Annotated in this window: 94 protein-coding genes and 3 pseudogenes (1 of these 97 running past the window's edge); 59 read left to right on the top strand and 38 right to left on the bottom strand. The window is 62.9% G+C overall.

Annotated features, from left to right (window positions below; translation table 11 throughout):
* Positions 1–65, top strand: partial view of a methyl-accepting chemotaxis protein gene (locus FHT02_RS15260; protein WP_246352432.1) — the 3' end only. 1765 nt of this gene lie to the left of the window's left edge; the window shows 65 of its 1830 coding nt (coding positions 1766–1830); its start codon lies beyond the left edge, outside the window; the stop codon is at positions 63–65.
* Positions 66–155: 90 nt separating this feature from the next.
* Positions 156–1196, top strand: coding sequence for a DUF2332 domain-containing protein (locus tag FHT02_RS15255; protein WP_184089453.1), 1041 nt, complete (start codon positions 156–158; stop codon positions 1194–1196).
* 592 nt (positions 1197–1788) lie between these two features.
* Here FHT02_RS15255 and FHT02_RS15250 read toward each other — a convergent pair.
* From FHT02_RS15250 to FHT02_RS15230, 5 genes are all read right to left on the bottom strand, one after another.
* Positions 1789–2757, bottom strand: a complete 969-nt coding sequence (locus FHT02_RS15250; protein WP_184089451.1) for a tyrosine-type recombinase/integrase — start codon at positions 2755–2757, stop codon at positions 1789–1791.
* A gap of 2070 nt (positions 2758–4827) precedes the next feature.
* Positions 4828–5931 (bottom strand): TniB family NTP-binding protein, encoded by a 1104-nt coding sequence (locus FHT02_RS15245; RefSeq protein ID WP_184089448.1) that lies wholly within the window; start codon positions 5929–5931, stop codon positions 4828–4830.
* Positions 5928–8120, bottom strand: a complete 2193-nt coding sequence (locus FHT02_RS15240) for a DDE-type integrase/transposase/recombinase (RefSeq protein WP_184089445.1) — start codon at positions 8118–8120, stop codon at positions 5928–5930. Before FHT02_RS15240 ends, FHT02_RS15245 begins: the two co-directional genes overlap by 4 nt.
* Positions 8117–8668 carry a TnsA endonuclease N-terminal domain-containing protein gene (locus FHT02_RS15235; RefSeq protein ID WP_184089442.1) on the bottom strand — a complete coding sequence of 184 codons (552 nt, stop codon included), beginning with the start codon at positions 8666–8668 and terminating at the stop codon, positions 8117–8119. Before FHT02_RS15235 ends, FHT02_RS15240 begins: the two co-directional genes overlap by 4 nt.
* A gap of 370 nt (positions 8669–9038) precedes the next feature.
* The gene (locus FHT02_RS15230; protein WP_184089439.1) at positions 9039–9377 is read right to left on the bottom strand and encodes a hypothetical protein; all 339 of its coding nucleotides are present in this window, start codon (positions 9375–9377) and stop codon (positions 9039–9041) included.
* Between the two features lie 844 nt (positions 9378–10221).
* Here FHT02_RS15230 and FHT02_RS15225 point away from each other — a divergent pair.
* On the top strand, positions 10222–10728 hold the full coding sequence (locus FHT02_RS15225; RefSeq protein WP_184089436.1) for a hypothetical protein: 507 nt from the start codon (positions 10222–10224) through the stop codon (positions 10726–10728).
* Positions 10729–10771: 43 nt separating this feature from the next.
* On the opposite strand, the gene FHT02_RS15220 is transcribed toward FHT02_RS15225, so the two are convergent.
* The gene (locus FHT02_RS15220; protein ID WP_184089433.1) at positions 10772–11908 is read right to left on the bottom strand and encodes a tyrosine-type recombinase/integrase; all 1137 of its coding nucleotides are present in this window, start codon (positions 11906–11908) and stop codon (positions 10772–10774) included.
* Between the two features lie 540 nt (positions 11909–12448).
* Here FHT02_RS15220 and FHT02_RS15215 point away from each other — a divergent pair.
* From FHT02_RS15215 to FHT02_RS15200, 4 genes are all read left to right on the top strand, one after another.
* On the top strand, positions 12449–12745 hold the full coding sequence (locus FHT02_RS15215; RefSeq protein ID WP_184089430.1) for a hypothetical protein: 297 nt from the start codon (positions 12449–12451) through the stop codon (positions 12743–12745).
* Between the two features lie 107 nt (positions 12746–12852).
* Positions 12853–13179, top strand: coding sequence for a hypothetical protein (locus FHT02_RS15210; protein ID WP_184089427.1), 327 nt, complete (start codon positions 12853–12855; stop codon positions 13177–13179).
* Complete coding sequence (locus tag FHT02_RS15205) at positions 13179–13403, top strand: hypothetical protein (protein WP_184089424.1); 225 nt, start codon at positions 13179–13181, stop codon at positions 13401–13403. The genes FHT02_RS15210 and FHT02_RS15205 overlap by 1 nt, the downstream gene beginning before the upstream one ends.
* 27 nt (positions 13404–13430) lie before the next feature.
* Positions 13431–13880, top strand: coding sequence for an antitoxin Xre/MbcA/ParS toxin-binding domain-containing protein (locus FHT02_RS15200; RefSeq protein ID WP_184089421.1), 450 nt, complete (start codon positions 13431–13433; stop codon positions 13878–13880).
* A 431-nt stretch (positions 13881–14311) separates the two neighbouring features.
* Here FHT02_RS15200 and FHT02_RS15195 read toward each other — a convergent pair whose 3' ends face one another.
* The gene (locus FHT02_RS15195; RefSeq protein ID WP_184089581.1) at positions 14312–15271 is read right to left on the bottom strand and encodes an IS481 family transposase; all 960 of its coding nucleotides are present in this window, start codon (positions 15269–15271) and stop codon (positions 14312–14314) included.
* A 94-nt stretch (positions 15272–15365) separates the two neighbouring features.
* Positions 15366–15737 carry a hypothetical protein gene (locus FHT02_RS15190; protein WP_184089418.1) on the bottom strand — a complete coding sequence of 124 codons (372 nt, stop codon included), beginning with the start codon at positions 15735–15737 and terminating at the stop codon, positions 15366–15368.
* Positions 15738–16645: 908 nt separating this feature from the next.
* Between FHT02_RS15190 and FHT02_RS15185 the strand changes: the two genes are divergently transcribed.
* Positions 16646–17200, top strand: a complete 555-nt coding sequence (locus tag FHT02_RS15185; protein ID WP_184089415.1) for a hypothetical protein — start codon at positions 16646–16648, stop codon at positions 17198–17200.
* Positions 17201–17347: 147 nt separating this feature from the next.
* On the opposite strand, the gene FHT02_RS15180 is transcribed toward FHT02_RS15185, so the two are convergent.
* Positions 17348–17971 (bottom strand): response regulator, encoded by a 624-nt coding sequence (locus tag FHT02_RS15180; RefSeq protein ID WP_246352431.1) that lies wholly within the window; start codon positions 17969–17971, stop codon positions 17348–17350.
* A gap of 302 nt (positions 17972–18273) precedes the next feature.
* Between FHT02_RS15180 and FHT02_RS15175 the strand changes: the two genes are divergently transcribed.
* From FHT02_RS15175 to FHT02_RS15160, 4 genes are all read left to right on the top strand, one after another.
* Positions 18274–19083: an alpha/beta fold hydrolase gene (locus tag FHT02_RS15175; RefSeq protein WP_184089409.1), complete on the top strand. Its 810-nt coding sequence runs from the start codon at positions 18274–18276 to the stop codon at positions 19081–19083.
* Entirely contained in the window at positions 19080–21014 is a 1935-nt protein-coding gene (locus tag FHT02_RS15170; protein ID WP_184089406.1) for a PAS domain S-box protein, read from the top strand. The genes FHT02_RS15175 and FHT02_RS15170 overlap by 4 nt, the downstream gene beginning before the upstream one ends.
* Before the next feature lie 124 nt (positions 21015–21138).
* Positions 21139–21924: a carbon-nitrogen hydrolase family protein gene (locus tag FHT02_RS15165; RefSeq protein ID WP_184089403.1), complete on the top strand. Its 786-nt coding sequence runs from the start codon at positions 21139–21141 to the stop codon at positions 21922–21924.
* A gap of 349 nt (positions 21925–22273) precedes the next feature.
* A complete protein-coding gene (locus FHT02_RS15160) occupies positions 22274–23095 on the top strand; it encodes an alpha/beta fold hydrolase (protein WP_184089400.1) in 822 nt (273 codons plus the stop codon).
* Positions 23096–23218: 123 nt separating this feature from the next.
* Here the strand turns inward: FHT02_RS15160 and FHT02_RS22250 are convergent.
* Together FHT02_RS22250 and FHT02_RS22245 are read right to left on the bottom strand one after the other, a co-directional pair.
* Positions 23219–23371 (bottom strand): annotated as a pseudogene (locus tag FHT02_RS22250) (hypothetical protein); the annotation flags it as partial.
* Between the two features lie 170 nt (positions 23372–23541).
* Positions 23542–23664: pseudogene (locus FHT02_RS22245) on the bottom strand (TetR/AcrR family transcriptional regulator); the annotation flags it as partial.
* 329 nt (positions 23665–23993) lie between these two features.
* Between FHT02_RS22245 and FHT02_RS15150 the strand changes: the two are divergent.
* The 3 genes from FHT02_RS15150 to FHT02_RS15140 all read left to right on the top strand — a co-directional run bounded on the left by FHT02_RS15150 (position 23994) and on the right by FHT02_RS15140 (position 28694).
* Entirely contained in the window at positions 23994–24602 is a 609-nt protein-coding gene (locus FHT02_RS15150; RefSeq protein WP_184089394.1) for an outer membrane protein, read from the top strand.
* A 228-nt stretch (positions 24603–24830) separates the two neighbouring features.
* Complete coding sequence (locus FHT02_RS15145) at positions 24831–25253, top strand: GFA family protein (RefSeq protein WP_184089391.1); 423 nt, start codon at positions 24831–24833, stop codon at positions 25251–25253.
* Between the two features lie 1581 nt (positions 25254–26834).
* Positions 26835–28694: a sensor histidine kinase gene (locus FHT02_RS15140; protein ID WP_184089388.1), complete on the top strand. Its 1860-nt coding sequence runs from the start codon at positions 26835–26837 to the stop codon at positions 28692–28694.
* 31 nt (positions 28695–28725) lie between these two features.
* Here the strand turns inward: FHT02_RS15140 and FHT02_RS15135 are convergent, their stop codons facing one another.
* Together FHT02_RS15135 and FHT02_RS15130 are read right to left on the bottom strand one after the other, a co-directional pair.
* Positions 28726–30858, bottom strand: coding sequence for a xanthine dehydrogenase family protein molybdopterin-binding subunit (locus FHT02_RS15135; protein WP_184089385.1), 2133 nt, complete (start codon positions 30856–30858; stop codon positions 28726–28728).
* On the bottom strand, positions 30855–31322 hold the full coding sequence (locus FHT02_RS15130) for a (2Fe-2S)-binding protein (RefSeq protein WP_184089382.1): 468 nt from the start codon (positions 31320–31322) through the stop codon (positions 30855–30857). The genes FHT02_RS15135 and FHT02_RS15130 overlap by 4 nt, the downstream gene beginning before the upstream one ends.
* Positions 31323–31586: 264 nt before the next feature.
* Between FHT02_RS15130 and FHT02_RS15125 the strand changes: the two genes are divergently transcribed.
* The 8 genes from FHT02_RS15125 to FHT02_RS15090 all read left to right on the top strand — a co-directional run bounded on the left by FHT02_RS15125 (position 31587) and on the right by FHT02_RS15090 (position 37909).
* The gene (locus tag FHT02_RS15125) at positions 31587–32921 is read left to right on the top strand and encodes a c-type cytochrome (RefSeq protein ID WP_343056964.1); all 1335 of its coding nucleotides are present in this window, start codon (positions 31587–31589) and stop codon (positions 32919–32921) included.
* Between the two features lie 179 nt (positions 32922–33100).
* Positions 33101–33442 carry a DUF305 domain-containing protein gene (locus FHT02_RS21620; RefSeq protein WP_343056963.1) on the top strand — a complete coding sequence of 114 codons (342 nt, stop codon included), beginning with the start codon at positions 33101–33103 and terminating at the stop codon, positions 33440–33442.
* A complete protein-coding gene (locus FHT02_RS15115) occupies positions 33439–34875 on the top strand; it encodes a beta-propeller fold lactonase family protein (protein ID WP_184089376.1) in 1437 nt (478 codons plus the stop codon). Before FHT02_RS21620 ends, FHT02_RS15115 begins: the two co-directional genes overlap by 4 nt.
* 56 nt (positions 34876–34931) lie before the next feature.
* Positions 34932–35342 (top strand): PaaI family thioesterase, encoded by a 411-nt coding sequence (locus tag FHT02_RS15110; RefSeq protein WP_221239514.1) that lies wholly within the window; start codon positions 34932–34934, stop codon positions 35340–35342.
* Between the two features lie 120 nt (positions 35343–35462).
* Positions 35463–35981: an isoprenylcysteine carboxyl methyltransferase family protein gene (locus FHT02_RS15105; RefSeq protein WP_184089370.1), complete on the top strand. Its 519-nt coding sequence runs from the start codon at positions 35463–35465 to the stop codon at positions 35979–35981.
* Between the two features lie 77 nt (positions 35982–36058).
* Positions 36059–36541, top strand: coding sequence for a cupin domain-containing protein (locus FHT02_RS15100; RefSeq protein WP_184089367.1), 483 nt, complete (start codon positions 36059–36061; stop codon positions 36539–36541).
* 100 nt (positions 36542–36641) lie between these two features.
* Positions 36642–37577 (top strand): NAD(P)-dependent oxidoreductase, encoded by a 936-nt coding sequence (locus FHT02_RS15095; RefSeq protein ID WP_184089364.1) that lies wholly within the window; start codon positions 36642–36644, stop codon positions 37575–37577.
* A 125-nt stretch (positions 37578–37702) separates the two neighbouring features.
* Complete coding sequence (locus FHT02_RS15090) at positions 37703–37909, top strand: hypothetical protein (RefSeq protein ID WP_184089361.1); 207 nt, start codon at positions 37703–37705, stop codon at positions 37907–37909.
* A gap of 352 nt (positions 37910–38261) precedes the next feature.
* Here the strand turns inward: FHT02_RS15090 and FHT02_RS15085 are convergent, their stop codons facing one another.
* Positions 38262–38615, bottom strand: coding sequence for a response regulator transcription factor (locus tag FHT02_RS15085; RefSeq protein ID WP_343056962.1), 354 nt, complete (start codon positions 38613–38615; stop codon positions 38262–38264).
* A gap of 207 nt (positions 38616–38822) precedes the next feature.
* Here FHT02_RS15085 and FHT02_RS15080 point away from each other — a divergent pair, with 207 nt between their 5' ends.
* The 6 genes from FHT02_RS15080 (at position 38823) to FHT02_RS15055 (ending at position 45363) form a co-directional block, all read left to right on the top strand.
* Entirely contained in the window at positions 38823–40415 is a 1593-nt protein-coding gene (locus tag FHT02_RS15080) for a PAS domain-containing sensor histidine kinase (RefSeq protein WP_184089355.1), read from the top strand.
* A gap of 123 nt (positions 40416–40538) precedes the next feature.
* Complete coding sequence (locus FHT02_RS15075) at positions 40539–41180, top strand: NADPH-dependent F420 reductase (protein WP_184089352.1); 642 nt, start codon at positions 40539–40541, stop codon at positions 41178–41180.
* A 26-nt stretch (positions 41181–41206) separates the two neighbouring features.
* Positions 41207–42283: an alkene reductase gene (locus FHT02_RS15070; protein ID WP_184089349.1), complete on the top strand. Its 1077-nt coding sequence runs from the start codon at positions 41207–41209 to the stop codon at positions 42281–42283.
* A 20-nt stretch (positions 42284–42303) separates the two neighbouring features.
* Positions 42304–43554 carry an MFS transporter gene (locus tag FHT02_RS15065; RefSeq protein WP_184089346.1) on the top strand — a complete coding sequence of 417 codons (1251 nt, stop codon included), beginning with the start codon at positions 42304–42306 and terminating at the stop codon, positions 43552–43554.
* An 89-nt stretch (positions 43555–43643) separates the two neighbouring features.
* The gene (locus FHT02_RS15060) at positions 43644–44027 is read left to right on the top strand and encodes a nuclear transport factor 2 family protein (RefSeq protein WP_184089343.1); all 384 of its coding nucleotides are present in this window, start codon (positions 43644–43646) and stop codon (positions 44025–44027) included.
* A 502-nt stretch (positions 44028–44529) separates the two neighbouring features.
* Complete coding sequence (locus FHT02_RS15055) at positions 44530–45363, top strand: YncE family protein (protein WP_184089340.1); 834 nt, start codon at positions 44530–44532, stop codon at positions 45361–45363.
* Positions 45364–45531: 168 nt separating this feature from the next.
* Here the strand turns inward: FHT02_RS15055 and FHT02_RS15050 are convergent, their stop codons facing one another.
* The 4 genes from FHT02_RS15050 to FHT02_RS15035 all read right to left on the bottom strand — a co-directional run bounded on the left by FHT02_RS15050 (position 45532) and on the right by FHT02_RS15035 (position 50077).
* Positions 45532–46614, bottom strand: a complete 1083-nt coding sequence (locus tag FHT02_RS15050; RefSeq protein ID WP_343056961.1) for a YeiH family protein — start codon at positions 46612–46614, stop codon at positions 45532–45534.
* 196 nt (positions 46615–46810) lie between these two features.
* On the bottom strand, positions 46811–47701 hold the full coding sequence (locus FHT02_RS15045) for a LysR family transcriptional regulator (protein ID WP_184089337.1): 891 nt from the start codon (positions 47699–47701) through the stop codon (positions 46811–46813).
* A 387-nt stretch (positions 47702–48088) separates the two neighbouring features.
* Positions 48089–48394, bottom strand: a complete 306-nt coding sequence (locus FHT02_RS15040; protein WP_184089334.1) for a UBP-type zinc finger domain-containing protein — start codon at positions 48392–48394, stop codon at positions 48089–48091.
* Between the two features lie 12 nt (positions 48395–48406).
* Positions 48407–50077 (bottom strand): FAD-dependent oxidoreductase, encoded by a 1671-nt coding sequence (locus FHT02_RS15035; RefSeq protein ID WP_184089331.1) that lies wholly within the window; start codon positions 50075–50077, stop codon positions 48407–48409.
* Between the two features lie 337 nt (positions 50078–50414).
* On the opposite strand from FHT02_RS15035, the gene FHT02_RS15030 reads away from it, so the two are divergent.
* From FHT02_RS15030 to FHT02_RS15020, 3 genes are read left to right on the top strand one after another with little or no spacing between them, the layout of a single operon-like run.
* On the top strand, positions 50415–51566 hold the full coding sequence (locus tag FHT02_RS15030) for an efflux RND transporter periplasmic adaptor subunit (protein ID WP_246352429.1): 1152 nt from the start codon (positions 50415–50417) through the stop codon (positions 51564–51566).
* Between the two features lie 3 nt (positions 51567–51569).
* On the top strand, positions 51570–54767 hold the full coding sequence (locus tag FHT02_RS15025; protein ID WP_184089325.1) for an efflux RND transporter permease subunit: 3198 nt from the start codon (positions 51570–51572) through the stop codon (positions 54765–54767).
* Positions 54764–56218, top strand: a complete 1455-nt coding sequence (locus FHT02_RS15020; RefSeq protein ID WP_343056960.1) for an efflux transporter outer membrane subunit — start codon at positions 54764–54766, stop codon at positions 56216–56218. The genes FHT02_RS15025 and FHT02_RS15020 overlap by 4 nt, the downstream gene beginning before the upstream one ends.
* Positions 56219–56260: 42 nt before the next feature.
* Here the strand turns inward: FHT02_RS15020 and FHT02_RS15015 are convergent, their stop codons facing one another.
* Entirely contained in the window at positions 56261–57994 is a 1734-nt protein-coding gene (locus FHT02_RS15015) for a cation:proton antiporter domain-containing protein (protein ID WP_221239512.1), read from the bottom strand.
* A gap of 133 nt (positions 57995–58127) precedes the next feature.
* The gene (locus FHT02_RS15010) at positions 58128–59099 is read right to left on the bottom strand and encodes an oxidoreductase (RefSeq protein ID WP_343056959.1); all 972 of its coding nucleotides are present in this window, start codon (positions 59097–59099) and stop codon (positions 58128–58130) included.
* 89 nt (positions 59100–59188) lie between these two features.
* Here FHT02_RS15010 and FHT02_RS15005 point away from each other — a divergent pair, with 89 nt between their 5' ends.
* A complete protein-coding gene (locus FHT02_RS15005; protein ID WP_184089322.1) occupies positions 59189–60136 on the top strand; it encodes an AraC family transcriptional regulator in 948 nt (315 codons plus the stop codon).
* Here FHT02_RS15005 and FHT02_RS15000 read toward each other — a convergent pair.
* The gene (locus FHT02_RS15000) at positions 60133–60786 is read right to left on the bottom strand and encodes a response regulator (RefSeq protein ID WP_184089319.1); all 654 of its coding nucleotides are present in this window, start codon (positions 60784–60786) and stop codon (positions 60133–60135) included. The genes FHT02_RS15005 and FHT02_RS15000 overlap by 4 nt on opposite strands.
* Positions 60787–61177: 391 nt before the next feature.
* Between FHT02_RS15000 and FHT02_RS14995 the strand changes: the two genes are divergently transcribed.
* Positions 61178–61969: an SMP-30/gluconolactonase/LRE family protein gene (locus tag FHT02_RS14995; protein WP_246352428.1), complete on the top strand. Its 792-nt coding sequence runs from the start codon at positions 61178–61180 to the stop codon at positions 61967–61969.
* A 35-nt stretch (positions 61970–62004) separates the two neighbouring features.
* Here the strand turns inward: FHT02_RS14995 and FHT02_RS14990 are convergent, their stop codons facing one another.
* Positions 62005–62697: a response regulator transcription factor gene (locus FHT02_RS14990; RefSeq protein WP_343056958.1), complete on the bottom strand. Its 693-nt coding sequence runs from the start codon at positions 62695–62697 to the stop codon at positions 62005–62007.
* On the opposite strand from FHT02_RS14990, the gene FHT02_RS14985 reads away from it, so the two are divergent.
* The 3 genes from FHT02_RS14985 (at position 62696) to FHT02_RS14975 (ending at position 65977) form a co-directional block, all read left to right on the top strand.
* Positions 62696–64261: a sensor histidine kinase gene (locus FHT02_RS14985; RefSeq protein WP_184089313.1), complete on the top strand. Its 1566-nt coding sequence runs from the start codon at positions 62696–62698 to the stop codon at positions 64259–64261. The two genes, FHT02_RS14990 and FHT02_RS14985, sit on opposite strands and share 2 nt — an antisense overlap.
* Before the next feature lie 164 nt (positions 64262–64425).
* Positions 64426–64653 (top strand): hypothetical protein, encoded by a 228-nt coding sequence (locus FHT02_RS14980; protein WP_184089310.1) that lies wholly within the window; start codon positions 64426–64428, stop codon positions 64651–64653.
* Positions 64654–64801: 148 nt separating this feature from the next.
* Positions 64802–65977, top strand: coding sequence for a M48 family metalloprotease (locus FHT02_RS14975; protein ID WP_184089307.1), 1176 nt, complete (start codon positions 64802–64804; stop codon positions 65975–65977).
* A gap of 267 nt (positions 65978–66244) precedes the next feature.
* Here the strand turns inward: FHT02_RS14975 and FHT02_RS14970 are convergent, their stop codons facing one another.
* A complete protein-coding gene (locus FHT02_RS14970; protein ID WP_184089305.1) occupies positions 66245–66445 on the bottom strand; it encodes a hypothetical protein in 201 nt (66 codons plus the stop codon).
* 558 nt (positions 66446–67003) lie between these two features.
* Between FHT02_RS14970 and FHT02_RS14965 the strand changes: the two genes are divergently transcribed.
* Positions 67004–67222, top strand: a complete 219-nt coding sequence (locus FHT02_RS14965) for a DUF6894 family protein (RefSeq protein WP_184089302.1) — start codon at positions 67004–67006, stop codon at positions 67220–67222.
* 128 nt (positions 67223–67350) lie between these two features.
* Here the strand turns inward: FHT02_RS14965 and FHT02_RS14960 are convergent, their stop codons facing one another.
* Positions 67351–67650: a winged helix-turn-helix transcriptional regulator gene (locus FHT02_RS14960; protein ID WP_425506445.1), complete on the bottom strand. Its 300-nt coding sequence runs from the start codon at positions 67648–67650 to the stop codon at positions 67351–67353.
* Positions 67651–68357: 707 nt separating this feature from the next.
* Between FHT02_RS14960 and FHT02_RS14955 the strand changes: the two genes are divergently transcribed.
* Positions 68358–68696: a hypothetical protein gene (locus FHT02_RS14955; protein WP_184089300.1), complete on the top strand. Its 339-nt coding sequence runs from the start codon at positions 68358–68360 to the stop codon at positions 68694–68696.
* Between the two features lie 89 nt (positions 68697–68785).
* On the opposite strand, the gene FHT02_RS14950 is transcribed toward FHT02_RS14955, so the two are convergent.
* The 3 genes from FHT02_RS14950 to FHT02_RS21940 all read right to left on the bottom strand — a co-directional run bounded on the left by FHT02_RS14950 (position 68786) and on the right by FHT02_RS21940 (position 71141).
* Positions 68786–69223, bottom strand: coding sequence for a DUF6438 domain-containing protein (locus FHT02_RS14950; protein ID WP_184089297.1), 438 nt, complete (start codon positions 69221–69223; stop codon positions 68786–68788).
* Positions 69224–69730: 507 nt separating this feature from the next.
* Entirely contained in the window at positions 69731–70963 is a 1233-nt protein-coding gene (locus FHT02_RS14945; RefSeq protein ID WP_343056969.1) for a histidine-type phosphatase, read from the bottom strand.
* Positions 70964–71015: 52 nt separating this feature from the next.
* Positions 71016–71141, bottom strand: coding sequence for a hypothetical protein (locus FHT02_RS21940; protein WP_281393224.1), 126 nt, complete (start codon positions 71139–71141; stop codon positions 71016–71018).
* Between the two features lie 68 nt (positions 71142–71209).
* Between FHT02_RS21940 and FHT02_RS14940 the strand changes: the two genes are divergently transcribed.
* Positions 71210–74008 (top strand): TonB-dependent receptor, encoded by a 2799-nt coding sequence (locus tag FHT02_RS14940; protein WP_184089291.1) that lies wholly within the window; start codon positions 71210–71212, stop codon positions 74006–74008.
* Between the two features lie 52 nt (positions 74009–74060).
* Here FHT02_RS14940 and FHT02_RS14935 read toward each other — a convergent pair whose 3' ends face one another.
* A complete protein-coding gene (locus FHT02_RS14935; RefSeq protein ID WP_184089288.1) occupies positions 74061–75131 on the bottom strand; it encodes a Ca2+-dependent phosphoinositide-specific phospholipase C in 1071 nt (356 codons plus the stop codon).
* Positions 75132–75754: 623 nt separating this feature from the next.
* On the opposite strand from FHT02_RS14935, the gene FHT02_RS14930 reads away from it, so the two are divergent.
* From FHT02_RS14930 to FHT02_RS14920, 3 genes are read left to right on the top strand one after another with little or no spacing between them, the layout of a single operon-like run.
* A complete protein-coding gene (locus FHT02_RS14930; protein WP_184089556.1) occupies positions 75755–77440 on the top strand; it encodes an ABC transporter ATP-binding protein in 1686 nt (561 codons plus the stop codon).
* Positions 77424–78497 (top strand): efflux RND transporter periplasmic adaptor subunit, encoded by a 1074-nt coding sequence (locus FHT02_RS14925; protein WP_184089285.1) that lies wholly within the window; start codon positions 77424–77426, stop codon positions 78495–78497. Before FHT02_RS14930 ends, FHT02_RS14925 begins: the two co-directional genes overlap by 17 nt.
* Positions 78494–79933 carry a TolC family protein gene (locus FHT02_RS14920; protein ID WP_184089282.1) on the top strand — a complete coding sequence of 480 codons (1440 nt, stop codon included), beginning with the start codon at positions 78494–78496 and terminating at the stop codon, positions 79931–79933. The genes FHT02_RS14925 and FHT02_RS14920 overlap by 4 nt, the downstream gene beginning before the upstream one ends.
* A 130-nt stretch (positions 79934–80063) precedes the next feature.
* On the opposite strand, the gene FHT02_RS14915 is transcribed toward FHT02_RS14920, so the two are convergent.
* The gene (locus tag FHT02_RS14915) at positions 80064–81473 is read right to left on the bottom strand and encodes a mechanosensitive ion channel family protein (RefSeq protein ID WP_184089279.1); all 1410 of its coding nucleotides are present in this window, start codon (positions 81471–81473) and stop codon (positions 80064–80066) included.
* 169 nt (positions 81474–81642) lie between these two features.
* Between FHT02_RS14915 and FHT02_RS14910 the strand changes: the two genes are divergently transcribed.
* The 4 genes from FHT02_RS14910 to FHT02_RS14895 all read left to right on the top strand — a co-directional run bounded on the left by FHT02_RS14910 (position 81643) and on the right by FHT02_RS14895 (position 85616).
* Positions 81643–83661, top strand: coding sequence for a glycoside hydrolase family 97 protein (locus tag FHT02_RS14910; protein WP_184089276.1), 2019 nt, complete (start codon positions 81643–81645; stop codon positions 83659–83661).
* 207 nt (positions 83662–83868) lie between these two features.
* A complete protein-coding gene (locus FHT02_RS14905) occupies positions 83869–84531 on the top strand; it encodes a YsnF/AvaK domain-containing protein (protein ID WP_184089273.1) in 663 nt (220 codons plus the stop codon).
* A gap of 73 nt (positions 84532–84604) precedes the next feature.
* Positions 84605–84934, top strand: coding sequence for a DUF2382 domain-containing protein (locus FHT02_RS14900; protein WP_184089271.1), 330 nt, complete (start codon positions 84605–84607; stop codon positions 84932–84934).
* A gap of 118 nt (positions 84935–85052) precedes the next feature.
* Entirely contained in the window at positions 85053–85616 is a 564-nt protein-coding gene (locus FHT02_RS14895; protein ID WP_184089268.1) for a hypothetical protein, read from the top strand.
* Between the two features lie 82 nt (positions 85617–85698).
* Here the strand turns inward: FHT02_RS14895 and FHT02_RS14890 are convergent, their stop codons facing one another.
* The 7 genes from FHT02_RS14890 to FHT02_RS14860 form a co-directional block, all read right to left on the bottom strand.
* The gene (locus FHT02_RS14890) at positions 85699–86712 is read right to left on the bottom strand and encodes an AI-2E family transporter (RefSeq protein WP_184089265.1); all 1014 of its coding nucleotides are present in this window, start codon (positions 86710–86712) and stop codon (positions 85699–85701) included.
* The gene (locus FHT02_RS14885) at positions 86709–87620 is read right to left on the bottom strand and encodes a YhjD/YihY/BrkB family envelope integrity protein (RefSeq protein ID WP_184089262.1); all 912 of its coding nucleotides are present in this window, start codon (positions 87618–87620) and stop codon (positions 86709–86711) included. The genes FHT02_RS14890 and FHT02_RS14885 overlap by 4 nt, the downstream gene beginning before the upstream one ends.
* A gap of 629 nt (positions 87621–88249) precedes the next feature.
* Positions 88250–88798, bottom strand: a complete 549-nt coding sequence (locus FHT02_RS14880) for a DUF1440 domain-containing protein (protein ID WP_184089259.1) — start codon at positions 88796–88798, stop codon at positions 88250–88252.
* Between the two features lie 202 nt (positions 88799–89000).
* Complete coding sequence (locus FHT02_RS14875; protein WP_184089256.1) at positions 89001–89807, bottom strand: SDR family NAD(P)-dependent oxidoreductase; 807 nt, start codon at positions 89805–89807, stop codon at positions 89001–89003.
* 295 nt (positions 89808–90102) lie between these two features.
* Positions 90103–91428 (bottom strand): DUF2254 domain-containing protein, encoded by a 1326-nt coding sequence (locus FHT02_RS14870; protein WP_281393241.1) that lies wholly within the window; start codon positions 91426–91428, stop codon positions 90103–90105.
* Between the two features lie 578 nt (positions 91429–92006).
* Positions 92007–93017, bottom strand: coding sequence for a sensor histidine kinase (locus FHT02_RS14865; protein WP_246352425.1), 1011 nt, complete (start codon positions 93015–93017; stop codon positions 92007–92009).
* Between the two features lie 1283 nt (positions 93018–94300).
* Positions 94301–95953 carry a response regulator gene (locus tag FHT02_RS14860; RefSeq protein WP_184089250.1) on the bottom strand — a complete coding sequence of 551 codons (1653 nt, stop codon included), beginning with the start codon at positions 95951–95953 and terminating at the stop codon, positions 94301–94303.
* Positions 95954–96485: 532 nt separating this feature from the next.
* On the opposite strand from FHT02_RS14860, the gene FHT02_RS21615 reads away from it, so the two are divergent.
* The gene (locus FHT02_RS21615) at positions 96486–96881 is read left to right on the top strand and encodes a response regulator (protein WP_184089247.1); all 396 of its coding nucleotides are present in this window, start codon (positions 96486–96488) and stop codon (positions 96879–96881) included.
* A 154-nt stretch (positions 96882–97035) separates the two neighbouring features.
* Here the strand turns inward: FHT02_RS21615 and FHT02_RS14850 are convergent.
* A pseudogene (locus tag FHT02_RS14850) lies at positions 97036–98028 on the bottom strand (transposase); the annotation flags it as partial.
* Positions 98029–98033: 5 nt separating this feature from the next.
* Between FHT02_RS14850 and FHT02_RS21610 the strand changes: the two are divergent.
* The 5 genes from FHT02_RS21610 to FHT02_RS14830 all read left to right on the top strand — a co-directional run bounded on the left by FHT02_RS21610 (position 98034) and on the right by FHT02_RS14830 (position 105349).
* Entirely contained in the window at positions 98034–98291 is a 258-nt protein-coding gene (locus tag FHT02_RS21610; RefSeq protein WP_246352435.1) for a cytochrome d ubiquinol oxidase subunit II, read from the top strand.
* A 282-nt stretch (positions 98292–98573) separates the two neighbouring features.
* The gene (locus tag FHT02_RS14845) at positions 98574–99326 is read left to right on the top strand and encodes an SDR family NAD(P)-dependent oxidoreductase (RefSeq protein WP_184089244.1); all 753 of its coding nucleotides are present in this window, start codon (positions 98574–98576) and stop codon (positions 99324–99326) included.
* A 164-nt stretch (positions 99327–99490) separates the two neighbouring features.
* Entirely contained in the window at positions 99491–100705 is a 1215-nt protein-coding gene (locus FHT02_RS14840) for an MFS transporter (protein ID WP_184089241.1), read from the top strand.
* 182 nt (positions 100706–100887) lie between these two features.
* Positions 100888–103755, top strand: a complete 2868-nt coding sequence (locus FHT02_RS14835) for a TonB-dependent receptor (protein WP_184089238.1) — start codon at positions 100888–100890, stop codon at positions 103753–103755.
* A 73-nt stretch (positions 103756–103828) separates the two neighbouring features.
* Positions 103829–105349: a tryptophan halogenase family protein gene (locus tag FHT02_RS14830; RefSeq protein WP_184089235.1), complete on the top strand. Its 1521-nt coding sequence runs from the start codon at positions 103829–103831 to the stop codon at positions 105347–105349.
* On the opposite strand, the gene FHT02_RS14825 is transcribed toward FHT02_RS14830, so the two are convergent.
* Positions 105333–106340: a cupin-like domain-containing protein gene (locus FHT02_RS14825; RefSeq protein WP_184089232.1), complete on the bottom strand. Its 1008-nt coding sequence runs from the start codon at positions 106338–106340 to the stop codon at positions 105333–105335. The genes FHT02_RS14830 and FHT02_RS14825 overlap by 17 nt on opposite strands.
* A gap of 50 nt (positions 106341–106390) precedes the next feature.
* On the opposite strand from FHT02_RS14825, the gene FHT02_RS14820 reads away from it, so the two are divergent.
* From FHT02_RS14820 to FHT02_RS14795, 6 genes are all read left to right on the top strand, one after another.
* Positions 106391–107068, top strand: a complete 678-nt coding sequence (locus FHT02_RS14820; RefSeq protein ID WP_184089229.1) for a DUF6445 family protein — start codon at positions 106391–106393, stop codon at positions 107066–107068.
* A 47-nt stretch (positions 107069–107115) separates the two neighbouring features.
* A complete protein-coding gene (locus tag FHT02_RS14815) occupies positions 107116–108189 on the top strand; it encodes a LacI family DNA-binding transcriptional regulator (protein WP_184089226.1) in 1074 nt (357 codons plus the stop codon).
* Positions 108190–108265: 76 nt separating this feature from the next.
* A complete protein-coding gene (locus FHT02_RS14810) occupies positions 108266–110545 on the top strand; it encodes a beta-glucosidase (protein ID WP_184089223.1) in 2280 nt (759 codons plus the stop codon).
* Positions 110542–111933: a glycoside hydrolase family 30 protein gene (locus tag FHT02_RS14805; RefSeq protein ID WP_184089220.1), complete on the top strand. Its 1392-nt coding sequence runs from the start codon at positions 110542–110544 to the stop codon at positions 111931–111933. Before FHT02_RS14810 ends, FHT02_RS14805 begins: the two co-directional genes overlap by 4 nt.
* Positions 111934–114343: 2410 nt before the next feature.
* Positions 114344–114805, top strand: a complete 462-nt coding sequence (locus tag FHT02_RS14800) for a hypothetical protein (protein ID WP_184089217.1) — start codon at positions 114344–114346, stop codon at positions 114803–114805.
* Positions 114802–115137, top strand: coding sequence for a winged helix-turn-helix domain-containing protein (locus tag FHT02_RS14795; protein ID WP_184089214.1), 336 nt, complete (start codon positions 114802–114804; stop codon positions 115135–115137). Before FHT02_RS14800 ends, FHT02_RS14795 begins: the two co-directional genes overlap by 4 nt.
* Positions 115138–115343: the final 206 nt, after the last annotated feature.

Below are 115343 nucleotides of genomic sequence, written 5' to 3'. Positions count from 1 at the left end.
TTCCGCCAAAGGCAGTTGCGGCCTTGGTCCGGAACACGAGCAGCGACGACTGGCGCGAATTCTGAGCGTGACCGTCGTCGGGGCAACCGGCGGTTGCCCGAAACATGCCCGTTTACCTGCACAAAGCCGCGCGCCTGCGTGGCGGGAGATAATGGATGTACATGATGGCGTCTGTCGGAGCTTCTAAGGAGCTACGGCGCCAGTCAGCACTTGCCCGGGACCTGGGTTCCGCGTTTGTTGCTGACGTGCTCGAGGCGGGCGAACGACACCTGCATTCTGGGCCCCGCACGGCAGCGCTGATCAAGAGCTGGCCCGGCGATGCGGCATCGGCCGCGGTAGCGCTTCGTTTCAATGCCGGAGTACATGCGCTTGCGCGCAGCGGGCGCGTGCCAAGGTTGTCGGCGTTGTTTCGGCGCGAGCATACCGACTATGATGGTGCGCTGTCAGATGCGCTGGGAGAAGCGGACGACTTCATCGCTGACTGGATGGCCACGCCAACCCAAACCAACGAGGTTGCGCGCGCAGGCGCCTTGGCAGCGGCATTGATGGTATTGGCGCGGGATACCGGGAAGCCGGTCGAACTCCTCGAGCTGGGGTCCAGCTGTGGACTTAATCTGAACCTGGCACGGTACCGGTATGATTTGGGAGGCGTCACTGCGGGCGATCCTGATTCGGCGGTCACCCTACGCCCCGCCTGGCAAGGCTCTCAGCCGCCGGCTGAGCCCATTCGTATCATGCACGCGCGTGGCGTCGACCTGGATCCGTTGGATCCTTTGAGTGCGGTCACGCGCGAAAGGCTGCTATCGTTCGTGTGGGCCGATCAGCCGGCGCGGATGGCAAGGCTAGAGGCCGCGCTTGAAGTCGCGCGCAACTTCGTCCCAAAGATCGAGCGGGGTGATGCACTCGACTGGCTACCGCGCCAGATGCATGATCCGCAGTCTTACGGAATCTGCAGGGTGGTGATGCACTCGATGGTCGAGCAGTATTTCAAGGATGCTGACCGCGAGCGGTTTGAGCTTTTCCTGGAGCAGGCAGGCAAAGGCGCCACGACCGAGCGTCCGATAGCCCGGATCAGCTTTGAATGGACCCCAGCGCGCGACGAGGTTCAATTGGCCTTAACGCAATGGCCGTCGGGATCGAAAAGGCTGCTCGCAGTGTGCCATCCTTATGGCGAGTGGATACACTGGTGCGGTTAAACGACCCGGTTCGTTCGAGCGTGACTTTCTCCTCGGTCGTCTATTTGATCGTCCGTTTACCTTGAGCACTGCGAGTTCGCGGCCTGGCCAATCCTGCCGTTGCACCGCGAAGCAGGGCCAGCCAGCGACGTGGCCGCTCTCTCATACCTTCCGCGCCTGCTCACTAAGCCGCGTACTATTCTCCACGCGCAGGACCGGGCGTCGTAAGTCCTCGGGTTGCGGCGCTCGGCGTGGGTTCAATCCCAATCCATGTCAAAATGCGCCGTGGTCTGAGGGCTGCGGACGTACTTCAGCTCAGTGTTTTTGCGGCTTTCGTGTGACGCCCATCTAAGTTTGGTCCAAGCGTTGTCTCGCGGCGGCGTTGCATCCCCACATGGGCCAAGCAGAGAAACCATGTAACGCTGGACCGAAATGAGCGTCTACCCAGTTAACATTGGGCCGGAGCCGAAAAACCGATGCAAGTCAAGGGTCGGCTCGTGCTTACGTTTCGGTCGGGGTCGCTCGGGACTCCAGGTGCAGGGGTCAGCTACGCTGCGTCGAATCGAGCTAGCATTCGGCACTCGGCCATTGGCTGATCGGGAATGCGAAGGGGCTAGTCGCTCAGGCAGCTTCGGGCGGCGTCGCGAACGTACTTCGACAAAAATTGCGCCGACTTGTGTCCGCTAACGATTTGCATGTCGCAGATGCTCGCCCCGCTCTGAGCAGCTTCGATGAGGAAGCCGGACCGCAGGGAATGGCCAGCGTAGAAGGCTGGGTTGAGCCCTGCCGCGGCGGCGCAGCGCTTTATGAGTCGAGCAATCGAGCGATCTGACATTGGATCAACGGTCAGTTCTCCAGCGCGTGTGAGCCGGCGAAATAGGGGGCCATCGATATGGCCAGCCGTCGCGATCCAATTTGAGACGATCGAAACGGGTCGAATGTGACTTCCTTCGCGGATCAGAATCTCGGTGCCTTCGCCAGCTTGCTGCCCTTTCTCTGGGCCAAACCGGAGTGTTAGGATCTCACCCGACAAGACAACATCCGCGATTGCAATGGAGACCAACTTAGAGCGCGGTAGCGCTGAGGCCATACCTAGAACCAGCGCGGCACGGTCGCGCAGCGATCGGAGATCGTTGCCCTCGATGGTCCCTAACATGCTCCAAAGCGTTTGAGCATCGACGGGTTGCTTAGATGCTTGGTCTGCACCGAGCGCTTTTCGAAGTCCCGCGACGACATCAAACATGGTGCGGGCGCCCGGTTGCTCCTGCGGCGGATGCAACCCAGCTCGGCGATGATTATAACCGATTGCGGCTAGACGACGGCCAACTGTGTTGGCTTTGATGCCGCGATCCGCTTCAAATGCCAGAAAGGCGGCGACGATGGCGGGCGTGGTCGGAAGGCTGGCGACTCCGCGTGTCTCGCACCAGCCAAGGAAAATCCTCCAGTCAGAGGCATATGCGCGCCGGGTCGCGGGCGCGCGCTGAGCTCGCGCATTTGAGGCTGCGCATTCAATCTCGGCGCGTAGAACCTCGTGTAGGCCAGCATCATCGCAAGGATCGAGTGATTGATAAGTCGGTGTCATCGCTCAACTTCAATCGCGGATGGCCGACGATTGCCCCGCACCCAGATAAGGCGCACGCGCAAGTGAACGAGATCGATCGATTTGAAGCGGTCGCGCGTGTCAGGCGAGGGCCTCAACTTGACGCCAATCAGAGGGCGGAATTGGTGCAAGAGTCGCATGGCGACACGAGGAATGGGACAAGCTTCTCGCGAGCTGCGACTCGAGACACCAGTCGGTGTTCGTCGGCAACAAGTCCCACAGTTGCCAAGATCCGGGACAACTCCCGACGCGAAGTCTGACCGAGCTTTGCTTGTAGTTCAAGCGTGCTCACCCATGCCGCAGCGATTTCGTTGATCTCTGAACGTCGGTAGGTTTGGCCTGAAAATGACCCTGACTTGGTGAGCCTTCCCGCCGCAGCCAGCGAGCGCAGGCTGTGTCCGGTAGTCGACAAACGTTCTCTTGCGTCAGGTTCGTTCATCCACTCGGAGCGGGGGACTGGGCAAGCACGGGATAAGCGTAGTGTTTGAAGCAATCGTGCATCCGGCCGGCTAATCAGGCATGATCTGAAGTTAAGCTTCCCTTTATCAGTATGATGAAGGTTGAGGCGGCCCGCGAGCATTGCACCGATGATGCTAGGCCACGGCTTTTCGCCAGCGGGGCAGCCATGGAGCGCAATTGATAATGGGACAGAACCCACAGGTGCGGGATCCCGTCTGACCCTTTGCGTAATGCGTTCCCAAAGAGCGTCAGCAATAACACGATCTAAATGAGGCTCCGGCCATAGCGCTTCGACAATCGGATCCAGCGCTTTGGACAGAATGTTTTCCCCGATCAAGAGTTCGATAGCGTCGATCCCGAGCCCTGAATCGGCTGCGAATGCGCGGACCGAAAGCCGTGACTTCGCGCGAGTGCGGATATCTGCGGCGTCGGCAGGCGAAAATAGTGCAATGTCCCGAGCTCCTTCAGAAAAGAGCACTCGGGGCAAGTGCGTGGACCGCCGCATTACCGCCATTCCAGAGCTTGTGAGTCCAGCCGACTTAACAAACTGCGTGGCGGTGAGCATTGTTAAATGCTGCCCGACTACACTCGAGAAGGAGTTAGTAGAAATTCGTTCGAACCTAGCTCCGATCAGGATCGAAGAGCGTCCGAAGGTTGTTTGCTGCCGTATGATAGTCTGTACGGTCTTAACGATCAGCTTTAGCGAGGTGTCATGACCCACTCCGAGCGCGCACCCGCGGAGCAGTTCGTCGAGGCACTCTGGCCAAGCCATCAGACGATCGGTCCCGCGGGCTAGCACTTCGCATCTGGTCGCGGGGGCAAATAAAGCGGGTGACATAATGGCTTTAGGGCCTTGGATATGGTCAAGGCATCCCAGAAGCCAGGCAAGCTCGAAGAGGTCTCCCCTATTCTCCGCTTGAAGCGACTTCGGCAGCGATTCGAGTGCCGAACGGTTGACGCGGGCCGCTGGGTCTACCAGTGCCGCCGCTAGGTTGAAGCTTGCTCGGATGGTCTCACGAATAACCGCTGCTGTGAGAGAGGCGGCTGTGGCTTCGCATTCAGGATCAGCGCAACTGCCGACCGACCGATGCCCGCTCCAGCCAAATGGCTTGCCGCAATCTGGCCGTTGGCATGCCTCGACTAGAAGTTCGCCTGTGGCTGCGCATGCCCCTAAAGTAAAGACATGCCAGATCTCACGATGGTAGCAATCCTCTTCTATGGCGGTTGGTGCGACCCTTCTAACCGAATAGTCCAGATGAACTCTGCGTAGTTTGGCGCCATGGAAGTTGATCGATAGGTGATGGCCTCCAGCGCTGTCCTTCACGCTGGTATGCCGTCGATCCTCGACCCAACTTGCATCAACATTGAGAAGAGTCGCCAACGATGCCAGATTGCGCGAACTCCGAGCCAGATAACCTAGTCCCTTGGGCAGTCGGGCGCCTGCGTCCGCCAACAAAACTGGTGAAGGAAGCGCATTATGATTGCACGTGCGGTCGGTGAAGCCAGCTAGACTCTCGCGGTCCCGCGGGATGATAGGCCAAGTGACGTGTGGTAGAATATCTGCGCCACCGCCAAAAACATTGGCGAGGGTGCTCATGCGATCGTTATCCCGTGTGCAGCCCGAAGGTCGGCATGCAGGAAGGGATTGCTCACGCAAAGCCTGATTTTGATCGCCCAACGTTCGACGGCGAGACTAAGATCGTAGGCCTCTATAAAATGGCCTCCGCGGCTGATGGCAATGAGCAGCGCCGCTCGCACGATCCGATAAGCCTGGCCGATGATGCCGCCGCACGCGAGATGGAGACATGTAACGATGTAGGGGGCGTTAAGTGAGCTACGCTGCTTCGTAAGCTCTAGCGCGACCATTTGTTCATCGAGACGTCTGAGGAACTCCGTTAAAAGCTCCACGTCCCTTTTATCCGCTGTGTTGAGGGGGGCGAGCTCGACTGGGTCGGCGAAGCGCCCCGCGAGTTGAAGGTTCTCTTCGATCATCTCCTTCGCTTCCCTAACTCCGACAAAGACAACCGGGGCAATGCAGTCGTCCAGAAAGGTCTTGAGCTGATCCGTAACCTCAAGATTATCGGTGGATTTGTTGCGGAGGTGTTGAGCCTCGTCGATGATAATCACCTCAACCCCTGCGCGCTCGATGCAGTTCCGAACCTGGGCTATCATCTCGTCCTCGTCGCGCTGACGTAAATAGCGCTCGCCGAACTTGGCTAGAATAGCTCTCAACAGCTTCAAGACGGTGATTTTCTTCCGCAGACGAATATACAGAACAGGCATGCGCCCATCGCTATACGCTCCCTCGCGGATGAGGTGAGCGACGTATTCCACGATACCCGTCGTTTTCCCCGAACCCGTGGGGCCTGTCACGAGCAGCCCGCGCATGGGCGTCCCGGTGCCCTTAACCTTCCTGCCGTGCATGCGGATCCGATCGATGGCGATCTGCATCTGCTTGTGGCGAGGGTAGTTTAGGTAGATCGCGTCGTACTTTGCTTCGATATCGGTTATGACACCATTCATCGCTAGGCTGCTCTTCTCCTCAACATTGCCGGTGGTGAGGTCAGGCATGATGAGCGCGAGCTTGTCGTCGTCCTTGCCTCCGGCGTCCGTCTGATGTGCGCTCACATGGGCGCATACCGCCGAGAGTGCTAATTTTGCGGTCCCTTTTGACGAATTCCAGGTCTTTTTGCTCATAGCCCGCTCCAATCCCGATCTGCCGCGCATTCCGATGACGTCGCGTCGGAAAAGCTAACAGCCCCGCCGGTGGTCGGCAGCAGCGGTGCGGCTACAGGTGAGTCGGCTTTTCGCCGCCCTCTGGCGTTGCGGTTCCGCGGGCCTCTAGGCTTCCTGCCACCGTCGCTGCGCGTCGCGACGGCCGTCTCGTGCCCTGTGACGGGCGCCATGCCACTGTAGCTGCTGGGCACATGCGACACGACGATGTTGCCGCTTGTCTCGGCGCCTGCGCCCCTGTCAATAAGGGCTGCGAATGCATTGCGCTGCCTTTGCGCAACGTGGGGCGCCGCATCGCGGATCGCTTCATTCAGCGTAGCTCGGGCGATTTTCCGGTCGTGGGGAGTGTTGAACGCGAGATTCTGAACTTCGACCCACTTTAGGAGCGCATCGAGATGCTTCTTGCTCAACCCACGTAAGAAGTCCTCCTTGCACTCAAGGGTGACGTAGTCGCCGAGACTAGGATCGTAGACGTGGACCTGGCTCAGATCGGCCGGATTGTACTTGACCTTGAACCGAAGTCCGACGGAGCGTTTTTTGCCTCGGCGACGCCTACCTGAGGCATCATCGGCTGCGTTGCGCGAAATGATCGCTTCAAGATTATGCGGTTGATTATACCAGACGCAATTGAACATCTTAATGCCGGCAGTAGTGAGGGTCTTTTCCTCGACCATGCCCATGATCTGGTCGATCTGCCGGTCATCCACAAAGACCGGGATAGTCTCCCATTTTTTCAGCTCCTTCTCCCACAGGCGTGCGGGCTGTGCATTCAGACCGTTGTGGAGGTTGATATGGTAGAAAGCCAGCGCCTCTGCCAGCAACTCGCGCAGGTCGGAGGCGGCAACGACCGTGTCCTTCGAGGCATCGTATCCGAGATCTTTCATTACCCTAGGATCGAAGACGGTGGCCGGCAGCTTGCTCGAGAGATAGGAGATCAGAGTTCCCCACCAGCGCTCCAGCAACGCCTTGTCCTTGGGGTACCCGGCCCGCGACCAATCGATGTGGGTTCCGAGGTCCTGGAGGGAGTCCTGTCCCGAGGTGCCGGTAAACTCCCAGGCGTTGTCGGGCAGAATAGTATCAAATCGTCCGTAGATCGATGCCAGGAGTTCATACTTTTCGGCTCCCACGCGCGTTCGCCTCATCTTTGGGCGGTTCGCGTGTTTGATCGCGTCAAGCATGTTGAAAAGGGACGGCGGGGTGAAGTGTAGCACCGCCGAGACGCACCCCGTGAAAACGTCAAAGACGGCGGTGATTGTTGGGCGCCCCGCAGGGAGGAGCTCGTCTCCAATCTCCTCAAGGCCGACCCACGCGTCAAAGGTATGGTGGTCGATGATGCCGATCTCAAGGAAGCGTGAGGCGCGAACACCAATTCCGCCGGCCTTGTAGAACCCGTCCGCTTTCGCTTTACCGAATTTGGTGGAATACGTGTCGTAATCTTGCACTTGGCAGATCCGAACCCGGAGCCATTCGATCTCGCATGCAGTTACGCGGGCGAGGCCATCGAGAGCGCGCTTCTTGTTGTAGTCGTCCACCCACGCGACATGCTCGGCATGTGCGTCCTCGAGCGAGATCTCGCGAGCTGTCCAATACCAAAGGGCGGCATCGGTGCGGAGCTTCAGAACCTCAGAGTCGAGGCGCTTGACGCGGGGTCCCGCGCCCGGCTTAGGTGCGCTATTCGCAAGTGTGCGATGGCCGACCGCTCCCCGACTCTTCATCCATTTCCGCACAGTCGATCCCGGCGGCGCATCCCCATATTTAGCCGCCACTTCTGGGGTGAAAACCTTGGCGAGGTGTCGGTTTATGGCCTTGTTCGATTGAGGGCAGGCTAAACGGTCAAGAGTGACAAGAATGAACTGCACACGCCGGGCCTCGTCGAGGCGCCACCCTTCCAAACCGGTCGGGTCCTGTTCCTTCGTCGGCCGGTCGTGAATTGTACTGACCTTATCGCTAGCGATGCGGAGGCGACCGGCGCCCCATTCGGTCAGAAACCACATTGTGGTCGGATGCTCGCCGCTATCTAGCATGAAGGGACGGTCCGACCTGACACGCGTTATCGAGAGCGTGCCGTCATCCCATTGCCGTTCAAGTCGAAGGAGCAAGCCCTCGTGGTCGAGGATGTCTGACTTGTCGAAGCGAGGAAGTGCCAGTCTCACATCGCGTGCTCAAAACTGGGCGAGACGCAGCGGGTGAACAAAGTAGCAATCGTTTTATGATCGATGCGCTTGTCGAGCGGTAGTTCTAGCAATCCCCGGCACATGAGCCCGCGCACCAGATCACCGGCGCCCAGCCTGCAGCCGAGCAAAGTCCTGATCTGCCCAACGGCAAGCCGGCCACCGTTCTCCCGGAGGGCGCGCGAGACTACGAGGATCTGGACCGAGTCGATGCTAATGAATCGCTGCATCTGGATTTGGGCGATGTTATCCCGCACACGGCGTGTCGGGGCCAAAGTCCGTTCGGACCAGATCTCAAAGCGCCATTCAAGATCAGCGCAGATGTCTCGGACAATGTCGAGCTTAGCGCGATATTGCGGTTCCGGCTGCTTAGAACGGCCCTTATCGACCTCAATGACCGTGATCGAGCCATCGTGCATCAACGCAAGAACGTCGGGCACATAGGATTGCAGCCTACCATCGATGAGGAGATCGAAGCGGATGTGCTGGGATCGGAAGTCGACGATCGCCGGGTTGATCTCGCATTTCATCAGAGCGAGTTTCTCGCCTCCCACATGCCCGTGACCCCTACTTTCGTGGTGGAGCATTCGACCTGCCTTCCGCGAGTTGTAGCGGCCAACCGGAAGGAAAGAGCGAGGCGCGATCTGCCGGACCGGCTCACCCGTAGCGGTCCAAACGATCCTAACCCCGGCCTGCAAATCTGACCAACGAGGTTCCTTGTCGAGACGCTCTTCATCGGGGGCGAGTTCGACCCTCCGGAACAGCTGCAACCGCATTCCGCCAGCCGAGGACACGGCGCCAGACGTTGATACAGTCCGAGGGACGTTATGCAGCATAGGACACTCCGCTTCGTTCGCGCGAGCGTGCCACGTATAATACGCTTATGCAATAGACGTACGGTTACACACTCACGGGCAACCACAGGTTGTCGCGGTGATCGGCGCGCCCACTGTTGCGCAACCTCGCAAGGGCATCGGTGACCGATTGTCGATTGTAGTGATCGAGCCGAACGGACAATTCCCGATCGATCTGACCCAGGGTTAGGCCAGTCGGATGCTCATTCAGGATAGCCAGAATCCCCGCCTGCAATGAGCCGCGCGGTGCTCGGACACGCCTTGCATTGGGCTGCTTGCCTTCGGTGAGTGAAGTAAGTTGGCTCTTCCAGTAGTCCCGTCGCTTCTCGAGAGCCACCTCGAGCTTTCGAAGATCGACTAACTGGCTCTCGATGAGATTCACCATCGCCGTGCAATGCTGGGTGCTCTCGAGCTTGAGGTCAGGGGCTGTGGGGCGCCGTTGCGCTCGCATCTCTCGTCCTAGTTCGGGATAATTGTGGATCCTCAACGACCCTTAGACGCAGGCTCGCAGTCTCCATAGGTTTTCCTTGAAGATCCTGATGCCAAGACTTCCTCATGGACGATTTCCCATGCGCTCGCACCCCTGCGCCTGCCTCTGGATCTTGGATTCGCCCCGAAAGATCGTCGATCCAATCTGGTCGGTCCGAGAATCCGTGGCAAGATCCTGAAGCCGGTTCCCTGATGAAGTTTATTTCGGTGAGCTCGACTTCCGGGCCTGCTTCGGGATCGTGGTAGAGGGTCAAACATCCTCGATTCCGGAGGGGTCTGTGGCTGCAGCCTACCACCCGGACGCCGGAGGATTGCCACAGGATGGGCGTCGCTGTGCAGCCGCGAAATCCTGTCGCTCACTTTCGTCACTCCGCGGCAATCTCATTCGCTCACTCCTACAGAGCTCGCCGTTTCAGGCACTAGTTTGTGGCCCGATCACGTAAGGCCAGCGAGGGAGATTTGCCGCCGCGGCCCCGATCATGCTAGCACTACGCATGTGAAATAAACGTACGTGAAGGGCACTACGTGAGCGTAGTGTGCTGGCCAGGAGCGAAGCTATGCGGCAGGGAAACAATGCAGAGGCGAGCGCGGTTCCGAGATTGCCCTATGTGAGCTTCTCAGGGTTCCAGAACTTCCTTGCGGAGTGTTCCTGGACTGGCATTCCCGGTAAGATGGACTCCTCGGCGTTCCCAAACATAACCCCTTCCCTACGAAGCCAACTGTTGCCGAGTCTGCGCGCTATGGGGCTGTTGACAAAGGATCTGCAGGCGACGCCAGCGCTCATCGACTTGGTTGCGGCGTGGGGCAGGCAGAAATACCGCGCAGCTCTGGATGCAGTGTTGCGCAACACCTACGCATTTCTGAAGGATGTCGACCTTTCGAGCATTACCCCGGCGCAGTTAACAACTCGTTTCGAGTGCGTCGGCTATGCCGCGTCGGTTCAGACGCGTGCTGTCTCATTCTTCTTGAACGCCGGGGCTGCCGCAGGCTGGCCGATCGGGCCCCGCCTTATGTTTGGGCGCACGCTCTCGCGTAAGGGTCGATCGGCGATCGTCGAACCTTTGCTTCCCCGACGTCTTGGCACGTCGAGATTCGACGAGTCCCGGCGTCTCACGCTCACCGAGCGCATAATCGACAAGTTTCCTGATTTTGATCCGGCATGGAGTGCCCGCGAGCGAGCAACCTGGTATCGACACCTAAACGAGGCACTAAAAGTTGTGAACGCATCAGCAAACGCGCGGCGCTGAATGGGTGCGCCACACGTCGCGCGAACAATGCAGATGTAATGACTCAGCGGACCCGGCGCATAAGCGCCGCAGCCTTTGAGGTAGCGGGCGCGAGATGCCGGGCATAGGCAAGCGGCTGGCGGGGGCTAGTCCAGCGCAGAGCCTGCATTACCGCGCCGATATCCACGCCGGCCGCGAAAAGGTCTTGGTCGCAGCCTACGCGTACCGAATGTGCGGATGTCTGCGCTACGATCGTGGCTGCTTCTTCGCCGGTCATAGTGCCGCGTTCGACGAGATCGCCGAGGTACTGGCGCAAGCGGCTTTTCAAGATCCTCGAAACGGTTCCTTCGCCGAGGTGCCCACGAGCGCCCACTCGGTAGGACAAAGGGCGAAAAACGTGCCCTTCGGCGATCTTCGCAACCTTGATCCACGCATTAAGGTGTCGAACCGAGCGCGCTGACAGCCACGCCCACCCGCCTTCGCTCTCCTGATCGGTCTTGGAGCGTGGGATGAACAGTGACGCCTCGCCGTCGGTCGCGGGTTTGATGTGCGAAAGATCGATCGGCACGAGCTCGGAGGCACGCAGGCCGGCGTCATAGCCGACGGCGATCAGCGCGCGGTCGCGCAAACCGGCGAGGTCTCCCGGGATGTGCTCGAGCAGCTGGAGCAACGACAGCGGCTGCGGCTTTCCGCGGAGGACGTCCGACACATCGCCCTTGAGGCGAAGCCCGAGCGCTTGCCGCACGGGCCGAGTGTCCGACCTACGAATTTCCTGCTGCTTCCAGCGGACGATATCATCGACCGGGGAGGGGAGCTGTAGCAGACTATGCAGCCGAACCATCGAGGCTACTAATCGATCGATGGAGGACTTGGCCGCGCCAGCATCGGCGCGCTCAGCGATCAACAGGTGGAGCGCCCGTGGCGCGATGGGCAGAGCGGGCCGGGCATAACGTCGTTGAAACGCGTCGACGACGCGCAGATCGGAAAGCAGGGCGCGCAGCGTGTTGGGCGAGGCCGCGCCGGCGAAGGTGACGATCCGCTCATGCACCTCCGAGGGCCGAACCTCGGGCCCGAACGCGGCGCGCAGCAGTTCGCCGCGGAACTGGTTCCGCCGCTGTATCTCGGGCCTCGGCGGCGCGGCCGCTACGACGGCTTGGGCCACGAGAATATCGGCGAGCTCGCGATCTTGAGATTCGGCCATGGTGAGCTCCGTACGGTTGAGATCAATCATAGCCTGATAATGTTTCAGTGTCACGATAAGGGCCTTTATCGGGCATTCGCGGGAGGGCTCGCCAAGAGCGATTTTCGACTCCTTTGACAAGTGCTCGCCCAAAGGGAACGAAACTCTACGACTTCGTGCAGTTTCGTGGGGTCAGAAGCCCGGTTTCGACCATAACCATCCTGCATAATCACGCTATCACAACGAGTTATGAGGTGCGTCCTTCATGGGACGGCGATGGCACGGAATGGTTAATTTTGGGCTGGATTCCGGCCAAATGAGGGTGGTTCTGGAAGCCCCCTTGCGCTCCGGATATCGTTCTGCGACGGTTCCCTTGCCGCCGGTAAATCCCGGCGGCGGGGCTTCGTAACCCCTGAGCATTCGGCCGGTCGCACATCGTGTGGCCGGGTGGCCGTCGCGCATGTCCAAGGCTTCGCCTAAAGGCGGCGGCGCCTTGGCGAATGCTCAGGTTACGAACACCCGGCTTCTGCCGGTCCGCCCCATGCATAGAGGAGGACCGGTATGCGGATACGCTTTCCTAATCGCGTCGAGGCCCCGAACGCACCGTTCGGGTTCGCGCACTTGTTGAACACCTTCCACGGTCTTGGCGTTACGTCTCTGAGCGACCTGTGGATCAACGCCCACGTATGGGTTGGAGACCAGCGGCTCCAGGTCAAGGATGACAAGCTTCTAACCCAGCTCGACATCTGGGAGCCCACTCCAGGATCCTGGGTGGCTACGCCGCTTGGTGAGTTTCACCTCCGCCCCGCGGCGAAGCCGTACAACCCATTCGCGGACCTCTTCGATCATGACGATTGACGCCGACCATGGATTGCGCAGGGCATCCACAGCCACGAACCTCAGGTCCTCAAAGCCGCACCGGGGCTTGATCGCACCTCCATCGACGTCGCGCTCGGGAGGTTGCCATGATCGCCGTACAAGTTGAGCTTTGGCCCCTGGGCTACAGCGAGGACCGCAAGATCATAGCGGCCATGGTGATTGAGAACTGCGGTCTTGACGACAGCGGGATTAGTTACCGCTACGCTGCCGAACTGCACCACACTGGCGATCCAGCGCTGCAGATTTCTGCTGGCGAGCAGAGTACCGAGATCGTCGGGCACGATCGTCGCGACACGGTCTGGAAGCTGATCAATCGCGTGTTGTCCGCAGCGATCGCTAAGGACGGAGATCGGTCCGCGACAGACGGCCTGAGCGGCGATCCTGCCGACGACTCGGGCGATGGCGGGCGCTGATGGTTGTGCTCCGCTACGATGCCGTGCTCAAGGGATGGTGGATTGTCACCTTTCTCGACGAGGTCGCGGTCGTCGGCCAGATCTATGGCGACACGAAACGACGGTTTCCTGACGGCCGCCTGATCATGACCTCGAAGGTCCTCACGTCGCTTCTCAAGGTAGCCAGCGGGAACGTGATTCAGACTTGCAACAGCCGCTACCTTCTGGTCGGGACAACCAACTAGATGTGCTGCGCGAAACTGGATAGCGAGTTGCGCGCAAGGCTCCTCGTCGGCGCCCAACTCGTAGGCTGGACGGGCTGGCACGTCCGCGGCAACCGCCGACCAGTAATGTCGATTGAGGCGCGCCGCGCGGTAACGACGCCGGCGGTGCGCGTCTTTCGCGGCATCTCCAAGGCGTGGCGATTGGACGTTCGCGAAGAAGTGCGGCTGTTGGGCCTGCCGCGGCCCGTGTGGAGCGAGATCGCGCGCGGATCTCCACAGGCTCTGACGACCGAGGCGCTCAGGCGTATCGCGTTCCTTGCCGGAGTGTTCGAGGCGATCAACACTCTGTTTCCGCCAGAGCGGGCAGACGCGTGGATGCGTGCGCCCAATGCCGCACCGATGTTCGGCGGCCGGAGCGCGCTCGACCTGATGGTGGAAACGGGGCCTCCTGGCGTGAGGGCCGTCCGGTTGTATCTTCAGGGGGAACTCTATGGGTAGCTTGCCGGCCTCTCTAGCAGCCGCCAAAAGCTGAAAGGAGCAAGGTACAATGCGGTGGATTGATCCCCCGTCGGGGTCCTCATACGGCTTTCCCAAGCCGTTCGATCCCACGCCCGGTAGGCGATCAAAGACTGGTTGGTGGCGAATGGATTCCGCGCGGCGAGATCGACAAGTGGCGGGGTAAAGGCGTGCCATGCCGCGTTTGGGGCGAGGCTGAAGGACCCCGTCGGCCTGCTTGAGGCAAAAATCGTCAGCGAGGTGCGCGCGGTCGCGGGTGGTCGGTTGGAAGCGGAAAGCTGGTATCGATCAGCTCCGTTACGCGCGCTCGGCGGACGCACCGCGCAGCAATGGGTAGAGAGCGGGAGAGGGCACGCCGTCATCGAGTTCATTCGGCGTTTTCGCTTGGCGAGTTCGCATAACCCTAACCGTGCCTAGGTGTTTAGTCCCGGCATCTGGTGGATCGGGTTGACGATGAACCGGTCTGGCTCTGACGTCCAGATCTTGGCGATGTATTCGTAGGGTGTGAGGCCGCTCAGTGCCTTGAGCCGGCGGGCGAAGTTATAGGCGGCGATGAAGTCGGCGAGGTGGGTCCGGAGCTGGTCGTGGCTCTCGTAGTGGAAGCGCTTGACGGTCGCTTCCTTGATGGTGCGGTTCATCCGCTCGACCTGCCCGTTGGTCCACGGATGGTTCGGTTTGGTGAGTCGGTGCTCGATGTCGTTCGCCTCGCAAATCATGTCGAAGCGCATCTGGCGCGACCAGGCAGTGTTGCGGTTGCGAGGCTGCTCGGCGAATTGGATGCCGTTGTCAGTCAGGATCGTGTGGATCCGGTAAGGCACGGCTTTCAGCAGGTGTTCGAGGAACTCCCACGCTGTGCGCCTGTCAGCCTTGTCGACCAGTTGAGTGACCGCGAACTTGCTCGTGCGGTCGATGCCGAAGAACAGGTAGAGCTTGCCTTCGGCGGTCTGCACCTCGGCAGTATCCATGTGGAAGAAGCCGATCGGGTAGCGCTTGAAGCGCTGTCGCTTCGGCTTGTCGCCCTCAACATCCGGCAGCCTGGAGATGCCGTGTCGCTGGAGGCATCGGTGCAGCGCTGACCGCGTCAGGTGCGGGATCGATGGTTGCAGAGCGTAGAGGCAGTCGTCGAGCGGCAGTAGCGTGTGGCGCCGGAATGCGACGACAATTGCCTCCTCGGCTTCGGTCAGGGTGGTTGAATGAGGGGCCTTCGGCCCGGTCTTCAGATCCTCGACCGTCGCCCTCTTGCGCCACTTGGCCACAGTCTTCGGGTTGATCCCCAGCTCCCGGCTCACCGTCGAGAGCGAAGCTTGCGATCGCTGTATTGCTGCTCGGACGGCGTACGTGGTCGTGGCGCTCCCGTGACGAACTTGTCCCATGCGGCCTTCCTTCCATTCCAACGAAAGGATCGCACCATCAAACCGTGGGATCAAACACCTAGGCTTCCTCATCATCATCGAGCCTGGGGTGGACTCAGTGCAGACGCCCGCGGGCGACGCTTGCGGTGAGCAGATCGTACTGGGCTCGACTGAAGTCAGCCGCGAGGAAGGTTTCGATCTCTTCCTCGTCCAGCGGACCTGCTGCGTGCCAGACCAGCACCGAGGTGCGGCGGAGCGCTTCAAGTCTATGGTCAGCAAGGCGGGGGTTCTGCCTCGATCCGAGCAAGACCCCCATTGCCTGCGCAATGCGCCCGGGTTCGTGCAGCGAGCTCAAGCTGTCGCGCTGGGCAAGGGCGATCACTGACCACTCCAGAGCGGAGAAGCTGGCCCGCGCTGCTGTCTCCGTCGGGAAGGCCTCTGCGGGTGCTGTATTGTCTCGGAAGCTCTGTGCGTGCGCGTGGAACATCATGGTTCTCCCAATTGGATTCATCATCCGGACCGATGGGCTTCTTCTGATCGTGGACGGTCCTATCCGCCATCAGCCTCGGGTCGGAAACACTCCTACTCACGTATGCTTGCATCACCCTCGTCGATGTTGAACTTCCTAGAACCTCAACGTCGGCCCGATGCGAACTGCGATATCCCGCAACGGTCGGCTATGCCGCCTAAGATCGACTGGAGTGGCCGTGAGACTGACTGGTGCTGCTCAGCGAGCAGGATTGAGTGAAGCGAGCCGCATTGGCGGAGTGATCACGGCATCGGCGATGCTCTGGGTGCTCGCCCAACCCGCATTGGATTACGGAAACCCGGGCGCGCTTCTCACGCTCGGAATCCTCCTGATCTTCGTCGTTCTCTGCGGGTATGAGATCTTCGTCCTTAGGTCGCGTAGGAGACTATATAGAGCGGTGTTCCTGGCGAGCCTCACTGCCTCAGCGGCAGTGGCGGTCATGTGCATGGTGCAGATCGACAATTCGCAAGCCCTCGTCGAGCGAGCATGCTCGAACATTCAGCGCCGCTTGCTTGCGCGCGCGGACGAAGCGGATGCCGAAACTTTCCAGGCTCTGAAGTGCAGGCCGAGAGTTCCCATTACGGCATTCGCTTTCGCTTCATGTGACGGCGCACCGCTGCATCACTACGCGCAGAGGCACTCGGCCATGCGACGATGCTTCCCGCGGAATGTGCGGCACCCATCCTGGCGTTCGGCATCGGCGCCGCACGTGGGCCCTGTCCGAGTTCTACGGCAGGCCGACGCGAACTGTCAGCCGCGTTAACACGTAATTGGGGCAGCAGGCGGCCGGTAGCTACGTCGCGAGCGCGAACTTTCTATACGCACGTATTAGATTGCCGCGGGCGCGATGGCGCTATCGGGCTTCGGTGGCCGGCTTCCGAATTGCGCATATTCGCTCCGGCAGCCTGCCCGTCCTCAGCATTGGGATCGCAATCATGAAGTTCCACATTGTCGCCATCGCTGCGTTGGGTTTTCTCGGACAGACGGCGGCCATCGCCGCAGCCGGATCCGCGCAGACTTTGCAGGTGCGTCCGGGCACGGTAGTCGACAAGCCATTCGGCAGCCGAAGTGCGCAGGGCGCTGCCGACGTGGTGCAGACCTATTTCGCGCTTATCGGCGAGCGCAAGTATTCCGCCGCATATGCGCTTTGGTCCACCACGCCGAAGGACGGAAGGACCTCACGTTCGACGTTCGTGCGTTCCTTCTCCCGCTATACATCCTATCGGGCGAACGTGGGCGCCCCGAGCCGGATCGAGGCTGCAGCTGGTTCGGCCTATGTTACGGTTCCCGTGAGGGTCGACACCGTCAGCAGGATGGGTGAGCTGCGGCGGCAGAACCTCAAGGTGGTGTTGCGGCGCGCGAACGCACCGGGCGCAGCCAGCGCCTCGCGCATGTGGCGGATCTACGACATCAACTCGTAAGCCGCTCGTATTTGGGCAGCGCCAGACTCGATCCGCCGCTGCCCACGAGCATGCCCCTACAGGAGCGGATCGCGGCTTCCCGCCGAGTCGGCCGGGCGTGGCTGAGGACTGGGCCGGCTTCTTCGTGAGCGAAAGGTCGGCGGATGTTCAGAATTCGGTGGGCCCTGAGAGGTCGATGATTCCCCGCCGCGCGGCGATCGTCACTGCATGGGTTCGATCTGACACTTCCAGCTTCGCGAATATGCTCTTGAGGTGGGCCTTGATGGTCTCTTCTACCACCCCGAGGTGACGGGCGACCTCCTTGTTGGCCTTGCCGTCAGCGACGAGTCGAAGCACCTCGAGCTCTCGGGGGCTGAGATGCGCCTTTTCGGCGTCAATCATGATCTCGTCGACGATCTCGGGCGGAATATGCTTGTTTCCGGCATGAACCTTTCTGATCACGTCGATCAGCTCGATGCGCATGCTGTTCTTCAGAAGGTAGCCGGATGCTCCTGCCCTTATGGCCCTCAGCGCCTGAACCTCGCCGGAGTAGGTGGTCAGGACGATCAGCCGAGCTGAAGGAAATTCTGCTCGAATTGCCGTGATGACCTTAATCCCGTCCATGTCTGGCATGCGCAGATCGAGCAAGGTGATGTCGGGCAGAAGTCGGCGGAAGCTGGCGAGCGCCTCGTGCCCATCGGCCGCTTCGCCGACCACTTCGATGTCTGGTTCAGCACTTGCGACCGCGATGATGCCCTCCCGTAGCAGAGGGTGGTCATCCGCGATCAGCAAGCGGATGGGTCTATCTGGTGAGCGTGAGGTCATGAAGGCATCGGCACGTTAGCAGTAGGCGAGACGGATGGCTAGTTGAGCAGCGACCTGGCGATGGCTAACGCTGCAGCTTCCTAAAGCGGCCGGTCACCTTCGCGAACCCAGATGACCCTGCGGTCCCCTCGCGCGAGGAGCACGCAAAGGTCCGCATCGTTGGGGCATGCTCATCCTGTGCACGTTTGCGTCGCAGGATTGCTGGCTCAAAGGATATCCTAACCGCCCCTATAGAAGCGTGCGGAACCGCGTGTGAAGGAGCCGAGCGGGTGATCGATTGCGATGATGCGGCCACGAAGGGTGTCTGGGCACAGGAGGGAAGAGGCGCGATCTCCTGGCGTCGACAGGTCGGCGATGAACCGCCCCTGGTCTTTGTGCACGGCTGGTGCTGCAGAGGCAGCTTCTGGGACGATGTTTGCCATATGCTGGCGGGGCGCGATCGTGTTGTGCTCGACTTACCGGGGCACGGCGGCACACCCATAATTCGTGACTTGCCGTTCAGCATTGAGAGCCTCGGCCAAGACGTGGCGTCGCTGGCTCATCACCTGAAGCTAGATAGGCCGGTACTGATCGGCCACTCGCTTGGCGGGCCCGTCGCCATCGAAGCTGCTCGAGTGCTGGGAGGCGATTGCAGAGGAGTGATCGGCGTGGACACCTTCACGGATCGGCGGGTTTATCACGTGCGACCTTCGGCCGAAATCGCCGAGCGGCTTGAGCTCCTGGCCACCGATTGGTCGGATCAGCTGCGATCGCTCACCCGCATGATAGTCCTGCGTGATCCGTCGGGCGTAGACTTGCCGAGTCAGATTGGAGACCGGATGGCGGCTGTGGGACCGCAGGTCGGAGTGTCCTATATGGACGCGCTGCTCCGTTGGGACGTCGCAGAGCGCAGCTCGGGCTATCCGGGACCTGTGGCGACCATCAATTCGTCCGCCTTGCTTCCGCTCATCGAGGTTGCACCTTCTGTTCCCGGACTGGAAATCGACTATATGGAAGAGGTGGGACATTTCGCGATGCTTGAGGATCCCACAGCCTTAGCGGTGAAGATAAATGCCATCCTCGACAGGTGGACGAGGTGAGCGGATCTGTGCCTGCGCGACCGCTGCAAGCGGTTCATTTGCTTGCGGCACTTGCCTCGGTCGGGATCTTCCTCGTTGACATCCTGACCGAGATCCACGGTGCGGTCGCGGTGCTGTACATCGTAGTGCTTCTGATTGCTGCGCCTTCGTTGCGGTCCCGTGCCGTCGCTGCGGCAGGCTCGGTGGCTGCGTTGCTGACGCTGACGGCATATCTTTACATGCATGCGCTTCAGCCTTTCTCGTCCAGCACACTTCGACTGCTCGTCAGTCTCGTAGCGATCGGCGCCACCACGGTCTTGCTGATCTCGAACAAGCGAGCCGAGGACCTGCTCCGGCAGCGTGCAGAGCTCCTCGAGCTCAGCCGGGACATGATCTTCGCGACGGATCGGGAACGCTCGATTATTTTCTGGAACAAAGCGTGTGAGGAATCTTACGGTTGGACTAGGTCCGAAGCCATCGGGAGGAAGCCGAACGAGCTGCTTCTGACGGAATTCCCGGACAGTATGGAGGCGAGTCTCGCCGAGCTTCAGAAAAGGGGTTCGTGGGAAGGTCAGCTGATCCAGACCACCCGGGCAGGGCAGCGAATCCCCGTGTTAGCGAGGTGGTCCATAGGAAAGGACTCCGCAGGTCAGGTCGCAAGCATCCTTGAAGTCGGTACGGACGCTCGGCCCGGCTTGGCGGCGCGGGACGCGCTTATCGAGAGCGAGCACAGGTATCGGACGATGTTCGAGCACGCGCCTGTCGCGATCCTCAGCGAGGATTGGTCCGGGGTAAAGCGAGCACTCGCCGACCTTCGCTCCCGAGGCGTGTCCGACATCGATGAATTCGTGTGCCGAAATCCGGAATTTATCCAGGGGATGCGGAAGCTACACAGCTTCAACGACGTCAACCGAACGACGCTAAAGATCTTCGGATTTGAAACCAAGGAGGCGTTCTTCGGGGCTGCGCCGAGACTGATTCCTGCCAACTACCAAAGCAACATCCATATGCTGCGGGCGCTGTTCTACGGCGACTTGGTGGCGCAGGGTCGTAGAGTCCTCAAGCGGAGCACTGGGCCCGACATGACCGTGCTGTGGCAGACGGTGATACCACAGGACGATGAAGGGCTTCGGAGACTGCTCTTTTTCGCCACGGACATCACAAGGCTGGTCGAGGCAGAGAATCGTCTCCTGGACGCGCAGGCCGGCCTGGCGCGCGCCGGGCGAGTGTCATTGGTGGGCGAGCTGGCGGCTTCGATCGCTCATGAGGTCAACCAGCCGCTTGCTGCGATGGCGATGTTCGCGAGCAGTGCACGCAGCTGGTTGAGCAGGCCGGAGCCCGAACTCGGGCGGGCTGCGGCGGACATGGACCGAATGGTGTTTGCGGCTGAGCAGGCGAACGAGATACTCTTTCGCACGCGCGCGTTCCTGAGTGAGGAGACCCATCAGTTCGCTCCAGTCGCGATACAGGACGTGATCAGCGCAGCCTTGCTTCTCGTTCAGCGAGACATGGACTCAGACAACATTGACCTCCAGGTCTCGATCGGCGCTGACCTCCCGTGCGTGACCGGTGACTCCGTGCAACTGCAGCAGACGGTCGTAAACCTACTGCTGAATGCGGTTCAGGCCATGTCGGAGGTGGATGCCACCAAGCGGAGGATCGAGCTCGTTGCGACAGCCGTGCAACCCTGCGGAGTGAGCGTGACAGTGAAGGATGCCGGGCCCGGGATCTCGGCAGAGCTGTCCGCCAAGGTATTCGAGCCTTTCTTCTCCACGAAGCGGAACGGCATGGGAATGGGGCTGGCGATCTGCCGGACGATTGTTGAAGCTCACGGCGGCAGTCTTGAGGTGATCCAGGGCGAAGGAGGCATACTCCGCTTGTGGCTCCCGGGCGGCGGTGACGTTCGAGTCGCCGCAGCCAATCCTTTCTCCGATGCTTCGCAACGTCCTTAGATGGTGTTCGGACGGCGTGGCGGCGGCTGCATGTCGCGCAACGCAATCATACCGATGTATCGCAAGAGGATCGCCGCGCTTCCGTCTATCGGTTTTCGGACACCCCCGAGATCATGGCGAAAGCATGGAACAAGCAGTTAAACGCGTAGCAGTCGTTCAATGGCCGGACCGCCTGGCTGTCGGCGATCACTCATGGATAACGATCCGGGCCGCTGTGACGGCAGCACAGCCCGACATCCTCGTCACCAACGAACTTCCTTTCGGCAGTTGGCTCGCCTCCCGCCCTTCGTTCGTGGCTGGCCTCGCTCGACAAAGCATACTGGATCACGATGCCGGACTCGAGGCGCTGATGGCTTTGGGGCTCCCCGCTGTCGTCTCTTCGAGGCCGGTGCAGGAGGGTGGGCGTCTCGCAAATGAGGCAGTGCTCATCGATAGCAGGGAGGTGAGGGGATTTCACCGAAAGCAGTATTTTCCTCAGGAGGAGGGCTGGCACGAAGCGGAGTGGTATAGGACCGAGGCGCGCGACTTCGCCACAGTGACAGCATCAGGTTTGCGTGTCGGGGTGCTTCTCTGCACCGAGGCGATGTTCAACGAGCACGCTCGCGCATACGGACGTTCGGGAGCTCAGCTTATTGCGATCCCTAGGGCGACCGGTAGTTCTCACGAGGCTTGGCACTTGGCGGCGCGGATGGCGGCGCTCGTAAGTGGCTGCTACGTCGCGAGCTCCAATCGGGTCGGCAGCGGCACCCGCGGTGGGCCGACCTTTGGGGGCGAAGGCTTCGCGTACGGCCCCGATGGCTCGCTGCTGGGGACGACTACGTCGGAACGGCCAATGCTGACGTTCGAGCTTGACCCGGCCAAGGTTCTTGAAGCGCGGACCGAATATCCGAGATATGTGGCCGAGCGGTAGCAGCGTGCGGGCCCTGCCGTGCAGCTCGACGAGAGCTGCGTTCGGGGTGCCAGGTCGGCGCCCCGCATGTCAGATCAGGCGTTGAGCCCGCCGTCGACGGTGATTGACGTTCCGTTGACGTGCTTGCCGCCTGGACCAGCCAGGAATGTGACCATCGCTGGGACGTCGCCACGTCGCCGGCGGTGCCGTAGCGGCCTAAGGCAAACAGGTGAAGTTGCTCCGAGCAAGATGAACGGGCGTATGATCGGCCTGAACGTTCGTCTGACGGCGCTGACCCCGCGAATGCTCAATGGCCCTCGTCACGTGCGGTATCCAAGGCATCGAAACCGCTTGAAGGGAGCATCGAACGATGAGCACGATCACGACCAAGGATGGCACCAAGATCTTTTACAAGGACTGGGGGACGGGCCAGCCCATCGTCTTCTCGCACGGATGGCCGCTGGCAGGAGACGCCTGGGACAACCAGATGATGTTCTTCGGCGCACGCGCCTTTCGGGTCATCGCGCATGATCGCCGCGGTCATGGTCGCTCCGACCAGACGTGGGACGGCAACAACATGGACCAATACGCCGACGACCTCGCCGAACTCATCGAGCAGCTCGATCTCAAGGACATCATTCTGATCGGCCACTCGACGGGTGGCGGCGAAGTGGCTCGCTACGTCGGTCGGCACGGGACCGGTCGCGTTGCCAAGGCTGTCCTTCTCGCGGCCGTGCCGCCGATCATGTTGAAGAGCGAGTCCAATCCCGAAGGAAAGCCGATCGAAGTCTTCGACGAAATCCGTGCCGGAACGCTGAAGGACCGCGCGAGCTTCTTCAAGGATCTATCGATGCCGTTCTACGGCTTCAATCGCGAGGGCGCTGCCGTCGCCGAGGGTCTTCGCGACACCTTCGTGCTGATGGGGGTTCAGGCTGGAGTGAAGGCGGCCTATGACTGCATTCACGAGTTCTCCGAGACCGATTTCACGGAGGATCTGAAGAAAATGGATGTGCCTACGCTGGTGGCGCATGGTGAAGACGATCAGATCGTTCCAATCGCGGCGGCTGCCTACAAAACGATCAAGCTGGTCCCCAACGGAACTTTGAAGACCTACCCCGGCGGCAGCCACGGCATGGCGCAGGTGACGCCGGAGGCCTTCAATTCGGATGTTCTGGAGTTCATCCGGAGCTGAGGATTACGCGGTGTTGGCTCAACCGTTCGGCCAGGTGGATAGGATCGCATCCACCACCTGGTTCGATCCCGCTCTCGAAGCGCCCGATCTTGCCTGCACCGCCAAACCCTGAACAACGGTCTGAAGCAGAGATGCGGCTGTATCGGCAGTCAGGCCCGCCGGAAGCTCTGCTTCACCGCTCGCTTTGGACAGCGCATTACGCAGGCGGCGCCTGAAAGCCTCCCGCTCTCGTGCGACCTCTGCCCGCACCGGCTCGCTATCAGGCGAGCACGCCACGCCCGCGTTCGTCGTGAGGCAGCCAGCCGGCGTGTTGCAATCCCAGTGCAGTTCAAGGGCACCCCTGAGAAGGCGTGCGGCGATGGCGCTGGGCGTCCGCTCTCCAAGGGCGCGCGGCGAAACTGAAGATACTCCCGATCGTAGCGTTCCAGCGCTCGGGGAAACAACGACTCCTTGCTGCCGAAGACGAGATAGAGGCTCGACTTCGTGAGGTTCGTCGCGGCCAGTATATCGCTGAGCGAGGTTCCCTCGTAACCTCTCTCCCAAAAGAGCCAGAGGACGATGTCGAGCACCTCGTTCTCGTCGTATTTGCGCGGCGGAGCCACTAGCGGTCCTCTCGATGAGTCGGGCTGTATATGGTTCGATCGTAAGTGACCTCAACGCTGGCGCGCGTCCGCCTCGCTTCGAGCTATCAACGCGTCCGGCGACGGCTTTGCCCGGGTTCGAGCGAAGGTCAATTCTAACCTGCCGGAGGAATGACGGTCGAATACGGAGGTGTCGTATTTCTCATCCTTCAGGATGATTCCGCTACCGCCGCGGCTGACTGCTTCAACTGGTGATCCTTTCGTAATTTCCGATGCGACGGCGGCCACTTTGGTCGCTCGGAACATGGAGATCGAAGATGAAGAGCTTCCTGATCATTCCCGCTCTGATCGCCGGCATCACCGGTCTGGCGGGCACCGCGTCCGCCCAGGAGTTCAACGGTCCGAGCGTTGGCGTCCAGCTCGGCTGGGGCAAGACGGACGTGCGCAATCCGGATACGGAGATCGGAACGGCTACCATTGACCGGACGCGTGACGCATTCGTCGGCGGCGTCTTCGTCGGATACGACCAGGAGGTGCTTCCGAGCGTCGTAATCGGTGCCCAGGCTGATCTTACCCTCGCTGCGGATGACGAACTCACGCGGCGCACGGCGACGAGCTCCGTGACCCTCGACCCGAAGCTGGCCTTCGATCTTACCCTGCGCGCCGGCTATGTAGTGGCACCTTCCACCCTCCTCTATGTTCGGGGCGGTTATGCCAATGCGAGGGTCCGCACTACCATCAGCGACCCTCGCGGCGTGCGCTCCGATTCGAGCAATCGCGACGGCTGGACGGTAGGCGGCGGACTTGAGCGCGTGATCTGGGATCGCGTCTCTGCCCGCCTCGAGTATCGCTATGCCGATCTGAGCGACGGCGACGGCAAGTTCGACCGGCACCAGGTGCTTGTAGGCGCGTCCTACCGCTTCTGAGATGATCAGGTTAGGCCGTTTGTCGGCGGAGCACGCCTCCGCCGACAGCTGAATGGCACGACCTCCACTCCCCGGCGGGCCCATGTCGATCAAGCGCCTCACATACCCTGGTATGATTTCGGCAGACGGTCGTCCGTCGCAGAGGAAGCCTACGTCGATGAAGGGTCAACGGGAGTCGATCGTCACGGCGCGAGGTAATCAGGTGGTAAATCAAGGTTAGGAGCAGTCATGTCTGGGAAGCACACTGGTCGGTGCGCCTGTGGCGCCATCCAATTCGAGTTCAACAGCGATCCCACCTTCGTCGCTGACTGTTACTGCACCGACTGCCAAAAGTCGTCAGGAGCCGTAATGTCGACCTACTTCTCCGTCCCGGCGAGTGACTTCAAACTTCTTAGAGGTGAGCCGAAGTCATTTACCTATGTGGCGGATTCGGGTAACAAACTGGATCGAAACTTCTGCCCCGAGTGCGGTGCTCGCGTGTTCACTGACAAGCTGCAAGGCTTCCCGGGCACGGTGTTTGTGATGCTTGGAGCCCTCGACCATACGGATGAGGTCAAGCCGCCCATCATGGAGATCTTCACGAAGAGGCGGATTCCCTGGACGAAGGAGCTCGACGTTCCACAATACTTAGCGCGTCCTGACGCCGCTTGATTTGGCTTGCCTGCAGGTTCGCATACTTGAGGATGATGCAATCTGCCTCAGGTAGGATCGTTTCCTCTGCTTGAGCCGGATACCTAGCAATTACCGGGTTATGCGACGCCCAGCGCCCGGTAACTGCGTGTCGGGAAGTCCCCGCCGACATGCCGAGCGGGCCGGATCCCCCCCTCCGGCCCGCTCCACGGGCCGAGCTGCAGCAACATGGCCGTTCAGCTTCTTAGCACGATGAAGGGGTTCGGCTCAAAGCATGGTGCTCAAGCGCTAGCAACGCGCGCAGCAGTTCAGCGGACTATACGCGTGTATGAGTCTCGATGTGCCTCGGTATAGGCGATACACTCGATTCAGCCGAGGTTGGCGTTGTGAGTGGCGGAAGATGGGGTGATGAATCGAGCGTGCGTAGCCTCGCGCCGAGCATATTGGGCAATCAAAGGGTCGCTCAAGCTGCTCGCGATTGTGTTCGTAAGCCCTCCTGCTGCCGTATGGGCCGAAACACCCGATCTCGCGCGATACAAGCACACGTCCTGGACCCGGGATGAAGGGGCTCCCGATGGCATCAGGGCGTTGGCGCAGACGCCGGATGGTTATCTCTGGATCGCGAGTCAGGATGGCCTCTTCCGTTTCGATGGCGTGCGCTTTGAGCGGATAGGTCCGCTACGTGCTCAGGCGCAGCTCGGGAGCGCTCCGCGAGCTCTCGCCGTTGACGCGAGGGGGCATCTCTGGATCGGATATGACCAGGGGGCGGGGGTCGCGGTTTTTCGGCAGGGCAAGCTGGTGGATACCGCGATGCCCGATCCTCCCCCCATCATTCTGAGCATCATGCCGGGCCAGAATGGGGAGATCTGGGCGAACTGGGGCGGCTGGGAGAACCGGCTCTGGCGGCATCGCAATGGATCATGGGAGAGCGTCGAGCAGCGCTACTCCCTGCCGTTCGGCGCTCTGTTCAACGGCTATTCCGCGCCGAACGGGACGCTTTGGTTCGGCCTTTGGGACCCGAGAGATCTTAGCAGCCATGCCATCTGGCTTTCTCCCGGCGCAAAGCGGTTCGCCACCCTTCCTTCTAAGGGTCGATACGCCTCCGTTGCGAGCGATAGGAAGGGCGCACTCTGGCTGTCGGACACGGAAGGAACGAGGCGGGTCGTGAACGGCACCGGGGGGGTGCTCGGGCCAACGGTTCTTCCAGCGCCACCTAACTTGGTCTACCCGACCGTGCGGTTCGATCACCGCAACGCCCTTTGGGGCACGTCTCGGGCCGGAGGAGTATTCCACGCGCGCGCTCGGAAGGGCTCTGGCCTAGGTCCTTTAGAGACCTTCAGGTCGGCTGACGGACTTACATCTGATTTGTCCAACGCGCTTCTCGTCGATCGCGAGGGAAGCATATGGGTCGGCACGGAACAGGGCTTGGATAGATTCCGACCGGTCGAGATCGTGCGCGAGTCAGACGTTCGCGTGAATCCGCGGGGAGCCATGTTGATTGCCCGAGCCGAGGACGGAACGGTCTACCTCAGCAGTGCTGACGGGATCTACGAGGTAAGGTCTGGCGATCGCCCAAGGCTTCGATACGCTGTCAGGGGAGAATTGCAGGTCATCTGCCCCGCGCGAGGCGGATCGGTCTGGCTTGGCTACACCGACCGCGCCGTCCGTCTTGGTGATCGCGGCGAGAACAGGATCACAATCCCCGGGCCGCCCGGGCCGATCCACGCCTGCGTTGAAGATGCTCAGGGAAGATTGTGGCTGACGGGCGAAGGCGCGCTGCGTTGGCACGACGCGAACGGCTGGCATGGTCTGCCGAGCGACCGCATGGGCGGGAAGGGCACCGAGGAGATCGTCACCGGCCCCGAGAGGGAGGTCGTGTTTAATGTTCGGGGGACCCGTTTTGGCATCATAGTCGGGAACTCCGCGCGTAGCTTGAGCGCCGCACGCGTAGGCATCGGCTACGTCAACGGCATCAGCCGGGGACTCGACTACGTGCTGGTGAACGGCACGACTGGGCTAGCGCGCGTTCGCAATGGAGTCGTCTCCACTCTGGAGTCGAAGCGATATCCATGGGCGGCCCGGCTCAGGGACGCGGTGCAGACCATTTCCGGAGAGACTTGGCTGTTAGGCATGACGGGTCTGGTGCGAGTTAGGACTGCGGAGCTCAATCGAGCCTTCGACAACCCTGGCTCGCCGGTGGCGGCGGAGACGTTCGACAGCCGTGACGGTCTTGCCAGCGGTCCGCAGCACTTCGGCGTCCGAGGGACGCAGATGGCGGTAGGAGGCGACGGGCGCCTTTGGATTCTGAGCCGCTCCGGCTTATACAGCCTGGACCCGTCGCAGCTCGTCCCTAACAAGGTGCCGCCGGTGGTCTCGATCACCGGGCTGTCTGCGGGACCCTTGAACATCCGGGATCCTGCGAACGCCTCTCTGCCCACGGGGACGACAAGCCTGACGATCAGCTATACCGCGCTCAGCCTTGCAGTGCCGGGGCGCAATCAGTTCCGCTACCGTCTTGAGGGCATCGACGAGGGCTGGGTGGATCCGGGAACGCGCCGGCAGGCGTTCTATACCAGACTTGGCCCCGGCACATATCGCTTCCATGTGATCGCCGCGAACAATGACGGGACATGGAACCGTGCCGGAGCCGCGACGAGGATACACATTCCCCCGACGTTCGTGCAGAGCCGCCTGTTCCTGGTCCTATGCGCGGTGGCCGCCGGCGGCCTCTTGGTGGGCCTCTATTCCGCCCGCCTTCGATACCTCACCCGCCGCATTCGGGCGCAGATGGAGGCCAGATTGGCCGAGCGGGAGCAGATTGCTCGAGATCTGCACGACACGCTCCTGCAGAGCATTCAAGGATTGATGATCCGTTTCCACGGGCTTGCCCTTCGGCCGGGCCTCGACGCGTCCACCAGAAGGGAGATCGACGAGGCCCTGGATCAGGCTGAGGCGGCGGTCGTGGAGGGGCGCGAGCAGGTCGCGGGACTTCGGAGCGCGCGGATCGTCGGGCTTCCGCGCCAACTGGACGAGTTCATCGCCAGTCTTCCAGCCGGACCGACGCCGTTCCTCCAGATCGATGGGGATGAGCGTCTGCTTGAGCCGTTGGTGATGGAGGAGGCAATGAAGATATCGCGCGAAGCGATCCTGAATGCGTCACGGCATGCAAGCGCCTCGACTATACAAGTGACCTTGAACTTTCGGGCGGACCGCTTCTCAGTGCGGGTTGAGGATGATGGGGTCGGCGTCGCCAGGGAAGTCCTGGCTGCGGGCCGCCGGGAAGGTCACTTCGGTCTTCCGGGAATGGTCGAGCGGGCACGTCGCATCGGAGGCGAGCTTAACATCCGGAGCACTTTGGGCTCGGGGACCTCGATCACCCTTCAGGTCCCCGCCCGTCTCGCCTATCTGCGCGGTCGCCGCGCCAATCGGGGGCTTACCCGAGTGAGGGCCGCTTCTCGTTGATCGGTTCTGCCGGAACAATGCCGCTTGTCCCCTAACGGTCCTCCTGTTCCATAAACTGAGTCATGATGGGCAAGCGGCGGATACGCTTGCCGGTGAGTTTGTAGATCGCGTTGCAGATCGCAGGCGCGACGTTTGGCGAGCCTCCCTCGCCGGTGCCTTCGATGGGGTCTCCGCCTTCGATTATGACGGTGTCGAGGATCGGCGTCTCCGATAGCCGCACCACCCGATAGTCGTGAAAGTTGCTTTCAGACACGCAGCCGTTCGCGATGGTGATTTGTCCGAACAGCGCCGAGGAGAGTCCCCAGATGGCAGCACCCTCCATCTGCGCAATGACGGCGTCGCGGTTCACGGCCCGCCCAGGGTCCGCGACGGTGCAGATGCGTTCGACGATGAGGCGGCCATCACGTATCGCGACCTGTGCCGACTGCGCCACTAGGCAGTCCTGCCACTTGTGACTGAGGCCGATGCCGATCGCGCTGCCCGAGGAAGTCGGGCCAGGCCACCCGCTGATCTCCACGAGCTTGTCCAATGCGGCGAGCGCTCGAGGCGTCTTGGCCAGGAGCTTGCGGCGTAGAGCCAACTCGTCGATGCCGATCTCCGCAGCGATCTCGTCGATGAAGCTCTCGATGGCGAACACCGTCTGGGAGGCGCCGACGGAGCGCCACATCCCGGCGGGAACATGTGTCTCGCTGCGCACCCATCTCGCGTCCACGTGCTGGAATTCGTAGGGAGGCACCACCGCGTCCGTCACGACGCTGTCGAACTCCTTCATGGCGACTGGATACATGCGCGCCAGAATCGAGGGGGTCACCTGCCGATGGCTGTATGCGACGATCTCCGATCCGGTGATCCCGACCTTGATCTCGGAGATCCCGGCGGGCCGATAGAAGTCGTGCGAAACGTCCTCCTCGCGTGTCCAGATCAGCTTCACCGGCCGAGGAGAGAACTGCTTCGCGGCCATCATCGCCTGCTGCACCATGTCCGTCTCCTGACGCCGCCCGAACCCGCCGCCGGCGATCAGGGGATGGTAGGTGACGCGGTCATCCGGCACCCCTAGCACCTTGGCTGCCGCGGCACGGGCGTTCGCCGGATGCTGCGAACCAAGCCAGATTTCGCCGCGCCCTCTCTCGACGCGGGCGACGCAGGACATCGGCTCCATCGTCGCATGGGCGAGGAACGGCACCTGATAGCGCCCGGTGATGACCTTGTGGGCCTTTCCCATCATCTGCTCGGGACTCCCCCGCTGCTCGACCACGACTCCGGGTTGCGCAGCGAAGTCGCGTTCAAACTGAGCCATGATGGACGCGTCGTTCACGGAGTCGTGCGGGGTTTCGGCCCACTCGGGCTGGAGTGCATCCAGCGCGGTGCGGGCGGTCCACCAGCGCTCTGCGACGACGGCGACGCCGTTCGGGAGATCGACGATCCCTCGGACTCCCTTGCGCTTCAGCACCTCAGCGCGCTGATCCGACTTCAGCTTTCCACCGAAAACCGGGGCGGCGGCGACGGCGGCGTAGAGCATCCCAGGAAGCCGCAGATCCACCGCGTACTGCGCCGAGCCATCAACCTTCGAGGGGAGATCGATCCGCGTGATCCGGGCGCCTTCGAAGCGAGGACGGGCATCGGTGCGCTCGATGATCTTCTCGGGGACAGGCATGAGGCTGATGGTCGAGGCAAGTTCCCCGTATCGAACGTCCATCCCAAGCCGGGGTCCAATGATACGGCCTGCCTGCGTCTGCACCTGTTCGACGGGCACGTTCCATCTGCGGGCTGCGGCTTGGAGCAGCATCGTCCTGGCAGTGGCGCCCGCCTTTCTGAAGATACCGTTGAACCCGGACGTGCCGGTGCTGGCGCCGGTCAGCTGTTGGAATAGGATGGGGCTGTTGTAGGCGGGATCTACGGAGGCGAGCTCCACGAGAATGCGGCCCCAGTCGGCATCGAGGGTGTCGCCGATCACCATCGAAAGCGCCGTGGAGGTTCCCTGGCCGATCTCGGCCAGGGGCGAGATCACGATCACCTCGTCGTCGGGCGTGATCTTCAGGTATGCGGTGCGGTATCCTTCTCCGCCGCGCCGGGTTCCCTCCGCAAGCACCGGGAAGGCAAGCACGAACGCACCGGCGCCGGAGGCTTGCAGGAACAAGCGCCTGCTGGTGGTCAGCTCGTTCATGCCGGAGCTCCCATGCGATTGCCCCCTCGAGCTTCCTCAAGGGCGGCTCGGACCCGGGAATATGTTCCGCATCGGCAGATGTTGGTCATGCGGGCCATGATGTCCTCGTCACTGGGATTCGGGTTTTCAGACAAGAGAGCGGCAGCGGCCATGATCATTCCGGACTGGCAGTAGCCGCACTGGGGGACCTGGTGCTTGAGCCAGAGTTCCTGGACCGGGTGCAGGCCCCCCTGGCCGAGGCCCTCGATCGTCGTAACGCGTGCGCCGTGCACATCTTCAATGGGGAGGAGGCATGATCGGGTCGCTTCCCCGTTCATGTGGACCGTGCAGGCTCCGCATTGGGCGATGCCGCAGCCATACTTGGTTCCTGTAAGTCCGAGGTCGTCACGCAACACCCAGAGCAGGGGCGTCCCGGCGTCAACCTCCACAGACACTGCTTTTCCGTTCAACTCGAACTCGGCCATATGGACCTCTGCCACTTGCGCGACCGATGCGTAGCGTCTTGGCTCGCACCTCCGCCTTCAGCTGCAGAAATCACCTGGGCGCCTGCCGGGCAATCATACGCGAGTATCTTTTGGAGCCGCCCGATGGGAAACGGGCGACAATCCCCCAACAGAGGGATGCGATTAGACGCGCGTATAAGTGCCGAGGCTCCAACTGCAGCCTAGCTCCGAGGCGAGACCGATTTGGGAGCGCCTCGTGGAACGCATCAGTTGGAGAGATCGCCGGTGACGCGCGGCAAGCGGACCTATCTGCTCGCCTTCATGGCGTCGCTCGCGGTCTTCGGAGCCGTCGTGGCTTGGCGCATCCTGGTTCTTCCGGCCCCGCTCGCGTTCGCGGGCGGCCACGAGGTCGCATTGTCGGAGTTCGCGGGGCGAATACCGACAGGCGTTCCCAAGGAACTCGACGGAGCCAGTCAGCTCGCGAAGGGGAAGTATCTCACCGAGGCAGCTGACTGCATGGCGTGCCACACCGCGAAGGGTGGTCAGCCGTTCGCAGGTGGACGGCCCTTCAAGTTGCCGTTCGGCACGCTCTTCACGCCCAACATCACTCCTGACCGAGAAACCGGCATCGGGGAGTGGACCGATGCGGAGTTCCTGCGGGCCGTGCATAAGGGCATCTCCCGTGATGGAACGCGCCTTTATCCGGCGTTTCCCTACGCCTCGTATAGTCTGATGCCGGACGAGGACGTGCTCGCGATCCGGCGCTACCTCGCAACAGTTCCGGCCGTGAAGATGGCCAATCAGCCAAACACGTTCAGCTTCCCATACAATCAGCGTTGGCTGATGAGCTTCTGGGGCGCCTTCTTCAATCCGGGCAAGCCCTTCCAGCCTATCGCGGAGCGCAGCGCCGAATGGAACCGAGGCGCATACCTGGTCGAAGGTCCAACCCACTGCGGCGAGTGCCACACTCCACGCAACCTCGCTCAAGCGATGGACACGCGCCGAAAGTTTGCCGGCGGCGTCGCGGAAGGCTGGAACGCCTACAATATCACCAGCGATCCAAGCAGCGGCATCGGGCGGTGGAAGCCGGAGGAAGTGATCGCCTACCTCAAGACCGGTCATGCGCCCGGCCGCGGGGTGGCTTCGGGGCCGATGGCGGAGGCGGTGGAGCTCAGTCTGAGCAAGCTCACCCGGAGCGACATCGCTGCGATCGCGGAATACCTCCGCACCGTCCCGGGCCGCACGACTGCCACCACGCCAAAGGTCGCTGCCGCCGCGCCTTCGCGCCCCACGGCTGGGGCAGGCTACAAGTCCAACGGAGCCCGCATCTTCGCTGACGCGTGCTCGGGCTGCCATACCTGGAGTGGTCGAGGCGCCATGGTCGGGGAGGCGCAGCTTACGGGCAATCGGGCGGTCAACGACGCGACTGCGGCCAATGTGGCGCTCATGATGCTCAATGGCGCCGGCAAGCCGGGGAACCCGCGGCGCTTCATGCCTGCCTTCCGGCACAGTTACACCGATCAGGAGATCGCGGAAGTCGCCAACTACGTGACCGCGCGTTTTGGCTCCAAGCCGTCGAAGATCACGGCCGAGGAGGTCGGCCACCTGCGGCAGGAATGAGAGAACACGCCTCCCGGCCCAGTGCACGTCTTTCGTCGATCCAACAAGGAAGTCAGAACATGCTGAAGATTGTGCAGCCTGGGTCTTGCGACGGTCCGAGCCTCGGAGGTGCTCGCCCGATTGCGAGGTGCCTCTCCTTGTTCGCGGGAGCCTCGGCCCTTCTGTTGGCGACAGCCGCCGTGGCATCCGATGGCGCGTCCTTCTTCGAGGAGGTGGATGCAGCCATGGGGCGGATGATGTCCGCCATGGAAGTCGAGAGGTCGGGAGACATCGACGCAGACTTCGTCGCCATGATGGAGCCGCATCACCAGGGCGCCATCGACATGGCGATCGCGGAGCTCCGCTTCGGGAAGAACGAGCAGCTCCGACGGATAGCCCAGGAGATCATCATCGATCAGCAGCAAGAGATAGCGGCCATGCGCATCGCGGTCGGGAAGTCGCTCCCAGCTTCTGCTCCCGCGCCGACCAACGGGAAGAAGATGACCGGAATGCATCATCAACATGAGGAGAAGACGAAGTGAAAGCCACCACAGGCCTGCTTTCAATCGTGCTCGGTGTCGGTATTGCCGGAGCGGCCAACGCGCAGCAGGCGCCTTGGGCGAAGCCCGACGCTCCGGTTGCCGCCGGGGACCGCGTATATGCAGCAGAGCAGTTTTCGAACACCGTCTCGGTCGTCGACCCTGCCACGAACCAGCTCCTCGGGGTGATCCGGCTTGGTGATCCGCAGCCGATGAACATGTCTCCCCTCTACAAGGGGCAGGTGCTCGTGCACGGGCTCGGCTTCTCTCCAGACGGGCGGCAGCTGGCTGTCGTCTCCATCGGGTCAAATTCCGTCACGTTCATCGACACGGCTACCAATGCAGTGAAGCACACGACCTATGTGGGGCGCAGTCCCCATGAGGCATTCTTCACGCCGGATGGCAAGGAAGTCTGGGTCACCGTGCGTGGCGAGAACTACGTCTCGGTCATCGACGCGACGACCTTCAAGGAGAAGTCGCGGGTCATCACGCCGGGAGGACCGGGGATGACGATCTTCTCGCCCGATGGTCGCTACGCGTACATCTGCTCCTCCTTCAATCCCGAGCTTGCCGTTTTCGACGTGCGTTCGCGCAAGCGGGTGGGCACCGTCGCCCAGCCGAGCCCATTCTGCCCGAACATCGCGGCGACTCCGGACGGCAAGCAGGTCTGGTTCACCTTGAAGGACGTGGGAAAGGCGGTGGCCTTCTCGGCCAAGCCGCCTTTCAACGTCCTGAAGGTGATCGACACGGGGCCCATTACGAACCACGTGAACTTCGCGCGGACGGCCGCTGGACAGTTCGCATATGTCACTGTGGGCGGCACCAACCAGGTGAAGGTGTTTCGGACCGACGACTTCACCCAGGTGACGACGATACCGGTAGGAAAGCTGCCGCATGGCATCTGGCCTTCGGGCGATGGAACCAGGATCTACGTCGGGCTCGAGAACGCCGACGCCCTGGCGGCGATCGACACGACAACGAACCGGGTGATGGCGGAGGTGCCCATTGGCCAGGCCCCCCAAGCCATTGGCTATGTGCCGCGTGCCGTTCCGAACGGAGACGGGCGGAGTGGGCTTGAGCCCCTAGGCGCGGCGGGCGCGGCGGCGCATCTGATCCTGACGACGGCCAGTGGCGACGCTGCTACGAGCGTTTCCCTCTTCGACCAAGGACTGACGCAGGTGCTGCAGGCTGCCGCTTCAGGGCTCCAGCCCAAGCGGCCCTACGTGCTTGCGCTTGCGGCGCGGCCGGATGGGACTGGAGATCTCCAGCCTCTCGCCCGGTTCATGTCCAATCCGGCTGGATCGGCGATCGTCAACGCGGTCGGCCCCATTCGCCAGCTCGTTTCACCCGACAAGGCCGCGCCTGCGAGATTTCTCGTGATCGCCGAGGCTGATCAGACGGGGCCAGGCCGCGTGGTCCAGGTCCAGCGGCGTTGATGTGACTATGACAAGATGGAACGTTCGGAGGTCTCCCGATGATCGCGCATAGCGGCTTGGAGATCGCGCGGAGCTTCTTGGGTGCAGGCCGGCCGCCTGGTATTGGCGAGGCCTTGGACTTTCGCCTTCTGGAGGTCGAGGTCGGCTACGCCGCCTGCGGTGGAACCCTCGGACCGCATGCGATGAATGCGACCGGCTTCGTGCACGGAGGCTACATTGCCACCCTCCTAGATACCGCATGCGGCTTCGCGGTGCTGAGCAAGCTCTCGGCGGATCAGACTTACACGACGATCGAACTGAAGGCCGCATACCACAAGGGGCTGAAGCCGGAGGTCGGCTTCATCCGCGCGGAGGGAAGAGTGGTGACGATCGGTCGGCGCGTCGCATTTGCGGAGGCCAAGCTGCTGGATCCCGCAGGAACGCTCTATGCGACTGGCACCTCGAGCCTGCTGATCATGGAGCGGTGAGTGGACGTACGGGGAGAGACGCCGCTTTCGTCGGCGACGGGGCCAGCGTCCCGCGGTCGAGTTTCAGCTCTGCACGGGGGCCTGATCCCGTGCAGGTCGCGCTAGGTCATGGAGCGCCCGATGCAGTTCATCTATCTCTTCATTGGCGTCGCCTTCGCCTATCGGATCGCCATGCTCGGTGTCTCGATCCGTAATGAGCGTTCGCTCCGGGCGGGCGGCGCGGTGGAGTTCGGTGCACGCAACTCGAAGCTGCTCGCAGGAGCCCATGTCGCATTCTATGTTGCCGCTGCGACCGAGGGCGTCATTCGCCAGCCGCCATTCGACGAGGTCACGCTCACGGGTCTCGCGCTATACCTGTTTGGCAGCGTAATGTTGTTCGTCGTCGCACGGACTCTTGGGCGGCTCTGGACCGTCAAGTTGCTGATCGCGAATGACCATGTTCTGGTCACTTCGTCTCTTTTCAAAGTCTTCCGCCACCCGAACTACTTTCTCAACATCCTGCCAGAATTAATCGGGTATGCGCTCGTCCTCCACGCTTTCCTGACGCTGGGGATTGGATTGATCATCTACATCGTTCCCCTAGCGCTGCGGATCCGAGAGGAGGAACGGGTGATGAGGGATGTATTCAGATCTTACTGAAAAAATGCGCTGATATCGACTAAGCGATGCATGCGTGTCGTGACGTCAGCGAAGATGTTTAACAACTGTGAGTTATCATGATGATGTCATCAACTGAACAGGCATTCGGGCGAGAGGCTATGTTGGACATCTTTGGTCCGATGGTGAATCTTCCAGATTCGGACGCTGATCAAGAGTATGTCGTGATCCGCAGCATCGTTCCTCCAGGTGTCGTCGTGCCGCTCCATAGCCATGGTGATCGAGAGACCATCGTGGTGACCGGGGGTCGGCTCGAAGCATGGCTGAGAGGATCTTGGGCAGCCTACGAGACTGGGGAGATCATCGAGATCCCTTCGAACGAAAAGCACGCCTTGCGAAACGGGAGCGCCAGCGAAGCGCATCTCGTACTGGTGACCACCCCACGGATGGGGCAGTTCTTCAGAGACATAAGCGCTCCGGTCGGCGCTGACGTCTCAGCCGAGCGTCTTGGTCGCTTCTTCGCGCTGGCTGAGGCCTACGGCTACTGGAACGGCGATGCTGACGAGCAGGCTGCGGTAGGCATCGCGATGCCGGATGTCTGATGGACATCCAGGCCGTGACCGACGGTTTTCCACGACATCAGAGCCGGATGACGTTGCGGGCGGTGGCAGATGGCGATCCGTCGCAGAGCGTGCGGTAGGCATGAGCGGCAAGCACCAGGTCCTCTTCCTGCATCGGCAGCTGGAACCGCTCAGGTCGATGTTGATCGGAGACTTCGACGTGCTTTGTGCTTGGGTTCCAGAAGAGTTCGAGCAGGCTCACCAGGTCCGGGCGGTCGTCGTGGCCGGAGAGGTGCCGCTCGACGAAGCACTTATAGCTGGCATGCCCCAGCTGCAGCTCATTGCCTGCGCCTCAACCGGATACGACGGGATAGATCCGGCTTGGGTGCAGGCTCAGGGCATCCTGCTGACGCACGCTCGGGAGGTCAATGATGGGGACGTCGCGGATCATGCCCTCGCCTGCATCATGGCCCATTTGCGCGGCTTGTCGGCGGGCGACCGGCTCGTTCGTGCCGGCGACTGGGCAAGCGCCTCGACGATCCCGAACAGGTCCCTGAGTTCTTTGAAGGTCGGGATCGTCGGGCTTGGAGCCATCGGCAAGCAGCTCGGGCGCAAGGCTGTTGCGTTGGGTATGGGCGTCCGCTGGTGGGGTCCAAATGCGAAGGATGCCCCCTGGCCCCGAGCGCAGAGCCTGATCGAGTTGGCCCGCAATGTGGACGCGTTGGTGGTGACCGCCCGCGCGCATCCCGGGAACGTCGGGCTGATCTCCAGTGATGTTCTGGAGGCGCTCAGGCCAGGCGGGCAGCTCGTCAACGTGGCGCGGGGCCAACTCGTCGATGAAGCTGCTCTCATCGCCGCTCTCAGGTCGGGGCGTCTAGGGGGCGCGGCGCTTGACGTGTTTCATTCCGAGCCAACCGCGGCGGCTCGGTGGGCGGATGTTCCAGCGCTGCTAACGCCCCACATCGCGGGACGCACAAAGGAAGCGCTCTCGCGGGTATCCCAGCAACTAAAGGGAAACCTCGTCGCCTTCTTCTCCGGGGAGCCCCTGCTAACCCCGCTGCTTCCTTTAGAAACGTGAAGAACGCATGCGATGGAATTGTTGCGCGGTCGCGAAACACACTGCCCTTACGGCAGCCCGGCTCGGCGCGAGAGCCGGCACCGCTTCGCCGACACAGCGTTGATGGTTTGCAGAAGGAGAAAGAGATGTCAGACGAGCCTAACGGGGATCACGTCCTCTACGTGCCTGCCTCTCCGAACGTGGGTGCAGCCGATCCGGACGATGGTCAGGAGGATGCGAAGCAGAGCGCCAGAGATCGCGCTCGGGCTGACGACCTGGCGGCTAAGGTGGCGATCGGCGACGAACTGTCGGCATATGAGAAGGTCGCTGGCCGCGGTGTGATACCGGAGTGACGTGACGGCCGCGGCGTAGCTGGTCGAGGGCAGATGTCCGGCGTTTCGATAGACGATCTGCCGCGGTTGTCGGTTGAATGCGGGACGCGAATGGCGTGCTCGCAGGCCGGCCGACGCGGGAAGACACAACGCGTTCGGCCGGCTGACGCACGCAGCGGATCGTGGAACGGCCGGCGTTCGGCGAGCTTTCGGGCTGCGCTTCGTTCGGTTGTGCTCATTCACGCCGCTTTGGGCCCAACCCTGGTTCCGACCTGAGCGGAGGTTGTCGACCTAATGGCGACAGCAGCCACTCGTAGGGACTGTCACAGTATAGCTGGCGGGCGAGATTGGTGTCAGATCGACGACCGTGGCGCTACGCGTTCAGGGCCCGCTCGATGCAGGTCACGAGGTCCTCCCCGTCGAATGGCTTCTTCAGCGTGCAGTATGCACCGGCCAGCTGAGCTTGCTCCCGAAGCGCCTCAGTCGTGAAGGCCGAAATGAGGATTACAGGTATGACGCAGTCGGCCTGGTGCATTTGCTTGAGCAACTCGATGCCGCTCATTCCGCCGGGCATCTGGACATCGCTGACAACGCAGTGGCTCTCATCCAGAGCGTTCGAGCAGAGGAATGACTCCGCCGATTCGAACAGCGCTACGCGATACCCGAGGCTTCGTATCAGCCCGTCCAACGACGATCGGATCCCCGCGTCGTCGTCGACGATAGACACAAGCGGCTCTTGGGACACTACCAATTCCTTCCCGGCGCCGTCCGTTCGGCGGGACTACAATAGAGCATAACTGCGCCGAGACGCATCGGCGCGAAACTATACGCGCGGCTAAGTTCGCTAACCAGCGCGCGCGGGAACTTTGTCGAAGAAGCGCGTGGCAGCAAGTGTGGGCTGGATCGCCAAAGCAGCTTGGTTCAGATCCCAGGAATGGATAGCGACCATGATACCGAGCCGTTTGATCCCGCCGCGGGCGGGTCCCCCCATGAGCGGATCGCCATATCCGGCCATGAGCTTCGACGCATGGTCGATGCGGTTCCGGCGGTCCTCTGCTACTTCGACCGCGACCTGATCTGCCGCTTCGCGAATCGCTACCTCGAAGCGTGGTATCTTCGAACACCCGAGTGGATGGTGGGGAGGTCCTTGAGGGACATCATAGGCGAGGAGGACTTCGCCGCTCGATCTCCGCATTTGGAGCGAGCGCGGCAAGGCGAAATCTCCGCCTTCACCACCTTCTCCCCGCTTCGGAACGGCACCTTTCGCGAAGCCGACGTGCGTTACGTGCCCAGGATGGGGGAGCACGGATTCGACGGGCTATACATCCTGACCTTCGATGTCGCCGAGTTGCACCATCGCTTCCACAGCGTCTTCGATGCAACGGCGATGGGCTTCTGGATTGTCGACCTGGCGATCCTGACGCGCATGCTGGACGAGGCCGGAGCCACGGACGCTCCCTCGCTGAGGGAGCACTTGGCAAAGGACCCTGGGTTTGTTCAGCGAGCCCTCGAGCGGACACCCATCGTGGCTGTCAATGCGAAGGCTGGGGAGATGTTCGGCATCGACGTCGATGCCGTGCGTGGTCAGCCTCTAAGCCGCTGGTGCTGCGAGGCCAGTCTGCCGGCTTTCACGCAGAACCTGTTCGCACTTCTGTCCGGGGCATCGTCCTTCGAGACGGAAACGGTGATGTCGAGATCCGACGGAAGCTGCCTAGACGTGGCCCTTACCTGCGCGTTCGCCAAGAACGCGCCCGGTGAAACGGCGGTGATCGTCGGCACCACGGACATCAGCGAGCGGATCGCGCGCGAGCATGAACTCGCCCGGGTGCAGGCGGACCTTGCTCACGCTGCCCGCGTCGCGACGCTCGGCGAGCTTACCGCATCCATCGCGCACGAAGTGAACCAGCCGCTTGCCGCAGTCCTGGCGAATGGAAACGCCGCGCTCAGATGGCTGGCGCGGCCACAGCCGGAGACGGAGGAGGTGGAGGCCGCGATACGACGGATGATATCAGAGTGCAGCAGGGCGGCCGAGATCATCGCTCGAACCAGGAACCTCGCGACCAAGGGCTCCAGCAGCGTAACCTTGATCGACCTGAACCGCATGGTCGAGGACACTTTGGAACTTGTGAGGCGACAGGTCTCGAACCTCGGCGCGGAGCTTAAGGTCGAGCTCGCACCGGACATCCCCGCGGCGCAGGCTGATCGCATCCAGCTTCAACAGGTGCTCATCAACCTCATCATGAATTCGGCTCAGGCAATGGGCGATCAAGGGGGCCTTCGCGTGATTGCCATTGAGACACGTTCGACTTCGCAAGCTGTGGAGGTTGCCGTGTCGGATACCGGTCCGGGTGTCGGCGACGATCCCGAGGGTCTGTTTGCGGCGTTCTTCACCACCAAGAGCACTGGAATGGGCATGGGCCTGTCGATTTCCAGGACAATCATGGAGGCGCATGGCGGAACGATCGGTGCGGTCAACCGGCCTGGAGGGGGTGCCAGCTTCGTCTTCTCGATCCCCACGGTAGACTGATAGTGCCGGCCATACGCAGGTATGATTTCCATACCGGCGCGTAGCATGGCGATGGAGTAGGGGAACGGGCACTTCTCCGTCTGAGGCGGCAACCTAGCTCCCGCCGAAGACCGGAGAACCCGAATGAAGTATGCCATCATAGGATCGGGAGCGATCGGCACCGCCGTCGCCCGCCACTTCGCCCGCGCTGACGTCTCGGTTGCAGTGGCCAACAGCCGAGGTCCGGAGGCGGTTGAGCCGCTTGCACGGGAACTCGGCTCCGCCATCGTCCCGACTGTCCTGGCTGAGGCTCTTGAGGCCGAGATCGTGATTTTGGCGACTCCGTTCGAGGCGGTTCCGTCCGCGCTGAAGGGCGTGGCGGACTGGAAGGGCCGGATCCTCGTCGACGCCACCAACGCCCTCGACTACACCGACTTCTCTCCGCTGGACCTTGGCGGAAGGCCTTCAAGCGAAATCGTCCAGGAGCATGCGCCGGGCGCAAGGGTGGTGAAGGCGTTCAACCACAATTTCGCGAGGGTCCTCGGTCGCGAGGCTTCCGACAGTCGCGGTGGGAGTCGCGTTCTCTTCGTGTCTGGGAATCACTCGGATGCGAATGGCGAAATCGCGGAACTCATCGGTTCGTTCGGCTTCACTCCGATCATCCTCGGCCGGTTGGACGAGGGCGGCATGCTTCAGCAGTTCCGCGGACCCTTAACGACGCGCAGCTTCATCTCCCAGGCGCAGGGCGGTGCCAGCGCGCCGGAGATGGACCTTCTGAACCCCTAAGTTGCACCCCGACCAAGGACGGCGGAATGACCTCGCTTCTGGACCCAATTCAAATCGGCGCGATTAAGGCGCCGAACCGCATTTTCATGGCGCCGATGACGCGGGCTCGCGGCACGCGTGAGCACGTCCCCACCGAGATCATGGTGGACTACTACCGCCAGCGCGCTAGCGCAGGGCTGATCATTTCTGAGGCTGTGGGCATCACTCAGCAGGGCCTTGGTTGGCCTTACGCGACCGGCCTCTGGACTCCGGAGCAGATCGCCGGCTGGAGGAAGGTGACCGATGCGGTGCACGAGGCTGGCGGCCGCATTATGGTGCAGCTCTGGCACATGGGACGCACCGTTCATTCGAGCTTCCTCGACGGCGAGCGCCCCGTGTCCGCTTCTGCCACCACCGCGCCGAGCCATGCCCACACCTACGATGGTCGGCAGCCCTACGACGAGGCGCGGCATCTCGATCGGGACGAGATTTCGGCGATCGTGAAAGACTTCCACCGTGGGGCGATGAACGCGATTGAAGCGGGCTTCGACGGAGCCCAGATCCATGCTGCCAATGGCTATCTGATAGACCAGTTCCTACGCGACAGCGCGAACTTCCGAGACGACGAATACGGCGGGTCGCTGACGAACCGCATTCGCCTCCTTCGGGAGGTGACCGAAGCCGTCGCTGACGCGATAGGCGCGGATCGGACCGGCGTTCGACTGTCTCCCAACGGGGAGACGCAGGGTGTCAGCGACAGCGACCCTGTTCCGTTGTTCGCTGCTGCGCTCGAGGCGCTTTCGGCGCTCGGCATCGGCCACCTGGAGCTCCGGGAACCACCGGTGAACGGGACTTTCGGCGTCGGCGACATGGCGCCGCTTGCACCGCAGCTGCGCCCCTTCTTCAAAGGGCCTCTCCTCCTCAACTCCGATTTTAATGCTCCACGGGCGCAAGCGGATCTGGACGCCGGAATTGGCGACGCCGTCACCTTCGGCCGCGCCTTCATCTCCAATCCGGATCTGCCCCGGCGGATCGCGGAGGGAATACCGTTGGCCATGGATGACGCTGGCACCTGGTTCACGCAGGGCAGCCAGGGCTACACCGATTATCCAGCGGCCGCCTGATCCGGATCGGAGGAGTTTCGATGAGCGGAACGCAGCCGGTTGAGAGCGGTGCAAGCACGCGATCGACATACGACGTGAGCGGGCTGGCTTCCTTTCGCAATTGGCTGGGAGTCGTCCTCGTAGCGTTCGGCAGCTTCGTTCTTGTCACGGCCGAGTTTCTGCCGGTGGGCTTGTTGAGCGAGATCGCCGTGGATCTCGGCATCACCAAGGGTCAGGCTGGCGGACTAGTGGCGGTGCCTGGACTGGTGGCGGCGATCTCTGCCCCATTGGCAACGGTCGTCGCCCGGAACGTCGACCGCCGAAGGCTTCTGGTCGGTCTCGTTCTGCTGATAGGTATTTCGAATGTGGCCGTCGCTGCTGCGCCGAGCTTGTCGATCGTGCTTGCGGGGCGGGTGCTTCTCGGCGTGGCGGTCGGCGGCTTCTGGACATTTGCGGCGCCGCTCGGCCGTCGTCTGGTGCCAGAGCAGTCCGGCGGACGAGCCACCACGCTTATCATGACGGGCATCTCCATCGGAACCGTGGCTGGCGTTCCGCTGGGGGCACTGCTCGGGCATCTCGCCGGCTGGAGGGCTGCCTTCGAGATAATGGCTGGATTATCACTGGCCGTCGCGATCACTCAGGCGATCGTGTTGCCACCGCTGCCTGCCGACGGCAGGGGCGGCGTTCGACAGCTGATCGGCGTGCTGCGAATCCGGATGGCGATAGTCGGCTTCGCAGCCGCAGCCCTGGTCGCGTGCGGGCATTTCACCGCATACACTTATCTCGAGCCGTATCTCGTCACGATCCCGAAAGTCGGCGTGGCCGGGCTCAGTGCGACGCTCGCCGCCTACGGAGCGGCCGGGATATTGGGAACGATCGTGGCGGAGCGCGCACTTGCCGCAGACCTTCGGCTGGCCTTCATGGGCGTGGCGGGGCTCGCGGGCTCCGCCATTGCCGCTGCGGCCCTTCTGGGCCACTCGCCTGTCGCCGGGATAGGACTGGTCGTGGTCTGGGGAGCCGCATTCGGTGCAATCCCTCCGGCGGTGCAGACCTGGGCGTATCGCGCCGCTCCGGAGAGATACGAGGCGGGCTCAGCCGTGCTGGTGACCGTATTCCAGATATCCCTTGCTGCAGGATCAGCTCTTGGAGGCGCGGTCGTGGACAATGCAGGGGTGGCGACCTCGTTCCTGGTCGGCGGGGCCCTCTTCTACGCGGCGGCGCTCGTCCTCTGGACGCTCGGGCGGGTGGACCCGGCAGCCGAATCGATCAGGGAAGCGGGCCGCGTGGACTGAACCTGCACGTTCGGACTTCGATGTCGCGTTCTTCCTAACGCAGCAATCAATCAAACACCTTTCGGCGACTTTCAAAATGGAGACGAGATATGGTCGAACAGGCTGCCGCAAACCCGGAAGATCTGCTGCGCAGCAGCATCGCGCGCGTATGGAACGAGCGAGATGGGGCACGTCGGCTGAGCGCGCTCAAGGAACTCTATGCGCCAGACGCGGTGCTGAACGAGCCAGACGATGTGGCGCAGGGTATTGAAGCGATCTCCGGACGCGTCGAGGGCCTGCAGAGACTGCTCGGCGAAGGCGTCCTGCTCGAATACGTCGGCCCGGTGCTTCACCATCACGAGGTGGCGGTCGCAAGATGGCGTGCAGGTTCCCAGACAGAGCCGCTCGCCACCGGCATGGACGTTGTGCGCCTGCGCGAAGGCCGTGTGGTCGAGATGTACGTGTTCATCGATCCTCCCGAAGCGTCGCGCTAGGTCGATCTGCCGCGGCCAGTTGGGAACTACCTGAAGCCGTGAACGCGCCAGCTGTTGGTGCTGAGCTGTCCTACCCTTCACCCGTCAAGCCAGCTGGCGGGTTCGTGCGTGTAGCGAACTCGACACGTCGGGGAGCTCTTGGCAGCCCGACGGTGCAGCTGGTCTGGCGTTCTAATGCTGTGACACTTCCGGAAAGAACTACATGACACGCTTTTCTACGGCAGTATGCCTTCTCGCCGGGGCAGCTTTGGCCACGCCTGCGGTGGCACAGGAGAATCAAGCCGCACCGGCCTCCGACGCCACTCCGATCGACGTGGACGCCGTCCAGTCTCCGTGGGCTCGGCCCGACATCGAGATCAGCCACAGAGATCGGATCTATGTGTCCGATTCAGGAGGCGATGTGATCTGTGGGATCGACCCTGCCGCGGCTGCGCTTTCGGACTGCGTCCCGATCTCGGGTGGGATCGCCACGCCGCCTTCAGAGATCAAGGTGGGTGGGGACTTGGCCGAGCTCGCCGCGACGAGGAAAGGTGATTTGATCGCCCTGCTTCGCAAGGATCGATCAGAGATCACGATCACGGCAACCGCTGCGGACGCCGTGGCGAAGACAATCCGCTTGTCCAGCGAACCCTCCGGGGCGGCGTTCACGCGCGATGGTCGCGAGCTGTGGGTCGCCCTTCCAAAGGAGAACCAGATCGCGGTGTTTGAGATGCGCGCGTTCAGGCAAACCGCACTACTGGAGGTGCCTTCGGGTCCTGCTTCCATTGCAATGTCGGTGGACGGTCATCGAGCGTTCGCGTCGATGACTTACGCTCAGGAGATTCGAACATTTGACGTGAAGCGGAAGACCGAGATCGCTCGTGTTGCGTCGACGTATCCAGGCGCTGGGCGCCTCGCCGTTACGCCCAATGGGAAGGCGCTATGGGCGTATCACCCGAACGGCGAGATTGACGTTATCGCTACTAAGCCACCGTTCAAGGCGCGACCTTCGGCTCGGCTTGAGGGAGCGATCGGTTCGTTGACCTTCGTGCACGTTGGGCTGGATTCGTTTGCCTACGCGTCATCTCCCGTGTCATCGTCGGTCTCAGTCTTCGACGCGGACAGCTTTCGTAAGGTGGCTTCGGTTCGATTGGAGGCAGAGGCTTCCGGCATCTGGACCTCAGGCGACGGAACAGCCGTCTACGCAGCGCTTCCAACCGCCAACAAGGTTGTCCAGATCGACACTGCCTCGAATCGAGTCGTGGGAACGGTCAAGGTGCCTGGAACGCCCAATGCCCTGATCTACGTCCCGGGCGCCGTTCACCAGCGGCGAGCAGTGGCAAAGGGCTTGCCATAGGTAAGCCTGCGACGGTTACGGCTTCCTGTCGTTCATGAAGGCAGCGGCGACAGAAGCATTCGTTAGGGAGGTTAAGACAGCACAATCCCGCTGGCAGGCATCCATCCTACCGTCGGCTTTTAACATCATCTCGGACTTTCAGTCCAAGGCAGCGAACGGCCGGTAGGTTCACGCGAGTTCAAGAAGGCGGATCAGCGCGAGGCTGACGCTGCCGAGCACGACGAGAGACAGCACCGCGGTGGCGGTAACCCGCCCGCCAGCGCCAGCTACGGCGCGAATGTCGACGCCCAAGCCCAGCGCGCTCATCGATACCACGGTGAGCAGTGTCGCGGCCTCGTTCGCAGGGGCTAGTGCGACTTGCGGGATCAGTCCGAAGGATCGAAGGCCTACCAGCGCGAGGAAGCCGATGATGAACCAAGGCACGAGATGGTGAAGCGGCGGACGGCCCCTTGCCGGCCGCTCGCCGGCGGTGACATGTGGGGGCTGCTCGTCGGCCTCCTCACGCAGCCGCGGCGCGATCAGCGACAGAGCTAAGCAGACCGGCCCAAGCATCAGCACGCGCACCAGCTTGACCAGGGTGCCCATCTGGATCGCGGCGGCACCGCCCGGTGCTGCGGCGGCAATGACCTGTGGCACCGAGTAGACCGTGAGCCCGGCGAGTGCGCCATACTGCAGCCCATCGAGGTGCAACGCGAGTCCGAGCAGCGGCAGGCCCAGCACCACGGCGACTCCGAGGACCGCGGTGAAGCCGATGGAGGCGGCGACATCATCGCCATCGGCACCGATGACAGGCGCGACCGCTGCGATGGCCGAGTTCCCGCAGATCGAGTTGCCGCAGGCGACGAGCAGCGCCATCCGCGGCGGCAGCCGCAATAGACGCCCGATCAGGAAGCTGGCGGAGATCGCCACCGCGACCACCCCGGCGATGCCGAGCAACAGCCCCAGCCCGGCCGCCAGGATGGTGGAGGCGCTGACTGATGCGCCGAGCAGCACAACGGCCAACTCGAGCAGGAACTTGGCGCTGAATGAGATGCCCGGGAACCAGCGCGGGCCAGGAGTCCATACAGAGCGCACTGCCGTGCCGATTAGAAGCGCGAGCACCAGAGCTTCCAGCCAAGCGCGGCCGAATAGTGCTTCCTCTAGACGCTGTAGGACGAACGCCGCACCCGTGACGGCAAGACAGAGCGCGACACCGGGCAGCAGCAGTGAGCCATTCAGGCGGAGCGGGAAGAGCTGGCTTGGCGCGTTCACGGGTCGTCTCCTTGTGTCAGGAGACAGGTGGACGGTCGCAAATCGCCGTTCCAACGATCAGATCATATGGTTCCAATTGGTTACGAGGATAGGTCGGGCGGCTATTGTGCTGTTCCGAGGGGCATCTTGCTGGGCGACGGGTGGTTGGGTGCCGGACCTGAAGGTCAGCGCTGATCGTTTGGATCGCACTAGGCGATCAGATCACCCAGTCTGGCTGAGCGTCATGGTTCTTGATCGAGTCCAGCAGCGCGTCGGCCGCCTTGCTGCGGTATCGTTCCTTCTGCCGCAAGGCGACGAAGGCCCTTGCCGGCAACATCAATGGCAGGGTGACCAGCTCTCGGTTCTGAAGCGCGGGAGCGACCACCAGTTGTGACAGCACGGCGCAGCCCACGCCCGCGCGCACCGCTGCCAGCACCGCCTCGTTCGATGGGAGCGTCAGGACGACATTCAGCGCGTGCGCATCGACCCCGCGATCGCGCAGCGCCGCCTCGGAAGTGGAACGCGTGCCTGAACCTTCCTCCCGCATGATCCAGGGAGCGGACAGCAGCCAGTCGTTGGTGATCGCTTCGACGTCAACGCTGCTGACCAGCAGCATTCGATCGGCGCCCACCGGCCAATGTGCCAGCGCCGGATCGTTGATTGCCCCCTCGATGAAGCCGAGTTCTGCATCGCCCTCTCGCACTGAGCGAGCGGCGCCTTCGGTGTTGGCGATCGATACGGAGAGTTCGATCGCCGGGTAGCGGCGGTGAAAGGCTGCAAGGCGCTCGGGCAACCAATAGGACGCGATCGTCTGGCTTGCGACGAGACGCAGGTGCCCTCGTTTCAAACCACCATACTCGCCAAGTGCTACCTCGGCCTCCGCTGCCCGCGCCAGCACCGCGCGCGCTTCGCCCAGGAAGAAGCGTCCCGCGTCCGTCAGTTCGATGCCGCGGCCCACCCGATGGAAGAGCTTGACCTCATGCCGCGCTTCAAGCGTCGCGATCACTCCGCTTGCTGCCGATTGCGTGACGCCTGCAGCCTCCGCTGCGCGCGTGACATGTTCGCGCTCTGCGACGGCGACAAAGATGCGAAGCTGCTCGAGAGTCATGCCGCCAGCCTACCGCTTCCTGCTGATCCTGGGGATCCGGTGCAGTCGAGCCCGCTGTCCAGCGATGTTCGTTCATCATGCTGCTCAGGACGCCATGGCGACCGATAGAACGGTGCATGAGCGTCACTCGAAACAGTGCTGAGGACCGGAACGTGGCGACCGTGCGCGCCTCGGGCAGGCAGAAGTGGAACGCAATTCCGTCTGCGCTGTCGCACGGTGAAAGCCTGGCGGAACCGCAAATGGTAGTCGTCGCTCGACGACCTTCCCCAGCCGCTCAGCGGCATCGTTGCCCAGTGCAGGAGATCAGCTCGACGTGCACGAGGGCACAGGGCGCCCGAGATGAGTGGCACGGCGGGCGGGGCATTGGACTTGCTTATCTCGTCGGCGTCAGAAGAACTTCGGTATCGGACCAAGCTGCGGGGTGGTGTCGTCGCCAAGTTCGATGAACACTTCATCCACATAGCACCAGCCCCAGCCTTCGGGAGGATCGTAGCCTTCGATTACCGGGTGACGAGTGGCATGGTAGTGGGCGGTGGCGTGCCTGTTGGGTGATTGGTCGCAGCAACCGACGTGTCCGCATGCTCGGCAGATGCGCAGGTGCACCCACCACGAGCCGATCTTCAGGCATTCCTCGCATCCGCGGGCGCTCGGCGTCACCTTGTTGATGGTCTGAACGTGAGCGCACTCGTCCATGTCGAAATCCTCTTATAGCGTTCCAAGGTATTGGTGGATGGCCGAGACCACGACCGATCCTTCGCCCACTGCCGATGCGACCCGTTTGACCGAAGCGGACCGCACGTCGCCAATGGCGAAGATGCCGGGTCGCGAGCTTTCAAACGGGCTGGTTGCCTGCCCGCCTGCAGGTCCGGTGAGTACGAAGCCGCGGTCGTCAAGCGCGACACATCCGTCGAGCCAATCGGTATTGGGTTCAGCTCCGACCATGACGAACAGATTGGAGGCTTCGATCGTTCCCAGATCGCCGGTCTGGCTATTCAGCCACGCGACTTGGCGGAGATAAGGATCTCCGGAGAGGGAGGTGACGCTGGTGCGCGCGTGAAGTGTGATCCGGGGGGACGACGCGATCCTCTGGACGAGGTAGTCCGACATCGTCGCCGCAAGTCCTTCGCCGCGCACCAGCATGTGCACATGCGACGCGATGCGCGAAAGAAAGACGGCGGCTTGCCCGGCAGAGTTGCCCCCGCCTACCACCACCACCTGCTGATCCGCGCAGAGCATCCCTTCCATCGGCGTGGCCGCGTAGTGAATGCCCTTTCCTTCGTAGTGCAGATCGTCGGGCGTGCCGAGCCGGCGATACCGAGCGCCAGTGGCGATCACCAGGCTGCGGGCACTTACTCGAGTGCCATCGTCCAGCAGAAGCCGAAAGGGCATCTGGTCACACTCCAGGCGCGCCACGCGCCTTGAGATCGCCAGGCGAGCGCCAAACTTCTGCGCCTGCACATGGGCTCTGCCGGCGAGGGCCTGACCCGAGATGCCCGTCGGAAACCCGAGATAGTTCTCGATCCTGCTGCTGGTGCCTGCCTGCCCGCCCGGAGCAAGCTCCTCCAGAACGATCGTGCTGAGGCCCTCTGACGCAGCGTAGACGGCGGCGGCCAGGCCTCCGGGGCCTCCGCCCACGATCGCCACGTCGTGGACGGTGGTGGGATCGGCAGGTTCCCACAGTCCGACGGCGTCGGCCACAACCCGCGCATGTGGACGGCGCAGGACTTCGCCGGTCGGAAGGACGAGCGCCGGGAGGTCTGCGGCGGCGATGCCAAGCTCTTGCGCGAGCGATGCACCCGGTTCACCGGCATCCGCCGCTTCAAACGTCACGGGATAGCCGTTCCTCGTCAGCAACCGCTGGAGGTCGAGCGACTCTCCGGAGGCGCGCGGGCCCAGCAGAGTGGTGCTTCCGTGGGCGTGGCGTATGATGCCCATGCGCCGCAGGATAAACGCCCGCATGACGATTTCGGCGATGTCGGGTTCGCCGGTGAGCAGGCGACGGAAGGAAAGCCTATCCAGGCGGGCGACGGTCGTGGGCTCGAGGGCGACCGCGCTGACCAGGCTCATCCGGTCGTTGAGCAGGTCCAGCTCGCCCGTGAACTGGTAGCGGTCATGGCGCACCACGAGCTTCTGAACTCCGTCCATCCCGCTCTCGTAGATGCCGACAGTGCCATCCAGCACGATGAAGAAGTCGACCCCGCGATCACCAGGGCTGGCGAGCTTCGTCCCCGCGGGCAGCATTTCCTGAATGCCATAGGCGCTTGCCCGTTCGACCATTTCCTGCGGGAGGACAGGAAAGGTCTGCGCGGATCGCTCATAGGGATCGGTGGGATCGGCCTGGAGCTGTTCTCCCCAGGGCGGAGGCGCTTGTGTCATGATAACCTCCGGGCGGGTGGAGCAACTTCAAACCCGATACGTCCAGGGCGACGACGGGTTAAGCTATACCCGCGTTTACCCGTCGACCGGTTTGGCTGTTCAAGATCTCAGCTCCGAGACTGTCATCCTCGAAGAGTCGGGACAGAGGCCGTCGACGATCGCGAACCAAATCTGCAAGTGCACCAGACGCGAGTTCGACTGGAACATACGTGGGTATAAGCATCCGCATCCCAAGTCTTTGTGCAGTCTTTGAGGCAACTCCACGCAGAGGCTGCAGAGATCCATGAACGCGCTTTCACCTTGCGGGCGGCACACGCTTCTACCGCTCTTCGTCCTTATGACTGCTGCAGGCTGCTCGAAGCCGGTGCCAGAGCAGCCTGCGAAGCAGCGGGTCACCGTCGCGACTGCGCTGCAGCGGGACGTGGTCGACTGGGACGAATATGTGGGGCGCTTCGAAGCGATCGAGGACGTTCAGCTGCGTCCGAGGATCTCCGGAACGATTGATCGTGTGCTTTTCGCTGACGGCGAGGCAGTCCGGAAGGGGCAGCCGTTGTTCGTCATAGATCCGCGGCCCTATCGGGCCGCGGTTGGGCAGGCGCGAGCCCAGGTCGCCAAGGCTTCAGCGACGCTGCGCAACGCGCGCAGTGAGTTCGCGCGAGCGGGCCGCCTCTTGGCGACGCAGGCGATCTCGCGCGAGGAATACGAGCAGAAGCAGGCCATGGTCGGCACCACCGCCGCCGACCTCCAGGCTGCGCAGGAGAATGTGCGCAGTGCGCTGCTCAACCTGGAGTTCACGACCGTCCGTGCGCCAGTCGCGGGACGCATCTCCGATCGTCGCGTCAGCCCTGGCAACTTCGCTGCGGCCGGTGAGACCGTGCTCAGCCGGATCGTTTCGACGGACCCGATCTGGTTCTCGTTCGACGGAGCGGAGAGCCTTTACCTGAAGTATATGCGTCAGGCGCGCGCGGGCGAGCGAGGATCGTCGCGGACTTCGGCCAACCCCGTCGAGATCCAGTTGGCTGATGAACCTACCTATCGCTGGCGCGGCAAGATGAGCTTCGTCGACAACACCATCGACGGCAACTCGGGCACGATCCGAGCCCACGCGGTGGTGGCCAATCCGGACGGCTTCCTGACGCCGGGCCTGTTCGGCCGCGCACGGCTCCTTGGGTCCGGGCACTACAAGGCGATGCTGATCCCCGACGAGGCGATCATCACCGATCAGACGAGGCGGCTCGTCTACGTCGTGGGAGGCGACGGGAAGGCGCAGGCGAAGGTGGTTCAGACCGGCCCCCTCGTTCAAGGTCTGCGGGTGATCCGCGCGGGAATCACGCCGAACGATAGGGTCGTGGTCGAGGGCGGCACGCTGCTCCAGCCCGGCACCTCCGTCGACGCGCGGCGGATCACGCTGGAGCCGCGGGCCCAGGACACCTCGCCGAACGCGGTCCCCGAGACCGCGCCACTTCCCTCCGAAGCCACGGCGGGCTGAGCCATGAAGTTCCCGCACTTCTTCATCGAGAGGCCGATCTTCGCGGCGGTCGTCTCGATCCTCATCGTCGTGATCGGCTTGGTCGCATACCCAGGCCTTCCGGTGTCCCAGTATCCCGAGATCGCGCCTCCTACGGTGGTGGTCAGCGCCACCTATCCTGGCGCGACGGCCGAGACGCTTTCGGAGACCGTCGCCGCTCCGCTTGAGGAATCCATCAACGGGGTGGAAGGCATGATCTACATGTCGTCGTCTGCCACCGGCGACGGCAGTCTCTCGATCACGGTGACCTTTAAGCAGGGCGTGAGCGTGGATCAGGCGCAGGTTCTGGTGCAGAACCGCGTCTCGGTCGCGGAGCCGCGCCTGCCGGAACAGGTCCGCCAAATAGGCGTGACCGTCCTGAAGAACTCGCCCGACATCCTAATGGCGATCGCGCTCACCTCCCCGGGGCACAGCCTGTCGCAGCAATACGTCTCGAACTACGCCACCACGCAGATCATCGACCGGCTTCTGCGCATCCCCGGCGTGGGCGGCGTCCGGGCGTTTGGCGCGCGGGAGATGAACATGCGCGTCTGGATCGATCCTGATCGCGCTGCGTCCCGGAATCTCACTGTCGACGAGATCGTAGCGGCAGTGCGCCGGAAGAACACTCAGGCGGCGGTCGGATCGGTCGGACAGCCTCCCTTCAATCAGGGAGGGACGGCGTTTCAGCTCGGGATTCAAGCCGACGGACGGCTCGCCACGCCGGAGCAGTTCGGCGCCATCATCGTCAAGCGGGATCCCGAGGGGCGCCTCACGCGCCTGCGAGACGTGGCCAGGGTGGAACTCGGCGCTCGCGAATACGGCGTGAATGCGGCGCTCAGCGGTAACCCCATGGTGGCGCTGGCGGTCACGCAGCTGCCTGGATCGAACGCGCTCACGACCGCCGACGCGGTTCGGCACGAAATGGAAGAGATCGGAAAGGGCTTCCCCGCCGATCTGCAGTATACGATCCCCTACAACCCGACCGAATACATCTCCGCCTCCATCGAGGAGGTTTACAGGACCCTCTTCGAGGCGATCGTCCTGGTGGGCATCGTGGTCATCCTGTTCCTCCAGAGCTGGCGGGCTGCGGTCATACCGCTCATCGCGGTTCCGATCTCGCTGATCGGGTCGCTGGCATGCCTCGCCGGTTTCGGGTTCAGCCTGAACAACCTGTCTCTGTTCGGCATGGTGCTGGCGGTGGGCATTGTGGTCGACGATGCCATCGTGGTGGTAGAGAACGTCGAGCGGCTCATGGAGGAGAAGGGGCTGTCGCCGAGGCAGGCCGCTCACGAGACGATGGACGAGGTCGGGGGGGCGCTGATCGCGATCGCACTGGTCCTCAGCGGCGTGTTCATCCCGACGTCCTTCATCCCTGGCATCTCGGGCGCCTTCTATCAGCAGTTCGCGCTGACGATCGTCTCTGCCGCCGTGATCTCAGCGCTCGTTTCGCTGACCCTTTCGCCCGCGCTCGCTGCGATCATCCTGCGGCCGAAGTCCGAGGTGGCGCCACGCGCCGGCGTGCTGGGCCTGCCGGGTCGCTTCGCCCGCGGGTTCAACAGGGGGTTCGACGCGCTGGCGAAGCGCTTCGGCCGCTTCACGGCGAGGGCGGTTCGATCGCTGCTGATCATCGGCGTGTCCTATGCTTGTCTGATCGCCCTGGCAGGCTGGAGGTTTTCGGCCACCCCGACCGGCTTCATCCCCGCTCAGGATCAGAGCTATCTGATCGCGGCCATTCAGCTGCCCCCGGGATCCTCGCTCCAGCGGACGAGCGAAGTCATGAACGAGGTCAACCGGATCGCACTGCGCAATCCTGCGACCGAGCATACCGTTGCCTTCGCCGGCGTCGACGGCGCCACCCTGACCGCGGCCCCTAATGCGGCAGCGATGTTCATCACGCTGAAGAAGATCGGGACGAGGCCGAACGCGGATGCGGTGGCGGCCGAGATCAGAGCCAAGCTGAAGCAGATCACGGGCGGCAACGTCCTGCTTATCCCGCCTCCCCCCGTGCGCGGCATCGGCACGGGCGGCGGGTGGAAGATGATGATCGAGGATCGCGGCGGCCTGGGTTACGAGGCACTTGAGCGTGCGGCTACGGCCATGATGGCGAAGGCCAACAAGACTGAAGGTCTGTCGAGCACGTTCACGACCTTCAACGTCCGGACGCCGCGACTGCATGCCGACATCGACCGTGACAGGGCCGAGCAGCTCGGTGTTCCGGTCGAGAACATCTTCTCGACGATGGGCACCTATCTCGGTTCCACCTACGTCAACGACTTCAACCTGCTCGGGCGGACCTTCCGAGTGACTGCCGAAGCCGACGCTCCCTATCGGGATCAGGCTTCGGACGTGGGCCGCCTGAAGACCCGCTCGGAGTCCGGCGCCATGGTCCCGCTGGATGCCGTGCTCACGCTTAAGGATGATGCCGGCCCCTACCGCGTCGTCCGCTACAACCTGTACCCCTCGGCGGAGCTGCAGGGCGACACGGCTCGCGGTTTCTCGAGCGGCCAGTCCCTGCAGGCCATGGCCGCCATCGCACAGGACACGCTGCCCAAGGGCATGTCCTTCGAGTGGACTGACCTGGCGTTTCAGCAGCAGCAGGCGGGCAACACGGGCTCCCTCGTGTTTGGTCTGGCGGTGCTCTTCGTGTTCCTGCTCCTCGCTGCGAACTACGAAAGCGTCGTCCTGCCATTCGCCGTCATTCTGATCGTGCCCATGTGCCTGCTGGCCGCCATCATCGGGGTGAACCTGATGGGCATGGACAACAACATCCTGACGCAGGTCGGTCTGATCGTCCTCATCGGGCTGGCGGCCAAGAACGCCATTCTCATCGTCGAGTTCGCAAAACAGAACGAGGATGCTGGGATGGAGATGCACGAGGCCGCCAAGCACGCGGCGGAACAGCGACTTCGCCCGATCATCATGACGTCCATCGCCTTCATCCTCGGGGTGCTGCCACTCGTGATCGGCACGGGACCGGGCGCGGAGATGCGGCAGGCTCTGGGCGTGGCGGTGTTCTTCGGAATGATCGGCGTCACCGGCTTCGGACTGATCTTCACGCCGAGCTTCTATGTCATCAGCCGGAAAGCGGGGGACTGGGTCTCTCGCAGGGCGGGCAGCCTCCGACGGAAGGACGCCTCCGCCGCTACGATCACCACCGACAATTCAGTGAGCGCGAAGTGAAAAAGCTACTTGTTCTCTCGGCGATGAGCCTGTCCGGCTGCGTGGTCGGACCCGACTATCGGCCGCCCGTCGTGCCGCCCACCCGACCGGCTTCGAGCGGCGGATTTGCAGAGGCCGGCGGTCCCACGTCGTCGCAGGCTCTGCCTACCCGCTGGTGGCAGCTCTATGAGGATCCGGCTCTCGATCGGCTGATCTCCGACGCGCTTGCCCACAACCCGGACATACGTGCTGCTGCCGGCAGTCTGGCGCAGGCGCGAGCCATCCTCTCGGAACAACGAGGAGCGAGGCTTCCGGAGACCGGGCTCAGCAGTTCAGCTACCTACAACCGGGTCTCTCCTGGCGGATCGCTCGCGGGATCCGCGATAGGCGCCGGGCGATCGGTGGAGACCGACTACTATTCCAGCGGGTTCGACGCCTCTTACGAGGTTGATCTGTTCGGCGGAGTGACGAGGGCGATCGAAGCGGCGCGCGGCGACGTAGATGCGGCGGCCGCCCAACTGGATGCGGCAAGGGTCGCGATCGCGGCCGAGACCGCTCGGGCCTACGTGCAGAGCTGCAGCATCGCGGCGCAGCGCGACGTCGCTGGCCAGACGGTCGAACTTCAAAGGGAGACGCTGAGACTGACTAGGTCCCTCGCTGACGCGGGGCGCGGCACCGAGCGCGACGTGCGGCGGGCGGACGTTCTCCTGGCGCAGTCTGAAGCGACGGTGCCCACGTTTGAGGCGGAGCGCCGCGCCTCGCTCTATGCGCTCGCTGCCCTTACCGGTCGCGCCCCTGAAGAGATCGACGCAGACGCTTCGAGATGCACTGCGCCTCCGCCCTTGCATACGCCCATTCCCGTTGGTGACGGCGCGGCGCTTCTTGCTCGGCGTCCCGACGTCCGCTCCGCCGAGCGGGGGCTCGCAGCGGACACCGCCCGGGTAGGTATCGCGGTAGCCGATCTTTATCCGTCCGTCCGGCTTCTCGGCAGCCTGGGCTTCGGAGGCACTTCGCCGGGGAATGCGTTCAAGCCGTCGGGCTTCAGCTTCTCACTTGGTCCGCTCATCTCCTGGAACTTTCCGAACCAGACGGTGGCCCGCGCGCGGGTTAGGCAGGCTCGCGCTGGCGCGGACATCGCTCTCGCGCGTTTCGACGGAACGGTGCTCACGGCGCTGCGTGAGGTCGAGCAGGCGTTGGCGCGCTACCGGGGGGAGCTGGAAAGGAACGCTGTCCTTCGGCGCGCATCCCGATCGAGTGAAGAGGCCGCTGCACTCTCGAAGCAACGCTTCGACAATGGCGCGGACAGCTTTCTTCTTCTGATCGATGCCGAACGTGATCGGGCGAACGCCCGCGGCGAGTTGGCACAGTCGGATCGATCCGTCGCCGAGGCGCAGATCAGTCTGTTCAAGGCGCTGGGCGGGGGCTGGGAACAGGCGCCCTGGCCTCAGCGCCGCGATCTCGGGAGCCGATAGCCAGCCGTGCTCACATGCCGATGCAGGGTAGGAGAGGGACAGTCAGGCGGGAAGGACCTCGAGCGTCGAGCTGGCTTCCGCTTTGGAGTGGCGAGTATCCGCGAATGAGCCTCGTCGGCTGGAGATCCAGTCCGAGATGGCCTCGCTCGGAACCTCCAGCGCTTCCAGAACGAGCGCGGCAGTCTCCAGTCCGCCGTCGCCTGGAGCATCGATAACCGGCGTCAGGCCGATGTTGGCGAACCCGACGGCTGATGCGGCGTCTGCCACAACGGCCACCCGCAGTAGATCCGGGAAGAACTTGCGGGTGAGGGGAGTGAGCCGACCGGATATCTCCAAGGACGGTTCCGTGAGAACGCTGACGCGACGTCCTTCCAGAGCTGCCGGCTCCCAGATGCGAGGATCGCTGAGGTCGCCGAACTCCACCCGATAGCCGTCTGCCAGAGCGTCGCGCAGGCGGCGCTGGTCGGTCTCCATGGCGACGAAGCCGATGTCAAAATGGATCAGGGCGTCTGCAACCGCGCGGCCCACTTCGCCCATGCCCAATATCATGACCGGTCCGACCAGAGCCTGGGGCTCGAGCTCGGGATCCAGAACCGTCATGCGGCGCGCCCGGAGGGTCCCCGCAATCCAACGGCCTGCCGAAGCGAGGTTCGGCGTCAGCGCGAGTGTTCCCGCCACTGCCGCGATCACTATGGACGACCACTCGTTGCCGACCGCCGAACGGACTGCGGGAAGTCCCAGTATAACGAACCCGAATTCGGAACCTTGCGCGAGGAGAAATCCGAGCTGGATCGAGCCTGGAACCGACCAACGGAAGAGAAGGCTTGCGAGCACGTTTGCGACGATCTTGAGCGCAACGAGGCCGAGCGCGACTGCCGCGACGAGATGCCACGAGTGCGAGAGAGTTGCTATGTCCAGAGCGAGGCCGACGGACACGAAGAAGAAGCCGAGCAGCAGCCCTCTGAATGGCTTGATTTCGGACTGCACGATGGAGCGATAGGGCGTGTCCGCCAGCATCATTCCTCCAAGAAAGGCGCCGAGAGTCACCGACAGGCCGATTGTTCCGGTGGCCCATCCCGCAGCCAGTGCGACGAGCAATGCGACGGCGGTGAACACCTCCTCGTTGCGGCTGCGGGCGACGAAGTCGAAGGCAGGGCGGACTAGATACTTTGAGAGCACCAGCGAGATACCGAAGCTCAGTGCCGCCTTGGCGAGGGCGGACGCGCTGGCCTCCAGCGGCGTCCCTCCATTCTGCAGAGCCATTGCCACGATGAGGATGAAGATGCCTGCCACGTCCTGGAACACCAGGATGGCGGTTGCGGTGAGGCCGACGGGGCAATCCTGCTGATGGCGCTCCGCGATCAGCCCCACCACGACCGCTGTTGATGAGAGGGACAACGCCGCGCCGACGAGCAGGGCGCCGCTCCAGGGCAGTCCCATCAGGCGAGCCGCAACTGCAATTGTGAGCGTTGAGAACAGCACCTGTGCGGGACCGAACCCGAAGATGTCAGCAGCCTGGGCGCGGAGGCGCTTGAATGAGAAGTGCAGGCCGATGTCGAATAGCAGAAACAGGACCCCGAGCTCCGCCAGCAGCGAAACGGTCTGCTCGGACGGGCCAAGATCGAAGCCGGACAGCCGCAACATCAGACCAAGCAGGATGTAGCCTACGATCGGACTGAGATGCAGGGAACGGGAGGCGACTGCCGCCACCACCCCGAACGAAAGAAGAAGGATGATCGGCAGCATCGCCGAGAGCAAGTGCTCCGATCCGTTCACTGGAGCGGCGCTTGCAGTGAAGACGTTCCGCTCATTCTACGCGTTCCTTCGACGGTCTACCCGATGCGTACAGGCTATGGACGCCGGACCGGACACGAAACCGTCCGCAGGTATGACTTGCGCGAAAGGACCCTCAGTCTCCGCTGGATCCCCGCATGAAGCGCTCGCTGAGGATCCAGAGCTGTTCGGCAGCTGCGGGATCAGCGGCCCATTCGCGAACACCGTCGTTGCGAGGGTCGTCCGGTGCGCGGATCGGAGCGATGTCGCAGTTCTCGCAATACACCCCGCCAAGCGCCTGCAGTGCCGGGTGCGTCGCGCACCAGATCGCGGTGGCGGCTCCCTGCTGGACGTTCTTCAGGTCGTTCGCAGGGTCGATCCGTGGCTCTCCGAAGTCATCCAGTGCGCCGAAGGCGGCAATCTGGTCCCGGCTCAAGTGGCGGGCCAGGTCGGTGAGGATCGAACCGGGATGAACGGAATAGGCGCGGATGCCCTCATCCTTGCCGCGAGCGTCCAGAGCGACGGCGAACAGCGCATTCGCGGTCTTCGACTGACCATAGGCGATCCACGGGTCGTAGGGGCGGGCGACGAAGTCGGGATCCTCGAAGTTGAAGCGCGACAGGCGGTGGCCGCGGGAGGACATCGAAACCACTCGCGAGCCGTTGGCGGCCTGCAGCGCCGGTATCAGGCGGTGGGTCAGTCTGAAGGGGGCCAGGTGGTTGACGGCGAGCTGCATCTCGTGGCCGGCGGCGGTCCGCTCGAGAGGCGAAGCCATGATGCCCGCGCTGTGGATGAGTATGTCGAGGGGCCGACCGGTGGATAGGAAGCGGTCGGCGAAGTCGTCGATCGACTTCGGTTCGGCTAGATCGATCCTCTCGACCTCGGCATTCCCAATTGTCTCGAGCGCAGCTGCCGCCTTGGCCGGAGTGCGAACCGGAACGACGACACGAGCACCGGCATTGGAAAGAATGCGGGTCATCTCCAAGCCCAGTCCGGAATACCCGCCGGTCACGATTGCAGTCTTGCCCGACAGATCCACTCCCGCGATTACCTGTTCGGCCGTCGAGTATGCGTCGAAGCCTGAAGCTATTGGCGTTTGCTCAGTCACGAAGGTGCTCCCATTTGTTGAGGTGGATTTCGCAATGGAGGCTTGGATGCTCAAGCTCGCCGTCGTCCGGATTTCTGTAGGAAGCGTCCATGGATGATGCTTTGACATCCGTTCTCTCGCTTCTTCGGGCACGTGCGCGGGTAACGGGACGTCTGCACGCGGGAGGTCAGTGGTCGCTTCGTTTCCCTGCCATTGGCAATCCGAAGTTCAATGCCCTCAGTCAGGGCGAGTGTTGGTTCACCTCAATCTCTTCCTCGCGCTCCGTGCGCCTTTCCGCCGGCGATGCCTTCTTCATTGCGCCAGGCGAAGGCTACATGCTGTCAAGCGATCCGCAGCTCGCTCCTGAGGAGGCGGGACCTGCTTTCAGCGGCGCGATCGATGGTGTCGCCCGCGCCGGCGAGGGGGACGATTGCCGTCTGATCGGCGGTCAGATCGAATTGATGCCTGAGATGTCGCAGCTGCTCCTAGATCAGCTGCCTTCATCCTTCGTCGTGCGGGGAAGCGATGACGCGGCGCTCGATCTTCGTCAGGCGCTGAAGCATCTTGCACAGGAAGTGAGCTGCACGTTGCCGGGCAGTGGCTTGCTAGCTGACCACTACGCACAGATCCTTCTGATACTTCTGTTGCGGTATCAGCAAGCTTTCGGCCCTCAACATGGACCGGGGTGGCTTCGGGCGCTTTCGGATGAAAGGATCGCCAAGGCGCTCGGTGCGATACACCGCGATCCTCATCTGCCCTGGACCGTGAAGCGCATGGCAAGCGAGGCAGGAATGTCGCGGTCGAGCTTCGCGGAAGCCTTCAATAGGCTCGTGGCACAGGGGCCGGTGTCTTATTTGAGTGATTGGCGGCTCGAACGGGCAGCGGTGGCTCTGCGTGAGACCCGTGAGCCCATCGGCCGGATCGCTGCTGCCGTCGGTTATGGATCCGAGAGTGCATTTGGCGCTGCCTTCAAGCGACGCTTCGGCAAGTCGCCGGCGCTGTTCCGACGATCGATCGAGATCGAAGCGGGCGAATTCGCCACGCCGGATGGCATCTAGAAGGCGTCGCTTCCGGGCGATAGATCCAGGATGCCCCTGCGGGCGGCGATCGTCACGGCTTCCGTGCGGTCTGCCACGTTCAGTTTCCCGAAGATGCTCTTCACGTGTGCCTTCACGGTTTCCTCCGACACGCCGAGTTCCCGCGCGGCTCCCTTGTTCGGCAGCCCCCGGGCGATGCAGCGGAGGACCTCGATCTCACGTTCGGACAGAGCGTCTCGCATTGCGTTTCTGCCGATGTCGTTGGCGATTTCAGGCGGGATGTGGAACTCCCCGGAATGCACCGTCCGGATTACATCCAGCAGTTCCTTCCGAAGCGTGCTCTTCAACAGGTAGCCTGCCGCGCCGGCTCTCATGGCGCGCAGCGCCTGCGCATCCCCGGCGTATGTGGTCAGCACGATGAGCCGGGCACTCGGAAACTCCGAGACGATGGCCGCTATCGCCTCCAACCCATCCATGTTCGGCATCTGAAGGTCGATCAGCGCCACGTCCGGCTTCAGGCGCCTGAACGCTTCCACGGCCTCCGATCCATCCGTCGCTTCCCCCACCAACATCATGTCCGATTGCAGATTGACCACGGCGCCCACGCCCAGCCGGATCAGCGCGTGATCGTCTGCGACGAGTATTCGGATCGGCGTGTGCGCAGTCGTCATTCGGAAGCCTTCGCAGTCCGGAGCCGCCGCGCTTCTGATTGCCGAGGCCGCCAGCTGAATTGGTTTTCTCTCGCTCGCGCGCTCTGCAGCTCTTGTCGATCCCCCGTTCGAGGGGGGCTGCTCCCCCCTCCTCCAAGGAATTGAGGAAAGGAGAAGTGGGCATATCCTATGAATGTGGCGGTTTGAGTGAAGCGGGGCACCCAGACCGATCTTGAGCGAACTCGAAGGGCTGGGATCTGCAATGAGCCGGGGAGTGACCTGGAGGACTGGAAGGGAAGCCGACGCAGCTTCCGGCGGTAGCCGGAGTGATCGGAACGAGGTGCTGTGCGTCGGATTGCTTGAGCCCGAGGGGCCGGTCTCGTTCCCCGATGGATCAGCAGCGCTTGTGGAGATGAGCGAAAGAAAGGCGAGCATCACCAAGGTGGTCGCTGACGGGCAGGCGCGCACCCTTGCTGTCCTTGGCGGCAGGCCTACCGGCTTGGCTGCCGACGGGGACGGCCACCTGTGGGTGGCCGGCGGCGGGGACGCCCTTCTGCGGATCGCACCCGATGGGCGGGTGACGATGCGGCTTGAGGGTGACGAGGCGGGTCCCTTCCTTTTTCCCAACGACCTGGCGTTCGGGCCTGACGGGCTCCTTTACATGACAGATTCCGGCATCGCGCGAAGTGATCTAATCGTCGGCGGTCAGCTGCGCGGGGACTTCGCGAGCAGGGATTATGACGGACGCCTGTTTGCGATCGATCCCCATCGGGGACGGGTGGTACGGCGGCTGCGCACGGCAATGCGCTTCGTCAACGGAATAGCCTTCGGAGCTGACGGCGCCCTCTATTACAGCGAGACGCTCACCGGACGCGTCTACCGCCAAGAGATGGACGGTGACCCTGAAGTCTTCGCTCAGGTTTCGGTGGACGGGCCGATGGACCGCTTCCGCGGACCGGACGGCATGGCCTTCGACGTGGATGGAAGGCTGTTCTGCGCGATCTATGGCGAGGGCCGCATCGCGATCGTCGATGCGCTCGGCATCGCCTTGCCTTGCATTCCGACGAACGGAGATCTTCCGACCAATGTCGCATTCCGGTGTGGCCGGTCGGAGTTGCTGATCACTGAAGTCCAGCACGGCTCGGTCGAACTTGTGGCTACGGTCAGCCCAGGCCTTCCCCTTCACGCCCCGAGGATCGGATGACGGTCTCGACGATCAGGCGGGCAGCCGGACCTGCTCTAAGGACTGAGGTTCAGGGAGTTCACCATTCCGATGAAGTCGGCGAGCGTCCGGGCGCCGAGCTTCCGCATGGCGTTGCCCCGGTGGATCTTGACGGTGATTTCACTGACTCCAAGCTCGAAGGCGATCTGCTTGTTCATCTTGCCCTTCGCCACTCGGACCATGACCTCGCGTTCGCGGGCGCTGAGCGATCCCGCCCGCTCGCGAAGTTCCTCGTTCTCCCTTCGCGCCTCCCGCTCGGCTGCGTCGCGGGCGAGAGCGGTCGCGACGGCGTCGAGCATGTCCTGCTCACGGAATGGCTTGGGCAGGAAGTCCACGGCGCCTGCCTTCATTCCCCGCACGGTCATGGGGATGTCTCCGTGTCCGGTCATGAGGATGACGGGCATCGTGATGCCGGCGTCCGCCAGCTTCTCCTGAAAGTCCAACCCGCTCAGGCCCGGAAGGCGCACGTCGAGGACGAGGCATCCAGCGCTTCGCGTCCGGCCGGACTGCATGAACTCGCCGGCGGATCCGAACTGTTCGGTGCGGTAGCCGACCGAGCGGAACAGTGCATCGAGCCCCTCGCGAAGCCCTGCATCGTCCTCAACGATGAAGACCACGGGAACAGCGCTTTCGTTCTTCTTGTCAATCGCCTGCATGATCATTCGAACGTGACCATCGCCGGCACCGCCGTCAACGGGACCTATACGCATGGATGATGTCACCTCGCACTCGACGGTCGCGGAGTATCAGCGTTCCACGACCGATGCCGTGCCGGCGCTGATCTCGTTCTTCGATGCGGACCACATCTGCCGCTATGCGAACGAGCATCACCTGCTGTGGTATGGAAGGTCCCCCGAGGAGCTTGTCGGCGTGCACATGCGGGAGTTCCTGGGAAACGAAGCGTATCTGGAGCGCCTCCCGCATCTGAAGCGCGTGGCGGAGGGCGAGCAGGTCTCCTTCGAGGCTGCAGTGCCACATCGGCAAGGGGGCTGGCGGCATGGGGCGATCCGCTATGTGGCGAGGTTCGGCCCTGAAGGGTTCGAAGGGTTCCACACCCTCGTCTTCGACCGCACGCATGATCAGCACCGCTTCCGAAGCGTCTTCGACGGGACGGCGATGGGATTTCTGGAGATCGACCTATCCAACATGAGGGCGATGCTCGCTGAACTGTCGGATGAGGTGGAGGAACTGATAGCGCAGGTCGAGGAGGATACCTCCATCGTCCGACGTGCGCTTGAGGTGACCCCCACCCTGGATCTGAACGAGAAGGCGTGCCGCATGCTCGGGATCGATCGCGGATCAGCGGTCGGGAGCCCGTTGGGTCGCTGGTGTTCTGACGAGAGCCTGGAGGCTTGGAATCGCAACCTGCTCGCCTACCTGCGGGGGGACGAGAGCTACGAAACCGAGACCGTTATTCGGCGCGAGGACGGGAGCGACCTCGATGTCCTCCTGAGCTGCGCCTTCCCCAAGGCTCCGGACGAGGAGGTCATCGTCGTCGTCGGGCTTGTCGACATTTCTCAGCGGATCGCAAAGGAGCGGGAGCTAGCGAAGGCCCAGGCCGATCTCGCTCACGCAGCTCGTGTCGCCACCTTGGGTGAGCTCATGGCGTCGATAGCCCATGAGGTGAATCAGCCGCTTGCAGCCGTCGTGGCGAATGGAAATGCCGCTCTTCGCTGGCTGAGCAGAGCCGAGCCGAACGTCGAGGAGACGAGGTTGGCGATCTCCCGCATCATGGGCGAAGCGACGCGTGCATCCGAGATCATCGCTCGCACGCGGCGAATGGCGGTCAAAGACAACTCGTCCCGCACAAGGTTCTGCGTGAACCACATGATCGAGGAGGCTGTCGAGATCACAAGCCGGCAGACCTCCGCCTTGGGCGCATCTCTCTCGCTGTCCCTCGCCCCTGTCATGCCGCCGTTGCTGGCGGACCGCATTCAGCTCCAGCAAGTGATGATCAACCTGATCGTCAATGCCGCGCAGGCCATGGAGGGCCAGCCCGATGGGTCACGCAGGATCACGGTGCGCTCCTACAGTTGCGACGCGGGGCAGATGCTGGAGGTGGCGGACACCGGTCCCGGCTTCGCTGACAAGGGCGACCGAATCTTCGAGGCCTTCTTCACCACCAAGCGCGACGGCATGGGAATGGGGCTTTCGGTTGCGAAGAGCATCGTTGAGGCTCATGGCGGGCGCATAATGGCGCTTCCCCACATTGGGGGAGGCACGGTGTTCCGCGTAAAGCTCCCATACGCTGGCTGCGGCGGTAAGTCGCGTTGAAGCGAGGTGCCGTGCCGTTCGCAGCAGCGACCAAGGGCCTCTGCGCGCATAAGTGCAGAGGCCTCTTGCCGTGCCGACTTGGCATACCCGGGTATGCCCATCCTAGTCGCACGTGTGATTCACGCCTTTGAGCTGGTTCGTCATCTTTCGCCAATCTCTCGTCCATGGAGAAGCTGATGGCGAAACGAAGCGAAGTTGCCGTTCAATCGGCTCCCGAATACCTGTTCGCGTCTGCTGCGGTCGCGTTGGCCGTCTCGGCCTGGTTGCTGATGGAGGCTATGGTCGGCGACGACACCTGGTCGATTATCGCGAGCGGGCTGGTCACCGTCACCTTCCTCTCGCTTGGCTCCCGTTCGGGCAGCCGGCGCGCCGTCCGGGTTCTGATCTCGTGACGGGGAAGCTGGGGCGTGGAGCGCGGGCACTCCTGCCATTCCTCTTGCGGGTTGGTCCCGACGAGGCGGACATCATGATCATCAGCTGCCGACATCTTTGGATGCGGTTCGACACGGGTCGACGGCTCGCACTGAGAGGAAATTCCGAATGAACACCGCGCTGGACCCGACTGGTGCCACTGCCGCTTACTTGGCCAAGCTGCCGAAAGGTGCAGTCGAAACGGCTGCGCACTACACGCAGGGCTCCCACTGGGTGCTTGTTATCGGCAAGCTCGCTGCCGTTGTGGCCTGCCTGATCATACTCCGATCCGGGATCCTCCCTCGGATCGCTGCGATGACGGGGAGTCGGAACCGTCAGAACTTTGCCGTGTTCGCAACGGGTTTCGCTGCTCTTCTCCTTCAGGCGCTGCTCCTGATGCCGTGGACGTTCTATGCGGATCTCGTGAGGGAGCGGTCCTATGGCCTCTCCAATCTCACCACCGGTGCCTGGCTGACGCAATCGTTCATCACGGCGGTGGCGGGGGCACTGGTCGGGGGCCTCCTATTCATCCCGCTCTACGTCATCATTCGACGTGCCAAACAAAGATGGTGGATGTGGAGCTCGGCACTGCTTGCGTTGTTGATCGCTCTTGCGACTGTATTCGCTCCGTATGCCGCCGGTCTGTTCAATCGCTACGAGCCATTACAGCCGGGGGTGGTGCATGACGTCGTGACGGATCTGGCTCGTCAGGCGAGCCTGTCGGGCGAGGAGATCGTCATCTACGACGGATCGAAGCAGACCGACCGCTACACTGCGAGCGTCACCGGTGTTGGCGGAACCGCAAGGATCGCGCTGAGTGATACGGTGATGCGCGACCCGGTCGACATACCTGCTATCCGCGCCGTGGTCGCGCATGAGATCGGCCACTACAAACATCACCATCTTCTTATTCTGGCCGGTGCAGTGGCGCTCCTTTCATGCATCGGCTTGATCATGGCGGCGTTCGCGTTTCCGACCGCTCTGCGCCTCCTGGGCGGCGGAGGCGTCGGCGGCATTTCCGATGCTTCCGGCATACCGGTCCTTCTCGCGATATCAGCTGTCTTCACCCTGGTGACCACGCCGGTCGTGAACACCGTCATGCGCCTTGTGGAAAGGGATGCCGATGCATACGGCCTCAATCTGGCAAGAGAGCCAGACGGAGCGGCACGCGCACTGCTTGCTACCACGTCATACAGAGCGCCGAGTCCCAGTCGGCTCGAGGAGGTTATCTTCTACGATCATCCCAGCATCGAAAGCCGGCTGCGCGTCGCAATGGAATGGAAGGCCGCCGCTCAGGGACGGTGACTGCACACCCTGTTCTGATCTGACGATCCCGCCAGAAGGCACTAGCGGTGTTAGTGCGGCCCAAACGGGTCGGCCGAGCATTAGCTCCTCGTCCACGCGCGGCTTGAGCTGAAGCTTCGAGGTACGAAGACGTCGCGCACCACTCTGGCCGGTACAGCACGAGGCGCAGGGGAGAGGAGAGGGAGGATCGGGTTGAGGCTCCGCGTTGGTGTGGGCAAGACCGCAGAAGCGGTGCTCGCCAGCATCTTGAGAGTATGACCAGACCGGTCAGCTCAGGCGTTGGACCGTAACAGGCTGTGCTCGGTCGCTAATCGCCTCGGCCTCAAGCTTGGCCGCGGTACCGGCAATTATCGCCGCTGGGCGCTCGCTGAACCATCCTGGGCGTTCCAGCGCGACCAGGAAGGCGAGAACCGACAAGCCAAAGCAGAGGTAGAACAGGGATGCTTTGAGACCAGGCATCGCGTTCATGTCACTATCACCATCATTGCCTTGCGTGGCGCACACCCCGAACCGGTAGCTGCGCTCAGACTAAGATAGGGTGGTGGAGCCTACGTTCTCTAAACCGCTTGTAACGGATCTTTGCTGCGATGCAACACGGCGACATAGCCGCGCATTCATCGGAGCCGACGCAGGTCGATCTCGACCGTGAGCGTCCGGTCTGGACCGTTCGTCCCTAAAAGCCGCCGTTCCGCTTCCGCCCAATAGCGGACATCATGCTTGCGATAGCGGGCGATCCATGATCGAAGGAAAGCGGATCGGCGGAGGATGGTCGTCACTTCGGGTGGTCGCGCCAAGTCGCCGCCGATCCACCCCGGCTTCCCCGGGAGATTGACCACTCGCGTCGTGATCGGAACAACGACTGTTGGCGCCCCACTTGCGGACATAGGGCCCAGGTCGTGGTCGAACTCCACCGACAAGGAAACCTGAGCAGTGGTCGTAAGTTCATCGCTTTAGCTGGGCGCCCGCGCCGGTTTTTGGAGCGCCTTCATGCCTGTTTACAGTATGAACGTCCGAACGGCGTCACACATGGCGACCACTCTGAGCGTCGAGCGGGAGACTCACGGCGACCTCCGCATAGAGATGGCACGATTTGTGGGCGAGTTGCTGAAGGATCACGCAGCCCTGATATGGATGGATCAAGATTGGCAGGTGGACGTGTCCGACGCGTCTGGATTGATCCTCTACGTCCTCCACGTCTCAGCGGCTGAGACCGCCGCCACGCAGGGAACCGTTCAGCGAGGCTGAGGCTCTGCTGCGAATGCCCGCTTACCACCCAACAACAGACATGCCGCTGTCGCAAAAGCGGCGACATACGAGACGCTCGAAACTCAGCACTTTCGCGACGTAGCGCCCCGGTACCCCGCTACTGCTTCCTAATCGGGAATGCTCCGAGCTTCTGCGGTCGGGCTGGCATCAGATGCATCAAGGTCAAGGTCAAAGCGGTCGCGGGCTGCCCTGAACGCCGGGGCATTGTCGATGATCCACGTCCAAAGCGGCATCATCCCCACGAGCAATCCGCGGCCCAAGGGTGTAAGCGTGTAATCGACCCGCGGCGGAACCTCGCCATGATCCCGGCGTACGATAAGGCCATCGCGTTCCAGGTGACGCAGCGATCGGGTCAGCATACGCTGCGTGACCCCTTCCAGCTGCCTCGCCAGCTCGGCATAGCGCAGCGTGCCCGATACGCCCAGAGCGTGACCACCTGGTGCCGGCGCTCAGACGTCTGCTGGCCGACGTGGATGCGTCGATTGATCTGACGTCGACCACATCATGAGCCTCGATATCGTTGCCGATGGCTGTCAGCCACTAAACCTACGATTCACTAAACGGCTAGCCGTCCCGGTTCACCATCGTTTCGGGAGCGTGGTGAAGCGGAAATGGCGCAACGATCCCCTCCACTTCTCGGAGACCTTCCGGGGGAAGTCTACCAGTTTAAGCCATTTCGCTGTCGCAAGATCAGCGACATACGCGACGTCCGAAACTCGGCACTTTCGCGACGTTAGGACGGTCGCCATCCCGGGCATGCAATGCAGCGCGGGGGCGGTGTTGTCCCAACCTCAGGCGGAAGCGAACTTCTACCTAGGGCAGCGGGATGGTACGGGTTCGCCAACGCGCACCAGGAGAACGCATGATCGGATCACGCTCCAGCATCATCATATTGGCGACGAGCCTTATGCTGACCGCCTGCAATGGGACGGAATCTTCAACCAATGGCCGGGAAAACTCGTCCGGCACGTCGATGCCAATTGAGGGGGACACCAATGTCAGTGCCCCATCGAACGGCACGGTACCAACGACAGCGGTCTCCCCTGTCGCAGACCCGCGTTCTCCTGACGGAGCCGGAGCGCAGCCGGGCCTGCGGCCTCTTTCGCAGGCAGACATGGGAGACGCGGCATTGTCCGGCGAGCTTCGCTGCAGCTTCATGTCGCAGGCCGGCGCAGCGACCATGCTGGTGGCTGCAGGGGACGTCGGGTCCAAGGTGCCGGCTGAGGCGATCGTCGCTGCCGGTGGCACGGTGATGCGTGTGTCGCAGCCTGGCGGCTTCAACGCGATGTTGAAGGGTGCAACGTTCACCGGTGAAGGCGCCAAAGTCCGGATCGCCTTGACGGGACCAGCGAAGGGTGGAGGCGAGTCACCGGCTCGACCGGGGACGCTGCGCTACGAACGTGACGGTCGCGAGCTTGCTGAAGTTCGGGGCGACTGGGTCTGCGGGCCCTAGACGTCGGCGACATTCTCGACCGCAGACATTATGCTCCCGACCCACCTGTTGCACAACGAAGGCGCCAACGGGTCTCGCGAGGAGCCGCTTCAGCGCTGACCGATCAGTTCGGCGATCGGCAGCGCCTGCGGCGCGGCGCGTAGCGCGCCCGCCAGCGCGCGGTGCTCTTCGCGATCGCAGCCATGATCGTACAGCAGGTGCCCCGATCCGTTCGCGCCGGTCCATTTCACATCGGTCGAAGGCAGGTCGGTCGCATAGGTCTTGCAGTTGTCGGGGCCGGAAAGCAGCAGTTCGCCTGTGGGGAGATAGGGTTGCAGCCGTTTGAAGAACTCGGCGGCTTGAGCTGGCGTTGCCGTAAAGCGGCGCTCTCCGATCATCGCGGTGTTGCGGATGCCGGTGAAGACGCCGGCGCCATCGGCGCCGATGGTCACGGTATAGACCGGGCAGAACCCGTGACAGGGCGTCGCCGCATAGGTGATGCTCCGGATCTGCGTCTGTGAAGTGACCGCCGTTCGCGGTTCAGCCACCCTTGCAGTTGTCGCACATCCACCGAGCGCGAGCGCCGCACTCGTCACCCATCCAACTAACCGCATCATCGTGTTCCTTGTTGCTCGGCACTGATATCATCGGGCTACGCCAGCATTCTCGGCTTCCCTCTCATCGAATGCATGCCGGGCAGAAGATCGTGCGACATCAAACGATCCCGTCTTCAGCGGTTCCGCTATCTCACGAGGCGAGACGTACGCGCCGCCCGACAACTAGCACTTCTGCGACAGCCCTGGCGGCAACGACCTGCCCGGGCGTTGGCCCGGGCAGGATCGTGATCAAGCGCCCGGGGCGCTCATCCGGGCGAGGACGCGGCTCAGCTCCCGTTCGGGGTCGGCATCCATGCCGGGCGCGCGCCAGGCCACGATGGCATCACGCTGTCCGGTTCAACAATGATTTCTAGAAGGCAGAAAACGGCGATTCGCTTCAGACTTACAGCCCAATGGGAGGTCGCTGCATCACGGGACTTTGCCGTTGTACCCTCGTGGCTACCGAGGAGCCGATCTTGCTGATGCCGGTCTCACGCTTGCGGAAGCCGACGGACCCAGATTCGCGCTGAGCAGCTCCGTGAACTTCGCCAGCGAGCACCAGCCGTTCCTTCCTTGCGTGCAACTGGGAACAGGTAGCGGCGTACGGTCCACTGTACGTGCACCGGTCCGCAAGGCACGGGGCGATTGCGTGCGATAGAACATGCGCACATAGCGGGTACCACTAGGGTCATGTCCCCGTTCGATTAGGATCGCGCCGCCTGGCGCCACATCGTTCGTCGCGTAGCCGGGCGCAGTGAGATCCACCCGCAGCACGGCAGCCAGCGCTGTCACATTGGTATCGTGCCCCATCAGGACGCGCAGCTGCGGCCCGTCGGGTGCGGCCAGCGTGTCGAGCACGTCGCGCCCCAGCGAAGATGCCTGGTGCGCGGCCATGTACGGCGGACGGGTGAACACATCGAACAACGCCGCGTGCAGGGCGCCCAGTTTCCGTAGTTTTGCAGCGTCCACCCGTCCCCAGCCGACCGACTGCAGCGGCAGCCCTTCCACATATTGCAGCAGCAGGACCTGCGCGATTCCCGACGTGGTCCGGATCGGTCCCGCGAGGTCGATACCTTTGCCGTCTCGGGAGGCCGTAACCTGGGCCTCCTGTTCCGGAGCGCAGCCGCTGCCGCGCGGGCTGCAAGCCAGCACGCCATCAAGCAAGGCAAGGTCGCTCGCGTGACCCGCGGCGAGCGCCTGCATGCCACCAATGTTGCGGTTGATGGATGCGATTGCCGCTTGGGCGTCGAACGACGTGGTACCTGCGCGCAGTGGCTCAAAGATAGGGTCGACCCGGTCGAGCGGCAGATGATGGACTGCAAGCGAGCATCCGTGTGCCAGTCCCTGCGCATAGGCCATGCCGCTGACGATGGTGCGATCGGAGGTGTTGGTGTGGATGGTCACGCTGCCGGCCGCAGGACAACGGGTGGTCCCGATCAGCCCCTGTGCTGCGAATCGCCGGCGATCCTCTTCCGCGACGCGCATCAAGGCGGCCTTGCCGTGATCGGTTATGCGGCTTTCCGCCACCGACCATCGCGGCCACGGCTGCCCGGTGCGGGTGCCGTCTGGCACCTCGCCCGCCAGGGGTGCGCGGATGCCGTGCCGCATCACGAGGATTGCCTGGTCGACGACGATCAAGGGGCGTGCTGTGGCCGAGCTTGAGGCGACGAGCGTGCCCAGCGCAGCAGCCACGATGAGCAAGCGTGATCGGTATTTCATTGATCTCCGGTACGTTGCCGAAGAGTCACCACGATGACAGCCAGGCAAGCACGCGGCCATGACGCGCGGCAAAATGCTCATCCGGCGACCTCGGGGCGCCTTCGGCGATCGCTATATCGGTCTTGTCGCCGATCCGTCTCCACTCTGTCATTTGACCTCCTTAGGGGCCTCCGACGACAGGCCAACAGGCCAACAGGCCAACATCCCGGGGGGAACACCATGAGAATATCGAAAACGCGCATTTGCGCGATCCATTTGCTGTGCGGGACATCGGTCGCTCTGCTCGTGCCTGTTGCCGCATGGGCCGATCCGATCGGAGAAGAGCCGCAAACGACGCCGGGGAACAGCACCGATGCGCCGTCCGCTGACGAAATCGTCATCCACGGCCGCCGCGATACGGTTCGCAACGCACAGGACGAGCAGGTCAAGAGCCAGTCGTTCGCCACCATCGTGTCGGGCGAGGAACTGCGCGCCCAGCCGCAGCAGAACCTGGCCGACCTCCTCACCCGCCTGCCCGGCGTCAACTCTTCAGTCGACCAGTCGCGCAACGCGGCCGGAACGGGTGAGGCGCAGTATCTTTCGATCCGCGGTCTCGACACCTCCTACAACGCCTATTTGCTCGACGGCGTGCGGCTGGCGCAGACCGATGCGCGTACTCGCGCCATTTCGATGAACCTGCTCTCTCCGTTCGCGCTCGCCAGTGTGCGGGTGGACAAGGCGCCGACCGCCAACTTCGATGGCGATGCCATCGCAGGCCTGATCGACCTGCGCACCGCCACCGCGTTCGACCTGCCGGAGCATCACTTCCAGGTCCGTGCACAGGGACAAGCCGCCGGTCGGGCCATGGCACGCGACCAGGATGGGCTGGGCGGCAGCGTTCAGCTTGAAGCCGCACACCGCTTCGGCGATTTCGGCGTCTTTGCTTCGGCCTATTACGGCGTGAAGCACGTTTTGGGCGAATCGACCGCCATGCAGCACGACTGGGAGAAGTATAACAACAATATCCCCGGCATGATCCGTAACAATCTAGACAATCTGACCCCGCGCGGAGTGCAGTGGCAAGCGTTCCGCAATCGTATTGAGCGACTGGGCGGCACGCTTAACCTCGACTGGGATGGAGAGAATATCAGCCTGTACCTTCGCTCGACCTATGGCCGGTACAATCTCAAGAGCTGGATGGATCAAACCGCGCTGCGTCAGACCGACCTTGCTCCCGACCAGATCAATCCTAACCCAAACAACAGGGGCAGTTACGACGCGGCGGGCTTCCGTGCCGATTATGGGCTTACCGCGACGCATTATTTCCGCACCGAACATTCGAACCAGGAGCTGTTCAGCACCAAGCTGGGCGGGCAGTCGAAGGTCGGCAACTTCACGTTCGACTATCATGGCGCCTATTCGCGGGGCGAACAGGATTACCCGCTGCGCATCCAGTCCGGGTTCTCGGGTCGCCCCTATATCGGGACGCCGACCAACACCGGTCTGGCGGCCTATCGCATGGTGACGGCGATCGGCGACAGGACCAGCCCGCAGGTCGTGCTGACCGACGCCGCACGTGCGACCCTGACGGATCTCTCCACGCTCAAACAATGGTATGTCACGCAGCAGTTTGAAAACGCGTGGGAACGCCGCCTCGAGGGCGGGTTCGACGCGGCCTGGCACCATGCCGATCAGGGCCTGGTCTCCATCGCCGCTGGCGCCAAGGTCGAAGATGCCAAGCGTTATTCCAACAGCCTGGGCGATGACGGCGCGCTGCAATATACCTTCCTGACCAGCACGGGCGCGAACTCGCCGCGCTACGCCGCGACCGGGCCGTCGATCGCTGATCTACCGGGCGAGTTGCTGGGCGGGTTCATGCACGGGTCGGCGCAGGTGCCGATCAAGCTGGTCGACACCAAATTCATTGAGGATCAGGTAAGGCGGCTGTCCACGCCGAAGCTGGCATCGCTCGACCCGAACAAACTTCGCGAGAACCGGCTGGACGGCACCGAGAACCGGATCGGCGCTTATGCCATGGCGACGCTCCAGTTCGGCGAACTTCAGGTCGTGCCCGGTGTGCGTTACGAGTACAATCGATTCGAAGGCACCTACTGGCAGGATCAGGGTACCACCGCCGGCTTCGTCACCTCCAATCGCAATTACGATCAGTGGCTGCCCGGCGTCATCGCTAATTACCGCCCGAGCGACGGCGTCGTCGTGCGAGCTTCTGTTCGCAAAAGCTATTCGCGCCCGGCATTTGACCTGCTGCTGGGGCCGACGCGGATCAATCGCAACGATGTGGGTGAAGTCACCGGTATCTTCCTGCCGAACCCCGATCTCGACGCCCAGGAATCCTGGAACTTCGACACCTCGCTCGAAATCCAGGGCTCCGGCACGGACTTCTTCTCGATCAGTCCCTATTACAAAAAGCTGAAGCACGTGCTGTTCTCGACCGGCACGACCAACGCGGGCGGCGATTACAACATCTGGGGTGCGCCCCAGTCGGAAGAGCAGGGTGGCGTCGAAGTCTCACGGCTGTCGACCGATGCCACCGGTAAGGTCTACGGAGTCGAGCTGTTCGGCCGCTACAGCCTGAAAGGCCTGCCTGAATGGCTCTCGGGCCTGGGTCTCCAGGGCAACGTCACGTTGCAGCGTGCTGACGCCAAGGTGTTCGTCAACGGTCAGGATCGCAACCAGCGAATGCCGCAGGCGCCGCGCGTCATGTACAATGCCGCGCTGTTCTACGGCCACGCCGGGATCTATGCCGAACTCAACTACAACTACACCGGCGACCGGCTGTACGATCTGCGATCCGATCGGCCGGACACCTATATCCAGCCGGTGTCTAAGGCGAACCTGATCGTCAACTATTCGCTGCCTTCGGGGCTCACCGTCGGTGCATCGGTGGAAAACCTGTTTGACGAGCACAATTACTGGGCGACCACAAGCGAACGCAAGGCGTACCTATCGAACGACCGCAAGGGCGGTTATGTTGAGACCGGTCGCATGTACATGCTGAACCTGACCTACGCTTTCTGATCGTAAGTCGGTGAAGGGCGGCGTCTTCCAGGCGAAGGCGCTGGCCTTTTCTCTATCGGCAGGTCGCAGTCGCAGGATTGCAGCGCGTGAGCGCCCCGCCGGGAAAGGCGGCGCGATAGACGAGATGCTCGGGATTGCTCGCGCCTTCGTACAGGTCGCTGCTGATCCATTGCGCGCCCGAAGCGATGGCCGCCGCGAGCCGACGACCGTCGTGAGCGCGAGGTTCGGCCAGACCCTCGTCGGCACGGGTACGGACAAGGAACCCCTGCGCTACCAGATGCCGGATGTGCTCCGCCTCGGCCCGGGGGTCCTGGATGTTAAAAATCGCCGCCTCCGCCTCCGCTTCGCCGAAGAAGCCGAACATCGCCCGCGCGCGCAGCGACGGATGGCCTGAACGATACGCCTCCTCATGCGCCCCGCTGCCGTCCAGAACGAACATGAAGCGCCCCGCCCCGCGCGCCAGTGTGGGCCAGGCATGGTCACTCGTCACGGCGGCGCGCAACGTCTCGGCGGGGCCGCGCACGTCGTCCGGCGTGATGATATGATCGCTTCCCATCACGCGGCGGATGTCGTCGTCGAGCGATGCGAGGTTAGCGGCATCAAATCGTGCACCGCCGGCATCTCCGGTGTTCACTAGCACAAACATCGGCGGATGGCCCGGATGCTGTTCGGACCAGCGGCGCAGCTTGCCCAGACAGGCGCGAAACGTGGGACAATGGCTCTCCATGTCGACACCGGGTATGTGCAGCACCTTGGCGCCGGGTTCGCCCATGGCGGCCCGTACTGCCGGGGCAGAGTTAGCGAACAAGCCGGCATAGGCGCCGCCGTTCGGATCGGGCGCCACGTCGATCTCGATCTGGCGGATCCCGCGGGCGAACTGCTTCTCCAGCGGCGGATGGCCATAAGCAAGGGAGGGCCAGTCCTTTGGGCTCGCGGCCTGAATCCGTGCGCGAGTCTCGGGCGATGGATAGGGACGATAGCTGTTGTGCGACCCGATCACTTGCATCTGGTCGATCCGCAGATCGGGTGTCGGGCTGGCGGGGAGGCTGGCCAGCAAGGTCAGCGTCAGTGCTCCGGCGGTTGCTACAAAGGTGCGACGGCGGTTGATATGGGGCGTGACCATAAGTGGCTTGTGCAGCCGCTAGATGACACCCGCGTTTCGCGTGAATGTTTAAACGTGCGCATCGAAAGGCTGTGGAAATCCGTTTGTAGATATCAGCGCTAATTGGCACGGTCGGTCAGCGGTAATTGTCACGCGGCATCCGCGTCGTAGCGCCAAGTCCCGATCGGCTGTCGAAGCGCGCGCGTAGACGATCAGCATCTTTCCCATTTTCCCGTCGAAATTGGCGATTTCGGGATCACATTTTCGGGAAAGCGAAACCTGCAGATGGCCGTCAGTGCAATCGGCGGGGTCGCATTCTCGCTCCACGATCACAATCGGGAAAGGCGTGGCGCCCAGAAGCAATCGGGGTGAGCGCGCGCTTGGCGTCGCAAAAGGTGCGACATACGCAACGGCGGAAAGTCAGGATATTTACTGCACTCGTCGTGTGACAGCGTAAGGTGAAAGGCGGAGCCTTCGAGGATTCGCTAGTCGCGTGATGAAGCAGGCCGCTTCCTGACGCGGAGTAGCCTGCCTCCGGCAGGTGGCGAGAGCGGCTGTTTCGAGTTCAACGCCTTCCACATGCGGCTTGGGTAAGCGTCGAAGAGACCGTATTGCTTTTCGACAAAGGGTATAGGGGAAGCGCGATGGCGGCGGAGCGGCATGGATTCAGGCAGGCGGTAGGGTGGCTCGCTCAGATCGTTGGCCCGGATGCGGCCTACATTCGACTAGGGATCGTCTATACCATTGCGATCAGCCTGCTGGCGCTGGCGACACCGATTTCGGTGCAGCTGCTGATAAACAGTGTTGCTAACACCGCCATGCCGGCACCGTTGTGGGCGCTGTCGGGCGTCCTGCTGTTGCTGTTGCTGATCGTGGCGGGGCTTAGCGCATTGCGGGTCTGGATCATGGCAGCGTTCGAGCGGCGAGTGTTCGCGCGCGTCGTCGCCGAGGTCACGGTGCGTGCGGTACACGCGCAAGATCCGTTCTTTGTCGATGCCAGTCGCGGTGATCTCTTCAACCGTTATTTCGATCTGGTGGTGGTGCAGAAGGCGGTGCCAAGCCTCGTCATCGGCGCCTTTACCATCGTTTTGCAGGCGGTCGTCGGGCTGACGATCACAAGCTTTTACCACCCATTCTTTCTCGCCTTCAATGCAGTTCTGGTCGGCGCGGTACTCCTGGTGTGGCTGGTCGGGCAGCGTGGGGCAATCACCGGCGCTGTTGCGATCAGCCACGCAAAGCACAATGCTGCGCGTTGGCTGGAAAGCGTCGGCGGCTCGAACGGCTTCTACAAGTCCGCACGCCACCTCAACTTCGCCATGGACAGGTCGGAGGCGATGACCGCCACTTACATCGGTGCGCACCGCCGCTATTTCCGATATCAGTTCGCGCAAACCGTCGCGTTTCTGCTGATCTATGCGATAGCAGGCGCGGCACTGCTGCTGCTGGGCGGGACGTTGATCCTACGTGGCCAGTTATCACTAGGGCAGCTTGTCGCTGCCGAACTGATCCTGTCTGGCGTGTTCTACGGCATTTCGCAGCTGGGATGGTACCTCGACACCTTCTACGATCTGGTTGCAAGTTCGGAAGAGCTTTCGCTGCTGTTCTCGATCCCCCAGGAGCCTGAGGTTCGCGGCGACGGCGGGCCGCGTGACGGCGCGGTCAGGCTGACTGACCTGATGCTCGACGGTGCTCGTTTCGACATGACGCTGGATGCGGGCGAACAGCTTGTCGCCGTCGCCGAACCGGGTGCTGAGCGTCGACTTGCGCTGCTGCTTAAGCGGCACGCGCATCCCGAACGCGGGCTGATACGGGTCGGGGGGGCGGATCTGGGTTCGCTGGACATGTACCATCTGCGCTCGGACGTGATCGTCATGGATCGCTCAACCATCGTCGAGGTGACGATCCGCGAATACCTAAACCTGGCGTCCGAAGGAAACACCGGCGAAGCAATGGACGCGATCGCCGCCGTGGGGTTAGAGCGACGGATCGCGACCCTGCGGCACGGACTCGATACGCACCTTGGATCGTCAGGCTTTCCTCTGAGTGTCGGGGAAACCATGGCACTCAAGCTGGCCAACGCGTTGATGGTACGGCCCAAGCTGCTGATGCTCGGACAGATATTCGACCTGCTGCCGCCCGCACGATTGCTGTCGGGGCTCCGCCTGCTCAAAGCGCATGGTACAACGGTACTCCTGTGTACTGGACGTCCCGACGACCTTCGGCTTGACGGCTTCTTCCACCTTGGTCTGACGGAGCAGCGCCGCTTCGACACGCTGGCCGACTTACGTGCAGCTTATGAGCAAGGGGACGCACATGCCCTTTCGATCTGACCGGCTCGCGCACTTCACCACGCTGGCATCGCTCAGGCCTCCTCGGGTCGGGATCGTCGTCGCGTGGCTAGTGCTCGTGGGCGTCGCCGTTACCCTGGCTATCCTTTTCCTCGTTCCCTGGCTGCAGACCGCACAGGGCCGAGGGCAGGTGGTCGCACTCGATCCGCAGGATCGGGCGCAGGAAGTGACCGCGCTCATCCCCGGCCGCGTCGAGCGCTGGTACGTCCATGACGGGCAACACATCGAACGTGGCGATCCGATCGCGCGTATCGTCGATCTCGACCCGAACTTCCTGTCCCGGCTGGCGGCCGAGCGCGCCCAGATAGAGGCGGAGATTGCCGCAGTACGACAGGCTCAGACCGTCGCAACGATCGATGTCGGCCGCAACCGCCAGCTGTTCGCCGAAGGGCTGGCATCGCGACGCGATTATGAACAGGCGCAGATCAAGGTCGCCGAGGCGTCTGCCAAGCTCGCAGACTCACGCGCCAAGCTCAATCGGATCGACGTTCAGCTAAACCGTCAATCGGCGCAGCTCGTGCGCGCGCCTCGCGACGGGCGTGTCCAGGATCTGAATGCCGCAGCGGGCGGCGCACTGGTCTCGGCGGGCACCGTGCTGGCGACTATCGCTCCAGAGCGAGTTGAACGCGCCGTCGAGCTGTTGATCGACGGACGGGATGTTCCATTGTTGAGGCCGGGGCGACCCGTGCGCCTGGAGTTCGAGGGCTGGCCGGCGATCCAGTTCAGCGGCTGGCCCTCCATTGCTCACGGGTTCTTTGACGGCCGGGTGAGAACGATCGACGCGACCGCTAACGCTCAGGGCCTTTTCCGGATCCTGGTAGAGCCCGCCCCCGGCAAGCCTGCCTGGCCCGATCGGCGCTTCTTGCGGCTGGGCGGTAAGGTCCAGGGCTGGGTACAGGGTGAGACGGTATTGGCGGGCTATGAGCTTTGGCGTCAACTGAACGACTTCCCGCTTGAATTCGGACAGTCAGTGACGACGAAGGGCGAGAGCAAGGACGACGACAGGGCGATCGCCACAAAGGCGGGCAAGCCGAAATGATCCGTAAGCTTCTTATCGTGCCGGTGCTGTTCGTTGCGGCAATCGAGGCACAGGCCGAAGGCCAAGAGCCGACGACGGCACAGGTGCCGGGGGCGGGTTCGCTTACTCTGGACGAGGTTTTGCGAAGTTCTGCACGCACCGCGCCGCAGATCGTCGAAGCGCTCGCCCGCATCCGGGCGGCGGAGGGGCGCGCATTAACCGCCGCCGGCGCTTTCGACACCGTATTTGAGGTCGATGGTCGCTCACGCACGTTAGGCTATTATGATGGAACGGTGGTCGCGGGCCGCGCCACTCGCCCGCTGGGCGACAATGGCGGTTATCTCTACGGCGGCTATCGCGTCAGCCGTGGCAGCTTCCCGATCTATGAGGACGAGAACTATACCAATCGCCTCGGCGAGGTGAAGGTCGGCGCGCTATATTCTCTGCTTCGCGACCGGCTCGTAGACGAGCGTCGCACGCGGCGCACGCTGGCGGCGGGCGACATCGATATAGCGCGGTTTGAACGTGAGGCGGCCGCCATCGGTGTTCAGCGCCGCGCTGTGGATGCGTACCAGAACTGGGTGGCCGCCGGCCTGCGCCTACGCGCCTATCGCGATCTGCTGACCTTGTCCGAAAGTCGGCGGGGTGGACTGGCACGTCAGGTGCAACTGGGTTCACGGCCCGACATCCTGCTAGCGGAAAACGACCAGAATCTGGTGCGACGTCGAGCGCTGGTCGTGCGAGCCGAGGGCGATTTCCAGGCCGCCGCCAATGCGCTGTCGCTCTACTATCGCGACGCGGAAGGACAGCCCGTGCTGGTCGCGCCCGAACGCCTTCCTACAACCGCTGAAGCCCTGCGTGGCGTGGCAAGCAATGACCGCACCGCCTTCGCGCAGCGGCGGCCCGACCTCCAGGTGCTGCTTACGCGTATCGATCAGGGTTCCGCTCGCCTCGCGCTGGCGGAAAACGAAATGCGCCCGCGGCTCGACCTGCGCGGCGAACTCGGCAAGGACGTGGGAGAAGTAGGATTGGGCGGGCCGTCACGGACCCCGCTGGAGGGCATCGTCGGCTTCCGGTTTTCCTTACCTCTGCAAAACCGGGCAGCGCGGGGCCGCATCGCGGAGGCTCGCGCCGAAATCGACGTACTTGACGCCCGCAGCCGCTTCCTGCGCGATCAGATTGTCATTGAAGTAGAGGGCATCAACATCGGCGTAGACGCAGCCGAGCGCCTGGCCGTCATTGCTGAACAGGAGCGCCAGCTCGCCGAACGTCTAGCGGCTGCGGAACGCCGCCGCTTCGAGCTTGGCTCCAGCGACTTCTTCCTAGTCAATCAGCGCGAAGAGACAGCAACGGATGCTCGCGTCCGCCTGGTCGATGCACAAGCGCGGATTGCGGCGGCACGCGCTGAACTGGCGGCAGCAATCGCCGATCGGACGGCGTTGGGCTTGCAACCTTGATGAGAAGCTTAATGCGCACGGTAGCTGAACGATGCCATCTTGCGTCCAAATCGCTCCGCCTTGATGCCGGGACTAAACACCTAGTCGGTAATCCTCATTGCCGATAAGGTCGCCGACCTGCTTTGGGCACTCACTCGATGGGACGTCGGTCGTCGAGCAGATCGCCGCCCTTCGTTTCGGCACGCTCCTCGTCCACCAGTTTAGCGATGTGCGCCTCGGGCGCGGCATATTGATCGGCTCTTTCCTTGATTTCTGACGTGCGAGGCTTGAGCGGCTTCGCTGCCGATGCGTCGAACGCCCCTTGGATCGGCAGGGCCGCGCCCTGGTCGAAGCGCAGGCGGTAGATCGGCTCGGGAAGCGCGAAGCCGGCACCTTCAAGCGCGCGCTTGGCCGCGTCGAGGGCCAAGCTGCGCCCCTTCAGATAGTCGGTCCGCGATTGATCGATCCAGCCGAAGAAGCGCAGCACGATGTTCGAATCGCCAACCTCCCGGATGATCGCGGTCGAGGGTGGAGTGGCCAGAACGAAGTTGAGGTCGCGGATCGCTTGAAGCCCCACGGCCATGCCGTCGACCGGATCGTTTTCGGCATCGACCCCCAGGTCGAAGTCGAACCGCCGCTCGGGATTGCGGGTGTAGTTCAGGATCACCGCCTTGAAGACCGTGGCGTTGGGGATGCGCAGATGATTGCCTTCCAACGTCATCAGGATCGTGGCCCGGCTGGTCAGACGCACGACGCGCCCTTCATTTCCTTCGATCACCACATGGTCGTTGGCGCGGAAGGGCTGGCGCAGGCTAAGCATTAGGCTGGAGACGTAATTGTCGACCGTATCGCGGACGGCGAAACCGATCGCGATGCCGATCACGCCCGCCCCTCCCAGCACCGCGCCCAGCAGTGCGGTGGCGCCCAGCACCTCCAGCCCCGCGACGATCCCCAGCACGACGAAGGCGAAGCGCACAAGCGTGGCGAGCAACTCGGCCAGGAACATGTTGGGCGTGACCCGCCGCCATAAGCCGCCGAACGACGCGAGCAGATAGCCCAGACCGCCGATCAGCAACCCGATCGCCAGCGCCACCCCGATAAGCGGCAGTCCCCGGACGATGCCGCGCAGATCGTCTCCAAACTTGCCGAGCGCGGGGGTGAGGTTGCTGTCGACCTTCAGGTCGCGTTCGAGATCATTCTGGACGGTGACGACACCGGCTACACGGCCTGCGATCGCCTCGGCACGGTCGACGTCGCCGGCGGTCGGCACGGTGCCGGCCAATGTCACCACGCCGGCCGAGACGCGGACGCGTACATCGCGAAGCCCGGACACTTCCAGGAAGATGCTGCGGATCCGGCCTCGAATGTCGGAGTCCGACTGACTGTCGGTTCGCGCCGCGATGGCGGCTTGCGCTGCCGCTTGCGTCGGCGTGGCGGCCGGCGCGAGGTCTTGGGCGGCGGCGCTGTTCGCCCCACCCAGCAGCAGGGCGAACAGCGCCAGCGCGAGGATGGCGGCACTGCCGGGCGAAGAGCGGGCGAGGTGGCGGGGGTGGCGCTGCATCCTGATCGTAACCGATGATGGGACGGATCGTGCGGTCGCTCGCGACTTTTTTCAACGGGTGCGAGGCAGGACGCGCATGGAGCCATCGACTTGGCCGAGCGAACCCGGCAACGGGGCGCGGGGTATCTGGCCGCGACGTGCAGTCCGGATATCTTCCGCGGGAGTGACGATGAAGCGGTTGGTGTTGCTGATGATGCTCGTCATGGCGAGCACGTGGCTCCAGGGGTGTTCGCGTGACGAGCAAGGGGCGGGAGCGCCCCGCCTCGTCTCGCCCGATGGGCGGATTGCGATCGACCTTTCCCGCGCAGGCGATGGCCAGCTTGCCTTCCGCGTGACGCACGACCGCGCCGAAATCGTCGCCCGATCACCCATCGGGCTGACACTCTCGTCCGACGAGGGCAAGGCGGCGAGCCCCTTGCTGGACTTGACGATCCTGTCGTTCGCCAAGCGCGAAGGTCGCGAGCGCTACGCGGTGGTAGGCACCGCGCGCGAGGTCGACCGGCCCTATGCGGCGCTGATGGTGCATGCGCGCGAACGGAGCGGCGAGCAGCGCCTGCTGGACGTGGAACTTCGCGCCTATGACGGCGGAGCCGCCTTCCGGTTGGTCGTACCGCCTCAGGCCCGGATGGGGTTGGTACGGATCGGGGAGGAGACCACCGCCTTTCGCTTTCCAGCAAACTACGCCTGTTTGGGCGTTCATCAGTCCGAACTGGCGAACAGCCATGAGGGCGAATACATGCCGGTAGCGGCCAACGCCCTGAAGAGGCGGGGCTATTACGACCTGCCGCTCGTGTGCCGCACAGGCCGGGGTGGCGAGACGCTGGCGATCAGCGAAAGCAACGTTGAAAATTATGCAGGCGCCTATCTCGTCGCGCTTCCAGAGCGGCACCCGGGCGTTGCGGTCAAGCTGACTCCGCATCTCGAGAACCCGAAATTGGCGGTGGACACGCCGATGGTCGAGGGGGGCGTCGCATCGCCCTGGCGGGTGATAATGATCGCCGACCGGCCCGAGGCGCTGGTGGCCTCCACGCTGATCGACGATCTTGCCGCGCCTTCGCGCGTGCTCGATCCGCGCTGGATCACGCCCGGCAAGGCGGCGTGGGGCTGGTGGTCCGGCCTGATGGCACGCGACGTCGATACGCCTGGGCACAATCAGGCGACGTACCGCTACTACATCGACTTCGCCGGACGCTTCGGGCTGCCTTATTACATGATCGACTGGGGCTGGGCGTGGCGGGATCCGTCGAGGCAGGAGAAGAACCCGCTGGCGGATATCACCCGCACCACCGACGGCGTGAACCTGCCCGCGCTGGTGCGCTATGCCCGCGAGCGGAAAGTGCGCTTGTGGCTGTGGGTGAACTGGAAGGCGCTGGACGGCCGGATGGAGGAGGCGCTTGCGCTTTATCAGCGTCTAGGCATCGCCGGCATCAAGGTCGATTATCTGGACCGGCAGGACCAGGAGATGGTCGCCTTCTATCATCGCCTGCTCTCGACGGCGGCCAAGCATCACCTGATGGTAAACATCCACGCCTCGTTCGTGCCGCGCGGGCTGGATCGCACCTATCCCAACTACATGACCCAGGAAGGGGTGATGGGGGTGGAATATAACCGCTGGAGCAAGCGGGACACGGCGGGCAACCATGTCCGCCTGGCGTATACGCGCGCGATCATCGGACCGATGGACTATGCGCCCGGCGCGTTCCGCAACGTCACGCCGGCGGCGTTCGTCGCGCGCAAGCATGCGCCCGAAGTGATGACGACGCGCGCGCACCAGCTTGCGATGTTTGTGGTATTTCCCAGCCCGTTGACGATGTTGGCCGACGCGCCTGGCGCCTATGTCGACGCGCAGGGTGGTCTTGCCCCAGGTGCGGACTTCGTCAGGCTGGTACCAACCGCGTGGGACGAGACCCAGGGTATCGCCGGTGAATTCGGAAACATGATCGCCGTCGCCCGGCGCCAGGGATCGCGCTGGTTCGTCGGGGTACTCAACGACGAGCAGGCGCGCAATGTCATCCTGCCGCTCAGTTTCCTCGGCGCCGGAAAGTGGCGGCTAGCGAGCTGGCGCGACGGCGCGACGCCAAAGGCGGTCGTGACCGGCTCGGGGCAGGTGCATGCCGGACGCGGGGGACTGCGGGTCCGGCTGGAGGCTAACGGCGGCGCTGCGCTGATGCTGACGCCGCAGCGATAAGGCTGCCCGCAGTCAATGCCGCAGCGCCCGGCGACGACTTCCATGAATTATGGGCGGCGTGCAACTCCTGCTGGCGTGGTGAGTTGCATAAGTAACGTCATATCGTTTGTGAGAGGATGCAATGTTGCGTGCTCACGATCTCCCCAATGCGCGGAGATTACATCAGCCGGACCGGCACGCCCACTAAGTAATGAAAAGGGAGTCTTCATGACCACCAGCACAGATATTCGTAAGCTCGCCAGCCTAGATGACTGGGATCTTGTGAATTCGAACCAAGATTTGCGCGGAAAGACGTTGCATGATCTTCAAGGACGCGAAATCGGTCGCGTCGACGACATGCTGGCCGATGTGCATCAGGAGCGTATCGTAGGGCTGCGGCTGCATGACGACCGCATCGTCAATATCGACAATGTCGACATTCGTGACGGCCGCCCGGTGCTGACCGTCGACCCCGGCCGCGTTCCTGCGCCCGCAGCCGGCTTCGACCGCAAGGCGGTGACCAGCGAGCACGTGCCCATCGTCGAGGAGACGCTGGAAGTCGGCAAGCGCCAGGTGGAACTCGGCAAGGTTCGCGTTCGCACCCGCGTGGTTTCCGAAAAGGTGAGCGAGGACGTGGCGCTGCGGAACGAGCGCGTGCAAGTAGAACGCCGCCCGATGCACGAGGCGATCAGTGGTTCCGACGCGGAGGCGCTGCTGAAGGAAGGCACGATCGAAATGACCGAAACGGGCGAGCGCATTGTCGTCGACAAGCAGGCTGCGATCACCGGCGAAGTCGTAATCGACAAGGCCGTCGACAATCGCACCGAGCGCGTCCAGGGCGTCGTGCGCCACACCGAAGTGGATGTGGACCGCGACAAGGACCGGCGTTGAGCAGGCGAGCGCGCGTGTGCCGACAGGCGGCGGTGCGCACGCTCACGACCACCATGGCCTTAAGGGCTAAACCGTGACGGAAGCGACGGACAAGTCCGTGCGGATCCCCATCGTGGAGGAGCGGCTGCGGGTGGAAAAGCAGACGGTGGAGACCGGTCGCGTCAGGGTGGCGTCGCATGTCGTCACTCACACGCAACCGATCCGCGGGACGCTGCGCGCCGAGACGGTACGGGTCGAGCATGTGCCCGTCGGACACTTGTTCGACGAAGTGCCGCCGATCCGGACCGAGGACGACCGGACGATCGTTCCCGTGGTCGAGGAGGTGCTGGTGAAGCGCATTCGGGTCATCGAGGAAATCCATCTGATCCGCGAGCGCAGCGAGACCGCGTCGACGAAGCGGTGACCCTGCGGCGTACTGAGGTGGAGATCACCCGCAACTGACGCGGACAGACGCACCCTAAACCAGGTTGCAATGCTGGGGTCCCCCCGCGGGCCCCGGCGCAAACAGGAGGAAGACAGAAATGGCAGAGATCCCGATCGAAAAGAAGTCAGGCGGCATTCCTTGGTGGGTATGGCTGATCCTGGTTGCGGCGATCGTCGCGATCCTGATCTGGATGTTCGCTGGAAACGACCGTGATGATCGTAAGGTCGAGCAGAGCACAGCGGTGACCGCCCCCATCGGGGCCGAGGATCCTACGAAGACCAATCAGATGGACGCGAGCGCCAATGGCGGGCCGATCACCGATCTGAACATGCTTCTGACGTCCGATGCAAACACGGTTATCGGTCGCGAGGTTCGCTTAAGCGGCGTGCCGGCCGGATCTGTCCCCGCCGATGCGGGCTTCTGGATCACCGGCGACAATGGGCAGCGCGAGTATGTGATCCTGCATGAGGTACGGACCCCGAATACCCCGATCGAGGGCAAGATCAACGTCGACCAGGGCGATCGGCTCGACATTGTCGGCACCGTGCGTTCGGCGGATAAGGGCGTACCCAAAGGCGCGGCGATTCCTGGGCCTACTGATCCACTTCCCGACGGCGTGACGCACTATATCGATGCGCTGTCCGTCACGAAGAGCAAGTAATCCGAGACAGCGAATGCGAGCGGAGCTTCCACTCGCATTCGCTCGACTGCGGCGGCGGAGGAGAAACCGACCTGCCAGGCAATCAGGCGGAAAGTATCTTTGCAACCCAGCGACTGCGATCGAAATGGCCGCACACGATCACGACGGCGGCAGTCAGCGGGACGGCGATCAGTGCACCGGTAACGCCCCAGATCCAGCCCCAGAACGTCATCGCCATGACGATCGCAAGCGGCGACAGCGATAGCTGGCGTCCCTGCAAGATCGGATAGACGAAGTTGCTAATTGCAATCTGGAGGATGGCGAAGCCGACGAACACGAGCAGCGGCATGCCGAAGCCGCCGAACTGGAGAAATGCGTACAGAACGGGTGGAACGATGCCGATGATGTTTCCGATCACCGGCACGAAGTTGAGCAGGAAGTTGAGCAGGCCCCAGACAAATGGGAGCTCAAGCCCCGTCATCAGCGCCCAACCCGTGGAGGCGACCCCCGTCAGAACACTGGTCGCCAAGGTAACCCCGAAATAGCCGCGCACCTGTTCGGAGATGGAGCTCACCGTATCGCGCAGCTTCTCTCGCGCCTCGCCGTCCATCTCAGCATTCATCTTTTGCCGCAGTCTCGGCACCTCCGGCAGCCCGAGGACCACCAGCAGGCCGATAAATCCTGTATAGGTAGCGAAGCTGTACGCACCGGAGGCCAGCATCTGAATGGCGCCGAGGATGCGGTTCCGGTCGGCAGCGCCGTTCAGCCGAATGCCCCATTGCCGCGCCTCGCCAGCGGCAGAGGCATAGAGTTCTTCGATCTGCGGCCATCGGTCGCCGGCCACGGTGACGAGTTGGCCGATCGACAGGTACACGGCGGCCGCGAAGCCAGCCAACATTATCAGCAGCGCGAGGACCGTCAGCGCGTAGCTTAGCCAGGACGGCACCCAGCGTTGCAGCCAGCATTTGAGCGGCCAAAGCGCGGCTACGATCATCCCTGCGAACAGCGCTGGCATGGTCACCGGGTAGCTGGCACGCAGCGCCGCCACGCTCAGCACGAACCCGATCAGGGCCAGCAGCCGGTCGCGATAGCGATTGGCAGCCGAAGCCGGAGTCACCGTTTCACCTCATGTTCCCCTACACGGCCGCCCGGCGTCCGGGTGATGCGCAGCGCCTCGGCATTCACCTTGGCGCCGAACAGCATGATGTAAGCCGATAGCATCAACCAGAGTTGGAGCACGACCACCGCAGAGAGCGAGCCATAGGTGTTACCATAGCTCACGATGCGCCCGACATAGAACCGGAAGGCCAGCGTCGCCCCGAGCCACAACAGCACGGCGGAAACCGTGCCGGGCAGGACCCACAGCCACGGCACGGGTGCACGTGCAGCTGCGTAACGGTAGGTTAGCACCAGCGCCACCACGGGGCCGAGCGTCAACGATCCCCACAACAACAGGTTGAATGCTTCGGTCGCGCCCGGCAAGTTCTTGGGGACGAGGTTCTGGATCAGCGCCAAGGCAGAGATTGAGACCAACGCCGACAGCAGCAGTCCTGCACCGGCCAGTACGACTGCGATAGCGACCAGCTGATTGTAAAGCGGGCCGCGGCCCTGCTCGACCCCGCTGGCGATATTCATGCCGTGAAGCAGCGACCGGCCGGCGCGCCGGGCTCCGAAGAGGGTGACCACAGCCGAGACGAGAAACGCCACGCCGCCCGGACGATGACGGGCGAGGCTGTTCGTCAACCAACTCTGCACCAGGTTCTGGGCGCTCTCGGGAAGCACGTCGACCAATGTGGCGATGTTGCTTGCGACGACCTGCGAAGGCACGAGCATGCTGTAGGCGACTGCCACCAACCCGAGCAGCGGCAGGATCGAAAGAAAGGATGCAAAGGCAATCGAACTCGCAACGATGCCGTAATCATCCCGCATCGCGCCATCGGCCGCTCGGGCGTAGATCCGGCCCCATTCTCGCCACCCGATCCGCCATGGCGTCGCCCGCTCCGGCCCTTGAGGCGCTCTGGTCACATGCTCCCACCAGCGGGTGACCGAATTGTCATACAGTGCAGAGAAAATGGAGATTGGTCCGGTTCCTTACGTCAACTGCGATCGCCACCATCCATCACCAAGCCACCCCTGTCGAGCACGGGCTTGCCACATGGTGCAAGGCTCCCCGGCTCAAGGTGCGATGTGGCGCTGAACCTGTGATCTGGGCCGTCGAGTGTCCGGCTTGGGATTGCCCAGGGACGATCCGACCGCTAACGGCTCAGATCTGGCGCTTAGCTGCCACTGTGGGTCTCATGAACAATGGTCCGATGAGCCGATTGGCGCCCGAACCGGACGTTCCGGTTTCCACGCACCTTCAGCCATGCCGATGTCGCAAAAGCGGCGACATATGCGACGTTCGGAACTCAGCACTTCTGCGACAAGGGCGTGGGCGCTAGCGTCCAAGCTCGGCAAAAACTAATCCGTTTGGTCGCTGCGAGAACGAGCCATTCGTTTGACGAATACTTTTCAGCGCGCGAGCTCGTCGATCCTGGCGCTCGCCACTTGAACCGGGCTTCCGCTGAGGTGCGAAGGTCTTCCGGCACTAAGCGAGACCTTCGCCACATGGGCTGCCCTCCAGGGCGGGGCCTCGGCGGTATAGTGCGATCTTCTCAAGCGCTCCGAGAATCTGAGCCGCTCAACGCTTTTTGCATGAAGTTGAGGCTGACCTCCGTAGCTACGCCGTAGACCAGATGAGCGACAAGCCCCCGCGCGTGAGCTTGTCGCGGATAGCGCTGCGGCTTTGCGCTAAGGCCGGTGACAGCATTGAGGGCCTCATCCTGGAGAAGGAACAGGCCGAAGCCATAGAGCAGCCCACGCGTGGCCCCTGACACCGGAAGCTTGTCCCGCGTGAGGGAATACACCGCGGCCGGACCGACACCGATGGCGTAATGAACCGCTACCTCTGCCCATTTATGCTGACGGTTGGTCGTTCGAGCGCCGATGTGCTGCTCGGCCGTAGCTGCCAATACGCCCGCTGGGGCCTCTCCACCCGGCCTCACTGACAAAGTTCTCGCGCGGGTCGCCTCGTCCTCTCGATTCCACATGAACCAGTCGGCCCTGTCCATGAGCCAGACCGCGGCCGCTCCGGCCGCAGCACCCGCCAGTCCAGTCGCCAGAGGGCTGATCTTTCGAGCGTTCTGCTCGTGAGGAACGTTCATGATGGCTCCTGGTTTGGCGATACGCTGACGTGACGAGCAGGGACAGGTAGCGGTTCCGTTCAAACACCGATGTGAGAAGATCGAAGGGCTCTTCTGAGCGCCCCTGCCGACGTTGCGAGAGCGAGGCGCACCAGCATGTCGCCTCACTCAGCCGGCTTGACGGGCACCAAGCACGATTGTGAACAGCCAGGCACTGGCCTGACTAAAGCGACGAGTGGTCACGGACCGCCTCTTCCAATGCGGGCCTGTTGGCCAGATAGCGTTGATCGACGGCCTTCGGGTCTTCACGGTTCAGGGCGATCAACCCCGCCCTGGCTTCTCCGCCTCGGATCACCTCCAGCGCGTGCGTCTCGATCCCCACCACGATCGCGTTGGCCACTTCGGAAACAGGTTCCCGCGCCCAGCCCAGCTCAGCGCCGGCATTACTGGACCGCATCATCTCGGTGTCGGTCGCGACCGGGTAGACCGTCAGCACGTAAATACCCTCGCCCAGGAGTTCCCGGCGCAGTGCCTCTCCAAAGTGCGCCAAGCCCGCCTTCACTGCCGAGTAAGTTGTGTAGAAGGGCGTACCGATCAGGCCGATGCCAGAACTCACCTGAACAATGAGGCTGTTTCCGGCTTGGCGCAGCGCCGGAAGTGCTGCCCGCGTCAGTAATATGGGGGCCAGTAGGTCAACCTCCACCATTGTACGAATGTCGCCTTCGGCGACCTGCTCAAGGCGACCTGCTCGAACGACGCCGGCGTTGTTGACGAGAATGTCGAGCCCCCCCAGCTTGGCCGTAGCGCCCTCGATGGTGGCCATGCGGCCTTCAGAAGTGCCGACATCAGCGGCAACTCCGCTTATGTCGCGACCTGGCTGGGCAAGATCATTCACAGCCTTGGCGAGAGCTTCTTCCCGTCGGCCGGTTATGACGACGCGTGCCCCCTTTGCGAGTATGGCTTCCGCCAAGGCAAAGCCGATGCCGCTCGACCCGCCGGTTATGAGAACACGCTTGCCCGTGAGATCCATTGCTTGCTCTTCCTAATCTGCCAAGGCTGGCTTGATTAGAACAGTAACGCGCTGCGGCTGATATAGCCCCTCGTTTTGGAAAGCCCCAACTTGGCGCATGCGGCTGCGATAAAGCCTCATTGTTGGATCTGGGATGATGGGTTGGACGGAGTGTCACCTTAGATCCAGCTGTCGTGAAGCGGCGCGATATGTGACACCCACGCGTTAGAAAGCTGCGGCGCAGTCTACGGCGGGTGGGACCGGTCTTCAGCCATTCTGCTGTCGGAAAAGCGACGACATACGCGACGTCCGGAAGTTAATGGTTCTGTGACACCAGGGCGGTCGGCTTCCGGAGAGCACGATCTGCGCTGTGGAAGGCGTTCTCCACGTCTTGCTGGTCCAAGGGCTCCCCTACGTCTCGGCGGGCGGCCGAACGGGCGAGGGCCGCGTGACGGCTCAGGGCCTCTCGTTGCTCCTCCGTCCGAGCATGTTCCGCAAGGTCCTCCAACGCTTTCAACAGGTGGATCAGGATTGCCGGCTTAGCCGACCCGGCTTGCCGTATCTGGTTGAACGCGGCGTCGACGGCGCCCGCATAGGTGGTGATGTTCCGGATCAGGCGAGTTGTCCCAGCGCCATCAGCCAGCGTGGCGGGCGGGAGCGTCCGATTGGCCAGCCTGGCCAGGCCGCCGCGCAGACGGTCGATTACGGCCAGGGCGGTAAACGGGTCGTTGATGCCGGGCGAGAGGGCACGAACCGCCACCTCGACGAGCTGACGGATCGCGAACTCCAGGTCCTGCGTCGGCGTCCGGTTTTCTCCGCTCACAATGAACCTGCCGATCGCCTTACGGGCGGCTTCCAGATCGTGCGGCGGAGGCATCACCTCGACCTTGTGGTCGCCCTCCACAACGAAATCGCCGGGACGGAAGTTCAGCCGGACGACGACCTTGTTCTGCTCGGCCCATTGCAGGATCTTGGTAAACTCGACCGACTGAACGTAGCCCTCGCGCGGGAGGCGGATCTTTGCCGCACCCAACTCGCCATCGTCTGGTGGAGGCTGTCGCGGCGCCTCGATCGCTTGCGCTAGAGGGAGCTCACCGACTGCGAGATCGAACTCAAGCCGAGCGCGTCGGACGACCTCATCGGCCGCAATAAGGCTGGACACCCCTTGGATGAACGCAAGCAGTGCCAGCACCGACAGGAGTGCGAACAAGCTCCCGAGTGCGACCGCCACCTCCGGCACCTCTGACGCCGGCGCCTCGCCCCGCAGCGTGCGAAGCACCAGCAGGAGGTAGACAATGGTCATCACGAAGACGCCCAGCACCAGCTGCGTTCGCCGATCGGAACGAAAAATTCTGATCAGTCGCGATCCAAAGGTATTCGCGGCGAGCGAAAGCGCGACCACGGTGACGGAAAAGGCGATGCTGGCCATCGCAATCACGGCGCTGAGCAGCGTGGAGATCAGATTGCGGGCGTCATCGCCGCTGCCGCTGCTTATCCATTTCGCCCACCGTTGCCCATCGGCCCATCCGAGCGAGAAGTCGAGGGCAGCGACCGCCAGGGCGGCCCCCGTAAGGAACATGAGCGCCGGAATGATCCACAAGCTTGTCCGCACCGCGTCCCAGCTTGCGCGTAGCCAGTTCATAATTGAGCCACCCATGGCCCGCCCAACGCAGCAGGCGCCAGAACGTTCGAGCTCCGACCGGCCGAAGCAGCGTTACGCAGCGCACTGTCAGTTGGCCGGCTTCTGGCGAGTTCTTCTTGCGAGAGCTGGCGTCACCTTGACGAGCTTAAGGGTGGGCGCCTGTCAGGACGGCTCGGGTCCGCTGCATCAGCGACAGTCGTATGGGAATTAGATAACCAATGTAAGGGCAGGCGACGAGCCTCCAAACCTCGCCTGGCGCTCCGCGGCCACACAGACACAGCTGAACAAGTGGCGGGGATCAACAACTCGGTGTTCCAAAGCAGATATGCCGCTTTCGCCAACCACTGACATGCCGGCGTCGCAAAAGCGGCGACATACGTGACTTTCGAAAGTCAGCATTTTCGCGACAGAGGCTCGGCTGCTCGCGCGCATTCCCGGCTTTGAGTTGCCGTGCAAAGGCTAGAGAGTCAAAGAGCGGCCCTCCTCAAGTAACCGCCTGCGGCTACCGCGGCGCAGGCTGGACAAGAGCGGTTTTGCGCGCGCGCGCGCTGCGAACGGCTCGCATCCGCCGGAGGTCGTCAAGCCGCGAGCTGGTCCATGCGCATGCGGAGCGTCGCAACGAGTCCGCTGGGCTTCCATTCATAGCGTAGATCACCGCTAAACTGGTTTGCCATACTACGGGAGATCAGCTTGCTTCCAAAGCCGTTCATCTGCGGCTCGTCGCCGATCTCCGGGCCTCCTGTTTCTGCCCAAATCAGCTTCAAATCGTCTCCGTCGCATCGACTGGAGATATCGAGCGAGCCCGAGTCCGACGACAACGCGCCATGCTTGACAGAGTTGGTCGCGAGTTCATGCACGACCATGGCCAAGGTCGTGGCGGCGGCTTCGCCGACGCCCATGCGCGGAACTGCTACCCGGATGCGGCCGCTGAAGGCGGCGGTATCATCGTAGGGCGCAAGTAGGACGGCCAGCAGGTCGCCGAGCAATGCAGCCGTCCCCTGCTCCCCGGGTAGAGGGCGCACAAGGTCATGCGCTCGGCCCAGAGCGCTTAATCGTTTCGTCAGTTCACCGGCCATTTCTTTCGCCGAAGATGCGGAACGCGACGAGAGGTGGGTCAGGCCGCCAGCAATCGCCAAAAGGTTCTTCACGCGATGGCTCATCTCTCCTGCGAGCAGCTCACTTCCCTCCTGCGCCAGCTTGCGATCCGTCACATCCAGAAAGATGCCAAACATAGTGCCGTTGGACATGCCCTCTTCGGCACCTTTGCCCCTCGCAGATATCCATCGCACCTCATCGCCGAGCTTGATCCGGAAGTCGATCTCGTAGCTTCCTGGTACAGCACGCGTGCCGGCGAACGCAGCTCGAACCCGATCGGCATCTGCCGGGTGGATGTTCTCGGAGAGCTTCGCGAATGTCACGCTCCTGCCATTAGGGAGATCCCACAGGGCATAGCCGCGCCTGTCCATGAGCAGGCAGTCGTCCTCGACACTCCAGGACCACAGCGCAACGCCAGCAGACTCGATCGCCAGCCTTAGCTGCGTTTCATTCCACTCCGGCTCCTCGAACTCTGGCCTGGATAACGCCTCCAACAAACATCTCCTTCTTCGACCCGCCCTCGAGGTACCGACAGACGCGATCGTACGGCCGACCTAAGGTCCCGCTGAGCATGAAAAACAGCTCCCCACAACTGATGGTTCCGCCCTGCAACGGCCAACAGGTGGAGTGCACAGGGCTATCTTCGAGTTCTCATCCGGCACCAACGTCTGGCGCTTCTCCTTCCTACCTTGGCGCTCAGTATTCAGTCCCGGGCCCGGTAGGCGATCGGAGGTCTCGACGGCGCCCTCGGGCGTCATCGAGACGGTCACGCCATCTGGCCCAGGCAGTATCTGTCGCAGAAGGCGGGACATACGCGCCGTCCGAACTTTGGATGTTCGCGACCCGAGAGGCAGAGAGCGTCCTGACCCATTCTCCTGGACGGACTTGATGCGAGTTCATTTAATGTGATCTGAATGTAATCTCGTGCATTGTGGACCTTTCCGGTTAAGCGGCATCGCCGGCGGCGCAGTTGGGGGTCACTATCACCCGATAAGTCACGTTCGCCGGCGCTTTCAGCGATCACGCCCGTTATCAAGATCCGAAGTCTGCTGGCTGATGGGCCGTCAGGCACCATGTGGAGCAAAGTGATGCTGAGAAAGAGCCCCGCAACGCTCGAGGTGAGGTTTGCCGTACCTGATGACGTCCCCGGCATTCCGGTACCCCAGCCCGAAGCGGTTGCGCGGCTGCTGAATGTGACCCCGCGATGTACGCGTGAACTGCTTGCGGCAACGGCCCGAGTCTCACGCCCAGTACTGATCTAGCACGACGCGGATCGCCTCTACGCACGCGCTGCGAAGAGCGCCGGGCTCTCTGCTTCGAAGCTCCTCTATCGCTTCCCAAGCTGAACGAGCGACTGCTTTTAGAACGCCGCACAGGTGCTCTGAACCGCAGGAAGTGGGCGGAAGCGGAAGGGCGGCTTTCAGGGAACCACAATCCAAACCGGACGCTTACTTTTAGACCGAGGGGTCGATGTGACGCTGCCTTTCTCAATGACGATCCAGGCGCGCTGGTGAACGGCAATCAGCGGATCCAGATCATCAACGCGCTGGCAGGCCAGCTACCCTAGCTCAAGTCGCCCGGCTGCTTCCCCGAGATTGTCGCTTACAAGACGCGGCTCTTCTGCCCCGTCGGCGAGACGGCCGGGGCAGTGCTTGCCAGCATTCTGAAAAGATGAGTGGGCGGTAGCGTCGCCCCAGTCTTTCGGCCACCAATCAACTCCGCAGCCGCCCAGTATAAGTGGTGACTAACTGTCCAGTCGAATCGCAGAAGGCATACTTTACCGACGGTCGTCTAGGATCGCCCGAACCTTACGAGCCAGCTGGTCGATGGAAAACGGCTTTGTGAGAAGCTGCACGCCGGGGTCGAGCTTGCCGCCGTGCACAATGCCGTTCCGGGTGTAGCCAGTCATGTACAGGACGCTGATGTGTGGCGAACGTTCGGCGGCCTCGTCGGCGAGCTCACGACCGGTCATGCCGGGCATCACCATATCTGTGAGGAGCAGCTCGACACTGGGCAGTTCTTGCAGGAGCAAGAGCGCGCTTGCGCCGTCGCTCGCCTCTTGGACCGTGTAGCCCAACTCGCGCAGGGTCTCGACGGTGGTTGCGCGAACACCGGCCTCATCCTCTACAACTAGGATCACCTCGTCACCGTTGCTACGCGGCAAGGCCGCTTCGGGTTCTGGCATCAGCCCCGCAGCGACTTCCTGGTCAGTCCCGCTGTATCGCGGGAAGTAGAGCTTGATGGTGGTGCCGTGGCCCGCCTCCGAGTAGATCTTCGCGTGCCCGCCGGATTGTTTGGCAAAGCCATAGATCTGGCTGAGACCCAGGCCTGTGCCGCGGCCCACTTCCTTAGTCGTGAAGAATGGCTCGAAGGCGCGCGCCGCTACATCAGCTGGCATGCCCGTTCCTGTATCGCTGACGGCGATTGCGACATATTGGCCCGGCGCCACCTCGGGGTGATCGTCAGAATAACGCTCGTCGAGATGGGTATTCATCGTCTCGATTGTGAGCTTACCGCCACCAGGCATCGCGTCACGCGCGTTCACCGCAAGGTTGACCAGCGCGCTCTCGAGCTGACCTGGATCGACGCAGGTGCGCCACAGGCCGCCCGACAGCACGCACTCGACGGCTACCTGCTCTCCAAGCGTGCGACGAAGAAGCTCCGACATCTCCGTCACACTACGGTTCAGATCAGTCACCACCGGAGCGAGCGGCTGTTTGCGTGCGAAGGCAAGAAGCCGCTGCGTCAGGGTGGCACCGCGTCGAGCCCCGTCCATAGCGCCGTCGATGTGCCGGATGACGTCGGCGCCGCCACGGGCTAGCTTTCTCTGGGCAAGCTCCAGGTTGCCGATGACGATACCAAGCATGTTGTTGAAGTCGTGCGCCACGCCACCCGTAAGCTGCCCGATCGCGTCGAGGCGCTGGAGCTGGGCTGCTCGGGCCTCAGCCTCCTCTCTGGCCGCGATCTCGGTTCGCAAGGCATCATTGGTAGTCGTCAGGTCCCGGGTGCGCTCCTGGACTCGCCGTTCCAACTCGAGATTGAGGCGGGCACGCTCTCGCTCGATATCGGAGAGCCGCGAATAGGCGTCGTTCATCGCGCTCACCGCGAGGACGATCAGGCCCGCATTCAAGATGAAGAGCCCGATCGCAAGATGGCCGCTCGGCCAAGCCAGATCGAATGATCGCGCGGGCTCTACAAAGTAGTACCAAGCAAGCCCGATCGAGAGCGTAACGGACAGCGCTCCCGCGACACGCCCACCAAGGTAAGCGGCTAGCAGCACCGCGGGGAAGAAGGTGATGAACGCGAATCCAGGGAGCGCTGATCCGATTACGAGGCGGGCGGCGAACGCAAGCAATGTGAGCAGGATGGCGCCCAAATAGGCCATCGAGGGGCGTTGTCGGATCGTATGCGTGCGTTCGTACAGGTTCATCGGCGGTGCTTAGCAAGTCGCATGCAGTGAAGCCAACTAACCTCCCTCTTCGCCTTGCCAGGTGGTTATCGCCCCTCCGGGGAGCTTCGAGCGCTCAATCAGCTCAGGCCGCGGAAGCCTGACGAGCTCGAGAAACTACCTGACTGGTGCTCACCTGAGCGCCGACAGCCTTCGCAACTGCCCTCGTGGCTCTGCCGCATCGCTCCGGGTGAACCATTCTCAGTCAATAGCTTTGCCCGTCAGCTAGGAGGCAAGCCTCAGTGGCGGGATGCTCAGCCGGGCACTCGGTTCGTGCTCGACTTCTTCGCGCAGTAAGGCCTGCATCTGCACTAGCATTCGTCAGCGCACTCCGAACGGCCGCTCATTGACGTCGGCAAGGCGCTGCTCGGATGGCTCAAAGTGGGGCAATGGCGGTGACCGCTTGGCGCGTCCGCTTGCCGGCAGAGTGGTGGAACTCCTTACGTGGTTCCATTTCTTGCAGCCGCCGTCTCCCGCGATTAAGGGCCTTCCTTTTCCCGTTGTCAGGAACACAGTGTCTAATTCCATCCTCCTCCTGCTCGTCGAAGATGAGCCAATGATCATGCACATCATTGAGGATGCGCTGATCGACGGTGGTTACGACGTGCTGACGGCTCTCGATGGTCCAGAGGCTTTGGGTTTGATGGAGAAGCACAAACAGGACCTTGCTGGGCTTATCACGGACATTCGATTGGGAGGCGAGCTAGACGGATGGGCCGTCGCTCGCAGCGGCCGGGAGCAGAAGCCCGAATTGGCTGTGATATACATGACCGGAGACAGCGCAGCGGATTGGGCCGTTCAAGGCGTTCCGAAAAGTTTGCTGCTCCAGAAGCCGTTCGCATCCGCGCAGGTCGTTACGGCTATATCGACGCTGCTAAATGCAACGGATAGCTCTATTCAGATTGGCTGAGGTCGTCACGGCTCGACCCGTCTGAACAAACGTCTGGTTATGAGCAGCGCTCCAACAGCGGTAGACGACCGGTAATGGACGATTGTGTTGAAGAAGTCGGGGTGCGGACCGGAGGCAAGCTGCGGCTGAGTTGCGCGGTACAGCGCCGACCGGCTCAGGCGGGTAGTGGCTGTGTCGCCAACGGGATAAGCTTGGCCATCTTGCGGAGGTCCTGGGCGGTGGCTGCCATATGGAACTCGTCCCTGGCACCGTTTGGACCGCGCAGGCGCAATCGGTCGAGCTTTAGGATGCGTTTGAGGTGCGCAAACAGCATCTCGACCTTCTTTCGCTGGCGCCGCGAAGTGACGTAAGCGTCGGTGGTGGCGATGTCGCGGGCAAGGTCGCGAGCCCCTTCGTGGATCGAGCGGGTGACCTTGCGCGCGGGCATGTTGGGCGTGCAGCGTTCCCGCAAGGCGCAGCCACCGCAATCCTGCTGTGGCGGGCGATAGCGGATGAAGCCGTCCTGGCCGACATCGCCCCGAGCGGTTGCGAAGTTGCGGTTCCTGGGGCGCAGGCGCTTGCCGCCCGGGCAGACGTAGCTGTCGTCGTCATGGTCGTAGATGAAGGCATCGCGCTCGAACGTGCCGTCGCGGCGGGCGGACTTGTCGAACACCGGGATGTGCGGCTGGATGTCACGCTCGTGGACCAGCCAGGCGAGCATCTCCGCCGAACCGTAGGCGGTATCGGCCGCCAGCCGCTCGGGCCAGACGCCGAAGCGGTCCTGCACCCGCGCGATCATGCGCTTGCACGCGGTCACCTCGGCCTGACGCACGGCGGTGCTCGCTTCCACGTCCATGATGACGGCGTGATCGAGGTCGATGAGGTATTTGGTCGAGTAGGCGTAGAAGGCCGGCCCGCGATGCGCGCTGGTCCAGCGCGATGCCGGATCGGCCGGCGCCAGATACTTGGGCACCACCGGTGTCGCTGCGCCGAACGCGGCATCGTCGAGAACGGCGAAATACTCGCGCACCGCACGGCTGTCGGCGTCCGGCGGCATGCCATCGCTGCCCGGACCGCCGGTCTGACGATTGGCATCGGCGCGGATCAGGCTGGCGTCGACCGCGAACCCTTCGCCACCCACCAGCCCCTCGGCCATGCAACGCGCGACGAACCCTGCTTCTTCTCCCGCTCCCCGCTATAGCCGCGGGAGCATGGGTCGGCGCCTGGCGTAACCTATGGGCTGCGCGTGACTGGCGGCCATTCCTCTTCGCCTGCACGCTGGTCTTGGCGGCTGGGATCGGCCTGGGCGTGAGCATCTGGCCCTATGCCATTCCCGGCGTTCTGACCCTTTCCGAAACGGCCTCGGCGCCCAGAACTCAGCACATCGTTGCCTGGGTGCTCGTCTGCATTCTGCCCGTGGTGATCGGCTAGGTCGCGTTCGCCTATTGGGTTTTTCGGGGGAAGGTGGTGGAGGCAGCAGGTGAGGAGACGCCAGCTGGAGGCATAACAAGTCCGTGATTTTCGCAGCCGGCTTTCAGACGATGCTCCGCCGGGCCGGAGGACTGCAACGCCGAGCCGGGCACGATGATTCGATCATACGGACGTTTAAGGCGGACATACTCGGGTCTGATCGTCGCGCCCGACCTGACGATGTAGCTCAGTCTTGAAGCAGCGGCATGCATCCGCTGGAACCACGATGCAGGAGTCACGATCATGTCACAGCCACTCGCGGGCAAGGTTGCCTTGATCACTGGAGGGTCGCGCGGGATCGGCGCGGCTATCGTGACGCGCCTTGCGCGCGAAGGGGCAGACGTCGTGTTCAGTTACTCGTCCTCTCGGGAGGGCGCGGAGGCGGTGGTTGCACAGGTGGAGGCACTCGGTCGTCGTTCAATCTCCATCCAGGCCGATCAGGCGATCACTCAGGAGGTGGAGCAGATGGTGCGCGATGCGCACTCGGCCTTCGGCCGCCTCGACATCGTTGTGAACTCCGCAGGCGTCTTCGTCACCGGACAGATCGACGATCCGGAGCTGGACGTCGCCGCCCTTGATCGCCAGCTCGACATCAATGTCCGCGCGGTCGTGACGGTCATGCGCACGGCAGCGCCGCTTATGGAGAATGGCGGCAGCGTAGTGTCCATTGGCACGACCGGCGCTATGCACCACACTCCTTTCGCGGGGATCGCCGATTACGTCGCGAGCAAGGCGGCGGTGGCGGCCTACACCCGCAGCTGGGCCAGAGACCTTGGCCCTCGCAACATCCGCGCGAACACCATTCAACCGGGGCCCATCGATACGGGTATGGCGCCGACCGAAGGGCCAGTCGCGGAGCTCATGAAGTCGAAGTCTGCTCTGGGACGATATGGCAAGCCGGAGGACGTTGCCGCGGCGGTCGCCTTTCTGGTCGGACCCGAGGCTACCTACATAACGGGAGCCACGCTCGCGATCGATGGTGGCATGACTGCTTAGAAGCCGCTCCTTGAGGTAGGCGCCAGGCGGCTTGGAAGCGTTGTGTTGATGATGCCCCAGCAAGTCTGCGATACCTTGCCGTGGCCTGAGCCATGCGGAATGCTGCGTGGTAGACGGGGCGAAAATGGCTGGGCTTAGAAGCTGATGGTGCTGTGGCGAAGGGGATGCTGAAGGGTCGTGCCGGCTCGGCTGCGGCGAAGGTCTTCAGCCTGTCCATTGGAGTCTTTTTCATTGGCGGGTTCGTGGCGTCCTCCGTCAGCTTGCTCGTTCCGCGTGTCCGCCTGACCCTCGGCTTGGATTATGCGTCTGCCATGGCCGTCCAGCTGGCATCTCATTCCAGCTATCTCGTTCTGGCGATTCCGATTGCGGCGGCTGTGTCGGTCGTCGGCTACATGCGCGCGCATGCCATCGGGCTTACCCTCATGGCGGCAGGCTGCGGCCTTCTCATAGCTGGTCTTGCTTCGCAGAGCTTCGCTTTCGTTCTGATGCCGCTTCTGGCGGTTTCCGCCGGCGCCAGCTTTCTTCAGATCGCAAGCAACAACGTGGTGACGCTGATTGGGGACTCGGGACGGGCCGCGGTCCGGCTCAACATCCTTCAGGGCTTCAACTCGCTGGGGACGGTGGTCGCGCCTCTGGTCGGTGCGGCCACGATCGTCGCGCTTCCCGCGCGCGCACAGGGCATTCCTCCTTACGCGCTTCCGTTCGGATGCGCGGCGATCACGTTGACCGTTTTGGCGCTGGCCTTTGCGGCGAGCCGAAACCTGCTCCGCGGCATTCCTGTCGGTTCCACGCGCACTTCGAAGAGGGGGTGGGTCGGGGCCCTCAGGGACAGGCGGCTTGTTGCTGGAGCTGCGGCTATATTCGCCTATGTCGGAGCCGAAGTGGCGATCGGCGCCCTTCTCACCGACTTCCTGATGCAGCCGAGCACGATGGCGCTCGCCCCGATGGGCGCGGCTCGATTGGTGTCGCTGTATTGGGGAGGAGCAATGATCGGGCGGTTCGCCGGGGCCTGGCTGATGGGCCGCATCGCGCCGGCGCGGCTGCTGCGATGGGCCGCGGGTGCGGCAGGGCTGCTCGTGATTGCTGCCGTTTTCGCGCACGGCCCGATCTCCGGCGCCGCTCTGATAGGAGTGGGGCTGTTCAACTCAGTCATGTACCCGACGATCTACGTGCTTGCGCTCCCCACAGCGCCTGAACAGGCCACACCAGGAGCAACTCTGCTCTGCATGGCAGTGGTGGGTGGCGCCATCATACCTCCGATCACCGGCTTGGCGGCCGATCAATGGGGCTTGGCCGCGTCGCTTCTCCTGCCGGCGTCGTGCTACGGGATCGTCCTGCTTTTCGCATCGGATTTCCTGCTGACGCGCACCCGGCGCTGAAAGCCGTTGCGTGTCCAAATGTTTCTGGTTAGGAATTGGAAGCGCTTCCAATCCTCGCGAACGACGGGTCGAAGCCAACAACCAAGATCGTCCGGTGAAACCGGGCAAGGGGAGGACAGATGGCCTGCAATGTGCCTGGGCGTCGTATAGCGCTGCTTTCACTTTATTTGGGCTCGACCGCGATGGTGTGCCCGAGTTTCGCGCTCGCGCAGGAAGCCGCCGCTCCGGTGCCCGGAAGTGCCGACAGCGAACTTGGAGGCGAGACATCGCAGACCAGCGTCGACCAGCGCGAGGCGGGCCCCGGCGAGCCAGGCGAAGAGGTGGTCGTGACCGGCATCCGTCGCGGCATCGCCGACTCCATCAGTCTGAAGCGCAACGAGACTTCGATCGTTGAGGCGATCTCGGCGGAGGACATCGGCAAGCTGCCCGACGTCTCGATCGCGGAGTCGATCGCCCGCCTGCCCGGTCTCGCGGCGCAGCGTGTCGCCGGGCGCGCCCAGGTGATCTCGATCCGCGGCCTTGCGCCCGACTTCACCACCACGTTGCTCAACGGTCGCCAGCAGGCCAGTTCAGGCGACAACCGCGCGGTGGAATTTGACCAGTATCCTTCCGAGCTGCTCTCGAGCGTGGTGGTCTACAAGACACCCGACGCGCAGATCTCGGGCATGGGTCTGTCTGGCACCGCCGACTTGCGCACGGTGCGTCCGCTTACCTTTGGTAAGCGCGCTATCGCGCTCAACATTCGCGGCGAGAAGACGGAAGGCGAAAAGCTCAACGATGACGTCCGCAACACGGGCTATCGGTTCAGCGCCAGCTACATCGACCAGTTCTTCAACGGGACGCTGGGCATCGCCCTTGGCTATGCGCGCCTCGACTCGCCATCGGGCAACCGCCACTACAAGGCCTATGGCTATGAGGCGTTCGGCGATCAGACGGTCGATGGAGTCCCCATCAACGTGATCCAGCCGGACAGCGCCGATGGCGCGCTGGCGGTCAATGGACAGGAGATCTTCGTCACCTCGCGCTCGAACCAGCGCGACGCCTTCATCGGCATTCTGGAGTGGCAGCCGAGCGACTTCGTGCACAGCACGCTCGACCTCTACTATTCGAAGTTCAAGCAGAACGAAGTGACGCGCGGTGCGCAGTGGTTCTCCAATCCATTCGCCGACGGGCTCACCTTCAACGGCGGCGGTGCCCAGGAGGTTGGCGGCACGCCGGTCCTGCTCTCGGGCAATCAAGTGAACGCGGTGCCGATCATCCGTAACGACAACAACCAGCGCCGCGACGAGCTGTTCTCTGCAGGACTCAACAACGAGTTCCAGATGGACGATCGCACGCGGTTCACCGTGGATCTGTCCTACTCGCGCAACAAGCGGCACGAGCAAATCATGGAGACCTATGCCGGCTACGGCACGGGCGTCGGCGGCGTGACTCCGGCCACCCCAACAGTCGGACGCACGTTCGATACGATCGGCTTCGAGGCGTCGCTGGACGGCTTCCCTAGCTACAGCGAGGGGTTGAACTATGCCGATGCGGCGCAGGTTTCGCTGGGGGATCGCGCTCCGTGGGGCGGCTGGGGCCACGATGGGGCCATCCGCTACCCCGAGGTCGAGGAGAAGGTCTACTCGCTCGACATGCGTCTGGACCATGAGGTCGAGGGCTTCTTCAGCAAGCTCGAGACCGGCGTGAACTGGACCCGGCGCGAGAAGAACAAGACCGTCGATGACAACGACCTGTTCCTGAAGAACGGGCGGCAGCAGGTGCTGGTCGATCAAGGCTTTCTGATCTCGCCGACGGACCTCAGCTTCGCGGGCTTCGGTCGGGTTCTGTCGTTCAATCCGGCCGACCTGCTCGATCGGTATTACGACATCACGCCTATCCGCGACGCGAACTACTACGACAAGAACTGGTCGATCGAAGAGGACGTGATCACCTGGCACGCCAAGGCGGACATCGACTGGGGCTCGCTGCGCGGCAACATCGGCGTGCAGGTGGTGAACCAGAGCCAGAAGTCGCAAGGTGTGGTGATCAACGGGCTGGAGCCCGGGCAGCCCATCATCCCCCAGCGGATTCGCGATGGTGCTGAATATACCGACGTTTTGCCGAGCCTTAACCTTATCTACGATCTTGGTAGCGGCCATCGCCTGCGCTTTTCGGCTTCGAAGACGATGGCACGTCCGCGGATGGACGACATGCGCGCCAATGTCTCGCCCGGCTTTAACTCGCTGGTATGCAGCGGCCAGACGTGCACGCCGGGGACGACCGTGAACCCGTGGTCGGCATCCGGAGGCAACGCGAAGCTCAAGCCCTGGCGCGCCAATGCGCTGGACGCGGCATACGAATGGTACGTCAACCCGACGACCTACTTCTCGATCGCCGGCTTCTACAAGGACATCAAGAGCTACATCTACCAGCAGTCAGGCACGTTCGACTTCAGCGGGATTCCGCTTCCGACGACTGCGTCCTCGATCCCGCCGGGCGTGATCATCAGTAACATCGGCCAGATCACGCTGCCGGCCAATGGCAAGGGCGGCACGGTCAAGGGCGTCGAGTTCAGTGGCGCATTCAACTTCGGCACCCTAGTGCGTGCGCTCGATGGTCTTGGCCTGCAGGGCAGCTTGTCGCTCACCGAGTCCAACCTGAACCCCACCTCCAATCCCGATCCCACTCAGGCGGTCCGCATCCCCGGGCTGTCGGGCACCGTCTACAACCTAACGGCCTATTATGAGCGCGCTGGCTTCCAGGCTCGCGTCAGCCAGCGCTACCGCTCGGGGTTCAAGGGTGAGGTTGTGCAGCTGTTCGCGACGCGCGGCTTCACCGAGATCCTGGCTGACAAGCAGGTCGACGCTCAGGTTGGCTACACCTTCCAGGGTGGCGCTCTTGAGGGACTGGGCATCCTGTTCCAGGTGAACAATCTGACGAACTCGCCTTACCGAACACGCCTAGGCCTGGATGGAGGCGGCACGCAGACGGAGGACGGTGGCGCACTGCTGGAGACCTATGAGGAATATGGGCGCCAGTTCCTGCTCGGGCTGAACTACCGGTTCTAAGGTCACCCTCCCTTGAGGGAGGGTGTTCGCATCCTCCCTCGCTTTTTCTTCCCGGAAGAATAAGGTCGGCTCGATGAGGCAGCTGCGGCGCATTCTGATCGCGGGCGGCGGATCGGCCGGGTGGATGACCGCGGCGTTGTTCGCTAGGCTGTTCAAGGGGCTATACGAGATCGTCCTGGTGGAATCCGACGAGATCGGGACCGTCGGGGTCGGTGAGGCCACCATTCCCGCCATCAAGAAGTTCAACGAGCTGCTGGGGCTGGACGAGGATGATTTCGTTCGGCGCACGCAGGGCAGCTTCAAGCTGGGCATCCAGTTCAACGACTGGTCACGTTTCGGCAGCAGCTACGTCCACGGCTTCGGTGTCATCGGCCAGGATCTCGAATGGCTCCGCTGCCATCAGTACTGGGTGAAGCTGCACGCGCTGGGCAGAGCCGGCGAGCTGGACCGCTACTCGATCAACACCTGGGCGGCGCTCGCCAACCGCTTCATGCGACCGCGTGTCGACATGCCGGACAGTCCGGTTGGGCAGATCGCCTACGCCTTCCACTTCGATGCGGGTCTGTATGCTGCCTTTCTTGCTGACTACGCACGCGCGAGGGGTGTCGAGCGGCGCGAGGGGCGGATCGTCGATGTCTCGCTCGAAGGGAATAATGGCTTCATTCGTTCGGTGACCCTCGCCGATGGCGACGAATTGGCGGCGGACCTGTTCATCGACTGCTCGGGCTTCCGCGGTCTCCTTATCGGCGAGGCGCTTGGCGTCGGCTACGAGGATTGGAGTCACTGGCTGCCATGCGATCGCGCGATCGCGGTGCCCAGCGAGCGCTCGACCGACTTCACTCCCTATACTCGCTCCACCGCCCGTCCGGCGGGCTGGCAATGGCGCATTCCGCTTCAGCATCGCACCGGCAACGGTCATGTCTATGCCAGCCGCTACATGGAAGATGCTGTGGCTCAGCAGATCCTGTTCGATCACCTCGATGCGGCACCAACTGGCGAGCCGCGCCGTCTGCGCTTCAAGCCGGGGCGCCGGCATGCGGGCTGGGTGAAGAACTGCGTCGCGGTCGGCCTCGCCAGCGGCTTCCTGGAGCCGCTGGAATCAACCGGGCTCCACCTCATCCAGTCGGCGATCCTGCGTCTGGTGCGCCTGCTACCCGATGCCGGATTCGATCAGGCAAACATTGCCGAATTCAATCGTCAGACCGTCTTCGAATATGAGCGCATCCGCGACTTCATCATCCTCCACTACAAGGCCACGCAGCGCGACGACACGCCGTTCTGGCGCCACGTGCGGACGATGGATGTGCCCGAGACGCTGGCACGCAAGATGGCGCTGTTCGCGGCCAACGGCCGCATCTTCCGCGAAGACGACGAGTTGTTCGCTGAAGAGAGCTGGATCCAGGTCCTGATCGGTCAGGGCGTGATCCCGCGTGCTCCCGATCCGCTGGTGGACGTCACCCCAATGGCCGAGATCGAGCGCTACCTGTCCAACATCGAGGGCGTGATCGCGAAATGCGTTTCGCTGATGCCCACCCATGAGGCCTTTGTGGCACGGACATGTCAGGCGCCGCCGCTCGCTAGCGCCGCGGCATAGCTCGCTGCAGCGCTTCGATGAGCCCGCGGCGCATCTGCATCAGCTCGGAGGGAGCGCTGGCGGCCAGTACGCCGCGCACCTCGGGCGGGAGATGCCCGGCGGGGTCGCCATCGGTGAGGAAGACGTAATGGTCGAACATCGCGCGCCAGGCGCGGCGCTGCTCGGGTGGCAATTGGCGAAGGCTCATCATCCCGTGCAGCAGCGCGTCCCACGGGGAGCCGAGATCGGGACGGGCCGGGTTCCACCAGTAGTTCACCAGCATGTTGATCGAAGAGAGCGCCTCGACATGGTGATACCAGCCATAAGGTATGTAGATCGCGTCGCCGGGCTCCAGCTCTGCGGTCTCGGCAGCATTCAGCGCCTGGGCAAAGCGCGGGAAGCGGTCCAGGTCCGGTTGGGTGACATGCACCATGCTGACAGGCGTGCCCGCAGGCGTCACGTGGAACGGACCCATGTAGAGGTTGGCGACCTGTTCGGGTGGGAACAGCGTGAAGCGGCGACGGCCTGCGACAACGCAGGCGATGTTCTCCAGCGGGTCGTTGTGCGTGGCCACCTTGGCCGCGCTGCCGATCCACACGCGCGGGGTCACGTCGTCCGGAAGCAGCGGCATAGCGTGACTGTCGCTGAAGCCCGGCAGGACGGAGGCTGCGGCAAGCCCTTGGACCGCCAGTGTGTCGGGCTGGGGCTTGGCGGCCTCAGCCCCGAGCACCGCCAGGAAACCGGCAAGCGTTACAGGCGTCCGCGTGAAGTTGGGCTGTTGGAGATCGTCGGCATAGTGAAGCAGGCCATCCTGCTCGGGGTGTGCGCGCAGCATTGGCACGGGCTCTGCGCTGGCGAGGGGCGCGAGATAGCCGGCAAGCTCACCCCGCCGCCCCGCGGCGACGGCGGGCCACTCCGCGACAAGTCTGCGCAGCACCACCGGACGCGCGGCGGCGCGGATCTCGGCAAATGCGATCGCATCGACATCGGCATGTTCGGACAGCGGCTGCATCGAGAAACGCTCGGGTTTGCGTGGCGCCAAGTCAAGCCGAGTGCGGCCTCGTGAGCGATCCGCAGGTCTCGGTGAAGCGGGTCGGGCGGGAAGGCGAGCCGGTGGTGGTGATCGACAACTTCGCGCCCGATCCGGACCAGCTGGTTGCGCAAGCCACAGATGCGGCGCTGACTCAGCTAGGCACCTTCTATCCAGGAGTCCGGGCGCCGGTGGGCGAGGCTTATTGCGCGGCGGTGGCTCCGCTGGTGGCGGGCGCAGCGCGCCACGTGTTCGGCTTCCAGGAACGGCTTGCATTCGATCGGGCGCTATTCTCGATCGCCACCTCGGCCCCCGAGACGCTTTCCCTGCCTCAGCGCATGCCGCACATCGACGATGTCGCGCTGGGCAAGCTGGCGGTGGTCCACTACCTGAGCCATGCCAACTGGGGTGGCACGCGCTTCTTCCGCCATCGCTCAACTGGCTGGGAGACGATCGGGCCTGATCGGCACCGCACCTACCTGGATGCTCTGGCAACGGACCTGCGCATTCACGGCGAGCCGGCACCTGGCTACATAGAAGGCGACACGCCGCTGTTCGAGATGATCGGAGAAGTCCCGCCTGCATTCAATAGGGCGGTGCTGTATCGCAGCAGCCTCCTTCATTGTGCCGCGATACGCAATGCGCTCCCATTGCCGAACGACGTCGCCACGGGCCGGCTGACCATCGCAAGTTTTCTGACGGCATCCTGAAGGTGGTCACGCTTGCGTCACGCCCTTCCAGGCGACACACGAGGGGAATGGCCGGACAGACACTGGAAGGAACCTCGACGGGCAAGCGTCCCACTATTGACGACGTCGCGCGTCTGTCCGGAGTTGGGCGGGCTACCGTTTCCCGTGTGCTGAACGACGGTCCCAACGTGAGCGATAAGATGCGGTCGCGCGTCCTCGAAGCGGTCGAGACGCTCGGCTACCAAGTCAATCTTCAGGCCCGCTTTCTTGCCGGTGGCGCCAATCGCACGGTGCTGCTGATATTCTCGTCGGATACCGAAAGCGAGCCGAACTCCTACTATCAGGCGGCGCTTGAGACCGGAGCGCTGCGTGTGTGCGCGCAGACTGGGTTCGAGCTGGTGACGCATTCCGTCGTTCAGTCAGGCGCTGACGTAGAAACCAGAATCCTCCACCTCGTGGAGGAAAGCCGATGCCGCGGCGTGATCCTCACCCCGCCATTCTCTGACTGGTCCAACCTAGTGCGGTTGCTGACAGAAGCCGGAACCGCGCTCGTTCGCATTTCACCCGGCAGCTCGGAGGATCCCGGCGCTCCAGGAGTTGGCATGGACGACGAGGCCGCGGGGTTCGCACTTGCGCGCCACCTTCTGGATCTCGGTCACCGTCGCGTCGGGTTCATTCAGGGATTGGCTGAGCACCTGTCTGCGGAGCGGCGCTTTTTGGGAGCGATGAGAGCCTTCAAGGAGGAAGGGCTCGACGAGAATGCGATCGTCTCCCGTCGTGGCAATTTCACCTTTAAGTCCGGAACCGACCTCCTGCCCGAGCTGATCGCTACCGATCCAAGGCCGACTGCGATCATCTGCGCCAACGACGACACAGCTGTGGGCGCGCTGTTCGCCGCGCACCGCGACGGCTTGGACGTTCCCCGCGACTTATCGATCGCGAGCTTCGACGACACGCCCGTCTCCGCCCTTGTATGGCCGCCGCTTACCACTGTGCATCAGCCCATCCAGGAGATGAGCGCACGGGCCATGCAAATCATAGCGGGCGCTGGCGGCAGTGGCGGTGTAGCGCCGCAGTCGTGTGAACTCCTGCCTTTCACCATAGTCGAACGGGCGTCGGTGGCTTCACCCGCACGTCGTTGACATTGGCAGCCGGGACAGAGATTACGGAACGGTTGGAAGCGCTTCCAATAAGAGCGCCGAAGTTTGGGGAGAGGACATGAAGGTTTTCACGCGCACGCGGCCGACAACGGTCGCCGTTTCCGCCATCGCGCTCGCCGCCGGCGCGCCAGTTGCCGCGCAGCAGGCGCCGGTTCCGCAGGACTCGGCCGCCACCGCCACCGCCACCACCGCCGCCGAGAAGCGAGCGGAGGACTTGGCCCGGCAGATGACCCGCGAGGAACAGCTCCGCTACGTCCACGGCTATTTTCCGCCGATGAGCAAGGACAAGCCCGCCGACATGATTTCCTCGGCCGGCTATGTGCCCGGCATCCCGCGCCTGGGTATTCCGACGCTGCGCGAAAGCGACGCCAGTCTGGGCGTCGCCAACCAGATCGAGCAGCGCAAGGGCGACGTTGCAACCGCGCTTCCCGCCAGCCTGGCGCTCGCCGCCAGCTTCGACCCGGACCTCGCCTATCGCGGCGGGGTGATGATCGGCGGAGAGGCGCGGGCCAAGACCTTCAACGTGCTGCTCGCGGGCGGCGCTAACCTTACGCGCGATCCCTGGGGCGGTCGCACCTTCGAATATCTGGGCGAGGACCCGCTGCTTTCCGGCATCATGGCGGGTGAGTCGATCCGCGGGGTGCAGGCCAACCATATCATTTCGACGCTGAAGCACTTCGCTCTGAATCCGCAGGAGACGCTGCGCACGACGATGGATGCCAGGATCGATGAGGCGTCCTTGCGCGAGAGCGATCTGCTCGCGTTTCAGATTGCAGTAGAGCGCGGCCGTCCAGGTTCGGCCATGTGCGCCTACAACAAGGTCAACACGCATTGGGCGTGTGAGAACGACTGGCTGCTCAACCAAGTCCTGAAGCGCGACTGGGGCTACAAGGGCTGGGTGATGAGCGATTGGGGCGCGGTGCACTCCACCGTCAAGGCCGCCAATGCAGGCCTCGACCAGCAGTCGGGCCGCGAGCTCGACAAGGCGATGTATTTCGGCAAGCCGCTGGCTGACGCCGTGGCGAATGGCAGCGTGGCTCCCGAGCGCCTGCGCGACATGAACCGGCGGATTCTTTGGGGCGTGACCACCACCGGGCTGATCGACCATCCCGTGCCGCTTACCGCGCAGCCGATCGACTATGCCGCCAATGCGCGCGTCGCACAGGAAGTGGCGGAAAAGGGCAGCGTGCTGCTCAAGAACGATGGCAACCTCTTGCCGCTGGCGCGCACGGCCAGGAAGATCGTGCTGATCGGCGGGCATGCCGATGTCGGCGTGCTCTCGGGCGGCGGCTCTTCGCAGGTCCGCTCGGTTGGCGGCGCGCCCGTCGAGATTCCGCTCACCGAGGGGGCAGCGGCCTCCTTCGCACGCGTCACCTGGCATGCCTCCTCGCCGCTCGCCGCGATCCGCGCGATGGCCCCGGGCGCGCAGGTCACCTATGTCGATGGTCGCGATCCTGCGGCAGCGGCAGCGGCTGCACGCGGCGCCGACCTGGCGATCGTCTTTGCCTTGCAATGGCGCACCGAGGCGCAGGACATCGAGACCCTCTCCCTGCCCGACAATCAGGACGCGCTGATCGAGGCTGTCGCCGGTGCCAACAAGCGCACCGCAGTGGTGCTGGAGACCGGCGGTCCCGTGCTGATGCCCTGGCTGAGCAAGGTGCCAGCGGTGCTGCAGGCTTGGTATCCCGGGCAGAAGGGTGGAGAGGCCATCGCCAACATCCTGTTCGGCGTGGTCAATCCCTCAGGCAAGCTGCCGATGACCTTTGTCGCCAGCGAGGACCAGGCGCCGCGCCACCCGATCCCAGGCTTGGCCGACATGAAGGCCGCCGACGCCGCAAAGAAGGCGGGAGGGACCTACGGCATGGTCGAACGCGAGCTCGCGCCCGTGGTCCCCTATGCCGAGGGCGCGGCGGTCGGCTACCGCTCTTTCCTCAGGACCGGGCAGAAGCCGCTGTTCCCCTTCGGGCACGGCCTGTCCTACACTCAGTTCCGCTATGGCGGGCTGAGGGTCGAGGGTGGGCAGGCGATGCGGGTCAGCTTCGACGTCACCAACACCGGACGCGTCGCCGGTGCGGACGTTCCGCAGGTCTATGCCACTGCTGGACGGCGCGACGGCGCCACCGTGCGGCTGGTGGGGTTCGAGCGCGTGATGCTGAAGCCGGGTGAAACCCGCCGCGTCAGCGTGGTCGTCGATCCGCGGCTGATCGCCGATTACGATGTCGCCGGCAAGCGCTGGCACGTCGCGGCGGGTGCCTATCCGGTGGCCGTCGGCCGCTATGCCGGTGACAAGGCGCTGAGCGGCACGGCGACCATGAAAGACGTGCAGGTGAAGCCATGAACCGAGTTCTGCTCGCCTGTGCGGCTATGACGATGGTGTCGGCCGTGCCAGCGCCAATGACGGTGAAGGTTGAAGCATGGCAGACGAGCGGGGACGGGCAACAGAGGCTCGCTCCTGTGTCGGTATCGTCTTCGGTGACGCCTGGCGCCGTTCGGATCGAAGTGGACCCGAGCCGGCGCTTTCAGACCATGGTGGGCTTTGGAGCATCGATCACCGACGCTTCGGCTATTCTGATCCAGAAGCTGGAGCCCGCAAAGCGCGCTGCGCTGCTGGATGAGTTGTTCGGCACCGGGTCGGGCAAGTTGGGGCTTAACTTTACTCGGCTCACGATTGGGGCGTCGGACTTCTCGCCGACGCACTATAGCTTTGACGATATGCCCGCAGGGATGCGTGATCCACAACTTCGCCGCTTCTCGATTGAGCCAAATCGGCAGACGGTCCTGCCGACGGTGAAGCAGGCGCTGCGGATCAATCCAGGTCTTGTCGTCATGGCGAGTCCCTGGAGCCCGCCTAGCTGGATGAAGACCGGGGACTCGATGATAGGCGGCACGCTGCGCAACGACAGCTATGATGCCTACGCGCGCTACTTCGTTCGGTATCTGAAGGCATACGAGGCGGAAGGCGTGAAGATGCCCTACGTCACGATACAGAACGAGCCGGATTTCTCTCCCAAGGACTATCCAGGCATGCGCTGGCCGCCAGCCGACCGGGCGAAATTCGTCGGGGGGCATCTCGGGCCTGCTCTGGCTCAAGCTGGTTTGGGCACGCGCGTATTGGAATGGGATCACAACTGGGATCTGCCGGAGCAGCCGGAAGCCGTTCTGGCTGACCCGCAAGCGTCGCGGTACATCGCCGGGGTTGCTTGGCACTGCTACGGCGGCGACGTGGCCGCGCAGACGCGGGTCAAGGACAAGTTTCCGAACAAGGAGACCTTCTTCACCGAGTGCTCAGGCGGCGGGTGGCGGCCAGGGTGGAAGGCCGGCTTCGGCGACACTGTGAAGAACTTGATGATCGGTTCGACGCGAGGCTGGGCTAGGGGTGTGCTTCTTTGGAACTTGGCGCTCGATCCCTCTTCAGGGCCGCACAAGGGAGGGTGCAGCAATTGCCGCGGCGTCGTCACGATCGATCCAAGCAGCGGGGAGATCACTCGTGAGCTGGAATACTATGCGCTTGGCCATCTGAGCCGGTTCGTGCGTCCGGGGGCCGCCAGGATTTCGTCTACGAGCGACGCGAAGCTTCTGACTGTCGCCTTCACGAACGCAGATGGTGGCATCGTCTTGCTGGCGTTCAACGCTGGTGACAACCCTGCCTCCTTAGAGGTAGTAGCGCCGCGTCAGCGTTTCGGTCACGTCTTGCCCGCTGGTGGAGCAGTAACCTTTCTCTGGTAGATTGCTGTGGAAGCGCAGGCTCGCTCGATCTGCTGGTGATCCAAGTTGGATGAGAGACTTGCAACCGCCGTGTCTGTCGTTGTGCAGCAAGCGACGAGTCGCCTCAGATCATTAGCCCACCGGTCGCTGTGTCGTTCGTCAAGACCACTTGCGATCCGAGCCCGCGCTTGCCCCTTCTATGAGTCCGGGTAACCTGCAAGCTGCGCAACCCTTCGGACGGCGAGGGAAGCGTGATTTTTATGGAGTGACGCTGTTCCTAACCATCTCCGACAACGAAAATGCCAATTTGCGGGTGGCTTAACTCCCGGAGCTTGCGAGCGCCTTCGTGGCGCATTTCGGATGAGGGGCGTCAACCAGGAATATGCTTCAATCGAAATAACTGATCCGGATATTCAGAGCACCCTTCCCGTTTCCAAACTTCGACATCCGTCAATCATCCGGGAACACGTCTCTCGCTCACGCTAATCGCGCGATTAATGACAGACTTTGGGACAAACCCGTCGTTCCGATGCCGCAGGTTGACGTCAGCTCTTGTCGGAAGCCGACGTTCGGCGGCTGTTCGTGCGGCGTCGCGTTACGACTGAAACTGGCTGTTCGCGTCGGAAGACGTCGCTCTGAGGCTGCGCTCATCGTGGATTAGAATGTCCGAAAGGGGATCGTTCAGCGGACAAGGGGGTAGGGGCCTAGTTGCGGCACTGCAGCCCGGAAGAGCCAAGTCTCACATACCCTGGTACGACATCTTTCTCGTTGAAGGCACCTCTATCGGGCGCGGACAAAGCAAAGCCGTCGACGCCCTGCGGACCTGTTCGTTGCCCACTCGGCCTGAGATCCAGAATGTCTGCTACTGGTGGTTACCCGACAGTCTGCTTTCGGCCAGCTTGATAGCAAAAGCAGTCATTGCAGGAGCGGCAGTGTCGGCCGTTTAACTTACAGGGTGCTTCGCTGGTAAGCGGCTTTCACATTGCCCGACCGACCTAATAAGAAGACGATTTCTACGTCCGTGATGCCAAGGGGCTCAAAAGCTACGTACGTTTGACCAGCTGGACCACGTCGGGCGTATAGCAGTGAGAGGCTATGCGCTGGCCCACCGTAAGGATTTTGCGCCCAGCACCGCTGAACATTTCCAACTGCGGTATCGGGGACTTGCTCAAGTGCCAGTTTGGGTTGGGTGCCGAGATCAAGAGATAGGCGCTCGTAGCTATTGATACGGCACTCGCCTGTAGTCCCGCTAGGTTTTGCGTTCCGGCCAGCGACGCCGCCGATTGCGCATCCAACTAAACAAGCGAGTATAAGTTTGGTCCACATCCAAGCATCATCGCTGCGAACATGAACATCCGCAACTGGGGCGACAGCCGACACGTAGCTTTGCACGCCAGGAGCGACCCGGCGGCTTTCACCAGACTGGCGCCTCTGCCGAGCATCGATCGTCGCAAAGTGAGTCGTCAGCGGATGGTCGTTTCCTGTCGCCGAAATAGACCGTAGAATCCAATTGTGAAGGCTCCAGCGAGCCCTGCGCCGACCTCCGCGGGCGCCGAGGTGAGAGGTTGGATTATGGCGGCAAGAAGCGCACCAACCGCGACGGCAATCAGGAAGGCTGGAACGCGGCTCATCGTCCGAGCTTAACAGCGTGCTGAATGCCTGCAAATGGGCGTCAGTCGCCGATCAGTTCGTCGGCGGCAACGGCATCCAAATATAGGGTGGGCCCGGGTCAATGCTGTCGACGCCATCGAAGCGAACTTGGCATTGCTGCCCGCCGAGGTGCCCGAATCCCCCAATCCCCTTTGAACGCCGACCCCTGCCTGCAATCCAGAACTCCCCAGTTGAAGAGGCCGCATCTACGCCGTGGCGTCTGAGTAAAGCGTCTGTGACGACCTTGTTGAGTTCAAGAGCACAACTCCGCTCTGCCAGTTCACCGAACGAGAGAGCGTCGCCACACGTTTGCCGGTCCTCGCAGAGAAAGATGATTGCGTCGTCTCGTCCAAGCTGCGCCTTGCCCATCAAGCGGCTTGGAGCGTCGTGCAGGACACTGCCATCTGCCTCTCCTCTGTCGCTTGCTGTGTTCCCGCACGCGGAAACGAAAAAGACAGCGACAGACAGGCATATCGCGAACTTCGATATACGCATGCCGGCAGTTTATGGAGAGCGCGAGAGCTCGCAAGTGGGTCATTTGCGGCACTCACCCGTGAAATGAACGAACGACCGCTTTGGGGTGTGCGGATAGCCGACCTGAACGGCCGGGTTTGGGCGAAAGCGGAAGGTCAGCTTTTCGGTGTCTGGCATCGCTCAGCTGCCGCTCGCGGATAGCGCTGGGCTCCAGGTTCGTTAGCATGACTTTCCGAAGTGGAAATATGACGCTTGACGATATGGAAAGATAGACTTACTCTTTCCGCATTGGAAAGGGAGACTGAAAGTGAACAAGATCGACCAAACGAACGAGCTGAGTGTTGAAGAGGGACTGAAGATCATCGGTCGCACGCGGCAGGCTGCTGCCGCTCGGGTCAGGGCGCCGTGGTGGTATCATGCAAGCGTCGGACTTGCCGTAGCGATCATGGCTGCTGCGTTCACGCAGCAGGGCTCTATATGGGTGATGTTCGTTGGTCTGGCGTTGATTGCGGCACTTGCCTCGCATCACCGTCGGCGCACCGGCGTAAGTATCTCCAGCACGCACCGGGGTAGCCTGCGATCGACGTTGCTTGGCTTTGGTGGTGTTATCATCGCCGTTGCGAGCATTCGGTTCGGAGTGTGGCTGGAGAATAGCGGCGGGCACGAAGGGGCCATGCTGTGGATCGCCCTCTTGTGCGGCGTATTCGCGACCGGGCTGGGGTTCGTGTTGGAGTGGTCCTTCATCAAGGATGCGGAGACGGTGCGATGACCGCAGGGGGCTTCGACCCGGTAATCCACGCACCCAATCGCCTCCAGATATGTGCCATGCTGAGCGCGGTGGACAGCGCGGAGTTCGGCACAATTCGCGACACGCTGGGGGTCAGTGACTCGGTGCTGAGTAAGCATGTTCGCCAGCTCGACGAAGCCGGATATGTGAAGTTGAGCAAGGCCGTGGTTGATACGCGGCAGCGAACCTGGCTCAGCCTGACCAGGCAGGGCAGGAAGGCATTCGAGGCGCATGTCCTCGAATTGGAGAAGCTGGTGGCTCAAGCGAGATCGGCACCCTTCATCACTGACGTCGGGGGGGCGGTGACAGTTTAGCCGACGGGCGACCGCTTCAGGGAAGACGGCTTGGTAATCGCAACGACATAAGTTGGGCGCTAACAGTCGTTGTTCCGATCACGACGCGAGTGGTCAATCTCCCGGGGAAGGCGGGGTGGATCGGCGGCGACTTGGCGCGACCACCCGAAGTGACGACCATCCTCCGCCGATCCGCTTTCCTTCGATCATGGATCGCCCGCTATCGC

Source organism: Sphingomonas xinjiangensis, from assembly GCF_014199255.1.
Classification (GTDB): Bacteria; Pseudomonadota; Alphaproteobacteria; order Sphingomonadales; family Sphingomonadaceae; genus Sphingomonas; species Sphingomonas xinjiangensis.
The sequence above is the reverse complement of the archived record's forward strand: the minus strand, read 5'-3'. Positions and strand labels throughout refer to the sequence as shown.

Bases quoted from the DNA above. Each gene is read 5' to 3' on its own strand.
- FHT02_RS15255 (WP_184089453.1), top strand. From the start codon at position 156: ATGTACATGATGGCGTCTGTCGGAGCTTCTAAGGAGCTACGGCGCCAG.
- FHT02_RS15250 (WP_184089451.1), bottom strand. From the start codon at position 2,757: ATGACACCGACTTATCAATCACTCGATCCTTGCGATGATGCTGGCCTA.
- FHT02_RS15245 (WP_184089448.1), bottom strand. From the start codon at position 5,931: ATGAGCAAAAAGACCTGGAATTCGTCAAAAGGGACCGCAAAATTAGCA.
- FHT02_RS15235 (WP_184089442.1), bottom strand. From the start codon at position 8,668: ATGAAATGCGAGATCAACCCGGCGATCGTCGACTTCCGATCCCAGCAC.
- FHT02_RS15230 (WP_184089439.1), bottom strand. From the start codon at position 9,377: ATGGTGAATCTCATCGAGAGCCAGTTAGTCGATCTTCGAAAGCTCGAG.
- FHT02_RS15225 (WP_184089436.1), top strand. From the start codon at position 10,222: ATGGGGCTGTTGACAAAGGATCTGCAGGCGACGCCAGCGCTCATCGAC.
- FHT02_RS15220 (WP_184089433.1), bottom strand. From the start codon at position 11,908: ATGGCCGAATCTCAAGATCGCGAGCTCGCCGATATTCTCGTGGCCCAA.
- FHT02_RS15215 (WP_184089430.1), top strand. From the start codon at position 12,449: ATGCGGATACGCTTTCCTAATCGCGTCGAGGCCCCGAACGCACCGTTC.
- FHT02_RS15210 (WP_184089427.1), top strand. From the start codon at position 12,853: ATGATCGCCGTACAAGTTGAGCTTTGGCCCCTGGGCTACAGCGAGGAC.
- FHT02_RS15205 (WP_184089424.1), top strand. From the start codon at position 13,179: ATGGTTGTGCTCCGCTACGATGCCGTGCTCAAGGGATGGTGGATTGTC.
- FHT02_RS15195 (WP_184089581.1), bottom strand. From the start codon at position 15,271: ATGGGACAAGTTCGTCACGGGAGCGCCACGACCACGTACGCCGTCCGA.
- FHT02_RS15190 (WP_184089418.1), bottom strand. From the start codon at position 15,737: ATGTTCCACGCGCACGCACAGAGCTTCCGAGACAATACAGCACCCGCA.
- FHT02_RS15165 (WP_184089403.1), top strand. From the start codon at position 21,139: ATGGAACAAGCAGTTAAACGCGTAGCAGTCGTTCAATGGCCGGACCGC.
- FHT02_RS15160 (WP_184089400.1), top strand. From the start codon at position 22,274: ATGAGCACGATCACGACCAAGGATGGCACCAAGATCTTTTACAAGGAC.
- FHT02_RS15150 (WP_184089394.1), top strand. From the start codon at position 23,994: ATGAAGAGCTTCCTGATCATTCCCGCTCTGATCGCCGGCATCACCGGT.
- FHT02_RS15145 (WP_184089391.1), top strand. From the start codon at position 24,831: ATGTCTGGGAAGCACACTGGTCGGTGCGCCTGTGGCGCCATCCAATTC.
- FHT02_RS15135 (WP_184089385.1), bottom strand. From the start codon at position 30,858: ATGAACGAGCTGACCACCAGCAGGCGCTTGTTCCTGCAAGCCTCCGGC.
- FHT02_RS15130 (WP_184089382.1), bottom strand. From the start codon at position 31,322: ATGGCCGAGTTCGAGTTGAACGGAAAAGCAGTGTCTGTGGAGGTTGAC.
- FHT02_RS15105 (WP_184089370.1), top strand. From the start codon at position 35,463: ATGCAGTTCATCTATCTCTTCATTGGCGTCGCCTTCGCCTATCGGATC.
- FHT02_RS15100 (WP_184089367.1), top strand. From the start codon at position 36,059: ATGATGATGTCATCAACTGAACAGGCATTCGGGCGAGAGGCTATGTTG.
- FHT02_RS15095 (WP_184089364.1), top strand. From the start codon at position 36,642: ATGAGCGGCAAGCACCAGGTCCTCTTCCTGCATCGGCAGCTGGAACCG.
- FHT02_RS15090 (WP_184089361.1), top strand. From the start codon at position 37,703: ATGTCAGACGAGCCTAACGGGGATCACGTCCTCTACGTGCCTGCCTCT.
- FHT02_RS15080 (WP_184089355.1), top strand. From the start codon at position 38,823: ATGGATAGCGACCATGATACCGAGCCGTTTGATCCCGCCGCGGGCGGG.
- FHT02_RS15075 (WP_184089352.1), top strand. From the start codon at position 40,539: ATGAAGTATGCCATCATAGGATCGGGAGCGATCGGCACCGCCGTCGCC.
- FHT02_RS15070 (WP_184089349.1), top strand. From the start codon at position 41,207: ATGACCTCGCTTCTGGACCCAATTCAAATCGGCGCGATTAAGGCGCCG.
- FHT02_RS15065 (WP_184089346.1), top strand. From the start codon at position 42,304: ATGAGCGGAACGCAGCCGGTTGAGAGCGGTGCAAGCACGCGATCGACA.
- FHT02_RS15060 (WP_184089343.1), top strand. From the start codon at position 43,644: ATGGTCGAACAGGCTGCCGCAAACCCGGAAGATCTGCTGCGCAGCAGC.
- FHT02_RS15045 (WP_184089337.1), bottom strand. From the start codon at position 47,701: ATGACTCTCGAGCAGCTTCGCATCTTTGTCGCCGTCGCAGAGCGCGAA.
- FHT02_RS15040 (WP_184089334.1), bottom strand. From the start codon at position 48,394: ATGGACGAGTGCGCTCACGTTCAGACCATCAACAAGGTGACGCCGAGC.
- FHT02_RS15035 (WP_184089331.1), bottom strand. From the start codon at position 50,077: ATGACACAAGCGCCTCCGCCCTGGGGAGAACAGCTCCAGGCCGATCCC.
- FHT02_RS15030 (WP_246352429.1), top strand. From the start codon at position 50,415: ATGACTGCTGCAGGCTGCTCGAAGCCGGTGCCAGAGCAGCCTGCGAAG.
- FHT02_RS15025 (WP_184089325.1), top strand. From the start codon at position 51,570: ATGAAGTTCCCGCACTTCTTCATCGAGAGGCCGATCTTCGCGGCGGTC.
- FHT02_RS15005 (WP_184089322.1), top strand. From the start codon at position 59,189: ATGGATGATGCTTTGACATCCGTTCTCTCGCTTCTTCGGGCACGTGCG.
- FHT02_RS15000 (WP_184089319.1), bottom strand. From the start codon at position 60,786: ATGACGACTGCGCACACGCCGATCCGAATACTCGTCGCAGACGATCAC.
- FHT02_RS14995 (WP_246352428.1), top strand. From the start codon at position 61,178: ATGAGCGAAAGAAAGGCGAGCATCACCAAGGTGGTCGCTGACGGGCAG.
- FHT02_RS14985 (WP_184089313.1), top strand. From the start codon at position 62,696: ATGGATGATGTCACCTCGCACTCGACGGTCGCGGAGTATCAGCGTTCC.
- FHT02_RS14990 (WP_343056958.1), bottom strand. From the start codon at position 62,697: ATGCGTATAGGTCCCGTTGACGGCGGTGCCGGCGATGGTCACGTTCGA.
- FHT02_RS14980 (WP_184089310.1), top strand. From the start codon at position 64,426: ATGGAGAAGCTGATGGCGAAACGAAGCGAAGTTGCCGTTCAATCGGCT.
- FHT02_RS14975 (WP_184089307.1), top strand. From the start codon at position 64,802: ATGAACACCGCGCTGGACCCGACTGGTGCCACTGCCGCTTACTTGGCC.
- FHT02_RS14970 (WP_184089305.1), bottom strand. From the start codon at position 66,445: ATGAACGCGATGCCTGGTCTCAAAGCATCCCTGTTCTACCTCTGCTTT.
- FHT02_RS14965 (WP_184089302.1), top strand. From the start codon at position 67,004: ATGGCGACCACTCTGAGCGTCGAGCGGGAGACTCACGGCGACCTCCGC.
- FHT02_RS14955 (WP_184089300.1), top strand. From the start codon at position 68,358: ATGGGAGACGCGGCATTGTCCGGCGAGCTTCGCTGCAGCTTCATGTCG.
- FHT02_RS21940 (WP_281393224.1), bottom strand. From the start codon at position 71,141: ATGACAGAGTGGAGACGGATCGGCGACAAGACCGATATAGCGATCGCC.
- FHT02_RS14940 (WP_184089291.1), top strand. From the start codon at position 71,210: ATGAGAATATCGAAAACGCGCATTTGCGCGATCCATTTGCTGTGCGGG.
- FHT02_RS14935 (WP_184089288.1), bottom strand. From the start codon at position 75,131: ATGGTCACGCCCCATATCAACCGCCGTCGCACCTTTGTAGCAACCGCC.
- FHT02_RS14930 (WP_184089556.1), top strand. From the start codon at position 75,755: ATGGCGGCGGAGCGGCATGGATTCAGGCAGGCGGTAGGGTGGCTCGCT.
- FHT02_RS14925 (WP_184089285.1), top strand. From the start codon at position 77,424: ATGCCCTTTCGATCTGACCGGCTCGCGCACTTCACCACGCTGGCATCG.
- FHT02_RS14920 (WP_184089282.1), top strand. From the start codon at position 78,494: ATGATCCGTAAGCTTCTTATCGTGCCGGTGCTGTTCGTTGCGGCAATC.
- FHT02_RS14915 (WP_184089279.1), bottom strand. From the start codon at position 81,473: ATGCAGCGCCACCCCCGCCACCTCGCCCGCTCTTCGCCCGGCAGTGCC.
- FHT02_RS14910 (WP_184089276.1), top strand. From the start codon at position 81,643: ATGAAGCGGTTGGTGTTGCTGATGATGCTCGTCATGGCGAGCACGTGG.
- FHT02_RS14905 (WP_184089273.1), top strand. From the start codon at position 83,869: ATGACCACCAGCACAGATATTCGTAAGCTCGCCAGCCTAGATGACTGG.
- FHT02_RS14895 (WP_184089268.1), top strand. From the start codon at position 85,053: ATGGCAGAGATCCCGATCGAAAAGAAGTCAGGCGGCATTCCTTGGTGG.
- FHT02_RS14880 (WP_184089259.1), bottom strand. From the start codon at position 88,798: ATGAACGTTCCTCACGAGCAGAACGCTCGAAAGATCAGCCCTCTGGCG.
- FHT02_RS14875 (WP_184089256.1), bottom strand. From the start codon at position 89,807: ATGGATCTCACGGGCAAGCGTGTTCTCATAACCGGCGGGTCGAGCGGC.
- FHT02_RS14870 (WP_281393241.1), bottom strand. From the start codon at position 91,428: ATGAACTGGCTACGCGCAAGCTGGGACGCGGTGCGGACAAGCTTGTGG.
- FHT02_RS14860 (WP_184089250.1), bottom strand. From the start codon at position 95,953: ATGAACCTGTACGAACGCACGCATACGATCCGACAACGCCCCTCGATG.
- FHT02_RS14845 (WP_184089244.1), top strand. From the start codon at position 98,574: ATGTCACAGCCACTCGCGGGCAAGGTTGCCTTGATCACTGGAGGGTCG.
- FHT02_RS14840 (WP_184089241.1), top strand. From the start codon at position 99,491: ATGCTGAAGGGTCGTGCCGGCTCGGCTGCGGCGAAGGTCTTCAGCCTG.
- FHT02_RS14835 (WP_184089238.1), top strand. From the start codon at position 100,888: ATGGTGTGCCCGAGTTTCGCGCTCGCGCAGGAAGCCGCCGCTCCGGTG.
- FHT02_RS14830 (WP_184089235.1), top strand. From the start codon at position 103,829: ATGAGGCAGCTGCGGCGCATTCTGATCGCGGGCGGCGGATCGGCCGGG.
- FHT02_RS14825 (WP_184089232.1), bottom strand. From the start codon at position 106,340: ATGCAGCCGCTGTCCGAACATGCCGATGTCGATGCGATCGCATTTGCC.
- FHT02_RS14815 (WP_184089226.1), top strand. From the start codon at position 107,116: ATGGCCGGACAGACACTGGAAGGAACCTCGACGGGCAAGCGTCCCACT.
- FHT02_RS14810 (WP_184089223.1), top strand. From the start codon at position 108,266: ATGAAGGTTTTCACGCGCACGCGGCCGACAACGGTCGCCGTTTCCGCC.
- FHT02_RS14805 (WP_184089220.1), top strand. From the start codon at position 110,542: ATGAACCGAGTTCTGCTCGCCTGTGCGGCTATGACGATGGTGTCGGCC.
- FHT02_RS14795 (WP_184089214.1), top strand. From the start codon at position 114,802: ATGACCGCAGGGGGCTTCGACCCGGTAATCCACGCACCCAATCGCCTC.